The following is a 114,484-nucleotide window of genomic DNA, read 5'->3' as shown; positions in this document are numbered from 1 at the left end:
CCGAGCGCCGCCGCCCGGGCCACGGCCGCCTGGCCGTCGGCCTCCTGCGTCACGTCGCAGTGCACGAAGACGCCGCCGATGTCGCGGGCGACCGCCTCGCCCTTGGCGTCCTGCATGTCGGCCACGACCACCTGCGCGCCGTTCGCCGCCAGCATCCGCGCCGTGCCTTCGCCCAGGCCCGATGCGCCGCCGGTGACGATGAAAACCTTGCCTGCGATGTCCATGTGTCTGACTCCTTTGACGTTGACGTAAACGTCAATTATCGCCAAAGCGAGAAACGCGGCGCCCAAAAGAAAAGGCCCGGCGGGGCCGGGCCTTCTTCGCGCTGTGCGCGGTGGATGGGTGCATTCGCGCAACCTACGCCATTAGAGCAGTAGGTGCACTCACACCTTCTCAGCGCTTGCGGGCGGCAGCCGTGGTGGCGGCCGCGCCGGTTTTGGCGGCGTTCATCGCGGTGCTGGAAACCGCGTTGAAGTTGGCTTCGGCCACGTCCGATGCCTGCTTGACGGCCTTCTGCACCGATTCGTAGGCGTTGTTGGCGGCGGCGACGGCGCTCTTGAGCACCGCAACGGCGGTTTCGGAGCCGGCCGGTGCGTTGCGCGATGCGTTGTCGACCATGCCGGCGAAGGCCTGCTGCGCTTCGCCCGCCTTGCCTTCGATCGCCTTGCCGAACTCGGAGCCGGTGCCCTGGGCGATGTCGTACAGGTGGCGGCTGTAAGCGGCGGTCTTCTCGGCCAGCGGCTGGAGCATGCCGGCGTGCAGCGCGATCAGCTCCTGCGCATCCTTGACGCTCAGGACGGCCTGGGTGTGGTTGGCGGCATCCGACAGGGCGGCGCGCGACGCGGTCACGTTCAGCTCGACCAGCTTCTCCATGCCTTCGAAGGCCTTTGCGGTCAGGGAGAACAGGGCGTCGACGTTGGCTTTATGGGCGGCGATCATTTGGTCGGCGGTCAGGGTCATGGCAAAACTCCTTAGGGTGGAAAGATGTCTGGGCAAACCTTGCCCGCGAGGCGCTGCCGTCGCTATGTTGCGGTGCAGCATTTCCAAAGTATAGACACGCGTGCACCGAAATCAAGCGCTTTTTGTTGCGCTGCAGCAATTCGCCGACGGGCGGTAGGCATTCTGAAGAAGCCCGCCTACGTGCCCCGGCGCGCCGGCCCGCCACATTCTCGGCGTGCGCCACCCTGGGGCATCCGGTATGTCCGGCGCTTGTTGCGACTGTTTCCGGCTGTTTCAGCGTTTCGCGGGAGCGGCACGACCTTTGTAAGCGCCGTAACCCACCAAGGCGATGCCGACCGCGATCGCGAGCCAGCCGACCATCGCGCTTCCCTGCACCGCCGCGCGCAGTTCTTCCGAGCGCATATAGGGCGGCGCCACGAGGATGGCCGCGCCGATGGCCGCGCAGGCGATGCCGCGGAGCAGGAGATGGCGGGCCGGCATGTTCTGGAATTTCATGGGCGCACTGTAGCCGAGCCTTCCCTATCGAAGGATGCCCGTGCAGTTAGTGGCTTGACACTATTTGCCTAGGCATGTATATTCACGGCATGAGCGATGCAGCATCCCTTCACTTCGCGGCGCCGACCGGCGCACCGGCCCTCACCTCGCACAAGCACCTGCACTCCGAGCACAACATCGGCTACCAGATGCGCCGCATCGTCACGCTGGTGGGCACCGAGATCGAGCGCCGGATGGAGCCCCTGGGCCTGACCGACGCGCAGTGGAAGCCGCTGCTGCGGATGTACCTGGACGAGGAAACGACGGTGGCCACGCTGGCCCGCGGCTGCCACCTGGATGCCGGGGCGATGACGCGGCTGCTCGACCGGCTGGAGGCCAAGGGCCTCTGCCGCCGCACCCGCTCGCTGGAAGACCGGCGCGTCGTCAACCTGGAACTCACGCCCGAAGGCCGCACCGCGGCCGAGCAGATCCCCGGCATCGTCGGCCGGGTGCAGGACGTGGCGGCGCAGGGCTTCAGCGAAGAGGAATTCCAGCAACTGCGCAGCTTCCTGGCGCGCCTGCTGGACAACGTGCAGGTGTTCGGTTCGCCGGCCTGCCACAACGACAACGAGGGGTCTTCAACATGAAATACAACAAAAGCCACTCCGCCGACGCACTGCCGACGGTGCACGATCCGGCGTCTCCGCCACGGGGCGGCGCCTGGCTGTACCTGGCAACGCTGGCGATCAGCCTGGGCCTGACGGCCTGCGCCAACATGTCGGGCATCGCCCCGCATGCGCAACTGCGCGAGGGCGCGTCGCTCGGCCTGCCCTCGGCGGCCACCGGCACGCCCGACGTGATGGCCGACTTCGCGGTGCCCACCGAATGGTGGCGCAGCTTCGGCGATGCGCAGCTCGACCGCCTGGTGGGCCAGGCCCTGTCGACCAGCCCCAACCTGCGCCTGGCCGAGGCCCGCATCGCCCGCGCCCAGGCGGTGACCGAGACCGCCCGCGCGGCCGACGGACCTCAGTTGAACGGCAGCCTGGACCTGACCCGCCAGCTCTACAGCGCCAACGGCCCGTATCCACCGCCGCTGGCCGGCGGTACCTACAACAGCGGCGTCGGCCGGCTGTCGGGCAGCTGGGAGATCGACTTCTTCGGCCGCAACCGTGCCGCGCTCGAGGCCGCGCTCGGCACCGCCCAGGCGGCCCAGGCCGATGCCCAGGCCGCGCGCCTGCTGCTGGCCAGCAACGTGACACGCAACTACTTCCAGCTCTCGCGGTTGCAGGCCCAGCTGGCCGTCTCGGAGCGCACCCTGGCGCAGCGCAGCGAAACCCTGACCCTGGTGCGCGACCGGGTCAGCGCCGGCCTGGACACCCGCCTGGAGCAGCGCCAGAGCGAGGGCGGGCTGCCCGACGCGCGGCGCGAGATCGAGTCCCTGCGCGAGCAGATCGAGCTCACCCGCAACGCGATCGGTGCCCTGGTCGGTGCGCCCGGCAGCGCCCAGGCACTGGTGGCCCCGGCGATGGAGACGGTACAGGCAGCGCCGGTGCCCGCCGTGCTGCCGGCCGACCTGCTGGGCCGCCGCCCCGACATCGCCGCCGCCCGCTGGCGGGTCGAGGCCGCGGGCCAGGACATCAAAGTCGCCAAGACGATGTTCTATCCCAACGTGAACCTGGCCGGCTTCGTCGGCCTGTCGTCGATCGGGCTCGACCGCTTCGCCGAATCGGGCAGCAAGGAATGGGGCGTCGGCCCGGCGATCCGGCTGCCGATCTTCGACTCGGGCCGGCTGCGCGCCAACCTGCGCGGCAAGACGGCCGACCTCGATGCGGCGGTCGAGAGCTACAACGCCAGTCTGATCGACGCGGTGCACGACGTGGCCGACCAGGTCGCATCTTCGCGCGCGATCGTCCGCCAGCAGGACGAGCAGCGCCAGGCGCAGGAAGCGGCCGAAGGCGCCTACGCCATCGCGGTGCAGCGCTACAAGGCAGGCCTGGGCAACTACCTCAACGTGCTGACGGCCGAGAGCACGGTGCTGCTGCAGCGCCGCCAGGCGGTGGAGCTGTCGGCCCGCCGGCTGGACACGCAGGTCTCGTTGATCCGCGCCCTGGGCGGCGGCTACAGCGCGCCGGACATCGGTGCGTCCGCATCGCCGGTCGCGGCCGGCCACACCGATGCCGCGGCGGCCCACCTGGCCGCCGCGCAGATCGACGCGCCGCCGGTCCGCTGACCGCCCGGCCCGCTGCTGTCCGCGCGCTTCGCCGAACCAACCCCTCCCATTCCCGAATTTCTGGATCTGCTGCCATGAACGCACCGCAAGACCGCTCGCCCGCCGCCACGCCAGTGGTCGAACCCGTTTCCGCCGCGCCTGCCGCCCCTGCCGCGGCGCCGGCGTCCACCGCCAATCCCAAGCGCCGCCGCGCGCTCACCGGCATCGCCGCGGTGGTGCTCGTCGCCGGCGCGGGCTGGGGCCTCTACGAATACCTGGTCGCGAGCCACTACGAATCGACCGACAACGCCTACGTCCAGGGCAACGTGATCCAGATCACCCCGCAGATCGGCGGCACCGTGATGGCGATCCTGGCCGACGACACCGATTTCGTGAAGGCCGGCCAGCCGCTGGTGAAGCTCGACCCGGCCGACGCCAGCGTCGCGCTGGAGCAGGCCGAGGCCGCCCTGGCCCAGGCGGTGCGCCAGGCCCGCACGCTCTACACCAACAACGGATCGCTGGCCGCCCAGGTCACCCTGCGCCAGGCCGACGTGACCAAGGCGCAGACCGAGGTGGCGCGCGCCAACGACGACCTGAACCGCCGGCAGGCCCTGACCGGCAACGGCGCGGTGTCGAAGGAAGAACTCAACCACGCCCGCACCCAGCTGGATGCGGCCCGCAGCGCGGTGGCCGCCGCCCAGGCCGGCGTGACCGCGGCACGCGAGCAGCTCGCCAGCAACCAGGCGATGACCGAAGGCACCCGGGTCGAGGAGCACCCCAGCGTGCTGGTCGCCGCCGCCAAGGTGCGCGAGGCCTACCTCGCCACCCAGCGCGCCGCGCTGCCGGCCCCGGTCGACGGCTACGTCGCCAAGCGCACGGTGCAGCTCGGCCAGCGGGTGAACGCCGGCACGCCGATGATGTCGGTGGTGCCGCTCGACCAGCTGTGGGTCGATGCCAACTTCAAGGAAGTGCAGCTGCGCAACATCCGCCTGGGCCAGCCGGTCACCCTGACCGCCGACGTCTACGGCAAGAAGATCGAGTACCGCGGCACCGTGGCCGGCCTGGGCGTCGGCACCGGCGCGGCCTTCGCGCTGCTGCCGGCGCAGAACGCCACCGGCAACTGGATCAAGGTGGTGCAGCGGGTGCCGGTGCGCATCGCGCTCGACCGCCAGCAGCTGGTCGACAACCCGCTGCGGGTGGGCCTGTCGATGGACGTCGAGGTGGACGTGGCCGACAAGGGCGGCAAGACCCTGGCCGACGCGCCGCGCGCCGCGGTCTTCGCGCAGACCCAGGTCTACCATGCGCTGGACGTCGGTGCCGATGCCGAGGTGCAGCGCGTCATCGCCGCCAACATGGGCAGGACCGGCGCCAAGGCGGTGGCCGCGGCGCGTGCCGAGGCGAGCCGGGTGCTGGCCGCGTCGGCCCCGGCCGCGGTGCATTGAGCGGTCGGCACGAAACGTCGTCGAGCGAATCCGCCATGTCGTCCGCCACCGCTGCACCGGCCTACCGGCCGCCATCTCCGCTGGAGGGCTCCGCCCGCATGTGGGGCACGGTGGCCCTGTCGGCCGCCACCTTCATGAACGTGCTGGACACGTCGATCGCCAACGTGTCGCTGCCGGCGATCGCGGGCGACCTGGGCGTCAGCTCCAACCAGGGCACCTGGGTCATCACCAGCTTCGCGGTCGCCAACGCCATCGCGGTGCCGCTGACCGGCTGGCTGTCGCAGCGCTTCGGGCAGGTGCGGCTGTTCTGCACCAGCGTCGTGCTGTTCGTGATCGCCTCCTGGCTCTGCGGCCTGGCGCCCAACATGGCGACGCTGATCGCCTTCCGCGCGCTGCAGGGCTTCGTCGCCGGCCCGATGATCCCGCTGTCGCAGACGCTGCTGCTCAGCAGCTATCCGAAAGCCGCGGCCGGCACCGCGATGGCGATGTGGTCGATGACGACGCTGATCGCGCCGGTCATGGGCCCGCTGCTGGGCGGCTGGATCACCGACAACATGACCTGGCCGTGGATCTTCTACATCAATATCCCGGTGGGCCTGATCGCGGCGACCGGTGCCTGGTCGCTCTACCGCAAACGCGAGAGCCAGGTGCGCAAGCTTCCGATCGACTCGATCGGGCTGGCGCTGCTGGTGCTCTGGGTCGGTTCGATGCAGGTGATGCTCGACCTGGGCAAGGAGAACGACTGGTTCCACTCGCCGCTGGTGGTGACGCTGGGCGTGGTCGCCGCGGTGGGGGTGGCCTTCTTCCTCGCCTGGGAGTTCACCGAGAAGCATCCGGTGGTCGATCTGTCGCTGTTCGCGCGCCGCAACTTCTGGGCGGGCACGCTCGCGACCGGCGTGGGCTACGGGCTCTTCTTCGGCAACGTGGTGCTGCTGCCGCTCTGGCTGCAGCAGTTCATGGGCTACACCGCCACCCAGGCCGGCATGGTCACCGCGCCGGTGGGGCTGATGGCGCTGATCCTGTCGCCGATCGTGGGCAAGAACCTGCACCGGGTCGACCCGCGGCGTTTCGCGACCGGCGCGTTCCTGGTGTTCGCGGTGGTGCTGTACCTGCGCTCGCGCTTCAACACCCAGGCCGACATCTTCACCATCCTGGTCCCGACGCTGATCCAGGGCGTCGCGATGGCGCTGTTCTTCATTCCGCTGGTGACGATCACGCTGTCGGGCCTGCCGCCCGAGCGTATTCCGGCGGCATCGGGCCTGTCGAACTTCGTGCGGATCACCGCGGGCGCCATCGGCACCTCGGTCGTCACCACGATCTGGGAGAACCGGGCCGCGCTGCACCATGCGCAGCTGAGCGAATCGGTCACCCGCGGCAGTCCGGCGGGCGACGCGATCGCCGCGCTGGGCGCCGCCGGCCTGTCGCCCGAGCAGGCGCTGGCGCAGGTCAACCGGCTGGTGGACCAGCAAGCCTTCATGCTGGCGGCCAACGACGTGTTCTACGCGTCGGCCATCATCTTCCTGCTGTTGATTCCGCTGGTGTGGCTCTCGCACCCGACGGTCGCCAGCAAGGGCAGCGCCGATGCGGCGGCGGGTGCCCACTGACGAGTATTTCGATGGAAAAAGGGCTGCAGCCGGCGTCCACTGCCGGCCACCAGCTATGAAAAACGTAGCATGCACGAAAAAGGCCCGGGGCGCATGCCCCGGGCCTTTCGCATGTCGGGAGCGTCAGAGCGCCGGCGCTGCCAGCCAGTGCACGCTGAAGAGATGGTCCGGATCGGTCCACACCGGGCCGGGCTTGAAGCCCGCCCGCACCGCCATCGCCCGCAGCCCGTCGATGGTGAACTTGTGCGAGTTCTCGGTGTGCAGCGTTTCGCCTTCCTCGAGGGTGAAGCTGCTGCCGCAGACGTTCACCTCCTGTCGGCACCGGCTCAAGAGGTGCATCTCGATGCGCTGCAGCGGCGCGTTGTAGAACGCCGCATGGCCGAAGGCATCGGTGTCGAAGTCGGCGCCCAGTTCGCGGTTGGCGCGCTCCAGGATGTTGAGGTTGAACGCGGCGGTCACGCCCTGCGCATCGTTGTAGGCGGCATGCAGCAGGGCAGGGTCCTTCACCAGATCGGCCCCCAGCAGCAGCGCGCCGCCCTGCAGCACCTGCGCCGCCACCTGCAGAAAGCGCGCCGCCTCTTCGGGTGCGAAGTTGCCGATGGTGGACCCGGGGAAGAAACCGACGCGCTGGCCTGCACCCTGGGCGGGGGCGGGCAGCAGCAGCCGCTGGGTGTAGTCGGCCACCACCGGCCGCACTTCGAGCGTCGGATAGTCGCGCCGCAACGCGGCGGCGGCGGCGGTCATGTGGTCGCCCGAGATGTCGATCGGCAGGTAGCCGGCGGGCGCCTCCATCGCGTCCAGCAGGATGCGCACCTTGCGCAGCGAACCGGCGCCGAACTCGACGATCTCGGCACGCGGCCCGGCCAGGCGTGCGATCTCGCTGGCGTTCTGCTGCAGTACCGCGCACTCGGTGCGGGTGGGGTAGTACTCGGGCAGCTCGCAGATCCGGTCGAAGAGCGCCGATCCGGCCGCGTCGTAGAAATATTTGGGCGAGATGCTGCGGGGGCGGCGCAGCAGGCCGGCCTGCAGGTCGCGCGCGAATTCCGCCGCGGCCGGCGGCAGCGACGCCACGGCGACGGCCGCAGGGGAATGGGCCGGACGGTCGGCGGTGAACGGCTGGGAGGCGGGGTGGTGGGGCGTCATGCGATGTCCTTGGCCAGTCGGAGACCGGAGAACTGCCAGCGCGCGGCCGGCGGAAAGAAGTTGCGGTAGGTCGGACGGGCATGGCCCGGCGGCGTGGCCAGGCTGCTGCCGCGCAGCACCACCTGGCCCACCATGAACTTGCCGTTGTATTCGGCGGCGATGCCGGGCGTCGGCCGGAAGCCGGGGTACGGGTCGTAGGAGGAGCGGGTCCACTGCCATACCTGGCCGGTCATGTCCTGCAGGCGGGGATCGGCGGAGGCGGCTTCCCATTCCATCTCGGTCGGCAGCCGGGCCCCCGCCCATTCCGCATAGGCGGCGGCCTCGTAGAAGCTCAGTTGCGCGACGGGCGCGGCATCGTCCATCGGCCGCACGCCCTGCAAGCCGAACACATGCCAGGCAGAAGCCGCGATCTGCTGCGGCGACTGGCCCGAAAGCGCCAGCCGGGGGTCGTCGGACGCCAGCCAATAGGCCGGTGCCTGCCAGCCCTGTGCACGGACGCAGGCCCAGCCGTCCGAGAGCCACAGCTCGGGCCGGCGGTAGCCGCCGTCTTCGATGAAGCGTGCATAGTCGCCACAGGTCACCAGCCGGTCGGCCAGCGCGTGCGGATGCAGCAGCACCTGGTGGCGGGGGCTTTCGTTGTCGAAAGCGAAGGCCGTGTCGTCGCCCGTGGCGGCATGGCCGATGTCGAGCAGGCCTGCCGCACCCTCTATCCACCGGGCCGGCGCCGGCGGCGTCGCCAGGCGCAGCGCAGGAACGGCGGCTCGTTCGTAGGCCGGCAGCAGGGGGTTGCACGACAGCAGGTGCAGCACGTCGGTCAGGATCAACTCCTGGTGCTGCTGCTCGTGGTGCAGGCCCAGTTCCAGCGCCGGCAGCATGCGCGCCCAGGCGGCGCCGTCGCATTCCTGCAGCATCCGGTCGATGGCGGCGTCGACATGGGCGCGGTAGGCCCGCACCTCGTCGGTGGACGGACGGGTGATCAGCCCGCGCTGCGGTCGCGGATGCCGCGGGCCGAGCGCTTCGTAATAGGAATTGAAGAGGTAGGAAAAGGCCGGGTCGAACGGTGCATGGTCGGGCACCGCCGCCGGCAGCACCACCGTCTCGAAGAACCAGGTGGTATGGGCCAGGTGCCACTTGACCGGGCTGGCGTCGGGCATCGACTGCACGCACTGGTCTTCGGGCGAGAGCCTGCTCGCAAGGCGCATCGTCTGGGCCCGCACTTCGGCGAACCGCCGTTGCCACACGGCGCGCGCGGCGGCCGAAGAACCGTCGGCCCGCTTCGGGCTCGACAGGTGGTGTTCTCTGTTCACAAACGGACTCCTCGGTCGCGGCACGCTGCAGCTTCCTGCCGACGGCGGACGAAAAAACGGGCGAAGGGGAAGGTGATTCCCGATCGCCCGAACTGGGGGAGATTGTCGTCTGACCTGTTCAGGCCGGGTGACGGTCAGCCAGTGTGCTTACTTGCCGAACTTGGCCTTGACGTCGGCCTGGCATGCGTCCTTGGCATTGCCGGACATGGAATCGCAACGCTCCTTGGCTGCGGCGTAGTTGGCGTCGGTCTTGTCTTCGGCAGCGTCCTTGCGGGCTTCTGCGACCTTGGCTGGCGATGCGTCGCCAGTGCGGGCTTCGCTGGCGGCCTTGCTGACCTTGGCGTCTGCCTTGGCGGCGGTGCGGGCTGCCTTGGCATCCTTCACGCAGACGTCCTTGGCATTGCCGGTCTGGTCGTCGCACTTTTCCTTGGCGACGTCGTATGCTGCTTCTGCCTTGGCATCGCGGATCTTCTTGTCGTGGCTGGCGCTCGGCTTGTACTGGGCTTCCAGCTCGGCCTTGGCGACCTTGTCCTTGCCCTTGGCTTCTGCCATGCAGATGTCCTTGGCGTTCTTCTGCATCGCGTCGCAGGCGGCCTTGTCGGACTTGTAGGTGGCATCGATCTGCGACTTGGCAGCGCTGTGCTCTTCCTTGGTCATGGCGCTGGCGCTGAAGCTGAAGGCGCACAGGGATGCGGCGGCGATGGCGATAAGTGCTTTTTTCATGGTTCTACCCTCGGAAAGTTATGTTTGATTGGTTGTTGTAGAGAAAGTCTCGGGAGGCTCAGACGGACTTCTCGAAGAAGAAGTCTGGATTCCTGCCGTGCCATTCGGTGACCTGGCGCTCGGCTTCGTCCTTGTTCAAACCGTGGCGCTCTTGCAGCCGGCCGAGCAGCTGGTCGCGCTTGCCTTCGATGACGTCGAGGTCGTCGTCGGTCAGCTTGCCCCACTGCTCCTTTACCTTGCCCTTGAACTGTTTCCAGTTGCCTTCGATGCGGTCGTTGTTCATGCGAACCTCCTTTGGATGTTGGGCCAGATCCCTTGGGCCTCCCACCTTTTCCTGCGAGCCGGTGAGGGTCCTCGTCGAGCCGTGAAAGAAATGTAATGTCGATATTTGGGAACCGCATAGGAGCCGCGCTTCGGAGATCGTAGGCGTCGGCCTACCGCCTGTGTGGGTATGCAGGACGTTCCGGACGCCCGGTCTTGCACGGCGCTGCGGCCATGCTGCGGTGCACGCATAGGCACTTGTCCCAATACCGGAGCGCCCATGCGCTTCGTACGATGGCCGCACGAATCGCCGCACCGGTTCCGCTGCGTTGCAGCGCACTGCTGCGGCGCAAAAAACAGGGAGACACCGGGCGCATGAACGACGACGACTTGATCCTGCAGACGCGGCAGCTCAACAAGCAATTCCGCGGCTTCACCGCGGTGAACGACGTCGATCTGTCGGTGCGGCGCGGCACGATCCACGCGCTGATCGGCCCCAACGGCGCGGGCAAGACGACCTGCTTCAACCTGCTCACCAAGTTCCTGGAGCCGACCTCCGGCACCATCGTCTACAACGGCGTCGACATCACCCGCGAGCGGCCGGCGCAGATCGCGCGGCGCGGCATCATCCGCTCGTTCCAGATCTCGGCGGTGTTTCCGCACCTGACCCTGCTGGAGAACGTGCGGCTCGGCCTGCAGCGGCGCCTCGGCACCTCGTTCCATTTCTGGCGCAGCGAGAAATCCCTGCGGCAGCTCGATGCCCGCGCGCTGGAACTGCTCGACGAGGTCGGCCTGCGCGACATGGCGTACGAGGAGACGGTCAACCTGGCCTACGGCCGCAAGCGCGCGCTGGAGATCGCCACCACCCTGGCGATGGAGCCCGAGCTGATGCTGCTCGACGAGCCCACCCAGGGCATGGGCCACGAGGACGTCGACCGCGTCACCCGGCTGATAAAGCAGGTGGCGGTGGGCCGCACCGTATTGATGGTGGAGCACAACATGAACGTCGTCTCGACCATCGCCGACACGATCACCGTGCTGCAGCGCGGCGCGGTGCTGGCGGAGGGGCCGTATGCCGAGGTGTCGCGCAACCCGCAGGTGATGGAGGCCTACATGGGCACCACTGATGGCCAACTGCAGGGGGCGCACGCATGATGGTCGCATCGCACGATCCGCACGATCCGGTGCCGGCGCTGGAGATCAACAACCTCGAGGCCTGGTACGGCGAATCCCATGTGCTGCACGGCGTCGACATGCTGGTGCGCCCGGGCGAGGTGGTCACGCTGCTCGGCCGCAACGGCGCGGGCCGCACCACCACGCTGCGCGCCATCCTGGGCCTGACCGGCCGGCGCACCGGCTCGGTGAAGGTGCACGGCGTCGAAACGCTGGAGATGCCGACCCACCGCATCGCCCACTGCGGCATCGGCTACTGCCCCGAGGAGCGCGGCATCTTCGCGAGCCTGACCTGCGAAGAGAACCTGCTGCTCCCGCCGGTGCTGAAGGGCGCGGGCGAGGGCATGTCGGTCGAAGAGATCTACGCGATGTTCCCCAACCTGGCCGAGCGGCGCCACAGCCCCGGCACCCGGCTCTCGGGCGGCGAGCAGCAGATGCTGGCCGTCGCCCGCATCCTGCGCACCGGCGCGCGGCTGCTGCTGCTCGACGAGATCTCGGAAGGCCTGGCGCCGGTCATCGTGCAGGCCCTGGCCCGGATGATCGTCACGCTGCGCGGCAAGGGCTACACCATCGTGATGGTGGAGCAGAACTTCCGCTTCGCAGCGCCGCTGGCCGACCGCTTCTACGTGATGGAGCACGGCCGCATCGCGCTGCAGTTCGTGGCCGACCAGCTGGAAGAGCGGATGCCCGCGCTGCACGAGCTGCTGAACGTCTAGCCCGCGCCGGCAGCCTCCGCCCCGACCTCCGATTTCGCTGCCTTGCGCATTTCCCCTTACGACGACCGACCCGATACCAACAGGAGACACACCATGCCATTCCGTCTGACCGCACTCACCCTCACCCTGGCCGCCGCGGGCCTCGCATCGCAGGCCGCGCATGCGCAGGAGAAGGTGAAGATCGGCTTCATCACCGACATGTCGAGCCTCTACGCCGACGTCGAGGGCAAGAACGGCGCGGTCGCCATCCAGATGGCGATCGACGACTTCGGCGGCAAGGCACTCGGCCAGCCGATCGAGCTGATGAGCGCCGACCACCAGAACAAGGCCGACATCGCCGCCTCCAAGGCGCGCGAATGGATCGACACCGCGGGCGCCACGATGATCTTCGGCGGCACCAACTCGGGCACCGCGCTGGCCACGGCCAAGGTGGCGTCGGAGAAGAAGCGGGTCTACTTCAACAATGGCGCCGGCACCTCGGCACTGACCAACGAGCAGTGCAGCCCCTACACCGTCCACTACGCCTACGACACGGTGGCGCTCGCCAAGGGCACCGGCGCCGCGGTGGTCGCCAAGGGCGGCAAGAGCTGGTTCTTCCTGACGGCCGACTACGCCTTCGGCCAGGCGCTGGAGACCGATACCACCAAGGTGGTGAAGGAGAAGGGCGGCTCGGTGGTGGGCGCGGTGCGCCATCCGCTCAACGCGTCGGATTTCTCGTCCTTCCTGTTGCAGGCGCAGAACTCCAAGGCCCAGATCCTGGGCCTGGCCAACGCCGGCGGCGACACGATCAACTCGATCAAGGCGGCGCGCGAGTTCGGCATCAACAAGACGATGAAGACCGCCGGCCTGCTGGTGTTCCTGTCGGACATCCACAGCCTGGGCCTGAAGAACACCGAAGGCCTGCTGCACACCACCAGCTGGTACTGGGACCTGAACGACGACACCCGCAAGTTCGCCAACCGCTTCTTCGAGAAGACCAAGCGCATGCCGACCGACGTGCAGGCCGCCGACTACTCGGCCACGATGAACTACCTGAAGGCGGTCGAGGCGGCCAAGACCACCGATTCCGACAAGGTCATGGCGCAGCTGAAGAGCATGAAGATCGACGACTTCTACGGCAAGGGCCAGATCCGCGCCGACGGCAGCTTCATCCACGACATGTACCTGGTCGAGGCCAAGGCACCGGCCGAATCCAAGAAGCCCTGGGACTACCTGAAGGTGGTGGCCACGCTGAAGGGCGAGGACGTCTTCACCACCAAGGAAGAGTCCAAGTGCGCCCTGTGGAAGTAATGCGGATCCGCCGCGGCCCTGCCCGCGGCCTCGCCACCTGACAACCCGCCGACCGTCGCCCCATGCAAATATCGCTCCCCGCGCTGCTGAGCCAGTTGCTGCTCGGCCTGGTCAACGGATCGTTCTACGCGATCCTCAGCCTGGGCCTGGCCGTGATCTTCGGCCTGCTCAACGTGATCAACTTCGCGCACGGCGCGCTCTTCATGATGGGCGCGATCCTGTCGTGGATGGCGATGAACTACTTCGGCATCAGCTACTGGGTGATGCTGGTGGCGGCGCCGCTCATCGTCGGCGTCTTCGGGGTGCTGATCGAGCGGCTGCTGCTGCGCTGGATCTACAAGCTCGACCACCTCTACGGCCTGCTGCTGACGCTGGGCCTGACGCTGCTGATCGAAGGCGCTTTCCGCTCGGTCTACGGCGTCTCGGGCCTGGGCTACGACACGCCCGAGCTGCTGGAAGGCGCGACCGACGTCGGCTTCATGATGCTGCCCAACTACCGTGCCTGGGTGGTGGTGGCGTCGCTGGTGGTGTGCTTTGCCACCTGGTACCTGATCGAGAAGACGCGCCTCGGCGCCTACCTGCGGGCCGGCACCGAGAACCCGCGGCTGGTCGAGGCCTTCGGCATCAACGTGCCGCTGATGGTGACGCTCACCTACGGCTTCGGCGTGGCGCTGGCCGCGTTCGCGGGCGTGCTGGCGGCGCCGGTGATCCAGGTCACCCCGCTCATGGGGCAGAACCTGATCATCGTAGTGTTCGCGGTGGTGGTGATCGGCGGCATGGGCTCGATCATGGGCTCGATCCTCACCGGGCTCGGCCTGGGCATCGTCGAGGGGCTGACCAAGGTGTTCTACCCCGAGGCCTCGTCCACCGTGGTCTTCCTCATCATGGTGGTGGTGCTGCTGGTCCGGCCGGCGGGGCTGTTCGGCAAGGAGACCTGACGATGACGCCCCCGCGCCTGTCCCGCCGCTTCGCCGCCGGCCGCCTGCCCGCCCTTTCCCCTCGCCCGTGGCACCCATGAAAAAACTGACTGTCGTCGTCTACGCGCTGCTGCTGGTCGCCCTGATCGTGGCGCCGTTCGTGGGGGCCTATCCGGTGTTCGTGATGAAGCTGATGTGCTTCGCGCTGTTCGCCTCCGCGTTCAACCTGCTGCTGGGCTTCACCGGCCTGCTGTCCTTCGGCCATGCCGCCTTCCTCGGCGGCTCGGCCTACGTGGCAGGCTACACCATGAAGGCCTGGGGCTTCACGCCCGAGGTGGGCCTGCTGCTCGGCACCCTGACCGGCGCGGCGCTAGGCTGGATCGTCGGCGTGCTGGCGATCCGCCGGCAGGGCATCTACTTCGCGATGATCACCCTGGCGCTGGCGCAGATGCTGTACTTCGTCGCGCTGCAGGCCAAGTTCACCGGCGGCGAGGACGGGCTGCAGGGCGTACCGCGCGGCAAGCTCTTCGGCCTGCTCGACCTCTCCGACGACCGGGTGATGTACTACGTGACCCTGGTGGTGGTGGTGGGCGCCTTCGCCCTCATCGTCCGCACCATCCATTCGCCCTTCGGCCAGGTCCTGAAGGGCATCAAGGAGAACGAGCCGCGCGCCACCTCGCTCGGCTACGACACCCACCGCTTCAAGCTGCTGGCCTTCGTGCTGTCGGCCGCGCTGACCGGCCTGGCAGGCTCGCTGAAGACGCTGGTGCTGGGCTTCGCCACGCTGTCGGACGTGCACTGGACGGCCTCGGGCCAGGTGATCCTGATGACGCTGGTGGGGGGCCTCGGCACGCTGTCGGGGCCGATGGTGGGCGCCTCGATCGTCGTGCTGCTGGAAAACAAGATCGGCGAACTGGGCCATGCGCTGGCCCAGCTCACCAGCATCGAGTGGTTCAACACGCTGGGCGAATCGGTGACGATGGTGACCGGCCTGATCTTCGTGGTCTGCGTGCTGGCCTTCCGGCGCGGGGTGATGGGCGAGATCATCGCGCTGCTGGGCCGGCGCAAGCGGCCACGGCCTGCAGCGTAGCGTCGGCGGGCGGCCCGCGTGGCCGCCGCGCGCCATCGGCTAGAGCCGCAGCGGCGCCACGTACCCGGTCATCTCCAGGTAGCCGCGGCCGCGCGGGGTGCCGGCGGCATCGCGCAGTTCCGACAGCCCTTCCCAGTACACCGCGCCGGTCGATCCGCGGCTGTCGAGTTCCTGCTCGTCCATCAGCGTGTGCAGGGTGAAGGCGCCGGCCGGCGTCGCGATGTCCCAGACCATCGGGTAGCGCGCGCCGGTCTGCGGGCTGCGCCAGGTGCGGCCGGCGACGAAGCGCACCGCGTCGTTCGCGAAGCGCTGCACCGTGCCGCCCGCCACCCGGAACGATCCGCCTGCCCAGAGCGCGCTGCCGTCGGCGCGGCGCAACCGGAACGCGGTCAGGGCGCTGCCGTCGAAGAGGTTGATGCCCAGCCAGTCCCAGCCGACCACGTCGGGGTGCATCGGCGACTCGCTCCACTCGTGGTCGAGCCAGGCCGCACCGCTGCGGGCGGTGGGCGCCTCCAGCGCGAAGCGCTCCCGCCCCAGCTGCACGCTGCCGGTGACGGCCAGCTGCGGCACGGTGTAGTAGTAGCTCACCTGCGCCACCTCGGGTCCCTTGCGCGAGACGGCCGAATCGCCCTGCAGGACCGAATCGCCCTGCAGCAGCAGCGGCTGCGTCTCGCGCAGGTCCAGGTCCAGCGCGAAATCGGCGTTACGGACCCGGGCCAGGTAGCGGGCCCCGCCGGCGGCGCCGGGCTCCCGCACCAGGGACCAGTCGCCGATCCGCACCGCGGTGTCGGCGGCGCTCGCGTCGGCGGTGTCGGCGCTGCCGGGCGCGTCCATCGGCCGGCCCGACCAGCGGGCGATGCGCTGGTCGTGCCAGAGCCGGCGGCCCTGCAGGTCGCTCAGCGCACCGTGGGCGAAGAGCAGCTGCCGCGCCGCGAAGCGCGAGCCCAGGCCCGCGGTCTCGGCCAGCCGGCGGCGGAAGAAGGTGACCTGGAAGCCGAAATCGCGACCCGCGCTGCGGGCATGGCCGGTGACGTACCACCACTCGGTCTGGAAGTCGTCGTGGCTGCCCAGGTCGCGCGGCAGGGCCAGGCCGCCGGGCGCCTGGGCCCGCGCCGGTCCGGGCAGGGTGGCCGCGCCGGCCAGCGCCAGCCAGGCGCGGCGCGACAGGCCCGCGCCGCTCCAGCGGTCGAATGCATCGTCCATCACCAGTCCTCCTTCACCGCCATCACCGCGTCCCGGCCCGCCGCGGCCGCGCCCGCCAGCCGCGCGGTGACGGTGCCCGCCGCCAGTACCGCGCCGGCCAGCGCCAGCAGGCGCAGCCAGGGCACCTGCAGGTCCATTGTCCAGTGGAAGCTCTGCGGGTTGACCACGTGCACCAGCACCACCGACACCGCCAGCCCCAGCGCGGTGCCGGCCACCGCGCCCACCGCCGTCCAGGCCGCACCCTCGCCGGCCACCACCGCCAGCACCTGCCGCCGGGTCAGGCCCAGGTGGGCGAGCAGCCCGAACTCCTTGCGCCGGGCGAACACCTGGGCGCCGAAGCTGGCCGCCACGCCGAACAGGCCGATGCCGATCGCCACCGCCTGCAGCCAGTAGGTGACCGCGAAGCTGCGGTCGAAGATGCGCAGCGAGGCGGCCCGGATCGTGCCGGCCGCGTTGAACTCCAGCGCCGTGCCCTCGCCGCCGCCTGCGGGTGCCTGCAGCCCCCCGTCGCCGGCCAGGGTGCGGATGCGCGCCTGCAGCGCCGCCTCGTCGGTGCCGGGCGCCAGCCACAGCGCCAGGTCGTTGGCCCGACGGTCGCCGGTCAGGCGCTCGTAGTCGGCGGTGTCGATCGCGACCGCACCGAACTGCCGCACATAGTCGCGCCAGACGCCTGCTATGAAAAACATAGCTGGAGGCCGGCTTTCCGCGCCGGCTGCAGCATCGTTCGGTTGTGAAAACGCCTTTTCCAGCGGCGCGAAGCCGCCGCCGGGCCGCGCGCCGTACAGGTCGACCATCGCCTCGCTCACATAGATGCCGATGCGGCCGGCCGGCACCGGCAGCGCCGCGTCGCGCAGCGGCAGGGAGCCGGTGACCCCGCCATCGGCCGCGCGCAACGGCCGGGCGATCAGCGCGACCGGCGGCCGGGCCGGCTCCAGCAGCAGCCGGCGGATGCGCTGCGGCTCCAGCCGGGCCACGCCGGGCAATGCGGCCACCGCCTGCACGAACTCCGGCGGCAGGGTGGCGGCGTCGGCCGAGCCGCCGTTGCCGGGGCTGCGCAGGTACAGGTCGGCCGGCAGCACCGCATCGAGCCACTGGGTGACCGATCCGCGGAAGCTGGCGACCATCACCGTGAGCGCCACCGCCAGCGCCAGCGAGGCGACCACGCCGCTGACGGCCACCGCCGCGCCGCCGCGCATCCGCCGGGCGCGCTCCAGCGCCAGCAGCGGCAGCAAGCGGCGCGCGGCCAGCGGCTGCAGCCGGTCGAGCAGCAGCCCGATCAGCCAGGGCAGGGCGGTGATGCCGCCCACCAGCAGCAGCCCGACCGAAACGTACGCCGCCAGCGGAATCCCCGCGACCGGCGGCGCGAAGGCCAGCGCCACGCCCAGGCCCGCGATCGCCAGCGGCACCACGGCGGGCGGGCCGCCGGAAGCCTGCAGGCCCAGGCCCTTGAGCGTCTGCGCCGGCGGCAGCCGCTCGGCCGCCCGCGCCGGCCACCAGCCGCCGGCCAGCGCCGCCGCCACGCCCAGGCCGCCGTAGGCCGCGGCGGCCCAGCCGCTGAAATGCAGCTGCGGCGCCACGCCCGCGAAGTAGCCGCCGCCCAGGTCGCCGCCCAGCAGCCGCAGGGCCGCCGTCGCCAGGCCAGTGCCCAGTGCCAGGCCCGCCACGCTGCCGGCCAGGCCCAGTGCCAGCGATTCGGCCAGCACCAGCCCGCGCCGGCCGCGCGGCGTCATGCCCAGCACGCCCAGCAGCGCAAACTGCGGCGCCCGCTTGGCCACGCCCAGCGCCAGCACCGAGAAGACCAGGAATGCGCCGGTGAACAGGGCGATCAGCGCCAGCACCGTCAGGTTGACCCGGTAGGCGCGCGACAGGTTGCCGATGCGCGCCTCGGCGTCGCCGGGCGCTTCGGCCTGCAGGCCGGCGGGCCAGCCGGGTGTCGCGGCCAGCGCGGCGGCGAAGGCATCGCGCTGCGTGCCGGGCGCCAGCCGCAGTTCGATTCGCGAGATGCGCCCAGGCTGCGCGAACAGCGCCTGCGCCGCGGCGATGTCCATCACCGCCACCGGGCCGCCCTGTGCCGCCACCGTGCCGGCCAGGCGCACCGGCCGCATCTGCAGGCCGCTTTGCAGCATCACCACGGTGCCGGCCGGTGCGGCGGCGAGCCCCAGCGCCTGCAGTGCGGCGGGGTTGAGAAACACCGTGTCGGGCAGGAAGAGCGCCAGCCGGTCGGCCCCGGCCATCGGCGACGGGGCCAGCGCCGGCGCCGTCCGCAGAGCGGCCAGCGCATCCACCCCCAGCACCCGGATAGCGACCCGGGGCGACGCGCCGTGCTGGCCGAAGGTGCCCGTCTCCAGCACCGGGTTGGCGACCGTCACCTCCGGCCGGCGCGCCACGGTGCCGAAGACGCGGTCGTCGAACGTCTCCTGCGCCGCGCGCAGTTCCAGGTCGGGCCGGCCGTCGACCGCGCGCACCGCCTGCGAGAACTCGTCGAGGGCCGAGGCATTGATCAGGTGCACCGCGAAGGCGAGGGCCACGCCCAGCATCACCGCGGCCAGCGCCGCCAGGTGGCGCAGCGGCTGGTGGCGCAGTTCCTGCCACGAAAAGCTGGTGAGAAGGGCGAGCATGGGAGAGGGCGTACCTGGGAAGCGCGGCGGGGATCGGTATTGTGGAGGGCGGTGGCGGAAGGCCCCGGCGCAGGTCCGGTCCGGTGCCCCGTGCATCAGGGTTAATCTAGGGAAAGGCCGGCACCGGCCGTCTCTAGAATGGGCTGCACGCAAGGGAGGACCGAGCGTGGAACCCGGGCCCGAGCCCCAGCAGGAGTCACGCAGTGCAGAGCAAGAAAATCGCAGGACCGAAGCCCGAAGGCGGTGCGGCGCGGGTGATCAAGAAGTACCCGAACCGCCGGCTGTACGACACCGAGACCTCCAGCTACATCACGCTGACCGAGGTGCGGCGGCTGGTGCTGGAGAGCGCGGCGTTCTCGGTGCGCGACGCCAAGACCGGCGAGGACCTGACCCGCAGCATCCTGCTGCAGATCATCCTGGAGGAGGAGGCCGGCGGCGCGCCGATGTTCAGCGAGGCGGTGCTCTCCAACATCATCCGCTTCTACGGCCACGCGATGCAGGGCTTCATGGGCGTCTACCTCGAGAAGAACGTGCAGGCATTCACCGACATCCAGGCCAAGCTGGCCGAGCAGTCGAAGGGCCTGACGCCCGCGATGTGGACCCAGTTCCTCAACACCCAGTCGCCGCTGACCCAGGGCATGATGAGCAACTACGCCGAGCAGTCGAAGAACACCTTCCTGCAGATGCAGGAACAGATGCAGAAGCAGACGGAGCAGATGTTCGACGCGCTGGGCCTCAAGCGTTGAATTTGCCCCGCCGCAGGGGCCGCCGGCCCGGAACGCCGACAATACGGGGATGAGCGAAGTCCTCTCCCCACCCCCCCCGATCCATACCGGCGCGCCCCGCGTCGGCTTCGTCAGCCTGGGTTGCCCCAAGGCATTGACCGATTCCGAGCTGATCCTCACCCAGCTGAGTGCCGAGGGTTACCAGACCTCCAAGACCTTCGAGGGCGCCGACCTGGTGATCGTCAACACCTGCGGCTTCATCGACGATGCGGTGCGCGAAAGCCTCGACACCATCGGCGAGGCATTGGCGGCCAACGGCAAGGTGATCGTCACCGGCTGCCTGGGTGCCCGCGCCGGCGACGGCGGCGGCAACATGGTGCGCGAGATGCACCCGAGCGTGCTGGCCGTCACCGGCCCGCATGCCACGCAGGAGGTGATGGACGCGGTGCACCTGAACCTGCCGAAGCCGCACGACCCGTTCATCGACCTGGTGCCCGACAGCTTCGGCGTGGCGGGCATCAAGCTCACCCCCAAGCACTACGCCTACCTGAAGATCAGCGAGGGCTGCAACCACCGCTGCACCTTCTGCATCATTCCTTCGATGCGCGGCGACCTGGTGTCGCGGCCGATCGGCGACGTGCTGAAGGAGGCCCGCGCGCTGTTCGAGGGCGGGGTGAAGGAACTGCTGGTGATCAGCCAGGACACCTCGGCCTACGGCGTCGACGTGAAGTACCGCACCGGCTTCTTCGACGGCCGCCCGGTCAAGACCCGGATGCTGGAACTGGTGCAGGCCCTGGGCGAGATGGCCGAGCCCTACGGCGCCTGGGTCCGCCTGCACTACGTGTACCCGTACCCGAGCGTCGACGAGGTGGTGCCGCTGATGGCCCAGGGCCTGGCCTTGCCCTATCTCGACGTGCCGTTCCAGCACAGCCACCCCGCCGTGCTGCGCCGCATGAAGCGGCCCGCCAGCGGCGAGCGCAACCTGGAGCGGATCGAGCGCTGGCGCGCCGCCTGCCCCGAGATCGTGGTGCGCAGCACCTTCATCGCCGGCTTCCCCGGCGAGACCGAGGCCGAGTTCCAGCACCTGCTCGATTTTGTGCGCGAGGCGCAGATCGACCGTGCCGGCTGCTTCGCCTACAGCGCGGTGACCGGCGCCACGGCCAACGACATCCCCGGCATGCTGCCGATCGAAGAGCGCGAAGAGCGCCGCGCCCGCTTCATGGCGGTGGCCGAGGAGGTGTCGGCCGCCAAGCTGCAGAAGCGGGTCGGCGCCACGATGCAGGTGCTGGTCGATTCGGCACCCGCGCTGGGTCGCAAGGGCGGGGTGGGCCGCAGCTACGCGGACGCGCCGGAGATCGACGGCACCGTGCGGCTCCTGCCGCCGGAGAAGATCAGCAAGACGCTGAAGGTGGGCGAGTTCACCCGGGCCCGCATCGTCGGCACCGACGGGCACGACCTGGTGGCCCAGCCCCTATGACGGGACCCACCCGGCGCATGGCGATTCCGCACCCCGCGGCGTGCCATGCGCCGGTGCCCGCCGCGGCGGGCACCGGCGGCGATCTGCTAGGCAGCACGAAGCTTTCGGGCAAGAAAAAAGCCGCTGAAGAAACTTCAGCGGCTTTTCAAAAACTGCAGCCGTTTGGCTACTATCAAACTTGGTGCCCAGGAGAGGACTCGAACCTCCACGATGTTACTCGCTAGTACCTGAAACTAGTGCGTCTACCAATTCCGCCACCTGGGCATTTCAGGAAAAACACGATTATACACAGAAAAAATGAGCGAACAAAAAAACTTGTTGGAAGAATTTATCGCGACCGTCCAGGGACACCGTGACGGCCATGGTTTCCTGCTGCGGGACGACGGCCAATCGGACGTGTTCCTGCCCTCGAACGAGATGCGGGCGGTGCTGCACAAGGACCGGGTCAAGGCCCGCATCGTGCGGCACGACCGCAAGGGCCGCCCCGAGGGCCGGGTGCTGGAGATCGTCGAGCGGCCGCCGCAGCCGCTGATCGGCCGGCTGCTGCAGGAGAGCGGCGTCTGGCTGGTGGCGCCAGAGGACAAGCGCTACGGACAGGACATCCTGATCCCCAAGGGCGCGACCGGCGTCGCCAAGCCGGGCCAGGTGGTGGTGGTGGAGCTGACCGAGCTGCCGGCGCTGTACGGCCAGCCGGTCGGCCGCGTGGTCGAGGTGCTGGGCGAGGTGGACGATCCGGGCATGGAGATCGAGATCGCGGTGCGCAAGTACGGCGTGCCGCACGAGTTCTCGGACGAATGCCTGGCGCTGGCCAAGGGCCTGCCCGACAAGGTGCGTCCGCAGGACCACCGCAACCGGGTCGACCTGCGCGACGTGCCCCTGGTCACCATCGACGGCGAGGACGCGCGCGACTTCGACGACGCTGTGTACTGCGAGCCGGCCAAGATCGGCCGTGCCAACGGCTGGCGCCTGCTGGTGGCGATCGCCGACGTGAGCCACTACGTGCACACCGGCAACGCCATCGACATCGACGCCTACGACCGCGCCACCAGCGTCTACTTCCCGCGCCGGGTGATCCCGATGCTGCCGGAGAAGCTGTCGAACGGCCTGTGTTCGCTCAACCCCGAGGTCGAGCGGCTCTGCATGGTCTGCGACATGCTGGTGACAGCCAAGGGCGAAGTGCACGCCTACCAGTTCTATCCGGCGGTGATGTTCAGCCATGCGCGCTTCACCTATGCCGAGGTGGCGGCGATCCTCTCGAACACCCGCGGTCCCGAGGCGGCCAAGCGCAAGGACCGGGTGACCGACCTGCTCAACCTGTCGGACGTCTACCGGGCCTTGCTGGGCGCCCGCGGCGTGCGCGGCGCGGTCGATTTCGAGACCACCGAGACGCAGATCGTCTGCGACGAGAACGGCCGCATCGAGAAGATCGTGCCGCGTACCCGCAACGAGGCCCACCGCCTGATCGAGGAGGCGATGCTCGCCGCCAACGTCTGCAGCGCCGACTTCATCCTGCAGGGCAACCAGCCCGGCCTCTACCGGGTGCACGAAGGCCCGACGCCCGAGAAGAAGGAGATCCTGCGCAACTACCTGAAGGCGATGGGCGTCGGCATCACCATCGGCGACGATCCGGTGCCGGGCGAATTCCAGGCGGTGGCCCAGGCCACGAAGGACCGTCCCGACGCGCAGCAGATCCACACGATGCTGCTGCGCTCGATGCAGCAGGCGATCTACACCCCGTTCAACAGCGGCCACTTCGGCCTGGCGTACGAGGCCTACACCCACTTCACCAGCCCGATCCGCCGCTACCCCGACCTGCTGGTGCACCGGGTGATCAAGGCGATCCTGGGCAAGACCACCTACCAGCTGCCCGGCCTGCCGACGCCCGGCGAGGCGCATGCCAAGCTGGCCAAGCGCCTGGCGCAGCGGGTGAAGGCGCCCGAGCAGAAGCCGATGAAGGTAGTCGCCAGTCCCGAGGCGATGCAGGCCTGGCAGGCCGCAGGCCTGCACTGCAGCGCCAACGAGCGCCGCGCCGACGAGGCCAGCCGCGACGTCGAGGCCTGGCTCAAGTGCAAGTACATGCGCGAGCACCTCGGTGAGGAGTACGGCGGCGTCGTCACCGCCTGCACCAGCTTCGGCATCTTTGTCACGCTCGATGCGATGTACGTCGAGGGCCTGGTCCACATCACCGAACTGGGCGGCGAGTACTTCCGCTTCGACGAGGCGCGCCAGGAACTGCGCGGCGAGCGCACCGGCATCCGCTACGCCGTCGGCTCCCGCCTGCGGGTGCAGGTGAGCCGGGTCGACCTCGACGGCCGCAAGATCGATTTCCGCCTGGTGCGGGAAGGCGAAGACCTGGTGTCCCGCGCGATGCGCGACAAGGGCGGCCGCGACACGGATGCCGCGGCCGGTGGCGCATCCGACAGCCGTGCCTCCCGTCCGCGCAAGAACCGCGGCGCGCGGGCCGAGGAGTCGACCCCATCGGCGCAGCCAGCGCGCTCGCCGATCCAGGCGCTGAAGGCCTCTGTCAAGGGCGCGCTGGGCAAGAACAAGGCGCGCAAGCCGCGTCGCTGAGCGCGTCGCGGCCGTGCGGAGCCGGGGTCCGGCCGGGTCCGGCCGAGGCCGGGCCACGTTCCTCGCCGCACCGTGCCCGGAGCCTGCCAGGCCGCCGGCGTGCGTGCGGCAGGCGATTCCATCCCACAGAAGATGTCGCCGCACGCCCTGCAGCCTGCGGCGCCGCCCATTCGATCCACGAAACCTACCAGGAGACACACCATGACAGCTTCCGCCACCCACCGTACCGAACGCGGTGTCGCCATCGTCACCGGCGCGGGCACCGGCATCGGCCGGGCCGCGGCGCTCGCCCTGCTGGACGACGGCTGGCGCGTCGTGCTGGCCAGCCGCCGGCCTGAGCCGCTGGCCGAGGTGGCGGCGCTGGCGCCCGACGCCGCACGGGTGCTGGCGGTGCCGACCGACGTGAGCGACGAGGCGGCGGTCGCCGCGCTGTTCCGGGCGGCGGTGCAGCGCTTCGGCCGGGTCGACCTGCTGTTCAACAACGCCGGCATCAGCGCGACCAGCCCGATCGAGGACCTGAGCCTGGCGCGCTGGCAGGAGGTGGTCGACGTCAACCTGACCGGCATGTTCCTGTGCCTGCGCGAAGCCTTCCGCACGATGAAGGACCAGAGCCCGCGCGGCGGCCGCATCATCAACAACGGATCGATCTCGGCCACCACGCCGCGGCCCCATTCCGTCGCCTACACCGCGACCAAGCACGGCGTGTCGGGCCTGACCAAGACGGCCGCGCTCGATGGCCGGGTGCACGACATCGCGGTGGGCCAGATCGATGTCGGCAACGCGCTCACCGGCCTGGCCGAGCGCATGGCCCGCGGCGTGCTGCAGGCCAACGGCACCACCGCCGCCGAACCGCTGATCGACGTGGCGATCGTCGGCGAATCGGTGCGCTACATGGCCAACCTGCCGCTGGAGGCGAACGTGATGTTCCACACGGTGATGGCGACCAAGATGCCTTTCGCGGGACGCGGCTGATCCTCCGGGGGGCGACGGGCGGGCGGGCTGCGGAAGGTCTCCAGGCGCCGGGAGCGTCGCGCGCTCGAGTCGGTCCGCAGCAAACCGGTCTTGCCGGCGTCGCGATGGCCTCTGGTGCCGGTCAGCGATCGACGGCCTTTCTTCCGTCGGGCAGCCTGCTAGCCGTGCCGGCGGGCCAGTGCTCCGGCCGTCAGCGGCAAGTCCATCGGCCAGCCATCGGCCAGCGCGCCGTGGGTGTATGCCGCGTCGGCCGCCGCGTCGAACGCCTCCAGCCCGGCGGCCAGGCGGGCGCCCACCATGCCGGCCAGCACATCGCCGGTGCCGGCGGTGGCCAGGCGGCCGTTGCCGGTCGGGTTGATCCGTGGCAGCCGCCCCGGCGCCGCGACGATGCTGCCCGAGCCCTTGACCACGACAGCGCAGCCGAAGCGCTCCGCCAAGCGGCGCGCCGCGGCCAGCCGATCGCCCTGCACCGCCTGCGTGTCGGTGCCCAGCAGGCGCGCGGCCTCCAGCGGATGCGGCGTCAGCACGGTCGCGTGGCCGGCCGCCGCGCGCCGTGCCAGGCGCTGCTGCAGGCCGGCGTCGGCGGCGACCAGGTTCAGGGCGTCGGCATCCAGCACGAGCCGCGCGGCTCGGTCCAGCACCCGGGGCAGGTGGCTGCGCAGCGCCTCGCCACCGCCGCAGCCGCAGACGAGGGCGCCGTCGTCCAGGTCCAGCGCGTCGGGCGTGCGCAGCATGAGTTCGGGCTGCGACACGTCGAGGCCGAAGCCGGCATTGCCGTCGAGCAGCGCCAGCAGCACCCGGCCCGCGCCGGCATGCAGCGCCGCGGTGGCCGCCAGCACCGCCGCGCCCGCCATGCCCCGGCCCCGGTGGCCGATGCCTTCGCCGCCCAGCACCGCCACGTCGCCGAAGCTGCCCTTGTGCGACGCGTGGCTGCGGCGCGGTGCGGCGGCCGGGCCGGAGAGCCAGGCGGTGGCCGGCGCGGCCGCATCGTCGGTCACGCCCAGGGTGTCGAGCCACACGCTGCCGGCGCGGTCGCGGCCTTCGGCGGTGAAGAGTCCGGGCTTGAGGGTCAGCAGGCTCAGGGTGGAATCTGCATGAAACAGGGCTGCAGCCGGCGATCCGCGCCGGCTGTCAGCTATTGTTTTAGTAGCATAGGCGCCGGTGTCGGCCCCCAGGCCCGAAGGCAGGTCGATGGCCAGCACCGGTGCGCCGGCCTGCGCCATGGCGTCCAGGGCCGCGTCGAGCCAGTCGGGGGGCAGGGCATCGCCACGGCCGGGGGTGCCGGGGTCTGTCTGCGGGGCCGGCCGCGGCGCGCCGCCGATGCCCAGCAGCGCATCGATGCAGAGGTCCTGCTGCGACAGCGTGCCGGGCGCAGGCGGCGCAACGAAGTCGACGCTCGCGGCCCGGGCGCGCTCCAGCGCCGCACGGGCGTCGGCCGGCAGCCGTGCCGGATCGGCCCAGTGCGTCACGCACACCGGCCGCCCGGCGCGGCGCAGTTGCACCGCCGCCTCCAGCCCGTCGCCGCCGTTGTTGCCCGGGCCGCAGGCGATCCAGATGCGGCGCGCATGCGGCGCTAGGGCCTGGGCCAGCCGCGCCACCGCGGCGCCGGCCCGCTGCATCAGCGCATCCGGCGGCGCACCGGCCAGCGCCGCCGCCTCGATGCGCCGCGTGGCCGCCGTGTCGTGGAGCGGATGGGCCCGGTCGGCGAGGATGCGCTGGAGCATGGTGGTTCTCGGCGTCCTGGTCGATCTCAGTCGAACCGGGCGATGGAGTAGGGCGCGAGCGGCAGGGCGGTGGGCTGTCCGCCGATCGCGTCGGCCAGCAGCCGGGCCGATCCGCTGGCGAAGGTCCAGCCGTGTCCGCCGCTGGCCAGGTGCAGCCAGACGCCCGGCGAGCCCGAGGGGCCGAGCAGCGGCCGCTCGTCCGGCAGTACCAGCCGCTCGCCGTGCCACTCCTGCACGCCGGTCGAGAGGCGGGCGGCGCCCGGGAACCAGCGGTGCAGCATCTGGTAGAGCGACTGCATCGCGGTCTGGCGGCGGGATTCGTTCATCGTGCCGATGTGGGTGGCGCCGGCCACCCGGATCCGGTCGCCCAGGCGCACGATGCTGGCGCCGGTGGCGGCATCGACCACCGCGCTGTAGGGCGCGTGCAGCGGCTCGCGGATCGCGGCGCTGAGCGAATAGCCGTGCAGCGTGTCGAAGGGCAGCCGGCGCGGGCCCAGGCCCTGCAGCAGCGCCGGGGCACCCATGCCGGCGCAGAGCACGACGGCGTCGAAGGCGCGGGGCCGGGCCTCGCCCTCGAGCACCACCGTGGCCGGCGTGCCGCCCGCCACCCGGGCCACCGGCGTGTTGAAGGCGAAGACGACGCCGTGGCGCTCCGCCTCGGCCCGCAGCAGCAACGCGAACTGGCGGCAGTTGCCCACCTCGTCGCCGGGCAGGTGGATGGCGGCGCTGAGCGCGGTGTCGGCGTTCAGGCCGGGCTCCAGGGTGCGGAAGGCCTCGGGCGGTGCTTCGTTGGCGGTGCGGCCGGCTTCGCGCAGCCGGTCCCAGGCGGGGGCCAGGCGGCGGCGGTCTTTTTCGGTGCGCACCAGCACCAGTACCCCGTCGGCCTTCTGGTAGTGCAGTTCCAGGGCGGCGGCCACGATGCGCAGGCGTTCCTGGCTGAAGGCGGCCAGCGCCAGGCGCTCGGCGTCGCCTTCGCCGTCGGCGCGGGCCGCGCGCTGCTGGCGGTGCCAGGCCCAGCCCGAGGGGACCAGGCCGCTCTCGCGCAGGGGAATCGCCTCGCTGCCCAGGCGGGCCCAGGCGCAGCCGGGTGCCACCATGCCGGCATGGCCGAAACTCGCTTCCTCGGCGGCGGCGGCGCGGCGCTCGAAGACGGTCACCGCATGGCCGTCCGAGGCCAGCTCGCAGGCGGTGGCGATGCCGGAAAAGCCGGCGCCGACGATCGCGATGTTCATGGAATCGGGCCCGGTCCGGTGAACGGGAAGGGCTTGCGGTGTCTCGGCATCGTGCTATGGAATTCGGAGTGGCCCGGGCAGCCGGGCGCGCGGGCGATGTGGCGATCGGGGATAACCCGGCATGCTATACTCTTTGGGTTTCGCCGGACGGGCCCGCAGGGCTTTTTCTGGCGAGGCAAATCGCAAACCAGTCCACCTCAAGGTGTCGCGGCGCCCCGCCGCGAATGAGGACTGGATTTCAGACCCAACCTTCGGAGTTATCACTATGTCCGCAACCATGCGCGAAATGCTGGAAGCCGGTGTCCATTTCGGCCACCAGACCCGCTTCTGGAACCCCAAGATGGCACCGTACATCTTCGGCCATCGCAACAAGATCCACATCATCAACCTGGAAAAGTCGCTCCCGCTTTTCCAGGACGCCGCAAAGTTCGCCAAGCAGCTGGCCGCCAACCGCGGCACCATCCTGTTCGTCGGCACCAAGCGCCAGGCCCGTGAGATCGTCTCGTCGGAAGCCCAGCGCGCAGGCGTGCCTTTCGTCGACCAGCGCTGGCTCGGCGGCATGCTGACCAACTTCAAGACGGTCAAGACCTCGATCAAGCGCCTGAAGGACCTGAAGGCCCAGCAGGAAACCGGCCTGGAAGGCCTGTCCAAGAAGGAGCAGCTGACGTTCTCCCGCGAGATCGCCAAGCTCGAGAAGGACATCGGCGGCATCCAGGACATGGCGGCCCTGCCGGACGCGATCTTCGTGATCGACGTCGGCTACCACAAGATCGCCATCGCCGAAGCCAAGAAGCTGGGCATTCCGCTGATCGGCGTGGTCGACACCAACCACTCGCCTGAAGGCATCGACTACGTCATTCCCGGCAACGACGACTCGGCCAAGGCCGTCGAGCTCTACGCCCGCGGCATGGCCGACGCCATCCTCGAAGGCCGCGCCAGCGCCGGCAACGAAGTCGTCAAGGCCGCGACCGGCGAAGCCGCCAGCAGCGACGAATTCGTCGAAGTGCAGGAAGCAGGCGCTGCCGCCTGAGGCAGCCCGTCTGCGCTGCCAGGCAAGGGGCTTCTGGCCCCTTTTTTGCAGCCGGCTTTCCTGAGATGAACTGAACGAACCGAACGATACGGAGAAATAAGATGGCTGCTATCACTGCAAGCATGGTGGGCGAACTGCGCGCCAAGACCGACGCCCCGATGATGGAGTGCAAGAAGGCCCTGACCGAGGCCGACGGCAACATGGAAAAGGCCGAAGAGCTGCTGCGCATCAAGCTCGGCAACAAGGCCGGCAAGGCATCGGGCCGCATCACCGCCGAAGGCGTCGTGACCGCGTTCGTCGACGGCGCCAACGGCGGCATGATCGAGATCAACTGCGAAACCGACTTCGTCACCAAGAACGACAGCTTCCTAGCGCTGGCCAACGCGGCCGCGATGCTGGTCGCCAAGCACAACCCTGCCGACATCGCCGCCCTGGGCGCGCTGCCGTACGAGCAGGACGGTTTCGGCCCGACGCTCGAAGACGTGCGCAAGGGCCTGATCGGCAAGATCGGCGAGAACATGAGCTTCCGCCGCTTCAAGCACTTCACCGGCAACGGCCAGATCGCCTCCTACCTGCACGGCACCCGCATCGGCGTGATCGTCGAGTTCGAAGGCGACGACACCGCCGCCAAGGACGTGGCGATGCACATCGCCGCGATGAAGCCCGTCTCGATCTCCTCGGCCGACGTGCCTGCGGACCTGATCGAGAAAGAGCGCGCAGTCGCCGCCGGCAAGGCCGAGGAAGACCGCAAGACCGCCGAAGCCGAAGGCAAGAAGCCGCAGCCGGCCGACATCGTCGCCAAGCGCATCGAAGGCGGCGTGCAGAAGTACCTGAAGGAAGTGTCGCTGCACAACCAGGTCTTCGTGAAGGCGTCCGACGGCAAGCAGACGGTCGAGCAGATGCTCAAGGCCTCCAACACCGGCATCAAGGGCTTCACCCTGTACGTGGTCGGCGAAGGCATCGAGAAGAAGGTCGACGACTTCGCAGCCGAAGTGGCCGCCCAGGTCGCGGCCGCCAAGAGCGCCGCCTGATCCTGCGAAGGGCCGGTGCGCGCCACCGGCCCCCGCGCTTCCAGGGCGCTCCATTCCATAACAACACCGCAGCCCATCATCCCAAGGAGTTCCCCATGTCCAACCCCCAGCCAGCCCACAAGCGCATCCTGCTGAAGCTGTCCGGTGAGGCGCTGATGGGGGACGACGCCTTCGGCATCAACCGCGCCACCATCGTCCGCATGGTCGGCGAGATCGCCGAGGTGACCCGCCTCGGGGTGCAGGTGGCTGTGGTCATCGGCGGCGGCAACATCTTCCGCGGCGTCGCGGGCGGCTCGGTCGGCATGGACCGCGCCACCGCCGACTACATGGGCATGCTGGCGACCGTGATGAACGCGCTGGCCCTGGCCGACGCGATGGACAAGCAGGGCCTGGTCGCCCGCGTCATGTCGGCCATCGCCATCGAGCAGGTGGTAGAGCCCTACGTGCGGCCCAAGGCGTTGCAGTACCTCGAAGAAGGCAAGGTGGTGGTCTTCGCGGCCGGCACCGGCAACCCCTTCTTCACCACCGACACCGCCGCCGCGCTGCGTGGCGCCGAGATCGGAGCCGAACTGGTCCTCAAGGCCACCAAGGTCGACGGCGTCTACAGCGCCGACCCGAAGAAGGACCCGACGGCCACCCGCTACGCTCGCATCAGTTTCGACGATGCGATGGCGCAGAACCTGGGCATCATGGACGCCACCGCCTTCGCGCTGTGCCGCGACCAGAAGCTGCCGCTGAAGGTCTTCTCCATCTTCAAGCACGGCGCGTTGAAGCGCGTGGTGATGGGCGAGGACGAAGGCACGCTAGTGCATGTCTGAGCGCGCGCCGCGCCCATCCCGACCGAGCATCCCTGGAGGACCCCTATGAGCATCGCAGACATCAAGACGAACACCGACGCCAAGATGGACCAGTCCATCGGCGCGTTCAAGAACAACCTCACCAAGATCCGCACCGGCCGTGCCAACCCGGCCATCCTCGACTCGGTGCAGGTCGACTACTACGGCTCGCCGGTGCCGATCAGCCAGGTGGCCAACGTGTCGCTGATCGACTCGCGCACCATCAGCGTCCAGCCCTGGGAAAAGGGCATGGGCGCCAAGATCGAGAAGGCCATCCGCGAAAGCGACCTGGGCCTGAACCCCGCGTCGATGGGCGACCTGATCCGGGTGCCGATGCCGCCGATGAGCGAAGAGCGCCGCAAGGAAATGACCAAGCTGGTCCGCAACGAGGGCGAGAGCGCCAAGATCGCGGTGCGCAACCTGCGCCGCGATGCGAACGAAGCCGTCAAGAAGCTGGTCAAGGACAAGCTGGCCTCCGAGGACGACCAGAAGCGTGCCGAAGCCGACGTGCAGAAGGTCACCGACCGCCACATCGTCGAGATCGACAAGCTGGTCGCGGCCAAGGAACAGGAAATCATGGCCGTCTGACGGCCCCACCCGTGCGCCTTCTTCTCGCTGGTACCTCCCCGTCAGGATCGGTGTGGCCGTAAAGCCCGCTCCGCCCGTGGTGCCGCACCACATCGCCATCGTGATGGACGGCAACGGCCGCTGGGCGTCGCGCCGCTTCCTGCCCCGCATCGCGGGCCATCGCCAGGGCGTCGAGTCGCTGCGCCGCTGCGTGCGGCTGTGCGCCGAACGCGGCGTCGGCGTGCTGACCGTTTTCGCGTTCTCGTCCGAGAACTGGAACCGGCCGGCCGACGAGGTGTCGGGCCTGATGGAGCTGCTGGCCAAGGCGCTGGGCCGCGAGGTGCCGCAGCTGCATGCCGACGGCGTGCGCCTGTACTTCGTCGGCGAGCGCGCCGGCCTCTCTGACAAGGTGCGCGACGGCCTGGTGGCGGCCGAACTGGCGACCGCCGGCAACCAGAGGCTGGTGCTCAACGTCTGCTTCAACTACGGCGGCCGCTGGGACATCGCCCAGGCCGCGCAGGCGCTCGCGGCCCGGGGCGAGCCCGCCACCGAACTCAACCTGCACCGTGCGATGGCGCTGTCGCACGTCCCCGATCCCGACCTGGTGATCCGCACCGGCGGCGAGCAGCGAATCAGCAATTTCCTGCTCTGGCAGGCCGCATACTCCGAGTTGTATTTCAGCGACCGCCTGTGGCCCGATTTCGACGCGGGCGCGCTCGACGCGGCGATTGGGGCCTTCGCCTGCCGCGAGCGCCGCTTCGGGCAGACCTCGGCCCAGGTCGCCGCGCAATCCGCGCCCGCCGCTGCCCAGCAGCAGGCGGCCGTGTCCGCTTCGCCATCCGGCAACGCCAACGCCGCCTAGCGCCTCCACCGGCGCTGCGCAGGCTCTCAGGGGACTTTCCATGCTGAAGCAACGCATCATCACCGCGGTCGTCCTGCTGGCCATCCTGCTGCCGGCGCTGTTCTATCCGTCTCCCTTGCCGTTCTGCGCGGTCGCGCTGGTGGCCATGACGGCGGCGGCGTGGGAATGGGGCCGGCTCAACGGCTACTCCGGCAAGGGCGCGCTGTTCATCGCCTTCGACTGCCTGGCGCTGTGCCTGCTGAGCTGGCGCCTGGGCTGGCTCGAGCGGCCGATGCCGCTCGCCTGGCTGGCTGCCGGTGCTTTCTGGGTGCTGGCCAGCGCCGCGTTGCTGCGCAGCGGCGTGGCCGGCTGGCCGCGGGTGCCGCGCACCGTGCGGGTGGTCGGCGGCGTGCTGGCGCTGTGGCTCGCCTGGCTGGCGGTGGGGCAGGCGCGGGTGATCGGCATCAACTTCCTGCTGTCGATCCTGGTGCTTGTCTGGGTGGCCGATATCGGCGCCTACTTCGCCGGCCGTGCGTTCGGCCTGCGCTTCACCCGCTCCAAGCTGGCCCCGTCGATCAGCCCGGGCAAGAGCTGGGAGGGCGTCTGGGGCGGCATGCTGGGGGTGCTGGTGCTGGCGGTCGTGTGGGTCATGGCCGACCGGGCCTGGCAGCCGCAGGTATTGAGCTTCTACAGCCGGCTGGCGATGCAGGGCTGGTGGCTACTGGTGGTGGGCGCGGTGTTCATGGCCACGATGAGCGTGGTGGGCGACCTCGTCGAATCGCTGGTCAAGCGCAGCGCCGGCGCCAAGGACAGCAGCCACCTGCTGCCCGGCCACGGCGGCGTGCTCGACCGGGTCGATGCGCTGCTGCCCACGCTGCCGCTGGCGATGATGCTCTCGACCGTGGGCGCGATGTGAGCGACCGGATGCATACGATCACCGTCCTGGGCTCCACAGGTTCCATCGGCCTCAGCACGCTGGACGTGCTGGCGCGGCACCCCGGGCGGTTCCAGGTCTTCGCGCTCGCCGCGGCGACGCAGGTCGATGCGATGCTGCAGCAGTGCCTGCGCCTGCGGCCCCGCTACGCCGTCATGGCCCAGCCGGAGGCCGCCGCCCGCCTGCGTCAGGAATGCAAGGCGAATGGGCTCGCAGTCGAGGTGCTGCAAGGACATGATGCTATGGAAATGGTAGCATCCCACCCCGATGTAGACATGGTGATGGCCGCCATCGTCGGCGCCGCGGGGCTGGCGCCGTGCCTGGCCGCCGCGCGGGCCGGCAAGCGGCTGCTGCTGGCGAACAAGGAGGCCCTGGTCGTCGGCGGCGACTGGTTCATGGACGCGGTGCGCGAGGGCGGCGCCCAGCTGCTGCCGATCGACAGCGAGCATTCCGCCATCTTCCAGTCCTTGCCCGACGACCCGACCACCTGGGAGCGCCGGGTCGACCGGCTGGTGCTGACCGCTTCGGGCGGGCCGTTCCGCACCCGCGATCCGGCCACGCTCGCAGCGGTCACGCCGGACGAGGCCTGCGCCCATCCCAACTGGTCGATGGGCCGCAAGATCTCGGTCGACTCGGCCACGATGATGAACAAGGGCCTGGAGGTGATCGAGGCCCGCTACCTCTTCGGCCTGCCGCCCGACCGGATCGAGGTGGTGATCCATCCGCAGAGCATCGTCCATTCCCTGGTGCAGTACCACGACGGCTCCCTGGTGGCGCAGCTGGGCGTGCCCGACATGCGGGTGCCGATCGCCTACGGCCTCTCCTGGCCCGAACGGATGGAGAGCGGCGCACCCCGGCTCGACTTCTCTTCGCTGGCGGCGATGACCTTCGAGCGGCCCGATCCCCAGCGTTTCCCCGGCCTGCAGCTCGCCTGGGACGCGCTGCGCGCCCCGCCCGGCACCACCGCCGTGCTGAACGCGGCCAACGAAGTGGCGGTGCAGGCGTTCCTCGACGGGCGCATCCGCTTCGACCAGATCCACGCGGTCAACCTCGCCACCCTGGAGCGCTGCGTGCCGCAGGCGCCCACCTGCCTCGACGACCTGATGGCGATCGACGCGCAGGCGCGCTCCAGTGCGTCGGCCGCCGTCGCCGGCCTGATGCACTGATTTTTCGGAGATTCGGACATGCTGACCGTCGTCGCTTTCATCGTGGCCCTGGCGCTGCTCATCGCCGTGCACGAGTACGGCCACTACCGGGTGGCGGTAGCCTGCGGGGTGAAGGTGCTGCGCTTCTCGGTCGGCTTCGGCAAACCGATCCTGCGCTGGCAACGTCCCGGTTCGCCCACCGAATTCGTGGTCGGCATGCTGCCGCTGGGCGGCTACGTGAAGATGCTCGACGAGCGCGAGGCGCCGGTCGCACCCGAGGAGCGTCACCTGGCCTTCAACAACCGCCCGCTGGCCCAGCGCGCCGCGGTGGTAGCCGCCGGCCCCGCGGCCAACCTGCTCCTGGCGATCCTGCTGTATGCGGGCGTCAACTGGATGGGCGTGCAGGAGCCGCAGCCGGTGCTGGCCGCGCCGGTGGCCGGATCCACCGCCCAGGCCGCCGGCCTGGAGGGCGGCGAGCGGGTGACCGAGGCGGCCTTCGAAGGCGAAGCGCTGCAGCCCGTGCAGTCGTTCGAGGACCTGCGGTGGCTGCTGACCCGCGGCGCGCTCGACGGCCAGAACGTGCGCATCGCCTACCAGCCTGCCGGCGCCGGAACCGGCCCGACGCGCCAGGCCACGCTGCAGCTCGACCGCATCGGCGCCCGCGAGGCCGACATGCAGCTGTTCCGCAAGATCGGCATCGTCGGTCCGTGGACGCCGCCGGTGCTGGGCGAGGTCCAGGCCGACGGCGCGGCCGCCAAAGCCGGACTGCGCCAGGGCGACACGGTGCTGCGCATCGGCGATACCGCGATCGGCGACGGCCCGCAGCTGCGCGAGGCGATCCGCGCGTCGGTGCAGGGCAGCGAGGCGCGCACCCAGGTCTGGCAGGTCGAGCGCGGCAGCGAGCAGCTGTCGCTGCCGGTGACGCCCGTCGTCGTGACCGAGCAGGACACGAGCTTCGGCCGGGTGAACGCCTACGTGGGCGGCCCGCCCGAGATGATGACGGTGCGCTACGGCCCGATCGAAGGCCTGCGCAACGGCGCGGTCAAGACCTGGGAAGTCTCGGTGCTGACCCTGCGCATGATGGGGCGCATGCTGATCGGCCAGGCGTCGATCAAGAACCTGAGCGGCCCGCTGACCATCGCCGACTACGCCGGCAAGTCGGCGAGCCTGGGCCTCACGCAGTACCTGACCTTCCTGGCGCTGATCAGCGTGAGCCTGGGCATCCTCAACCTGCTGCCGCTGCCGGTACTCGACGGCGGCCACCTGATGTACTTCCTGTGGGAAGCCGTCACCGGCCGCACCGTGTCCGAGGTGTGGCTCGATCGCCTGCAGCGTGGCGGCGTCGCCGCGCTCCTTCTCATGACGTCGATTGCCCTGTTCAACGACGTCTCCCGCATTTTCGGCTGACGCCGTCCGTCATAATGCGGCGGTCCCCGGGCCTGGCGCCGGGCCGGTGTTCGCCAGAGACCTGATACATGAAGCAATCTTTCACCCGTTTTCGCATGCGCTCCGTCTCGGCGGTCGCGGCCATGCTTTTCGCTGCCAACGCGGCCTGGGCGGTCGAACCGTTCACCCTGCGCGACATCCGTGTCGAGGGTCTGCAGCGCGTGGAGCCGGGCACCGTGTTCGCTTCGCTGCCGTTCCGCGTGGGCGACGGCTACAACGACGACAAGGGCGCCGGCGCGATCCGCCAACTGTTCGGCCTGGGCCTGTTCAAGGACGTGCGCCTGGAAGTCAACGGCAACGTGCTGACGGTGGTGGTCGAGGAGCGGCCCACGGTCGCCGACGTCGATTTCGCCGGCACCAAGGAATTCGACAAGGAAACGCTCAAGAAGGCGATGCGCGACGTGGGCCTGACCGAAGGCCGCCCGTTCGACAAGGCCCTGGCCGACCGGGCCGAGCAGGAACTGAAGCGCCAGTACATCAACCGCAGCTTGTATGGCGCGGAAGTGGTGACCACGGTGACGCCGATCGAGCGCAACCGGGTCAACCTGACCTTCACCGTCTCCGAAGGCGAGCCGGCCAAGATCAAGAACATCCGCATCGTCGGCAACCAGGCCTTCAGCGAATCCACCCTCGAGGACCTGTTCGACCTCGACACCGGCGGCTGGCTCAGCTGGTACACCAAGTCCGACCGCTACGCGCGCGCCAAGCTCAACGCCGACCTGGAGACGCTGCGCTCCTACTACCTGTCGCGCGGCTACCTCGAGTTCCGGGTCGATTCGACCCAGGTCGCGATCTCGCCCAACAAGGAAGACATCAGCATCACCGTCAACGTGACCGAGGGCGAGCGCTACGTCGTCTCGGGCGTGAAGATCGAGGGCAACTACCTCGGCCGCGACGACGAGTTCAAGTCGCTGATCAAGATCAAGCCGGGCGAAGCCTACAACGCCGACGAAGTGGCGCAGACGACCAAGGCCTTCACCGACTATTTCAGCAACTTCGGCTTCGCCTTCGCCCGCGTCGAGGCGGTGCCGGAAGTCGACCGCGCCAACAACCGCGTGGCCCTGGTGCTGCAGGCCGAGCCGTCGCGCCGGGCCTACGTGCGCCGCATCGCGCTCAGCGGCAACAACCGCACGCGCGACGAAGTCATCCGCCGCGAGTTCCGCCAGTTCGAATCGTCCTGGTACGACGGCGACCGGATCAAGCTCTCGCGCGACCGGGTCGACCGGCTGGGCTACTTCAGCCAGGTCGATGTCGAGACGCAGGACGTGCCCGGCTCGCCCGACCAGGTTGACCTGGTGGTCAACGTGACCGAGAAGCCCACCGGCAGCCTGCAGGTCGGTGCCGGCTTCTCCAGCGCGGAAAAGGTGGCGCTGTCGTTCGGCATCAAGCAGGAGAACGTCTTCGGCTCCGGCAACTACCTGGGCGTGGACGTCAACACCAGCAAGTACAACCGCGCGATCGTGCTCAGCACGACCAACCCGTACTTCACCGCCGACGGCATCTCGCGCACCATCGACATCTACCACCGGTCGTCGCGCCCCTACCAGGACCAGGGCGGCAACTACCGCCTGCTGACTTCGGGTGCGAGCATGCGCTTCGGCGTGCCGTTCAGCGAAACCGACACCGTGTTCTTCGGTGCCGGCGCCGAGCGGACCGAGATCAAGCCGGGCACCAACATCCCGGCCGCCTACCTGAAGTACGCCGAGGAAGTTGGCTACACCAGCTACTCTGTGCCGCTGACCATCGGCTGGTCGCGCGACAGCCGCGACAGCGCCCTGGTGCCCAACGCCGGCCGCTACCAGCGCTTCAACTCCGAGATCGGGGTGGCGGGCGATGCGCGCTACGTCCGCGGCAACTACCAGTTCCAGCAGTACGTTCCGCTCAACAAGAAGTTCACCCTGGCCTTCAACTCGGAGCTGGGTGCCGGCAAGGGCCTCAACGGCCGTCCGTTCCCGATCTTCAAGAACTTCTACTCCGGCGGCCTGGGCTCGGTGCGCGGTTTCGACCAGGGCACCCTGGGTCCGCGCGACGTGACCGGCTCGTCCATCGGCGGCGCCAAGAAAGCCACCTTCAACCTGGAGGCGGTGGCGCCGTTCCCCGGCGCCGGCAACGACCGTACGCTGCGGGTCTTCGGCTTCGTCGACGTGGGCAACGTGTTCGGCGAGGACGACCCGATCCGCTTCAGCGAGATGCGGGCATCGGTCGGCGTGGGCCTGAGCTGGATATCCCCGGTCGGCCCCCTGCGGCTTGCATTTGCAAACCCTGTCCGCAAGCGCCCCGGCGATAGAATCCAGAAATTGCAATTCCAGATCGGAACGTCCTTTTGATGAACACTTTTTTTCGCCATTGCTCCGTCGGCATTTTGCTGGGCACGCTGGCTCTTTCGGCGTCTGCCCAGACCGAGCAGTTTCGCGCCGGCTTCGTGAACACCGACCGGATCTTCCGGGAGGCCAACACGGCCAAGGCAGCCCAGGTGAAGCTCGAGCAGGAATTCGCAAAGCGCGAGAAGGAACTGCTCGACCAAGGCAACGCACTCAAATCCGCCTCCGACAAGTTCGAGCGCGAGGCGCCGACGCTGGCCGAGAGCCAGCGCACGACGCGCCAGCGCCAGCTGGTCGAGCAGGACCGCGATTTCCAGCGCAAGCGCCGCGAATTCCAGGAAGACCTGAATTCCCGCAAGAACGAGGAGCTGCAGCAGGTGCTGGAGCGTGCCAACCGCGTGGTCAAGACCGTGGCCGAGCAGGAAAAGTACGACGTGATCCTGCAGGAAGCCGTCTACATCAACCCGGCCTACGACATCACGGACAAGGTGATCAAGGCGCTCAACGCGCCCGGCGCCAAGTAATTCGCGCGGCAGCCGGTCGGCCGTGGCGCTGTCCCTGCACGCGATCGTGTCCGAGCTGGGCGGCGTGCTGCACGGCGACGGCAATCGGATGGTGGAAGGCCTGGCCCCTCTCGAGGGCGCCGGGCCTTCGCATTTGGCTTTCCTGAGCCATCCGCGCTATGTGCAGCAGCTGGCATCGTCCCGGGCCGGCTGCGTGATCGTAGCGCCGGCGATGCAGGCCGCGGCCGAGCAGCGCGGCGACTGCATCGTCGCCGATTCGCCCTACCACTACTTCGCCCGTGTCACCCAGCTCTGGAAGCGCCATCTGGGGCGGGGTGCGGTGCCCGGAATCCATCCGTCCGCGGTGGTCGATCCCGAGGCGGCCGTCGATCCTTCTGCCACCGTCGGCCCGCTGTGCGTGGTGGAGCGGGGCGCATACATCGGCGCGGGCACGGTTCTGCGCTCGCGCGTCACGGTCGGCGAGGACTGCCGGATCGGCGCGCGCTGCCTCCTGCACCCGGGCGTGGTGATCGGCGCCGACGGCTTCGGCTTCGCACCGCACCAGGGCGCCTGGGAAAAGATCGAGCAGCTCGGCGCGGTGCGCATCGGCGACGATGTGGAGATCGGCGCCAACACCTGCATCGACCGTGGCGCGTTGGGCGACACGGTGATCGAGGACGGGGTCAAGCTCGACAACCTGGTCCAGATCGGCCACAACGTGCGGGTCGGCCGCCACACCGCGATGGCCGGCTGCGCCGGCGTGGCGGGCAGCGCCACCATCGGTGCGCACTGCACCGTGGGCGGTGGCGCGGTCGTGCTGGGCCACCTGACGCTGGCCGACGGCGTCCACGTGTCGGCCGCCTCGGTCGTCACCCGGTCGATCCACCGGCCGGGGCACTACACCGGCATGTTTCCCATAGACGACAATGCCAAGTGGGAAAAGAACGCCGCCACGCTGAAGCAACTGCACGGCCTGCGCGAGCGGATCAAGACACTCGAACACGACCTGGCCGCCCGCAGCCGCTGATGCGGCAGGCGCCCGCGGCGCGCACTGCGCGTCCGATACCGAACATCACAGACCTCACCAGACCATGTTGGACATTCACCAGATCCTCAAGCAATTGCCGCACCGCTACCCCTTCCTGCTGGTGGACCGGGTGCTGGAAGTGGAGAAGGGCAAGCGGATCCGCGCGTTGAAGAACGTCACGATCAACGAGCCGTTCTTCACCGGCCACTTTCCGCACCGCCCGGTGATGCCGGGGGTGCTGATCCTGGAGGCGATGGCCCAGGCCGCCGCGCTGCTGGCCTTCGACACGCTTGGTGTCACGCCCGACGACAAGACGGTGTACTACTTCGCCGGCATCGACGGCGCGCGCTTCAAGCGGCCGGTGGAGCCGGGCGACCAGCTGGTGATGGACGTGACGCTCGACCGGATGAAGTCGGGCATCTTCAAGTTCAAGGGCACCACCCGCGTGGGCGAGGACATCGCCTGCGAGGCCGAGTTGATGTGCACTATGCGCACCATCGCCTGATGGGGATCCACCCCACAGCCGTGGTGGCCGAGGGTGCGCGGATCGACCCGTCGGTCGCGGTCGGCCCGTACACCGTGATCGGCCCGCACGTGACGATCGGCGCCGGCACGACGGTCGGTGCACACTGCGTGATCGAGGGCCACACCACCATCGGCCGCGACAACCGCATCTTCCAGTTCAACTCGCTGGGCGCGGTGCCGCAGGACAAGAAGTACGCCGGCGAGCCCTGCGAACTGGTGATCGGCGACCGCAACACGGTGCGCGAGTTCTGCACCTTCAACATCGGATCGCCCGGCGGCGGCGGCGTGACCCGGGTCGGCGACGACAACTGGATCATGGCCTACGTGCACCTGGCGCACGACGTGCGCGTCGGCAACCACACCATCTTCGCCAACAACTCGCAGCTGGCGGGCCATGTCGAGGTGGACGACTGGGTGATCCTGGGCGGCTTCACGGTCGTGCACCAGTTCGTGCGGATCGGCGCACACGGCATGACCGCGATGTGCGCCCTGCTGTTCGCCGACCAGCCGCCCTTCGTGATGAGCCAGGGCCAGCCGGCGGCGGCCCGGTCGATGAACTTCGAAGGCCTGCGCCGGCGCGGCTTCTCGGCCGAGCGGATCTCGGCGGTCAAGGCGATGCACAAGGCGCTCTACCGCGACGACCTGACGCTGGAGCAGTCGCGCGCCCGGATCGCAGATCTGAAGGAAAAGATGCCGGAGTCGGCGCCGGACGTCGACATGATGCTCTCATTTTTAGAGCAAGTGTCGCCTCAGCGCGGCATCGTGCGGTAAGGCGGCGCATTCCGATGGCCCCGCCTTCCGCCTCGCCCGACCGCGTCGCGGCGGGTGCCGCATTTCCGGCCGACATGCCGCCCGCGGGCGATGCGCCCCGCGTCGCGATGGTGGCCGGCGAAACCTCCGGCGACCTGCTGGCCGGCCTGTTGCTCGACGGCCTGCAGGTGCGCTGGCCCGCGCTGCGAGGACAGGGCATCGGCGGGCCGCAGATGCAGCGCCGCGGCTTCGAGGCCTGGTGGCCCAGCGAGAAGCTGGCGGTGCACGGCTACAGCATCGAGGTGCTGCGCCGCTACCGCGAGATCGTCGGCATCCGCCGCCAGTTGCGCGACCGGCTGCTGGCCGACCAACCCGGCATCTTCATCGGCGTGGATGCACCCGACTTCAACCTCGACCTGGAGGCCGACCTGCGCGCCGCCGGCATCAAGACGGTGCACTTCGTCTGCCCGTCGATCTGGGCCTGGCGGGCCGAGCGGGTCGAGAAGATCCGCCGCAGCGCCGACCATGTGCTGTGCATCTTTCCGTTCGAGCCGGCGCTGCTGGCCTCGCACGGCATCGACGCGACCTACGTCGGCCATCCGCTGGCCAGCGTCGTCCCGATGGAGCCCGACCGCGCCGCCGCCCGCCGCGCGCTGGGCCTGGACGATGCCGACGACGTGGTGGCCCTGCTGCCCGGCAGCCGCCGCTCCGAGATCGAATACCTGGCCGCGACCTTCTTCGCCGCCGCGGCGCTGATGCTGCGCGCGCGGCCGCGCCTGCGCTTCGTCGTGCCGGCGATCCCGTCGCTGCGCCCGCGGATCGAGCAACTGGCCGCGGCCAGCGGCATCGCGCCGCACCTGCAACTGCTGGCCGGCCAGTCGCACGCCGCGCTGGCCGCCTGCGACGCCACGCTGATCGCCAGCGGCACCGCCACGCTGGAGGCCGCGCTCTTCAAGCGGCCGATGGTGATCGCCTACCGGATGCAGGCCATCTCCTGGCTGTTGATGCGCCGCAAGCGGCTGCAGCCCTGGGTGGGCCTGCCCAACATCCTGTGCCAGGATTTCGTGGTGCCCGAACTGCTGCAGGACGCTGCCACGCCCGCCGCGCTGGCCCGCGAAACGCTGCGCTGGATCGACGCCAAGCACGAGGCGCCTGCGACAATCGCGACCGTCCACACCCGTTTCTCCGCGCTGCACCAGAGCCTGCAGCGCGACACCTCCCGACTTGCTGCCGATGCCATCGAAAAAGTCGTTGCCCGTTGAAGCCACCGCGCCGGTGCGCGCCCGCGCCAAGCGCTCCGTACTGCTCCGCACGCCCGAACAGGTCCGCCTGGCCTGGGACATTCCCGGTCTGGTCGCCGGCGTCGACGAGGCGGGCCGCGGCCCGCTGGCCGGGCCGGTGGTCGCCGCGGCCGTCATCCTCGACGACCTGAACCCGATCGACGGCCTGGCCGATTCCAAGGTGCTGACCGCGGCGCGCCGCGAGAAGCTCTACGACGAGATCCGCGCCAAGGCGCTGTGCTGCTCGGTCGCGTCCGCCAGCGTCGAAGAGATCGACCAGCTCAACATCCTGCAGGCGACGATGCTGGCCATGCGCCGCGCGGTCGAGGGCCTGCGCTTGAAGCCGGTGAAGGTGCTGGTGGACGGCAACCGGCTGCCGCCGCTGGACGTGCTGGCCGAGGCGATCGTCAAGGGCGACGCGCTGGTCAAGGCCATCTCCGCCGCGTCGATCCTGGCCAAGGTGCACCGCGACCGGCTGTGCCACGGCCTGCACCTGGAGTACCCGCACTACGGCTTCGCCCAGCACAAGGGCTACGGCACCGCCGAACACCTGGCGGCGCTGCAGGCGCACGGTGCCTGCGCCCACCACCGCCGGTCATTCGCGCCGGTGGCCCAGGCCTTCGCGATCCGGCCGATGGCCACCCCGATGGCGGCGCTCTCCGACCTGCCGCTGCGCGTGCCGGACGAGCCGGAACCGGTGCTGCAGGTCCAGGTGCTGCAGGTGCAGACGCCCGCGCGCCGCGTGCGCCGTCCGGCGGTTCGCGCGTGAGCGAGCAGGGCCCCCTCCACATCACCTCGCGCGACAACGCCTGGGTGAAGGATCTGCGCCGGCTGGCGCAGGACAACGGCGCCTACCGCAGGCAGGGCCGCGTCTGGCTGGAGGGCGACCACCTGTGCCGCGCCGCGCTCGACCGCGGCCTGCAGCCGGTCGCCGCCGTGTTTTCGGAGTCGTATGGGCCTCTGGCCGGTGCTACGTACCGACTTCATGCTACGAAAATCATAGTGTTGGCCGATGCGCTCATGGAAGAGATCAGCGGCCTGGAATCCCCGGCGCCGATGGGCTTCGTCATGGCGCTGCCCGATACGGCGGCGCCGCTGCCGGGCGCCGCCGCGGTGGTGCTCGACCGGGTGCAGGACGCCGGCAACGTCGGCTCCATCCTGCGCAGCGCCTCGGCCTTCGGCTTCTCGCAGGTGCTGGCGCTCAAGGGCACGGCGGCGCTGTGGGGTCCGAAGGTGCTGCGCGCCGGCATGGGCGCGCATTTCGGGCTGCGGCTGGTCGAGGGGCTGGCGCTGGAGGACCTGTCGGCGCTGGGCCTTCCGCTGCTCGCCACCAGTTCGCACGGGGGCGACCTGCTGCACCGCGCCGCGTTGCCGTGGCCGTGCGCCTGGCTGATGGGGCACGAAGGGCAGGGCGTCTCGCCGGCCCTGGAGGCCCGGGCCACCCACCGCATCCGCATCGCCCAGCCCGGCGGGGAGGAGTCGCTCAACGTGGGCGCTGCGGCCGCGATCTGCCTGCACGCCAGCGCCGCGGCCCGCGCCCAATAGGCGTCGGCCCGGGCGACGAAGAAGGCCGAACCCGGGTGTTTCACCGCATGTACGGCAAAAGGGGCGTCTCCTCCACGCTACAATCGAGGGCTTTCCCGTAACAGCGTCGCCCGGCCGCGTCCCAAGCAACTCCTCCATCCAAGCAGCCTCCCGGCTTATGGCCGATGGGCTCCGGGCGACCGTAACCATCCGGAGAACCCAGTGCTCTTGTCTCTACAGGGAAAATTCCCGCCCGCCATCCTGGCGCTTGCAGACGGCACGGTCTTTCTCGGCCATTCGATCGGAGCCGCCGGCTCCACCGTCGGCGAGGTGGTGTTCAACACCGCCATGACCGGCTACCAGGAAATCCTCACCGACCCGAGCTATGCCCAGCAGATCGTGACGCTCACGTATCCGCACATCGGCAACTACGGCGTCAACGAGGAAGACGTCGAAGCCGACAAGGTCCATGCCGCAGGCCTGATCATCAAGGACCTGCCCCTCGCCGCCTCCAACTTCCGCTCGACGCTGACGCTCGACGCGTACCTGGCCCGCGAAGGCACCGTCGCCATCGCCGGCATCGACACCCGCAAGCTCACCCGCCACCTGCGCAGCCACGGCGCGCAGAACGGCTGCATCGTCGGCCTGGCCGCCGGCCAGGCACCGACGCAGGACGCCATCGACGCGGCCGTCGCCCAGGCCAAGGCCGCGCCCAGCATGGCCGGGCTCGACCTGGCCAAGGTGGTGTCGGTCAAGGCGCCCTACGAGTGGACCCAGACCGAGTGGAAGCTGGGCGAAGGCTACGGCATGCAGATCGCGCCGAAGTTCCACGTCGTCGCGTTCGACTACGGCGTCAAGAAGAACATCCTGCGCATGATCGCCGAGCGCGGCGCGCAGATCACCGTGGTGCCGGCCCAGACCTCGGCGGCCGAGGTGATGAAGCTCGCACCCGACGGCGTCTTCCTGGCCAACGGCCCCGGCGACCCGGGCCCCTGCGACTACGCGATCGCCGCCGCGCGCGGACTGATCGAGGCGGGCATCCCCACCTTCGGCATCTGCCTGGGCCACCAGATCATGGCGCTGGCCATGGGGGCCAAGACCTACAAGATGAAGTTCGGCCACCACGGCGCGAACCATCCGGTCAAGGACCTCGACAACGGCCGGGTCAGCATCACCAGCCAGAACCACGGCTTCGCGGTGGACGAGAAGTCGCTGCCCGCCACGCTGCGCGCAACCCACGTCAGCCTGTTCGACAACACGCTGCAGGGCCTGGCCCACACCAGCCAGCCGGCCTTCTGCTTCCAGGGCCACCCGGAAGCCTCGCCCGGCCCGCACGACATCGCCTATCTGTTCGACCGTTTCACCGCGCTGATGCAGAACCACAAGGAAGGACGGCAGCATGCCTAAGCGCACCGATCTCAAGAGCATCCTCATCATCGGCGCCGGCCCGATCATCATCGGCCAGGCCTGCGAGTTCGACTACTCCGGCGTGCAGGCCTGCAAGGCGCTGCGGGAGGAGGGCTACAAGGTCATCCTGATCAACAGCAACCCCGCGACGATCATGACCGACCCGGCCACGGCCGACGTGACCTACATCGAGCCGATCACCTGGCAGACGGTCGAGAAGATCATCGCCAAGGAGCGCCCGGATGCGATCCTGCCGACGATGGGCGGCCAGACCGCGCTGAACTGCGCGCTCGACCTGTGGCACCACGGCGTGCTCGACAAGTACAAGGTAGAACTGATCGGTGCCAAGCCCGAGGCGATCGACAAGGCCGAGGACCGGCTCAAGTTCAAGGACGCGATGACCAAGATCGGGCTGGGCTCGGCCCGCTCCGGCATCGCGCATTCGATGGACGAGGCCTGGGGCGTGCAGAAGACGCTCGGCTTCCCGACCGTGATCCGCCCCAGCTTCACCCTGGGCGGCACCGGCGGCGGCATCGCCTACAACGCCGAAGAGTTCGAGACCATCTGCAAGCGCGGCCTGGAAGCCTCGCCGACCAACGAACTGCTGATCGAAGAGTCGCTGCTCGGCTGGAAAGAGTACGAGATGGAAGTGGTGCGCGACACCGCCGACAACTGCATCATCGTCTGCTCGATCGAGAACCTGGACCCGATGGGCGTGCACACCGGCGACTCGATCACCGTGGCCCCGGCCCAGACCCTGACCGACAAGGAATACCAGATCCTGCGCAATGCATCGCTGGCGGTGCTGCGCGAGATCGGCGTCGACACCGGCGGCTCCAACGTGCAGTTCTCGATCAACCCGAAGGACGGCCGCATGGTCGTCATCGAGATGAACCCGCGGGTCTCGCGCTCATCCGCTTTGGCGTCGAAAGCCACCGGTTTCCCGATCGCCAAGGTCGCCGCCAAGCTGGCGGTGGGCTACACGCTCGACGAACTGCGCAACGAGATCACCGGCGGCGCCACGCCGGCCTCGTTCGAGCCGTCGATCGACTACGTGGTCACCAAGATCCCGCGCTTCGCCTTCGAGAAGTTCCCGACCGCCGACAGCCGCCTGACGACGCAGATGAAGTCCGTCGGCGAGGTGATGGCGATGGGCCGCACCTTCCAGGAATCGTTCCAGAAAGCCCTGCGCGGCCTGGAAGTGGGCGTGGACGGCCTGAACGAGAAGACCCAGGACCGCGAAGTGCTCGAGAAGGAACTGGGCGAGCCCGGCCCCGAGCGCATCTGGTACGTGGGCGACGCCTTCGCCCAGGGCATGAGCGTGGACGAGGTCTTCGCGCTGACCAAGATCGACCCGTGGTTCCTGGTGCAGATCGAGGAGATCGTGAAGATCGAGCTCGAACTCGAAACCAAGACGCTCGACGAGATCGACAAGGACACGCTGCTCGCGCTCAAGAAGAAGGGCTTCTCCGACCGCCGCCTGGCGCGCCAGTTGAAGACCACCGACACGGCCGTGCGCGAGAAGCGCCGCGCCCTCGGCGTGCGCCCGGTCTACAAGCGGGTGGATACCTGCGCCGCCGAGTTCGCGACCGATACCGCGTATCTCTACTCGACCTACGAGGACGAGTGCGAGGCCGAGCCGACGAATAACAAGAAGATCATGGTGCTGGGCGGTGGCCCCAACCGCATCGGCCAGGGCATCGAGTTCGACTATTGCTGCGTGCACGCCGCGCTCGCGATGCGCGAGGACGGCTACGAGACCATCATGGTCAACTGCAATCCCGAGACCGTCTCGACCGACTACGACACCTCCGACCGCCTGTACTTCGAGCCGCTGACGCTCGAGGACGTGCTGGAGATCGTCGACAAGGAAAAGCCGTTCGGCGTGATCGTGCAGTACGGCGGCCAGACGCCCTTGAAGCTGGCGCTGGACCTGGAGGCCAACGGCGTGCCGATCATCGGCACATCGCCCGACATGATCGACGCGGCCGAAGACCGCGAGCGCTTCCAGAAGCTGCTGCACGAACTGGGCCTGCGCCAGCCGCCGAACGCCACCGCCCGCACCGAAGCCGAAGCGCTGGAAAAAGCCACGGCGCTCGGCTACCCGCTGGTGGTGCGCCCGAGCTATGTGCTGGGCGGCCGCGCGATGGAGATCGTGCACGAGCAGCGAGACCTGGAGCGCTACATGCGCGAAGCGGTCAAGGTGAGCCACGACTCGCCGGTGCTGCTCGACCGCTTCCTGAACGACGCGATCGAATGCGACGTGGACTGCCTGCGCGACCCCGAGGGCAAGACCTTCATCGGCGGCGTGATGGAGCACATCGAGCAGGCGGGTGTGCATTCGGGCGACTCGGCCTGTTCGCTGCCGCCGTACTACCTGAAGAAGGAAACGGTCGACGAGTTGAAGCGCCAGTCGGCCGCGATGGCCGAAGGCCTGAACGTCATCGGCCTGATGAACGTGCAGTTCGCGATCCAGGAAGTCGACGGCCAGGACGTGATCTACGTGCTGGAAGTCAATCCGCGTGCCTCGCGCACCGTGCCTTTCGTGAGCAAGGCGACCGGCATCCAGCTGGCCAAGGTGGCCGCGCGCTGCATGGCCGGCCAGACGCTGGCGTCGCAGGGCATCACCGAAGAGGTGACGCCGCCGTACTTCAGCGTGAAGGAAGCGGTGTTCCCGTTCGTCAAGTTCCCGGGCGTGGACACGATCCTCGGCCCCGAGATGAAGTCGACCGGCGAAGTGATGGGCGTGGGCAAGACCTTCGGCGAAGCCTTCGTCAAGTCGCAGCTGGGCGCCGGCACCAAGCTGCCGAAATCGGGCAAGGTGTTCCTGACCGTCAAGAACAGCGACAAGCCCCGCACGGTGGAGGTGGCGCGCCAGCTTGTCGCGCAGGGTTTCACCCTGGCGGCGACCAAGGGCACCGCCAACGCGATCGCCGCGGCGGGCATCCCGGTCGAGGTGGTTAACAAGGTCACCGAAGGCCGGCCGCATGTGGTCGACATGATCAAGAACAACGAGATCGTGATGGTGGTGAACACGGTGGAGGAGCGCCGCAACGCGATCGCCGATTCGCGTGCGATCCGCACCTCGTCGCTGCAGGCCCGGGTGACCACGTTCACCACCATCTTCGGCGCCGAGGCGGCCGTCGAAGGCATGCGCTACGTGGACGACCTCGACGTCTACTCGCTGCAGGAACTCCACGCGCAGCTGACCGCCGCCTGATGCGGTAGGCCCGTCGCAGTGCGGCCCCGGCCGCACCGGAAGGTTCGAGGCCCGCCCGCACTGCGGGCCTCGCCGTTTGCGAGAAAGCACAATAGCCCCATGCAAGACACGCAGATTCAAGAGCAGGTCCTGACGCTCGGCCTGGACGACTGGCGCGCGGGCCGTCACGACGCCCAGTGGGTGGCGGCCCTGGAAGCGGGCAAGGTGCTGTACTTTCCGCAGCTGCCGTTCGTGCTGGCGCCGCAGGAGCAGGCGCTGCTGCGGCCCGACCTGCTGATGCCCGAGGTGCGCAACATCAGCCTCGATGCCGAAGGCCGGCTCAAGGGCGCCGCCGGCGACGCGCAGGTGCAGGCGGCCCTGGCCGGCATGGTCGGGCGGTTCCGCCACCAGGCCGAGTCGCTGGTGCATGCGCTGCTGCCGCACTACGTACCGTCGCTGCGGATGGCGCCGACCAGCTACCGCCCGGCCCAGGTCGAGACGCGCCAGCAGTCCTGGCGCGCCGACGACCGGCGGCTGCACATCGACGCGTTTCCTTCGCGCCCCAACTACGGCGAGCGGATCCTGCGGGTGTTCGCCAACGTCAACCCGGCCGGCGTGCCGCGCACCTGGCGCGTGGGCGAGCCGTTCGAGGACGTGGCCCGGCGCTTCCTGCCGCGGGCCAAGCGCTATTCGCCCCTGCAGGCGCGGCTGCTGCGGATGCTGCGGGTGACGAAGTCGCTGCGCAGCGAGTACGACCACCTGATGCTGCAATTGCACGACGGCATGAAATCCGACATGCGTTACCAGGAAACCGCGCCGCAGATGACGATGCCCTTCGCCGCCGGATCGGCCTGGATCTGCTTTTCCGACCAGACGCCGCATTCGGTGATGGCCGGGCAGTTCATGCTGGAGCAGACGCTGCACCTGCCCGCGGACAGACAATACAATCCTGCATCGAGCCCGCTGGCGATTCTGGGCCGGCTCGCAGGACACCCGCTCGTCTGAGCCACCGTCCCCTCCCTGTATTACCGCCGGACGGTTCCGTCCGGCTTTTTCTTTTTGGAGCTACAAGAACATGACCACCATTCCGATCACCAAGCGCGGCTCCGAAAAGCTCAAGGAAGAGCTGCACCGCCTGAAGACGGTGGATCGCCCGTGGGTCATCACCGCGATCGCCGATGCGCGTGCCCAGGGTGATCTGAGCGAGAACGCCGAGTACGAATCGGCCAAGGACCGCCAGGGCTTCATCGAAGGCCGCATCCAGGAAGTGGAAGGCAAGCTGTCGGCCGCCCAGGTCATCGATCCGCTGTCGCTGGATGCGGGCGGCAAGGTGGTCTTCGGCGCCACCGTCGAGCTGGAAGACGAAGAGTCGGGCGACGCGGTGACCTACCAGATCGTGGGCGAGGACGAGGCCGACCTCAAGCAGGGCCTGATCAACGTGTCGAGCCCGATCGCCCGCGCGCTGATCGGCAAGGAGGAGGGCGACACCGCCGAGGTGCAGGCGCCCGGCGGCGTGCGCCGCTACGAGATCGTGGCGGTCAAGTACATCTGACCGTCGCCCGGCCGTCGAGCAGACTCCCCGTGTCCTTCAAGCACCGGCTGCCCTCCATCGCCGCAGCCCTGTGGTGGGGCAGCATGTCGACGATCGGTTTCCTGGTCGTGCCGCTGCTGTTCAAGCACCTTCCGACGCCGGCCATGGCCGGCCAGATGGCGGCGCATCTCTTCACCGCCCAGACCTGGCTGTCGGTGGCCTGCGGCATGCTGCTCTTGCTCGCCTCCCGCGACCGGGGCGAGTCGGTGCTGCTGCCGTGGGCGCGCAGTGCATTGGGGTTCGTGCTGGCCGGCGTGCTGCTGGCACTGCTGGCCGAGTTCGGCGTGTCGCCGCGGATCGTCGCGCGCGAGAACCTGAAGCTGTGGCACGCGGTCGGCAGCGCGATGTACCTGGCGCAGTGGGCGTGCGCCGGTGTCGTACTCTGGAAGTGCCTGGGTTCTTCGTCGGAAGCCGCACCGGCGAGCAACTCGCCCGGCGGCACCGGCCGCTGAACCCCCCGACCGCGCCGCGTCCGGGCGCGGCGGTGGCGGCAAAGGATCACTCCCGCCAGTGCGTCGCGACCCAGCGCGCAGGCCGGATATAGCGGAATCGGCGATTGCGTTTTCCCAGGAGCGCATCCGGCGGATTGCATTCGCCGTGGAAGATGACCACCCGGGCGTCGTGCGGCACCTGCGGCTCCTGCCAGTAGTTCAGCGGCCAGGTCGGGATGCTGTGGTACTTGAAGCTCGGGCACCAGGCGGCAGGCCAGTAGGCCAGCTTGCCCTGGCGGTGCAGGTAGTCGGACAGGTAGGCCTGCTCGTTGCGGAACCGGTGTCGTATGTCGGCCTCATGGCGCTGGAAGTTGGCCAGCACGTCGGCATGCGCACCCAGGGTGAAGCGGTAGACCGACGAGTTGCCGGTCACCCGCCACGCGCGCTTGTAGTCCTTGATGATCAGGAACTCGCCGGGCAGCTCGAAGAACGGGTCCAGGCTGCCGACCACCACCACGTCCACGTCCAGGTACAGCGCGGTACCGTGCAGGCCGTGCAGGTCGCCGACGAAGGTCGTCAGCTTGCGCCAGGCGCGGTCGGGCACGCCCGGCTGCTCGGGCCGGATGTCCAGCGTCGGGATCGGAAGGCACTCCACCTCGGGGCGGATGCCGGCGGCGTCGTCGGTCAGGCACACGAAGCGGAAATCGCCGGTCAGGTGCCGGCGTACCATCGCGAAGAGCGCGTTGACGTATTCGGGGCCGTACTTGGTGCCCCACTTCATGCACAGGACGTTGCGCTGTGCGGCTGGCTCGGACATCGGCGTATCAGTCGGCTTGGCGTTTCTTGATCGACTTCTTCTTCGGCTTGGCACGCTTGATCTGGCCACCGGAGGTCAGCCGCTGGTTGCCCAGCACCCGCAACACCCGCACCTCGGGGCGCTGGCCGCCGCGGGTGCTGTGCTTGAGGATCTTCACGTCGCGCGGGCCGGGCAGCCGGTCGTCGTCGACGCTCTTTTCCTTCTCGACCGGCGGGCGCCACAGCACCACCAGCTTGCCGATGTGCTGCACCGGCGCGGCACCGAGCGCTTCCACCAGGGTGTGGTAGATCAGTTCGCGGCCGTTGCGGTCGTCCGACACGATGCGGACCTTGATGAGGCCGTGCGCATTGAGTGCGGCATCGACTTCCTTCTGCACGGCGGGTGTCAGGCCGTCGTTGCCGACGATGACCACCGGGCTCAGGTGGTGCGCATCGGCGCGCTTTTCGCGCCGTTGGGCGGGCGTAAGTTGAATTTTGGGCATACCCGTATTATCGAGGCAGCATGAAAGTAAAAACCAAAAGCAAGAAAGTGAACAAGGCGTGGTTGAACGACCACGTCAACGATCCCTATGTGAAGATGGCCGCGAAGGACGGCTACCGCGCACGTGCGGCCTACAAACTGAAGGAAATCGACGAGGCCTTGGGCCTGGTCAGGCCGGGGCAGGTGGTCGTCGATCTGGGATCCACGCCCGGCGCCTGGAGCCAGTACCTGCGCCGGCGGCTGTCGCCGCAGGGGGCCGCGGTCGGCCAGCTGGACGGTGTCATCGTCGCGCTGGACCTGCTGCCGATGCTGCCGATCGAAGGCGTCACCTTCCTCCAGGGCGATTTCCGCGAGCAGGAGATGCTGGAGAAGCTCGAGGCCGAACTCAAAGGCGCGCGGGTCGACCTGGTGGTGTCCGACATGGCGCCCAACCTGTCGGGCATCGAGTCGGCGGATGCGGCCCGGGTCGCCCACCTGATCGAACTGGCCATCGAATTCGCCCAGCGCCACCTGAAGCCCGACGGTGCCCTGGTCGTCAAGGCGTTCCACGGCAGCGGCTACACCGACCTGGTGAAGCTGTTCAAGCAGAATTTCCGCACCGTCAAGCCGATGAAGCCGAAATCCTCGCGAGACAAATCATCTGAAACATTCATCGTCGGGATGGGGCTTACCCTTGCTGCCACCGCCGGTTGACTGCCGCCACGGGCGAATGCCCGCTTCGCGCAAGTGGCCGGGAGCCGGCTTTTAGAGGGGCCCGCGGGTTGAAACACCTAAAATGCTGCTCATATAGGTCCTCGATGACCCTCCACGACAAACGCTATCGGAGCCTTGCTTGAACAATCAGTGGTTTTCCAAAGTCGCCGTATGGCTCGTGATCGCCATGGTGCTGTTCACGGTGTTCAAACAGTTCGACTCGCGCGGCGCTTCCGGCAACGGATACGTGGCGTACTCCGACTTCCTGGAGGAAGTGCGCGGTAATCGCATCAAGGCGGCCACGATCCAGGAGGGACAGGGCGGCACCGAGATCCTCGCCACCACCACCGACGACCGCAAGGTGCGCACCACCGCCACCTACCTCGACCGTGGGTTGGTGGGCGACCTGATCGCCAACAACGTCAAGTTCGACGTCAAGCCGCGCGAAGAAGGCTCCCTGCTCATGACCCTGCTGGTCAGCTGGGGCCCGATGCTGCTGCTGATCGGCGTGTGGGTGTACTTCATGCGCCAGATGCAGGGCGGCGGCAAGGGCGGGGCCTTCAGCTTCGGCAAGAGCAAGGCGCGCATGCTCGACGAGAACAACAACACCGTCACCTTCGCGGACGTGGCGGGTTGTGACGAGGCCAAGGAAGAAGTCAAGGAAGTCGTAGACTTCCTGAAGGACCCGCAGAAATTCCAGAAGCTGGGGGGGCGCATTCCCCGCGGCCTGTTGCTGGTCGGCCCGCCCGGTACCGGCAAGACCCTGCTGGCCAAGTCCATCGCGGGTGAAGCCAAGGTGCCGTTTTTCAGCATCTCCGGTTCCGATTTCGTGGAAATGTTCGTCGGCGTGGGTGCGGCCCGTGTCCGCGACATGTTCGAGAACGCCAAGAAGAACGCGCCCTGCATCATCTTTATCGACGAAATCGACGCGGTGGGCCGCCAGCGCGGCGCCGGTGTCGGCGGCGGCAACGACGAGCGCGAGCAGACGCTCAACCAGATGCTCGTCGAGATGGACGGCTTCGAGACCAACCTCGGCGTGATCGTGGTGGCTGCCACCAACCGTCCGGACATCCTGGACGCGGCTCTGCTGCGCCCTGGCCGTTTCGACCGCCAGGTGTATGTCACGCTGCCGGACATCCGGGGCCGGGAGCAGATCCTCAACGTCCATATGCGCAAGATCCCGATCTCGCAGGATGTGAACCCGTCGATCATCGCCCGGGGCACGCCCGGCATGAGCGGCGCCGACCTGGCCAACCTGTGCAACGAAGCCGCGCTAATGGCCGCGCGCCGCAATGCGCGCACCGTCGAGATGCAGGATTTCGAGAAGGCCAAGGACAAGATCTTCATGGGCCCCGAGCGCAAGAGCATGGTGATGCCCGAGGAAGAGCGCCGCAACACCGCCTACCACGAGTCGGGGCATGCCCTGATCGGCAAGATGCTGCCCAAGTGCGATCCGGTGCACAAGGTCACCATCATTCCTCGGGGCCGTGCCCTCGGCGTAACGATGAGCCTGCCGGCGCAGGACCGCTACAGCTACGACCGCGAGTACATGCTCAACCAGATCAGCATGCTGTTCGGTGGCCGCATCGCCGAAGAAGTGTTCATGAACCAGATGACCACCGGCGCCAGCAACGACTTCGAACGTGCCACCTCGCTGGCCCGCGACATGGTGATGCGCTACGGCATGAGCGAGGCGCTCGGCCCGATGGTGTATGCCGAGAATGAAGGCGAAGTGTTCCTGGGCCGCTCGGTCACCAAGACCACCAACATGAGCGAATCGACGATGCAGATGGTCGACGGCGAAGTGCGACGCATCATCGACGAGCAGTACAACCTGGCGCGCAAGCTCATCGAAGAGAACAGCGACAAGATGCACGTCATGGCCAAGGCCCTGCTCGACTGGGAAACCATCGACGCCGAGCAGATCGACGACATCATGGCCGGCCGCGAGCCGCGTCCGCCGAAGGACTGGGTGCCACGCGTGCCGCCCGCATCGGGTGGGGGCGACAAGCCGGGGGGCGGCAGTGCGCCGGTGGTCGATCCGGCGCCGACGGCAGCCTGATCGGCTGGGCGCAGGCAGCACGCAAGCTGTCCGACAATACGAAACGGGGCCTGGTGCCCCGTTTTTGCGTTCGCACGACAGCGGGATTTCTCACCACATGCATTGGCACACCACACGGTTCCGGATCGACCTGCAGCGCCCCCGGATCATGGGCATCGTCAACGTCACGCCCGACTCCTTTTCCGACGGCGGTCAGCACGGCCAGACCCGGTCGGCGCTGGCGCACTGCGAGCGGCTGATCGGGGAGGGCGCCGACATCCTCGACATCGGCGGCGAATCGACCCGCCCGGGCAGCCTGCCGGTACCGCTGGAAGAAGAGCTGGCCCGGGTACTGCCGGTGGTGCGGGCGGCGGTCGCGCTGGGCGTGCCGGTCTCGGTCGACACGTTCAAGCCGCAGGTGATGCAGGCGGTACTCGACCTGGGCGCCGACATCGTCAACGATATCTGGGCCCTGCGGCTCGACGGTGCGAAGGACGTGGTCGCGGAACACGGCAGTTGCGGCGTGTGCCTGATGCACATGCACCGCGAGCCGCTCAGCATGCAGGCCTCGCCGATGGAAGGCGGCGTGGTGACGCCGGTGCGCGCGTTCCTGGCCGCGCAGGTGGAGGCGCTCCAGGCGCGGGGCGTGGCTCCGCGGCGGATCGCGCTGGACCCGGGCATCGGTTTCGGCAAGACGGTCGCGCAAAATTTCAGCCTGCTCGGCCGCCAGGCCGCCGCGGTGCCGCCCGGGTATCCGATACTCGCAGGCTGGTCGCGCAAGTCGTCGCTCGGCGCGGTCACCGGCCGGGCGGTGGAGGACCGGAGGGTGCCGAGCGTGGTCGCCGCGGTGCTGGCGGTGGACCGCGGCGCGCGCATCGTGCGGGTGCACGACGTGGCCGACACGGTGGCCGCGCTGGCGGTCTGGCAGGCGATGCAGGACGCATCGACAGAACAACGAGGAGATTTCGCATGACGCTCGCCTATTTCGGCACCGATGGCATCCGCGGGACGGTGGGCGTCGCGCCGATCACCCCTGATTTCGTGCTGCGCCTGGGGCATGCGGTCGGCCGGGTATTGCGCCGCACGGAGAAGCGGCCCAGCGTGCTGATCGGCAAGGACACCCGCATTTCCGGCTACATGCTCGAGAGCGCGCTGGAGTCGGGCTTCAACTCGGCCGGTGTCGACGTGGTGCTGCTCGGCCCGCTGCCGACGCCGGGCGTGGCCTACCTGACCCGGACGCTGCGGGCCAGCCTGGGCGTGGTGATCAGCGCCAGCCACAACCCGTTCGCCGACAACGGCATCAAGTTCTTCAGCGCGCACGGCACCAAGCTGCCCGACGCGTGGCAGGCCGACGTGGAAGCCTGCCTGCAGGAGGCACCCGTCTGGGCCGATTCGGCCTCGCTCGGCCGGGCCCGCCGGCTCGACGACGCCACCGGCCGCTATATCGAATTCTGCAAGAGCACCTTCGGCAACGACCTGACCCTGAAGGGGCTGAAGATCGTGGTCGACGGTGCGCACGGCGCGGCCTACCAGGTCGCGCCCAAGGTGTTCCACGAGCTGGGCGCCGAGGTCGTCGCCATCGGCTGCCAGCCCGACGGGCTCAACATCAACCGCGACGTCGGTGCCACCCATCCGGCCGCCCTGATCGCCGCGGTGGCGGAGCACGGTGCCGACTACGGCATCGCGCTGGACGGCGACGCCGACCGGCTGCAGCTGGTCGATGCATCCGGCCGCCTCTACAACGGCGACGAGCTGCTGTACCTGCTGGTGCAGGACCGCCTGGCACGCGGCGACAAGGTCGACGGCGCCGTCGGCACGCTGATGACCAACATGGCGGTGGAAGAGGCGCTGCGGCTGCGCGGCGTGCGTTTCGAGCGGGCCAAGGTCGGCGACCGCTACGTGCTGGAACTGCTGGAGCGCCAGGGCTGGCTGCTGGGCGGCGAGGGATCGGGCCATCTGCTGGCGCTCGACAAGCACACCACCGGCGACGGCATCGTGAGTGCGCTGCAGGTGCTGCAGGCCTGCGTCCGCAGCGGCCGGTCGATCGCGGAGCTGCTGTCGCGCCTGACCCTGTTCCCGCAGACGCTGATCAACGTGCGCCTGCAGCCCGGCCAGGACTGGCGCACCCATGCGCGGCTGGACGAGGAAACCCGGGCGGTCGAGAACGAGCTGGGCGCGGACGGCCGCGTCCTGATCCGCGCCAGCGGCACCGAGCCGCTGCTGCGGGTGATGGTGGAGGCACGCGATGCGCAGCAGGCGCAACGCGCGGCGGAGCGGATCGCGGCGACCCTGGGGTAGGGGCGGGTGCGGCGGGGGCGGGTGTCGGACGGCGACAGAACGGCGGCACGCCTGCGACACCGCAGCCATGCAACGGCTCGGTTGCTATAGAAGTAATAGCTGGAGGTCGGCGCACTGCAACGGCCTCGGCCATTCCTTTCAAGAATTCTTCACGTTTCTGCCACGGCGCCGTCACGGCCGCTGGCCACACTCCGCTGCATCCGCCTGACTGAAAGGATGCGTGCAATGAGTGAACTGCCGGTTCCGACCCTGCCCCTGTCGCCCCTGCGGGGTTTTCGCACCATGCGCAAGCCTGCCGCCCTGCTGGTGCCACCGGTCGCGCTGCCGACGCCGGCCGCGCCGGTCAAGCAGGGGCCGCTGCACGTGACCTGGGCCTGCCACCAGGACGAAGTGCGCGAAGCGCAACGCCTGCGCCACCACGTGTTCGCCGACGAGATGGGCGCCCGGCTGCCGGTGCCTGCCGACCCGAAGCTGGCGGGCCACGACATCGACCTGTTCGACGCCTACTGCGAGCACCTGCTGGTCCGCGAGTTCGCAGGCGGTCCGGTGGTCGGCACCTACCGGGTGCTGACGCCCGCCCAGGCCCGCCGCGTCGGCGGCACCTACAGCGACACCGAGTTCGACCTGGTCCGGCTGCGCGGCCTGCGCGACCGGATGGTGGAGCTGGGCCGCAGCTGCGTGCACCCCGAGCACCGCCAGGGCGGCGTCATCCTGGCGCTGTGGGGCGCGCTGGCGCAGTTCATGGCACGCAACCGGCTGGACATCATGCTCGGCTGCGCCAGCATCCCGATGCTGCACCACGGCGCGCCCAGCGCCCGCACCGCAGCGGGCATCTGGCACCGGCTGCGCGAGACGCACCTCGCCCCGGTCGAACTGCAGGTCTGGCCCCGGCTGCCGTTGCCGGTGGATGCGCTGCATGCCGGCGAGCCGGCCGATCCGCTGCCGGAGCCGCCGCCGCTGATACAGGGCTACCTGCGCCTGGGCGCCAAGATTCTCGGCGCGCCCGCCTGGGACCCGGATTTCAATACCGCCGACCTCCCGATGCTGATGCGCCTGGAAGACATGCCGGCCCGGTACCGCCGCCACCTGCTGCCCGGCAGCTGACCGCAGGGCCGACGGCGTTCGGCGTGACACGCGGCCGACATATGACTGCCATCCGGGCCGTCTTGTGCGACGCAGGCGCCGGTACCTATCATTCGGCAGACCTGCCGGTGCCGTCACATGACTGTCATGCGCAGGGGCCACACTCGGCCCGATGCCGCTGGCCGGCGATACCGGATTCCGTACGTCTGTGAAACCCCATTTCGACCATCCTCCTTCCGCCACGCCGCTCCCGAAAGAGGGCGAGGCCGTCGCACGGAGCGGCTCCCTGCAGGATGGGGGCGTTGCGCAGGAGGCCGTGCAACCCCGCCTTCCGGTTCCCGTGGTGGCCGCCGTCACCCTGTCGACCGCGCCTCTGGCCGACGTGGCCGACGACGCCGCAGCGCAACCGCTCGCCTCCGGTGCCGGCATGCCGCCGCTGCTCGACCGCGACCACAGCATCCTGGCCTTCAACGAACGCGTCTTCGACTGGGCCTGCCGCGAGGACGCGCCGCTGCTGGAGCGGCTGCGTTACCTCTGCATCGTGTCGTCGAATCTCGACGAATTCTTCGAGGTGCGGGTCGCGCCCCACCTGGCCGCGGCACAGGCCGGCGACATGCAGGGCACCTACACCGTGGCGTCGTTCGAGACGCTGTCGGCTTCGGCGCACAAGCTGGTCGCGCGCCAGTACAAGCTCTACAACGACGCGCTGATGCCGGCGTTCGCCGAGCGGGGTATCCGGCTGCTCTCGCACGGCGAGCGCAACCACCCGCAGCGCCGCTGGGTCCGCGAGTATTTCCGGCGCGAGGTATCGCCCCTGCTGGTGCCGGTGGGGCTCGACCCGTCGCATCCGTTTCCGCAGGTCGCCAACAAGTCGCTCAACTTCATCGTGCGGCTGAAAGGGCTCGACGCGTTCGGCCGCGACAACGAGATCGCGATCGTCAAGGTGCCGCGGGTGCTGCCGCGGCTGATCAAGCTGCCCGCGTCGGTGGCGCCCGAAGGCGTATCGGTCGTGGCGCTGTCGAGCGTGGTGCGGGCGCACCTGTCGGAGCTGTTCCCGGGCCGCGAAGTCACCGAGTTCTCGCAGTTCCGTGTCACCCGGCATTCCGACCTGGCGGTGGACGAGGAAGAGGTGAGCAACCTGCGCACCGCGCTGCGCCAGGGGCTGCAGATGCGCCACTACGGCAAGGCGGTGCGGCTCGAAGTCTCGTCCGGCTGCTCGCAGCATTTGCTCGATTTCCTGCAGCGGCAGTTCGACCTGCCGACCAATGCGCTCTACCGGGTACACGGGCCGGTCAACCTGGTGCGGCTGGTGCAGCTGCTCGACCTGGTCGACGATCCGTCCCTGCTGTTCCCGCCCTGGAAGCCGGCGCGGCCGGTGGGCCTGCGCGGCAGCCTGCCGATCTTCCAGCAGCTGCGCCGGCGCGACGTGGTGATCCACCAGCCGTTCGAAAGCTTCGACGGCGTGCTGGCCTTCCTGCGCGAGGCGGTGCAGGACCCGCAGGTGCTGGCGATCAAGCAGACGATCTACCGCACCGGAGCCGATTCCGAACTGATGGACCTGCTGCGCGAGGCGGTGCGCCGCGGCAAGGAAGTCACCGCGGTGGTGGAGCTGAAGGCGCGTTTCGACGAAGAGGCCAACATCAACTGGGCCGAGGCGCTGGAATCGATCGGTGCCCAGGTGGTCTACGGCGTGGTGGGCCTGAAGACCCACGCCAAGATGCTGCTGGTCACCCGGCGCGAAGGCGCCCGGCTGCGCCGCTACGGGCACCTCTCGACCGGCAACTACAACCCGCGCACCGCCCGGCTCTACACCGACATCAGCTACCTCACCTCCGACCCGGCGCTGACCGCCGACATGGACGCGCTCTTCGCGCACCTGGCCAGCCAGAGCCAGCTGCCGCGCCTGAAGCGGCTGTGGGTCGCGCCGTTCCACCTGCAGGACCGGCTGGCCGAGCGGATCGCCGCCACCGCCGCCGCGGCGCGCGAAGGGCAGAGCACCCGCATCGTCGCCAAGATGAACGCGCTGACCGACGAGCGCCTGATCCACGCGCTGATCGACGCGGGCCGCGCCGGCGTGCAGATCGACCTGATCGTGCGGGGCGCCTGCATGCTGCCCGCCGGTCTGCCGGGCGTGACCGACAACATCCGGGTGCGCTCGATCATCGGCCGCTTCCTGGAGCATTCGCGCGTTTTCTACTTCCGCACCGGCGACGACGACGAGCTGTACCTGTCGAGCGCCGACTGGATGAGCCGCAACATGCTGCGCCGGGTGGAACTGGCCTGGCCGGTGACCGACCCGCAGCTGCGCCAGCACCTGATCGACGAATGCCTGGTCGCCTACCTGCACGACGACTGCGACGCCTGGACGCTCGGCGCCGATGGCCGCTACCGCCGCGCACCGGTCCAGGCCGACTGCCGCGGTGCGCAGGCCGCCCTGATGCAGCGCTACCCGGCGCCGCCCGCTTCCCGAAGGGGTATTGCGTGATGGACCTGATTCTCTGGCGCCATGCGGAAGCCGAAGAGGCCCGCGAAGACCAGGCCGACGTGGACCGCCGGCTCACGCCCCGCGGCGAAAAGCAGGCGGCCCGCATGGCCGGCTGGCTCGACCGGCAGTTGCCCGACGGCCTGCGCGTCATCGCCAGCCCCGCCCGCCGCACCGAGCAGACGGTGATCGCGCTGGGCCGGCGCTACAAGCTGCGGGCCGAGCTGCTGCCCGAGGGTTCGCCCGCCGACCTGCTGGATCTGGTGCAGTGGCCGCGGGCCAAGGGGGCGGTGCTGGTGGTCGGCCACCAGCCGATGCTGGGCCAGACGATCGCGCAGCTGATCGGGCTGTCGGCCGGCGACTGCGCGATCCGCAAGGGCGCGGTGTGGTGGCTGCGCCAGCGCCAGCGGGGCGAGGACGCGCAGACGGTGATCGTCACCGTCCAGTCGCCCGAGGTGCTGTAGCCGGCCCTGCGACGGCCGCGGCGCCGTCGCAGGCTGAATGCTATTGAAATGATAGCTGGTGGCCGGCGTATGGCGCCGGCTACAGCCCTTATTCACCCGAAATTTCAGCCCAGGACGACGTTGACGTCCCAGGGCGTCTTCTTCCATGCTTCGGCCTCGCCGCGCAGCAGGTGGGCCGACTGCGGAAAGCCGGCGGCCCACGCCGCGCCGACGCGCAGGCTGAAGCTGCCGCCTACCAGCGCCAGCTGCGGCAGCGGCGGCACCGGGTCGCGCCGCGCGTGGCACAGCAGGATCGCCAGCCGCAGGCACAGCAGCTGCACCACGAAGCGGGCATCCTCCAGGTCGAGCGAGAGCTTGCGCAGCTTGCCGCGCTGGCCCAGCAGCAGTTCGGCCAGGCGGCGCAGCTCCTGCAGGCTGAAGCCCGGCGCGTCGGTGTGGTGGAGGATGTAGGCGCCGTGGCGCGGATGGTCGGCGTGGGCGATGCTGGTGCCGATCTCGTGCAGCTGCGCCGCGCGGTCGAGCAGGCGGGCCGCCTCGGGCTCGGCCTGCAGCATCACCTGGTCGAAGAGGGTGCGGGCGGTGCGGCGGACGCGTGCGGCCTGCGCCGCATCGGTGCCGAACCGTGTCGCAAGCGCCTGGACGGTTGCGGTGCGGATGTCGGTGGACGGGGCCTCGCGCTGTACCAGGTCGTACAGCACGCCCTGGCGCAGGGCGCCCTGCGCCACCTGCATCTGCTCGATCCCCAGCAGGTCGAACACCGCCCCCAGCACCGCCACCCCGCCGCCGATCACCGGCCGGCGGTCTTCCTTCAGACCGTCGAGCTTCAGCTTGTCGGCGCTCTGGGCCTGCAGCAGGCGGGCGCGCAGGTCGACCAGGGATTTGCGGGTGATCAGCCCCTTCGGCTCGCCCAGGCCCGCCAGCAGGTCGCCGATGGCGCCGACCGTGCCGGAGGATCCGTAGGCCACGTCCCAGCTTTCGCGCGGGTAGCGGCCCGGCGTGTCGGCCAGCAGGTCCTCGGTGGCGGCATGGGCCGCGTCGAAGGCCTGTACCGTGAAGCGGCCTTCGGGGAAATAGGCCATCGACCAGGCGACGCTGCCGAGCGGATAGGAGCCGACCACCTGGGAACGCAGGCCGCGGCCCAGGATCAGCTCGGTCGAGCGGCCGCCGATGTCGACCACCAGGCGGCGCTCGTCCGACGGCGGCAGCATGCGCGCGACGCCGGCGTAGATCAGCCGGGCCTCCTCGGGGCCCGACACCACGTCGATCGGGAAGCCGAGCACCTCCAGGCCCTTGGCGAGGAACAGCTCCCGGTTGCGGGCGACCCGCAGCGTCTGGGTGGCCACCGCCCGCACCTGGTGCGGCGCGAAGCCGCGCAGCCGCTCGCCGAAGCGGGCCAGGCAGTCCCAGCCGCGCTGCATCGCCGCGGGCGACAGCATGCCGTTCTCGTCCAGCCCGCTGCCCTGGCGCACCGTCTCCTTCAGGTATTCGATGCGCTGGATCTGCCCGTGGTGGAGGCGGCCGATCTCCAGGCGAAAGCTGTTGGAGCCCAGGTCGAGGGCGGCGAGGAGGGTTCCGTCGTGCATGGGAAATGAGGGGGGAGGGGTGGCGGCCGCGGGGGAAAGTGTGCGGCGCAGCATAGCAGCGCACCTGGGCCAGGGGGACAGGCTATGCAGGCCGTGTGACAGCACCGTGACAGGCCGGAACCGCGCTCTCCAGAGGAGGAATCGTCGATTTGCCCGGGTTTTGTCATGTGCATGTCACATGCGCTTTCTAAAGTCCGCCTCAGTCAGTGCTCTGTCAATGTTCGTTCCAACGAGGAAATCCATGAAGAATTCGATGATCCGCATGCTCGCCGTCACCGTAGCCGCCACCGGTTTCTCCGCTGCCTGGGCCCAGTCCGAAGCCACCGGTGCCGGTGCCAGCTTCCCCGCCCCGCTCTACGCCAAGTGGGCCGCCGACTACAACAAGGCGACCGGCGTCAAGATCAACTACCAATCGGTCGGCTCCGGCGCCGGCATCAAGCAGATCGACGCCAAGACGGTCGATTTCGGCGCGTCCGACGCCCCGCTGAAGGACGAGGAACTGCAGGCCAAGGGCCTGGTGCAGTTCCCCACGGTCATCGGCGGCGTGGTGCCGGTCGTGAACATCGCCGGCATCAAGCCGGGCGAGATCAAGCTCAACGGCCAGATCCTGGGCGACATCTACCTCGGCAAGATCACCAACTGGACCGATGCCGCCATCAAGGCGCTCAACCCCGGCGTGAACCTGCCCGACGCGGCCATCGCACCGGTGCGCCGTGCCGACGGCTCGGGCACCAGCTTCATCTTCACCAACTACCTGAGCAAGGTGAACGCCGAGTGGAAGAGCAAGGTCGGCGAAGGCACGGCGGTCAACTGGCCCACGGGCGCCGGCGGCAAGGGCAACGAAGGCGTTGCCGCCTTCGTAGGCCGCCTGCCCAACTCGATCGGCTACGTCGAGTACGCCTACGTCAAGCAGAACAAGATGAACTACGTCCAGCTGCAGAACGCCGACGGCGGCACCGTGTCGCCCGACGACAGCGCTTTCAAGGCCGCTGCCGCCGGCGCCGACTGGAACAAGAGCTTCTACCAGATCCTCACCAACCAGCCCGGCAAGGACGCATGGCCGATCACCGGCGCCACCTTCATCCTGATGCACAAGAGCCAGGACAAGCCGGCCCAGGCCGCCACCGCCCTGAAGTTCTTCGACTGGGCCTACAAGGGCGGCGACAAGACCGCGTCCGACCTGGACTACGTGCCGATGCCCGACGCGGTCAAGGCCACGATCCTGAAGTCGTGGGATGCGATCAAGGACACGTCGGGCAAGACCGTCGCCGTCCGCTGATAGGCACCTAGCCACCGCGCCGAGAGCCCACCACCGTGTCCTCTACACTGCCGGTCACCCATGCGTCGCCACATGCCGGCGCGCGTGGTGCCACCATGACACCACCCCCTGTCCACCGGCCCTTGCTGTCCGGTACCCTGGCCGACCGGCTGTTCGGCTGGCTCGCCAAGGGCGCAGCGCTGCTGACCCTGGCCCTGCTGGTCGGCATCCTCGGCTCGCTGTTTGTGGGGGCCTGGCCCTCCATCGAGAAGTACGGCCTGACCTTCCTGACCCGCAGCGTGTGGGACCCGGTCAAGAACGACTACGGCGGCCTGGTGATGATCTACGGCACGCTGGCCACCTCGATCATCGCCCTGGCGATCGCGGTGCCGGTGAGCTTCGGCATCGCGTTGTTCCTGACCGAGCTGTCGCCCGCCTGGCTCAAGCGCCCCCTGGGCACCGCCATCGAACTGCTGGCGGCGGTGCCCTCCATCGTCTACGGCATGTGGGGCCTGATGGTCTTCGGCCCGATCCTGGCGACCTACGTGCAGCAACCGTTGCAGAAACTGCTGACCGGCGTGCCGTTCCTGGGCGCCTTCGTCTCCGGCCCGCCGGTGGGCATCGGCATCCTGTCGGCCGGCATCATCCTCGCGATCATGATCATCCCGTTCATCGCTTCGGTGATGCGCGACGTGTTCGAGGTGACGCCGCCGCTGCTCAAGGAATCGGCCTACGGCCTGGGCGCCACCACCTGGGAGGTCGTGTCCACCGTCGTGCTGCCCTACACCAAGACCGGTGTGCTCGGCGGCATCATGCTCGGCCTGGGCCGTGCGCTGGGCGAGACGATGGCCGTCACCTTCGTGATCGGCAACATGAACCAGCTCAACTCGCTCTCGATCTTCGAGGCGGCCAACAGCATCACCTCGGCGCTCGCCAACGAATTCGCCGAAGCCGGCGAAGGCCTGCACCAGGCATCGCTGATCTACCTGGGCCTGGTGCTGTTCTTCATCACCTTCGTCGTGCTCACCATGTCCAAGCTGTTGCTGCTGCGCCTGCAGAAGAACGAAGGAGCCAAGTCGTGAACACGACCGCATCCGTCTCCACCAGCCAGCGCCTGATCGACGCGGCCACCCTCGCCGAGACGCGCCGGGTGCGCTACGCCGCACGCAAGCGTGTCAACGGCATCGCGCTGGCCCTTTCGCTGGCGGCCATGGCCTTCGGCGTGTTCTGGCTGGTCTGGATCCTGTGGGAAACCGTGCGCCTCGGCGTCGGTGGCCTGAGCATCGCGCTGTTCACAGAGTCCACCCCGGCGCCCAACGAGATCGGCGGCCTGGCCAACGCGATCTTCGGCTCGTTCACCATGGTGTTCCTGGCGACCTTCGTCGGTACGCCGATCGGCATCATGGCCGGCGTGTACCTGGCCGAGTACGACACCCGCGGCTGGCTGGCGTCGCTCACCCGCTTCGTCAACGACATCCTGCTGTCGGCACCGTCGATCGTGATCGGCCTCTTCGTCTACGCGGTGGTCGTGGCACGGTTTCGCAGCTACTCGGCCTACGCCGGCATCGTGGCCCTGGCGCTGATCGTGATCCCGGTGGTGATCCGCACCACCGAGAACATGCTGCTGCTGGTCCCTTCGGGCCTGCGGGAAGCGGCCTATGCCCTGGGCACGCCCAAGTGGAAGGTGATCACGATGGTCACGCTGCGGGCGGCCCGGGCCGGCGTCATCACCGGCGTGCTGCTGGCGGTGGCACGGATCGCCGGCGAGACGGCGCCGCTGCTGTTCACCGCGCTCTCCAACCAGTTCTGGAACGCCGACCTCTCGAAGCCGATGGCCAGCCTGCCGGTCACGATCTTCAAGTTCGCGATGAGCCCGTACGAGAACTGGCAGCAGCTGGCATGGGCCGGCGTGTTCCTGATCACCGCTGCCGTGCTCGGCCTCAACATCCTGGCGCGGGTCCTGACCCGCCAGAAATGAATTCGGAAAGAACCGTTTCCATGACGACGATCGCATCTCCCGCCACCGGCCGCTCCAAGCTGGCCGTGCACGACCTGAACTTCTACTACGGCAAGTTCCACGCGCTGAAGAACATCAACCTGGAAATCCCGGCGAACAAGGTCACCGCCTTCATCGGGCCTTCCGGTTGCGGAAAGTCGACGCTGCTGCGCACCTTCAACCGCATGTTCGAGCTCTATCCCGAGCAGCGCGCCGAAGGCCGCATCATGCTCGACGACGAGGACCTGCTGGCCTCCAAGCAGGACGTGGCGCTGATCCGCGCCAAGATCGGCATGGTCTTCCAGAAGCCCACGCCGTTCCCGATGTCGATCTACGACAACATCGCCTTCGGCGTGAAGCTGTTCGAGCGGCTCAACGCCACCGACATGGACGAGCGGGTCGAGTGGGCGCTGCGCAAGGCCGCACTCTGGACCGAGGTGAAGGACAAGCTGCAGCAGAGCGGCTCGGGCCTCTCGGGCGGACAGCAGCAGCGGCTGTGCATCGCACGCGGCATCGCGATCAAGCCCGAGGTGCTGCTGCTCGACGAGCCGTGCTCGGCGCTCGACCCGATCTCGACCGCCAAGGTCGAGGAGCTGATCGCCGAACTCAAGAGCGACTACACCGTGGTCATCGTGACCCACAACATGCAGCAGGCCGCCCGCTGCAGCGACTACACCGCCTACATGTACCTGGGCGACCTGATGGAGTTCGGCGAGACGGAGCAGATGTTCTTCAAGCCCCAGCGCAAAGAGACCGAAGACTACATCACCGGCCGGTTCGGCTGATCCAGGAGCCGACATGCCCGACAAGCACCTTTCTTCCCAGTTCGACAGCGAGCTCAACGCCGTCTCCACCCGCGTGATGGAGCTCGGCGGCCTGGTCGAGTCGCAGATCCGCCAGGCGGTCTATGCCCTGTCGCAGTTCAGCGCCGAGGTGGCCGACGAGGTCATCGAGACCGAGCCGCGCGTCAATGCGATGGAGATCGAGATCGACCGCGACCTGTCGTCGATCATCGCCCGCCGCCAGCCGACCGCGCGCGACCTGCGCCTCCTGATCGCCATCTCGAAGACCACCGCCAACCTGGAGCGGGTGGGCGACGAGGCCAACAAGATCGCCCGCATGGTCAAGTCGATCGTCGAGAGCGGATCGGCCCGTGCGCTGCCCTCGTCCGACCTGCGCGTGGCGGCGGAGCTGGCGTCGGCCCTGATGCGCCGCGCACTGGATGCGTTCGCGCGCCTCGACACCGCCGCGGCGCTGGCGATCCTGAAGGAAGACGACCTGATCGACCGCGAGTTCGACGGCTTCGTGCGCAAGTTGATCACCTACATGATGGAAGACCCGCGCACCATCTCCGCCAGCCTCGACCTGCTGTTCCTGGCGAAGGCGATCGAGCGGATCGGCGACCACGCGAAGAACATCGCCGAGTTCATCATCTACATCGTCAAGGGCACCGACGTGCGCCATACCTCGATGGAGCAGATCGAGTCGGCCCTGCGCTGAGGACGTTGCCCGGCGTCTCACCCCTGCCGGGCAGGAAACAGGTTCCATGAAAAAACTGCCACAGGTCCTGATCGTCGAAGACGAGGCCTCGATCGCCGAGCTGATCGCCGTCAATCTTCGGCACAACGGTTTCCAGCCCATCTGGGCGGAAGACGGCATCACCGCGCAGCGCGAGCTCGATGCGGTGCTGCCCGACGTGATCCTGCTCGACTGGATGCTGCCCGGCCAGAGCGGCCTGACGCTGGCGCGCAAATGGCGTGCCGATGCGCGGACCAAGGCGGTGCCGATCCTGATGCTGACCGCCCGCGGCGACGAGCCCGACAAGGTCGCGGGCCTCGATGCCGGCGCCGACGACTACATCACCAAGCCCTTCTCCACCCAGGAGCTGCTGGCCCGCATCCGCGCCGTGCTGCGCCGCCGAGCACCCGAGCAGGCGGGCGAGGCGGTCGAGCTGGGCCTTCTGCGGCTCGATGCGGCCACGCACCGTGTCAGCCTGCAGGGCCAGATGCTCAAGGTCGGCCCGACCGAGTTCAAGCTGCTGCACTACCTGATGCGCCATGCCGAGCGGGTCCACAGCCGCGCGCAGCTGCTCGACAAGGTCTGGGGCGACCATGTCTTCATCGAGGAACGCACCGTGGACGTTCACGTGAAGCGGCTGCGCGAATCGCTCGGGGCCGCTGGCGTGATGATCGAGACGGTGCGTGGTGCGGGTTACCGTGCCACCGCCCAGGTCACCGTCGCGTTGCCCGAGGCCGCGGGCGCGCCTGCCAACTCGCTCTGATCCGCAGGACCGCAGCAGGTGGCGTTTCTGGTGAGGCGGTTGCTGGCCCTGCTCGCGTGGCAGGGCGCCGGCGCGACCCTGGGCGGCTGGCTGGCGATGGGCCTGCATGTCGGCCTGTCGCAGGCGTTCGGTCTGGGCACGCACGAGGGCTGGGTGCTGGCCGGCGTGCTCCTGGGCTTCGCGATCGCGACCTGGAGCGCGGTGGCGATCGATACGTACCGTGCCCGCCGGGTACTGGTCTGGCTGCGCAACGAAGAGGCGACCGCCGCCGCGGCACCGTCCCTGAACGGCCTGTGGGGCGAAGCCGCCGACCGGATGCGGCGCCGCACCCGGGAGTCGGAGCGGCGCCTGGCGGAGAGCCGCGACCGGCTCGAGGAAATCCTGGCCGCGCTCCAGGCATCGCCCAACGGCGTGATCCTGCTCGACGAAGCGATGCACATCGAATGGTGCAACCAGACCGCCGCCGATCACTTCGGCATCGACGTCAAGCGCGACATGCTGCAGTCGATCGGCAACCTGGTGCGCGACCCGGCATTCGCCGCCTACATGGCCGCGGGCAACTACGCCACCGAGGTCGTGATGCATGCGCGTCTGGGCGGCAGCGGCCGGGCAGCCAGGCTGTCGGTGCAACTGCATCTCTACGGCAAGGGGCGCTCCTTGCTGCTGTCGCGCGACATCACCGCGGTCGAGCAGGCCGATGCGATGCGCCGCGATTTCGTGGCCAACGTCTCGCACGAGGTGCGCACGCCGCTCACCGTATTGATCGGCTTCGTCGAAACCCTGCAGACCCTGCAGCTCGACGAGCAGGAGCGTACCCACTACCTCGGCTTGATGGCGCAGCAGGCGGCCCGGATGCAGTCGGTGGTGAGCGACCTGCTGACGCTGTCGCGGCTGGAAGGCAGCCCGCCACCCGGGCGGGGCGGGCAGGTGCCGGTGCAGGCCCTGCTGGCGCATTGCCAGCAGGAGGCCACCGCGCTCAGCAGCGTGCTGGGCCGCAACCACACCATAGTGTTCCCCACGGCGCAGGAAATGGCCGCCACCGGCAGCATCCTGGGCGCGCAGACCGAGTTGCAGAGCGCGATGTCGAACCTGCTGGGCAACGCGGTGCGCTACACCCCGGCCGGCGGCACGATCACCGTGAGCTGGACGGTGCTGCAGGAGGCGGATTCGGCCCGCGGCCCGGTGGGCGATGCGGAGTTCGCGGTACGCGACAGCGGACCGGGCATCGCGTCGGAACACATTCCGCGGCTGACCGAGCGCTTCTACCGGGTCGACCGAAGCCGCTCGCGCGAGACCGGCGGCACCGGGCTGGGCCTGGCGATCGTCAAGCACGTGATGCAGCGCCACGGCGGCAAGCTGCGGATCGACAGCCAGCCGGGGCAGGGCTCCACCTTCGCGCTGGTGTTGCCCGGCGACCGGCTGCGCACGGCGACTACTCCGCCGGAAGCGTGATGGCGGTGCGTACCGCGCGGCGCACGATCAACAGGAACAGGACCGCCGTGACCGCCAGGGCCGCCGCGCTGGTGATCCAGAAGGTCTCGGGCGAGGGCCAGGGTCCCAGGCCGTGCCAGCCGCCATAGGCCAGGACGTAGCCGCCGCCGGTGCCCACGCCCCACAGCAGCACGCAGTACACCAGTAGCGGCTTCACCGTGACCCGGTAGCAGCGCAGCACGAACACGCTGACGCTTTGCAGCGCATCGGCGCAGTGGTACAGCGCCACCCAGCCGAGCAACATCGCCGCCGTCTGCGCGACGGCCGGAACGCTGGTGTAGAGGCCCGCGACGACGTTGCGGGCGCTCCACAGCATGCTGGCCAGCAGCACCGCGGTGACACCCGCCGTGCCCAGTCCGGCGGTGACGGCCGCGCTGGCCCGCTGCGCCTGCCCGGCGCCCAGCCAATACCCGACCCGGGCACTGGTGGCGATCGCGATCGACAGCGGCACCATGTAGAGCACCGCCGCCAGGTTGCTCGCCACCTGGTGCGAGGCCGCGGCCACCGTGCCCTGGCGGGCGATCAGCAGCGCCATCAGGGTGAACGAGGTGATCTCCACCAGGATCGCCAGCCCGGCCGGAACGCCCAGGCGCGCGAAAGCCTTCAACTGCACCGCATCGGGTGCCTCCATGCGCTTCCAGAAGGCATAGGGCCTGTAGAGCGGCTGGGTGCGCAGCAGCCACAGCCCGATCGCCAGCAGCAGGAAGTGCACGACGATCGTCGCCCAGGCGCAGCCGGTGACGCCCAGCGCCGGCATGCCACCGCCGCCCAACGTCAGCCATACGGTGAGCGGCACCTTGAGCGCCAGCGACCCCACCTGCAACCAGGTGATCAGCAACGGCCGCCCCAGGCTCTGGTTGAGGGTGCTGTAGACGCGGAAAAGCAGTGCCGCCGGCAGGCCGAGCGCCAGTACGCCCAGGTAGCGGACCACGTCGCTGCGCAGCGCTACCGGCACGTCGGCCCACTGCAGCAGCGGGGCCGGGGACAGCAACAGCGCCATGCCCGCGACGCTGGTGGCGCCGCAGATGTAGAGCGACTGGCGCACCGAGCGGCCGATCGCGGGATAGCGATGCGCCCCGTGCAACTCGGCCCACACCGGCAGCAGGGCCTGCACCACGCCCATCAAGGCGACATAGACGCTGACGAAGATCGCGCTGCCGACCGCCAGGGCCGCCAGCGCGGCATCCGAATGGCGGCCCGCCACCACGGTGTCCGTCACGCCGAAAGCCATGACCGCCCACTGGCCGGCCAGCACGGTGCCGGCATGCCGTGCGATGGCGGGCAGCTCCCCCCAGACCGACGCGGCGCGAGACCGCCAATGCAGAACTGTCGCCACCTTGCTCAGCTTCCCAGGTAGCGGTAGATCTGGATCGTGTCCTTGCGGTCCGCCGGCCGGGCGACCGTGGCCACCAGGCTCCACCGTGCGGTATCGGTCACCGTGGACAGCGTCGACACGGAATCGGTATCCACCGCCAGCCATCCGCAGTGCCCGTCACCGGTCGCAGGCTCCAGGCGCAGGTCGCCGTGGTACTGGAAGGCCGCCACCTGGGCGCGGCTGAAGCCGTGGAAGCTCAGGCAGGTCGGCCGTCCCATGACGGCGATCGACTGGTCGACCTGCGGCGCATAGCTGCGGGCGTAGTCGAGCAGCGGCAGCCACAGCGTCATCAGCAGCAGCCAGCACAGCGCAGCGCCGCCGGCCGGCAGCACTACGCTCTTCCACAGCGCCGCCTGGTGCCGGCCGATGCGCCAGCGCACCAGCCAGGCCCAGGCCAGGGTCGCCGCCAGCGCCAGGACGAGTGCGCCGATCGAGAAGCTCGCGGTGAAGCCGGGTGCGAGCTTCGCCACGTTGGCCGCCGGCTGGCGCGGAAAGCCGGTCTGCATCGCCAGCCAGATGATCCAGATGACGATGGCCGAGCCGGAAAAGAAAAGCAGGGTGAACCAGTCCACCAACGCCGAGAGGCTGCGGCTGAGCGTCGGCAATGCGAACGCCGCCAGCGCGGCCAGTGCCGGCAGGCCCAGCAACAGCGCCCGGTCGGAGGGCAGGGTGGTGAGGGTCGCGCTGATCGCCACCAGGGCGAACCAGGCCGGGACGGCCAGGTGCCGGTGCACCTCGGGCGAAGCCAGCTGCCGCCGCCAGCGCCAGAGCGTCCACAGCGCCAGCGGCCACGTCGGCCAGGTGAACCACAGCAGCAGGCGGCCGAGGCTCTGCCAGCTGCGGTCGGCCGCCGAGGGCGCCACCATCCGCCATTCCCACACATCCAGCATCCAGCCGACCAGGGCCGCGAGACCGGTGATGCCCAGCGCGATGCCGGCCCAGGCGCGCAGGGCCGGTGCATCGGATTCGGCCTGGCGCATTTCCAGCATGGCGAGCAGTGCCGCACCCAGCCCGAAGAACACGGCCAGCGCGGGCGCGCCCGAGAGCACCAAGCCGGCCAGGCCGACCGCCAGGCTGCCGGCCGCCCAGCGCACCCGGTAGGGCGAGGCGGCGATCGCGAAGAAGGCGAGAGAGCCGAACGCCAGCTGGGTGAGGTGTGCCGTCGCCTCGTGCGAGAGCTGCGCCAGGCCCAGGCAGGCGATCAGCGCCAGCAGGCCGCCGTCTGCGACCGCCCGTGCATAGTCCTTCGGCTGTGCCTCGCCGCCGAAGGCGAAGGCCACCGGCTGCGCCCGGCGATCGAGCGCCAGGTAGTACACGCCGTACCAGGTGGCCGTCAGCGTCAGTGCCAGCAGCAGGCCGAACGGAACTCGTGCGGCCAGGTCAGGGGAAAAACCCGCGGGCGCGAGGTGGATCGCCCAGGCGCCCAGCCAGTAGGGCAACAGGCCGTCGGATTCCGGCGCCATGCCGCCCAGCACCGGATGCAGCCAGCCGGTATGGCCCTGCGCCAGCTCCTGCATGTAGCCGAAGGCCGCGATATCGGCGTTCTTCCAGGGGCCGCGCCCCACGAAACCCGGCAGCACGTAGGCGATGCAGAACAGCAACAGCGCCCACCGCGGCAATCGACGCACGGCGCGCTGGGCAACGATGGCGGGAGTGGGCTGGGTCACGGGTGAGGAGAGAGGGCCAGGTTGCTGCAGCGCGCATCGAACGCCGTATCGATAAAAAAAGGCAGCGCGGGAAACCCGGGCTGCCTTTCTAGCGGAATCGCACCTGCCAGACAGCAGCTACGTCGCGGTCTGGGTCGCTTACTTGGCAGCCCCTGGCTTGCCGAAGCGATTGCGGAACTTCTCGACGCGGCCGCCCATGTTGTCGACCGACTTCTGCGTGCCGGTGTAGAACGGGTGCGATTCGCTCGACGTGTCCAGCTTGTACAGGGGCAGCTCGCGGCCGTCGTCGGCCTTGGCGGTTTCCTTCGTGCTGGCGCACGAGCGCGTCACGAACTTGAAGCCGTTGGAGAGGTCCACGAAGAGCACTTCGCGGTAATTTGGGTGAATGCCTTCTTTCATGGCCTGGTTTCCTTGAGGTTCTGCTGCGAGAGCCACTGCGCACCCATTGCCCAGCACTTTCCGCGGAAAAGTCTGCGATTATCGCACAGACCCTCTCAGCCGCTCCTTACATTTTCTCCTGGCGAACCTCCATCTTGCGCATCCTGCACACCTCCGACTGGCACCTCGGCCAGCATTTCATGGGCAAGACCCGCCAGGCCGAGCACCAGGGCTTCGTCGACTGGCTGGCGCGCCAGGTGCAGGCGCACGCGGTGGATGCGGTGGTGGTCGCCGGCGACATCTTCGATACCGGCTCGCCGCCGAGCTATGCCCGCGAGCTGTACCACCGCTGCGCCCTGGCCCTGCGCGCCGCCGGTGCCGAGCTGGTGGTGCTGGGCGGCAACCACGACTCTGTCGCGGTGCTGGGCGAAAGCCGCAGCCTGCTGGCGCAACTGGGCACCCGTGTCCTGCCGAGCCTGGCGGCCGATCCCGACGACCAGATTCTGGTGCTGCACCGCCGCGACGCGACGCCCGGCGCGGTGCTGTGCGCCGTGCCCTTCCTGCGCGCGCGCGACCTGCTGACGAGCCAGGCCGGCGACAGCGCGGCCGACAAGCAGCTGGCGCTGCAGGAGGCGATCCGTGTGCATTACCAGGGCCTGCACGCCCGCGCCGTCGAGCGCAGCGCAGCGCTCGGCGGGCTGCCGATCGTCGCCACCGGCCACCTCACCACCGTCGGCGCCAGCGCCAGCGAGGCGGTGCGCGAGATCTACGTGGGCGCGCTCGAGGCCTTCCCGACCAACGCGTTCCCCCCGGCCGACTACATCGCGCTGGGCCATATCCACCAGCCGCAGAAAGTCGGCGGGCTGGAACACATCCGCTACAGCGGATCGCCGGTGCCGCTGGGCTTCGACGAAGCGCGGCAGGACAAGCAGGTGCTGCTGGTCGATTTCGACCTGGCGGGCCTGAAGTGCGTCACGCCGCTGCCGGTGCCGTGCTTCCAGCCGCTGGCCACGGTGCGGGGGCGCCTGGCCGACCTGCCGGCGGCGCTCGCCGAGGCGGCGCTGGCCGCCCGGCCCGAGCTGCCGGTGTGGCTCGATGTCGAAGTGACGACCGACGACTACCTGTCCGACCTGCAACTGCGGGTGGCCCAACTGGTCGAGGGCCTGCCGGTCGAGGTGCTGCGGGTGCGCCGGGCGCGCGGCAACGCCGCGGCCGTCCTGGCGGCATCCGCCGGCGAGACGCTGGACGAGCTGGGACCGGCCGAGGTCTTCGACCGGAGGCTCGCCGCCGAGTCGCTGGAGCCCGCGCTGCAGGAGCGGCTGCGCGACCGCTACCGCGCCGTGGTGGCCGAGTTGGCCGAGGGTGGCGCGGCATGAGGATCCTGAGCCTGCGGCTGAAAAACCTCAACTCGCTCAAGGGCGAGTGGCGCATCGACTTCACCGCCGCGCCTTTCGCCGGCAACGGCCTGTTCGCGATCACCGGTCCGACCGGCGCGGGCAAGACCACGCTGCTCGACGCGATCTGCCTGGCGCTCTACCACCAGACGCCGCGCATCGGCAGCGTCTCGCAGGGCGGCAACGACCTGATGACCCGGCACACCGCCGAATGCCTGGCCGAGGTCGAGTTCGAGGTGAAGGGTGCCCGCTACCGTGCCTTCTGGAGCCAGCGCCGGGCCCGCGACAAGGCCGAAGGCGCACTGCAGCAGGTGCAGGTGGAACTGGCCGAGATCGTCGACGGCGAAGGCCGCATCCTCACCACCCGGGTGCAGGACAAGCTGCGCCAGACCGAGCTGCTGACCGGCCTCAACTTCGAACGTTTCACCAAGTCGATGCTGCTGGCGCAAGGCGGTTTCGCGGCCTTCCTGGAAGCGAGTGCGGGCAAGCGCGCCGAGCTGCTGGAGGAGCTCACCGGCACCGACATCTACGGCCAGATTTCCCAGCGGGTCTACGAGCGGGCACGCGACGCGCGCACCGCGCTCGACCAGCTGCGGGCCCGTGCCGATGGCGTCGAACTGCTGGACGATGCCGCGCGCGCGTCGTTGACCGAAGAAGCCGCGCGACTGGCCGCACGTGCACAGGAACTGCATCTGCAGCGCCAGTCGCTGGCGCGCGATCGGCAGTGGCTGGTCGATACCGAACGCGCGAACGCACGCCACGGCGACGCGGTGCTGCAGCTGCAGGCAGCGCAGCGCCGGCTCGACGACGCCGCTCCCCAGCGCGCGCGGCTGGAGCAGAGCGAACCCGCGTTGCGGCTGCGGCCGGCGCACGATGCCTGGCACGCCGCGTCGCTGGCCGAAGCGGCGCTGGCGCAGCGGCTGCAGCAGGCCGATGCGCGCCATGGCGAAGCCCAGGAACGCGCCGTGCGCGCGCTGCACCAGGCCCACGGCTACAGCCTTCGGGTGGCCGAGCAGCACCATGCGGCCTGGCAGGACGGGCTGAAAGCGAAGGACACGCTGCAGCAGCAGTTGACCGCCACGTCGCACCATGCCCTGCTGGGCGAGCGATTGAGCGGATGGCGCGCACAGTTCGACGCCCGGGGTCGGCAGGCCGCACAGGTGGCGGACATTCGGTCCCACCAGGAGGCCCATGCGCTGCGACTGCCATCGCTGCAGCAGGTCGTGCTGGCCGCAGACCAGGTGCGGCTCCGCGCCGCCGGTGCGGCGACCCAGGCGCGCGAGGCGGAAGCTGCGGCCCGCCAGACCCATTCCGATACGCTCGCAGGACAGGACGAGGCGCACTGGCGCGATGCGCCGCTGCGCCTGCTGGAGCAAGGCCACGCCTGGGCCCGGCTGCGGCAAACACTGCAGGCGTGGCAGCAAGCGCGGGCGCGGCAGTCGCGGTGGCAGGAAGAGCAGGCAGACCGCGCACGGCGGCAGGACGGTCTCGCCCAGTCAATGCAGGCGCTGCGGACCCGCTACACCGATCTGCAGCGGCAGGTCCAGGACCAGAAACGGCTTTTGCTACAGGAGCAGCGCATCAAGGACCTGGACGCCTACCGCCACGCCCTGCAGCCCGACGAGGCATGCCCGCTCTGCGGCTCTACCGCCCACCCGGCGGTCGCACACTACGAAGCCCTCGACGTGTCGGCGACCGAGGCGCGGCTGGGTGGCCTGGAAGCGCAGTGCCAGGCTGTGACCGAGGAGGGGCAGGAGCAGCGCTCGGCACTCGCCGCGCTGCAGGCGCAGAGCGCGCAGGCCGCGCAGCAGATGGGCGAGGGCGCCGCGGACGCCGCGCGGTGCGCCGACGATTGGCAACGCAGCTGCGAAACGATCCGGTGGCCGGTCGATCGCCAGGATGCCGAAGCGATAGCGTCCGCCCAGGCCGGCAACGCCGCGCAGCTGGAGGCAGCACAAAAACAGTGGTCCGCGATCGGCGCCGCGCAGAGCCGCTGGGAGATCGCCCGCACCGCCGTGCAACAGGCCGAGCAGGCGGAGCGTGCCGCGGCCCAGGAGCATTCCCAGGCCATCCAGGCCGTGGAGACGGCCCGGCAACAGGCAGAAGACCTCGCCCGGCAGAACGATGTGCAGACCGCACGGCACCGCGAGATGGACGAAGCGCTGGCGCAGGAACTGCAGGCGTCGGGTTACGCCATGCCGGCCGACGGAAACGCCTGGCTGGCCGCGCGCGCGCAGGAGTACTGCGAATTCCAGGACGCGCAGAGCCGGCTGGCGGCACTGCAGCGGGAAGAGGAGGACCTCCGCCGACAGGCGCATTTCGCGGCCGAATCGGCGCAGCGCTGGTCGGACCGCGTGGCCGCAGCGCCGGCTCCTGCCGCCGTTCGGGCCGCGCCCGATGCGGTCGATGCGGGCGGTGCGCTGGCCGAGGCAGAAGCCGCCCTGCGGGCTGCCGAGCAGGATGCGGCTGTGCTGCAGGGGGCACGGACATCGCTGCAACAGCAGCATGCCGCAGCCGATGCCCAGTGCGCGCAGGCCCTCGCCCGCTGGACCGCGGCGCTGGCGGACAGCCCCTTCGGGCAGGCCGCCGACTTTCACGCCGCATGGCTGGAAGAGGCGGAGCGCGACCGCCTGCGCGCCGCGTTGTCCGCATTGCAGCAGTCGATGGCCGAAGCCCGCGCGCTGCATGCGGCAGCGCTGTCTGCGCTGGAAGACCTTCGCGCCGGGCGCGCGGCCTCGCGCACGGCGGTCGAGCTCGACGAACTGCTGCAGGCATCCGCCGCCGAACAGACCGCTGTCGCCCAGCGCCAGGGGGGCATCGCCAGCCGGCTGCAAGAGGATGCGGCGCGGCGCGAGAGCCTGCAGGCGTTGTGGGCGCAGATCGGCGCGCAGGAGGCGGATGCCGACGTGTGGCAGCACCTCAACGGCCTGATCGGATCGGCCGACGGGGCCAAGTATCGCAAGTTCGCCCAGGGCCTCACGCTCGACCACCTGGTGCACTTGGCCAACCGCCAGCTCGGCCGGCTGCAGGCCCGCTATCGCCTGGCCCGGCGTGCCGCGGGCGACCTGGAGCTGGAAGTGGTCGATACCTGGCAGGCCGACGTGACACGCGACACCCGCACGCTGTCGGGCGGCGAGAGCTTCCTGGTGAGCTTGGCGCTGGCGCTGGCGCTGTCCGACCTGGTGAGCCACAAGACCAGCATCGACTCGCTGTTCCTGGACGAGGGATTCGGCACGCTCGATGCCGAGACGCTGGAGATCGCGCTCGACGCGCTCGACAGCCTCAACGCAGGTGGCAAGACGATCGGCATCATCAGCCACGTCGAAGCGCTCAAGGAACGCATCCCGGTGCAGATCCGGGTCCGCAAGGGCATCGGCTTCGGCTACAGCGGGCTGGATGCGCAGTTCGCGGTGCCATAAACACCCCGCCCGCAAGCGACTGAATTTTTCCGGGGATACCGCGGAACCGGCTTTGCCGGGCCGCCGGTGTCGCCCCCTGCAAGGGGGTAGGCGAAGACGCGAAGCGCGCAGCCTGGGGGTGTGCTTAAGCTCTAGCCGCCCCGGCGCATCATGTCGAAGAAGTCGACGTTGGTCTTCGTCGCCTTCATGTTCTTGATCATCAGTTCCATGGATTCGATCTCGTCCATGTTGTAGAGGAACTGGCGCAGGATGCGAGTCTTCTGCAGGATTTCCGGGGCCAGCAGCAGTTCCTCGCGGCGGGTGCCGCTCTTGTTGAGCTCGATGGCCGGGAACACGCGCTTCTCGTAGAGGCGGCGGTTCAGGTGGATTTCGCAGTTGCCGGTGCCCTTGAACTCTTCGAAGATGACTTCGTCCATGCGGCTGCCAGTATCGACCAGCGCGGTGGCGATGATGGTGAGCGAGCCACCTTCCTCGACCTTGCGCGCCGCGCCGAAGAAGCGCTTGGGCCGCTGCAGCGCCGCGGCGTCCACGCCGCCCGACAGCACCTTGCCGGAAGACGGCACGACGTTGTTGTACGCACGGGCCAGGCGGGTGATCGAGTCGAGCAGGATCACCACGTCCTTCTTCAACTCGACCAGGCGCTTGGCGCGCTCGATCACCATCTCGGCCACGTGCACGTGGCGGGCGGCGGGCTCGTCGAAGGTCGAGGCGATGATCTCGCCCTTGACAGTGCGCTGCATCTCGGTCACTTCCTCGGGCCGCTCGTCCACCAGCAGCACCATCAGGTGCACGTCGGGGTTGTTGGCGGTGATCGCGTGGGCGATGTGCTGCATCATCACCGTCTTGCCGCTCTTGGGCGGAGCGACGATCAGCGCGCGCTGGCCGCGGCCGATGGGCGCGATGATGTCGACGATGCGGCCGGTGATGTTCTCTTCGGTCTTGAGTTCGCGCTCGAGCTTCATCTGTTCCTTGGGGAACAGCGGCGTCAGGTTCTCGAACATCACCTTGTGCTTGTTCTGCTCGGGCGGTCCGCCGTTGACCGCGTCGAGCTTGGTCAGGGCGAAATAGCGCTCGCCGTCTTTCGGCGTGCGCACTTCGCCTTCGACCATGTCGCCGGTGTGCAGGTTGAAGCGGCGCACCTGGCTCGGCGAGATGTAGATGTCGTCGGTGCTGGCGGTGAAGCTGGTGTCGGGGCTGCGCAGGAAACCGAAGCCGTCGGGCAGGATTTCCAGCACGCCGTCGGCGAAGACCTGTTCGCCGGCGCGCGCACGCTTCTTGATGATCGCGAACATCAGCTCCTGCTTGCGCATGCGGCCGGTGTTCTCGATCTCGAGTTCTTCCGCCTGCTTGAGGACTTCGGACACGTGCAGTGCCTTGAGTTCGTTTAGGTGCATGGAGCTACTCCTTGGCGGAGTTCAGGAAAATTCAGGGGGAGGGTGGCGGGGCGAGGAGACCTCGCGAGCCGGGGGGACTCGAACCGGTGACGCACGCGGATGGCGCGGGCCGGTGAATGCGCGAATTATGACAGGAAACGATAGCAGCCTTTGCAGGCGGCCCGTGCGTTGCGCACTGCGCACGGGGCCTGCGGCGACCGGGGCGGTGGGCGCCCCGGCACCGATCGATCAGGCCAGCTGCTGGTCGATGAACTCGGTCAGCTGCGCCTTGCTCAGGGCGCCGACCTTGGTGGCGGCCAGCTGGCCGCCCTTGAACAGCATCAGCGTCGGGATGCCGCGGATGCCGAACTTGGCGGGAATGGTGCGGTTCTCGTCGACGTTCATCTTGGCGATCTGCAGCTTGTCCTTGTAGCTGGCCGAGACTTCGTCGAGGATCGGTGCAATCATCTTGCAGGGGCCGCACCATTCGGCCCAGTAATCCACCAGCACCGGCTTGTCGGCCTGCAGCACGTCGGCGTCGAAGGACGCATCCGAAATATGTTTGATGAGATCGCTGGCCATGGAGTCTTCCTTGTGTGGGATATGGAGCCGCTAAAGTGGCGGCCATTGTGACAGAACCCAAGTGTAGGGAAGGGGCTCCCTCTGCTATCGACGCCATAGCGAAAGCCCCTTGCGGCGATGCTGGGACGGCCGCTTTCGCGCACCCGGTCGATGCCCTCTGGCGGGACCCGGCGAGCGGCGTGATCGCGCGCCTGGCCGAGGCTTTCGACACCCACGGCGTGCACCCGGCCCAGGCGGTGGTGGTGCTGCCCTACGCCCAGCTGCTGCCGGTCGCGCGCCGCTACTGGGCAGCCGTGCGGCCGCAGGGCTTCGCGCCGCGCTTCGAGACCTTCTCCAGTTGGGCCCGCAGCCTGGGCGCACCCGAGGCGGCCGATGCCGGCGGCGTGACCGGCGACACCGCCCGCGACCTGCTGCGCGCCCTGGCCCTGCTGGAGCAGGTGCCGACCCTGAAGCGCTATGCCGACACCCTGGCCGAGCCTCTGGTCGAGTCGGCCTGCCAACTGCACCGCGCACTCGCCGCGGTGGTGCCCGAAGACCGCCCCGCCTGGGGCGAGGCCGCCGCCGAGGCTATGGGGCAGGGGACCGAGGCCGCGGTGCTGCAGCTCGAGGCCGCCACCGCGCGGGTGGCGCTGGTCTGGGCCCTGACCTCGGCCTGCGCCACCGACGTGCTGCTCGGACCCGGCGCGGCGGCCGGCGGCATCCGCTGCCTGGTGGTGCTCGACGGCCTGCAGCCCGAGCCCGTTGCCGACACCATCTGCCGCCGGTGGGAGTCGAACGGCCTGACCGCCCTGCGCCTCGGCCTGCGCCGGCCGGCCGACCGCTGCACCGGCGTGCGCCTGCATGCCGCGCCCGACGCCGAGGACGAGGCCGAGCGTGCCGCCGCCTGCGTGCTGGCGCGGGTGCGCGAAGGCGCCACGCCGGTCGCCCTGGTCGCGAACGACCGGGCACTGACCCGTCGCATCGGCGCGATGCTGCATGCCCAGGGCCTCGCATTGCGCGACGAAAGCGGCTGGAAGCTCTCGACCACCCGCGCCGCCGCCCAGGTCATGGCCGCGCTGCGCGCCTGCGCCCGCCAGGCCGCGGCCGACGACGTGCTCGACTGGCTCAAGCAATCCCCCACCTTCGAAACCGCCCGGCTGCGCCCGCTGGAGGCCGCGCTGCGGCGCGAAGGCGTGCGCGACTGGAGCGGCTGGCAGCCGCCGCCGGGCGACAAGGCGCCGGCCCCGCTGCTGCGCGACCTGTCGGCCGACATCGACGCGCTGCGCGAGGCGATGCAGCGCCCCCGCCCGCTGCCGCAGTGGCTGGCCGCGTTGCGCGGATTGCTGCAGGCCAGCGGCCTGTGGGACGGCCTGCGCGCCGATGCCGCCGGCGAGAAGGTGGTGGCGGTACTGCGGCTCGACGCCGTCGCGCAGGCCCATTTCGCGCAGCAGCTCGAGGACTCTCCCTGGGCCACCCGTCGCATGGGCCTGTCGGCCTTCGGCACCTGGGCGCGACAGGCCCTGGAAGCCGCCAACTTCCAGCCCGAAGCCGATGGGCAGACGGCCGAGGCCGAGGTCGTCGTGCTGCCGATGCAGCAGCTGCTGGCCCGCCCGTTCGGCGCGGTGGTGATGCCCGGCTGCGACGAGATCCGGCTGCCCGCGGCGCCCGAGCCTGCCGGCGCCTGGTCGGCTGCGGAACGCATCGCGCTCGGCCTGACGACCCGCGAGGCGCTGCAGGCCGAGACCGCCGCCGCGTGGGAGATCGCGCTGTGCGCACCGCAGGTCGACATCCTCTGGCGCCGCGGCGACGAAGGCGGCGAGCCGCTGCTGCCCAGCCCGCTGGTGCAGGCCCTGCAGTCGGTGCCCGGCGCGGCGGCGGAGGTTGCCGATCCACGGCCCGCGCGCAGCATCGCGGCGCAGCCCACGCCGCGGCCGCAGCCGACGGGCGATGCGCTGCCGGTCGAGCGCCTGTCCGCCAGTGCCTACGAAGACCTGCGCAAGTGCCCGTACCGCTTCTTCGCGCTGCGCCAGCTCGGCCTGCAGGAGGCCGACGAGCTGGATGCCGAGGTGGACAAGCGCGACTTCGGCCTCTGGCTGCACGACACGCTGCGCGGCTTTCACGAAGCGCTGGTCCAGGCGCCGACCGACGATCCCGCTGCGCGCCTGGCGCTGCTCGACGCGGCCGCCGAGCAGGCCACCCGCGCCCGCCGGCTGCCGGCCGAAGACTTCCTGCCCTTCGCCGCGACCTGGCCGCAGGCGCGCGACGGCTACCTGGCCTGGCTGGCCGGGCACGACGCCGCCGGCGCCCGGTTCGGATGGGCCGAGGGCTGGCGCGAGCAGCCGCTGGGCGACGTGCTGCTGGTCGGCCAGATCGACCGGATGGACCGGTTGCCGGGCGGACCCGACGGCGCGCTGCTGCCTTTGGTGATCGACTACAAGACCGAGGGTCTGCAGACCACCCGCGAGCGCCTGCGCCGCCAGGGCGAGGACACGCAGCTCGCCTTCTACGCCGCCCTGCTGGAAGACGACGCACTGCATGCGGCCTACCTCAACATCGGCGAGAAGGGGTCGACCACCTTCGTCGAGCAGGAGGACGTGGTGCAGGCGCGCGACATGCTGGTCGAGGGAATCCTGGACGACCTGTCGCGCATCGCCGAGGGGGTGGCGCTGCCGGCGCTGGGGGAGGGGGCGGTGTGCGACTACTGTGCAGCGCGGGGGCTGTGCCGGAAGGATTTCTGGGTATGAGGGTGGATGTTGCTTCGGGTGGTGATGTGGGGCTGGTGTGTGTGCGGTTCGGCGCGAGTGGTGGGGTGGTGCAGTTCTGGCAGGTCGGGCAGGGGCAGGGGCAGGTGGGGGGGCCGGGATCGCCGGGTGCCCCCCTCCGCGAATGTCCCCCGGCCTGCGGCCTCCTCCTTTATTTCGCTGCGGGGGGCACCCGACGCTCCCGGCCCAGGGCGCGTCGTGTCGTGCGGGGCGGATCGGCCGTCGCGGGTCGTATGGCGGGGCGCCGTGTTTCGCTGTCGAGAGGCACGTGGGCTCGCTTTGGCGAAACCGGGCCGCTGTTTTCTCCAATCGCCGATCAGGCGCTGCCGCAGGGATCGCGTCGATGGCGTGCTCCGCGCAGCGAAATAAAGGAGGAGGCCGCAGGCCGGGGGACATTCGCGGAGCGGAGTACGCCGTCGGCGCGGTCCCGGACCACGCCCCACCGCCTTCGAAACCGCGTCTGCTATCGATTAAATAGCTACAGGCCGGCATCCGACGACGGCTACAGCCCTTTTCCATTCAAATCCGGGTGTCGACCTTCGCGGTCGCGCCAAGGCAAGGCCCGCCCCGCATGACAGACCAGGACCTGGCCTACGAACACAACGGCCGGCGGGTGTCGCGCGAGCGCTTCTATGCGATCGCCTGCGACACGCGGCGCAGCGTGGCGGTGGAGGCGTGCGCGGGCGCCGGCAAGACGTGGATGCTGGTGTCGCGCATCGTCCGGGCCCTGCTGGAGGGCTGCCCGCCGCACGAGATCCTGGCGATCACCTTCACCAAGAAGGCGGCCGGGGAGATGCGGGAGCGACTGCAGGAATGGCTGGCCGACTTCGCCGCGATGCCGTACGACGAGCGGGTGGCCGAACTGCGCGCCCGTGGCGTGCCCGAAGCACAGGTCGTGGATCCGAAAGGCCTGCAGCCGGTGGTGGACCTCGGCATGCTGCTATCGAAACTGCAGCAAGACGTGTTCGCAGCCGGCCGGCCGGTGCAGGTGCGCACCTTCCACAGCTGGTTCGCCGCGCTGCTGCGCACCGCGCCGCTGGCGGTGCTGGAGCAGCTGGGCCTGCCCACCAGCTACGACCTGCTGCAGGACGATGCCGAGGCCGTCGCTCGCGTCTGGCGCCGCTTCTACTCGGTGGTGCTGGAGGATCCGGCGCTGCATGCCGACTTCGACGCCCTGGTCGCGGTGCACGGCCGCTCGCAGACCCACAAGGCGCTGGCCGCGGCGCTGCAGCGGCGGATCGAGTTCACCCTGGCCGACGGCGCCGGCGTGGTGGACGGGGCCATCGCGCGGTGGGAGACGCTGTGGCCCGACATGGTGGCCGGGTCGCCGGCGTCAGGCGATGGCGATCCCGGAGCTTCGTCGGCCCGGCCGGTCGACTGGCTGCTGTCGCAGCGCGACGCGCTCTATGCGGCCTCGCGCGCGCTCGGCCGTGCCAGCGCCAAGACCTTTTCCGCCGCCGGCGCCGCGCTGGAGCAGGCCGTCACCGCCGGCGACGCCGCCGGCATCCGCGCCGCGCTGCTCACCCAGGCCGGCGAGCCGCGCAAGTTCAACGACAAGCTGGAAGGGATCGAGTCGGTCCGCGCCGCGCAGGAGCTGGTGCAGCGCTGCGCCGAGGCCGAATCGCAGCACGCCGCCTGGCTGCACCACCACCGCATGGCGCGGCTGGTGCGGGTGCTGGTGGCCGAATACGCCGCCTTGAAGCGCGAGCGCGGCTGGGTCGACATGAACGATGTCGAGCGGGCCGCGCAGGCGATGCTCTCCGACCCGGTGCTGGCCGGCTGGGTGCAGCAGCGGCTCGATGCGCGGGTGCGGCACCTGCTGGTCGACGAGTTCCAGGACACCAACCCGCTGCAATGGCAGGCGCTGCAGGCGTGGCTGTCGGGTTATGTCGGCGCCGGTGCCGGCGATGCGCCCAGCGTGTTCCTGGTGGGCGACCCGAAGCAGAGCATCTACCGGTTCCGCCGCGCCGAGCCGCAGGTGTTCCGCGCGGCGCAGCGCTTCGTGGTCGAAGGCCTGGGCGGCGACCGGCTCGCCTGCGACCACACCCGGCGCAACGCCCCGGCGGTGATCGACGCGGTCAATGCCGCGATGGGCGCCGCGCAGGACGCGGGCGAGTACGACGGCTTCCGGCCGCACACCACCGAGTCGCACGCCCCCGGCGCGGTGCTGCGCCTGCCGGTCGTGCCGCGCGACGACAAGGCCGAGGCGGACGACGATGCGCCCGCCTGGCGCGACAGTCTCACCACCCCGCGGGTGCTGCCCGAGGACACGCTGCGCCACCGCGAATGCCGCCAGGCCGCCGACTGGCTGGTGGCCCAGATGCAGGCGCGCGGCCTGCATCCGCGCGACGTGATGGTGCTGGCGCGGCGCCGCGTCGCGCTCTCCGCGATGGACGAGGCGCTGCGGGCCCTGCACGTCCCCGCCCAGCAGCCCGAGAAGACCGACCTGCGCGATGCACCCGAGGTGCAGGACGTCGTCGCGCTGCTGGACGCCTTGCTCTCCGACGGCCACGACCTGTCGCTGGCCCGCGCGCTCAAGTCGCCGATCTTCGGTTTCTCCGACGACGACCTGGTGCAGCTCGCGCTGGCCCGCCGGTCCGACGCCACCGGAAGTACCTGGTGGTCGCTGCTGCAGCAGCCCGACGCGCAGGTGCCGGCCGATCTGCTGCCCCGTCTGCAGGCCGCCGGCGCCACGCTGCTGCGCTGGCGCGGCTGGGTCGACCGGCTGCCGCCGCACGATGCGATCGATGCGATCTACCACGACGGCGACCTGCTGGCCCGCTTCGCCGCGGCCGCCCCGGCCGCCTTGCGCAGCACCGTCGTCGCGCGGCTGCGCGCCGTTCCGGGCGCGGCCCTGCAGATCGACGCGGGCCGCTTCTCCACCCCCTACGGCTTCGTGCGCAAGCTGCGTGCCGGCGGCGTCAAGGCGCCGGTGCGGGCCGATGCCGACGCGGTGCGGCTTCTGACGGTGCACGGTGCCAAGGGCCTGGAGGCCGAGCTGGTGCTGCTGCTCGATACCGACGCCGCCCCCGCGCGCGGCGAGACGATGGGCGTGCTGGTCGACTGGCCGGGCGAGGCGCCGGTCCCGCAGTCGCTGCTCTTCTTCGCCAGCGAAAGCAAGCCGCCGCCGGGCGCCGCCGCCGCCATCGCCGCCGAGCAGGTGGAGCGCCGCCGGGAGGAGCTCAATGGCCTCTATGTCGCCACCACCCGCGCGCGCGGCCGGCTGGTGCTGTCCTGCGTCGAGCCGCACCGCGCGCCGGTGGGCAGCTGGTGGCGCCGGATGGAAGCGCTGGCCGAGCCGGTAGAGGCGGCGCCCGTGCCCGCGCCCGCCGCCGCCGCGCCGACATCCGCATCTGCCGACATCGACTTCGACGATGTCCTCGCTTTCCAGGATGCCGCAGCCGCTCGCGTTTCTGCGGCCGATGCCGATGCCGATGCCGATGCCGATGCCGATGCTGGTCTTGGTCTTGGTCTTGGTCTTGGTGTTGGTGTTGGTGTTGGTGTTGGTGCTGTGACTGCTGGCCCGGGCCCGGGCTCGGGCTCGGGTGGAGGCGGAGGTGACGTCGGCATCCATGACACGGCGCCCGATTCCGCCCAATTCCTTGCGCACCCGCCGGACCGGCTCCCTCTCCCTCTGGGAGAGGGCGGGGGTGAGGGCCGCGCCCGGCCAGCACCGGCCCCGCCGCCGGCGGTGGAAACTTTCTACATGCCCTATCTGCCGCTGGCCGTCGAAGGCTACCGGCTTCCTGCTATGGATTCGGTAGCAATCGCCGCGCCGGAGAGAAAGATCGAGGCCGCCATCGGCCAGGCGATGCACCGCATGCTCGAATGGGCGCAGGCCGGGGACACCTCGATTTCCGATGCGCAGCGCGACGCCGCCGCCCGCGAATGGGGCCTGGACGACGCCGAGGCCGCCCGCGCCGCCGCCCTGGCCCGGGCGGTGCGCCACGGCGACGGCCGTTGGGTGTGGGACGACGCGTTGCTCGACTGGCAGGGCAACGAGGTGCCGATCAGCCACGCCGGCGAGCCGCTGCGGATCGACCGCCTGGTGCGCCGCAGGGACAGCGGCGAATGGTGGGTGATCGACTACAAATCCGCCGGCATGCCCGAACGGCAGCCCGAACTGGTCGCCCAACTGCGGACCTACCGGGCGGCGGTGCAGGCCGCGTTTCCGGGCGAGCCGGTGCTGGCCGCGTTCCTGACCGGGCGGGGCACGGTGGCGGTCGTGGAGGCGAGCGTGGTGCCCGATACGCCGCCGCCCGGGGGTGCGCAGCCGGCTGCCGAGCCGTTCCTTTCCGACCGGGCCGCCGCCGCGACAATGCAGGACACGGCGCCCGACCCGGTGCCCCCGGCGGTGGCGCGACCCGATGCGGTGCCGCCCCTGCCCCCGACGCCCCGGCGCAAGCCGACGCCACCCCCGCCAGCGCCGCCTTCGGCGCAGGGCGACCTCTTTTCCTGAATGCTCCGATGTCCGACGCTGAAGCCCTCGCCCCCGTTTCCCTCGCACCCCACGCACCGGTCGTCGTCGTCGGGGCCGGCCCGGCCGGCCTGATGGCGGCGGAGCGGCTGTCGGCGGCGGGACTGCAGGTCCATGTGTACGACGCGATGGCGTCGGTGGGCCGCAAGTTCCTGCTGGCCGGCAAGGGCGGCCTCAACCTGACCCATGCCGAGCCGGCCGAGCGCTTCGCCACCCGCTACGGCGCGCGCCAGGCCGAGGTGGCGCCGTGGCTGGAGGGCTTCGGCGCCGATGCGGTGCGCGCCTGGTCCGAGGGCCTGGGCATCGGCACCTTCGTCGGCAGTTCCGACCGGGTGTTCCCGACCGACATGAAGGCCGCGCCGCTGCTGCGCGCCTGGCTGCACCGGCTGCGGCATCCCGCCATCGGCGAGCCGGTGCAGTTCCACATGCGCCACCGCTGGTCGGGGTGGGCGGAAGACGGCGCGCTGCGCTTCTCCTCGCCCGCCGGCGAGACCGCGGTGCAGGCCGGCGCGGTGGTGCTGGCGCTCGGCGGCGGCAGCTGGAAGCGGCTCGGCTCCGACGGCGCCTGGGTGCCGCTGCTGGAGGCACGCGGCGTGCCGGTGGTGCCGCTGGCGCCGGCCAACTGCGGCTTCGACGTGGCGGGCCGGCCCGCGGGCGGCGACGACGAGGTCGAGAGCCGGCGGGGCTTCCTGAAGGCGCTGGTCGGCCGGGGCGACGCGCCCACCACCGGATGGACGCCGGTCTTCGCGGAGCGCTTCGCCGGACAGCCGTTCAAGTCGGTCGCGATCCGCGTCGAGACGCAGGACGGCCGCCGTTTCGCGCGGCGGGGCGAGTTCGTCGCCACCGCCACCGGCGTCGAAGGCAGCCTGGTCTATGCCGCGTCGGCCCTGCTGCGCGACGAAATCGCGGCGCACGGCAGCGCCACCTTCCACCTGGACCTGCTGCCCGACCGCACGCCCGAGCAGGTGCTGGCCGAGGTGCGGCATCCGCGCGGCTCGCGCTCGCTCTCCAGCCACCTGAAGAGCCGCCTGGGCATCGACGGCATCAAGGCCGGCATCCTGTACGAACTGCTCGGCAAGGAGGCCATGGGCCAGCCGGCGGCGCTGGCCGCCGCGATCAAGGCGCTGCCGGTGACCCTGGCCGCGCCCCGTCCGCTCGACGAGGCGATCAGCAGCGCCGGGGGCGTGCCGTTCGAGGCGATGGATGCCCACGGCATGTTCGCCGCGCTGCCCGGCGTCTTCTGCGCGGGCGAGATGGTCGACTGGGAGGCGCCCACCGGCGGCTACCTGATGACGGCCTGCATGGCCAGCGGCGTGGCGGCGGCGGCGGGCGTCTGCGCATTCCTGGGCCGCGCACCGGCAAGCCGCTAGGGACCGCGCGGGCCGGCCGGACTCAGGCCGCGGCCGTCGGTTGCGGCGCCAGCGGCGCCGACGGTTCCGGCAGCGGGCCGGTCGCCGCTTCGGGATCGGCCCGGCAGCAGTTCTTGCCGGCCCGCTTGGCGGCGTACAGCGCTTCGTCGGAACGGCGCAGCAGGTCGCCCGTGCGGTCGCCGGCGCGTCCGCAGGCCAAGCCGATGCTGATGCCCAGCGGTGCCCGGTCGGCGGGAGCGGACTGCAGGGGGTGGCGCGCCAGGCCGCGCGCCGCCGCCAGCAGCCGTTCGGCGAGGGCCGCCGCGTCCTGGCGGCCCGCGGTCTCCATCAGCACGCCGAACTCCTCGCCGCCCAGCCGCGCCGTCGTGTGGGGGACCGCATGGTCGCGCATCGCATTGGCCAGCGCTTTCAGCACCGCGTCGCCGTGGTCGTGGCCGAAGCTGTCGTTGATCTGCTTGAAATCGTCGATGTCGACCATCAGGAAACAGGTCTGCTGCAGGCCGCCGGCATGCTCCAGCGCCCGCAGGCGCTCCATCATGCTGCGCCGGTTGTCCAGGCCGGTCAGGGCGTCCTGGTAGGCCATCGCTTCCAGCGTCAGCCGTTGCCGGTAGCCGGCATGGCGCAGGTTCGAGAACGCGAAGTTCAGGAAGATGCCCATCGCCGCCACCGCGCCCAGCAGCAACACGTTCCAGCCCAGGTCGCGTTCCGGCGCGAGCCGGATCCATTCGCCGCGGCTCAACAGCAGCGCGATCACGACCAGCGCGGTGACGTACTGCGGCACGGTGGCGAAGATCGGCGCCATCACCAGCACGAACACGATGCCGATCACCAGGCACCAGGCATGGCCCGACGGGCTGACCGACGCCACGCGGTAGAACGCCTCGGCCAGCAGGCTCACCGTGAGGGTGGTAAGCAGGAAGATGCGGCCGAGCGTCTTCACGAACAGCATGGCGATCAGTCCCAGGCTCACCAGCGCGCACAGGAGGCCCAGCACCTTCAGGTCGTACTGGTAGGCGGGCTCGGCGATGGCCCACGCACCGATCAGGGCCACCAGGCCCAGCGCCTGCGCCACGATGCCCAGCGACTGCAGTTCCCGCATGCTGCGGATATCGACCGGAACATCGTTCGTGCGCGGCATGCCGATGCCGGCGATGCGCCTGGCCGCCACCGCGGCCGCGTCGGGTTCGTTCTTGCATCCAGGGCCGTCGTCCATCGGTACCTTGATGTGAAAGTCGGGGTATCGGACCCTACTGTGCACCTCAACCCGCGCGTCCGGTGCCTTGGAGCAGGCGAGACCGGCAAATAAAGTTCAAGGCCCGGGGTTTGTCCGCAGCCGGCCCGGTGACGACGCGGCCGGATCGACGCCCGCCCGCCGCAACGCATCCGGCAGCGGCTCGTCCAGCAGCAGCGCGCGCGCGAGCATGGCGACGCCCGCCGCGCTCTGGATGCCGTAGCCGCCCTGGCCGGCCAGCCAGAAGAAGCCTTCGCACCGCGGGTCCCAGCCGACCACCATGTCGCCGTCGGGCACGAAGGAACGCAGGCCGGCCCAGGTACGGTGCGGCCGGCGGATCCGCATCGTGGTGGCCTGCTCGATGTGGTGGATGCCCAGGGCCACGTCCAATTCCTCGGGCACCACGTCGTGCGGCGCCACCGGGTCGGCGTTGGCGGGCGAGCCCAGCAGCAGTCCGGCGTCTGGTTTGAAGTAGTAGGTCTCGTCGATGCCGACCACCGCCGGCCAGGCGTGGATGTCGACGCCTTCCGGCGCGGGGAAGGTGAAGGCGCTGCGGCGGCGCGGCTCCAGGCCGATCGGCGGCGCGCCGGCCATCGCGGCCAGCGCGTCGGCCCAGGCGCCGGCCGCGTCGACGAGGGTGCGGGCCTGCAGGGTGCGGCCGTCGGCCAGGGCGATGGTCCAGAGGCCGTCGCTGCGCTGCAGGGCGGCGACTTCGGCATCGGCCAGCAGCCGGCCGCCGCGGCGGCGGAACCCGCGCAGGTAGCCCTGGTGCAGCGCATGCACGTCGATGTCGGCTGCGCCGTCTTCCGCGATGCCGGCGGCCGCGGCCTCGGGCCGCAGCACCGGCACCAGCGCGGCGATCTCGGCGCGGTCGACACGGCGCACCGTGCCGGAGCGGGCCGAGAGCTCCGTCCAGGCCTCATCCAGCAAGTCCGCCTGGTCGGGTCCCGCCACGTGCAGCACGCCGCGCGGGGTGAGGATCGGGTCGGTGCCGAAGACCTCGGGCGGCGCGTCGTAGAACGCCCGGCTGGCCCGCGTCAGCGCCCGGATCGCGGGCGTGCCGTAGGTCTCCATGTAGAGCGCGGCCGAGCGGCCGGTGGTGTGGTAGCCGGGCTGGCTCTCGCGCTCCAGCAGCACCACCGCGCCGGAGTCCGCGATCTCGTAGCCGACCGATGCGCCCGCGATGCCGGCGCCGACGATGGCGAAGTCGTAGATGTCCATCGTTCGTTTCCTCAGACGACCGATGCGGCGCCGCTGGCGGCACGGGCATCCAGCACCGGCGGCGCGGTGACGATGGAGGTCAGCGCGGGCTGCGCATGTCGGAGCCGCGACACGTCCGGCACCGGCCGGCGCAGGGCCGGGTCGCCGGCGAAGGCCTGTTCCAGCGCATGGCCCACGCCCAGCGTGTGGCGGTCGGCGCGGAACCGGCCGACGACCTGCAGGCCGAAGGGCAGGCCGGCCCGGTCGGTGCCGCACGGCAGGGCGAGCGACGGGTGCGTGGTCAGCGTCGTCACGTAGGTGAGCGAGAGCCAGCGGTAGTAGTTCTCCTGCGCCACCCCGTTGATCGTGGCCACGTGCGGCTCGGTCCAGGGCATCGGCGAGACAGGCGTGGTGGGCGCGAGCACCACGTCGAACTGCTCGAAAGCGGCCTGGAAGCGCTTGAGGATCTTGGTCTGCTCGGCCTGCGCCCAGGCGCTGTCGAGCAGGCGCATCGCGGCGCCCATCTCGTAGTTGGCGCGCGGGTTGGGGCCGAGGGAGGCCGGGTCGCGCTCGTAGGCGTCGCGCATGCCGGCGACGAAGGCTTCTGCGCGCAGCACGTCGAAGCAACGGTGCACCTCGCCCAGGTCGATGTCGAGCGGCTCGCAGCTGCGAAACAGGTGGCGCATCGCGGCGATCTTGTCGCGGAACACCGCGCGGATGCCGTTGTCGACCGCGCAGGCCCCGAAGTCTTCGGTGTAGCAGACGCGAAGATTGCCCAGATCGACCGGCTTCGGCAGCAGGAAGGACAGCGGGTCCAGCTCGTAGGTCAGCGGGTCGCTCACCGATACGCCGGCGGTGGCGGCCAGCTGCAGGCAGGCGTCGGCCACGGATCGGCCCATCGGGCCTACCACCGAGATCGGCGTCCAGCCAAGCGGCTTGCGCGAGCTGGGCACCACCCCGGGCGAGGGCCGGAAGCCCACCACGCCGCACTTGGCGGCCGGGATGCGCAGCGAGCCGCCGGTGTCCGACCCGGTGCACACCGGCAACATGTCGAGCGCCAGCGCGCAGGCCGAGCCGCCCGAGGAGCCTCCCGCGTTCAGGTTGGGATCGAACGGGTTGCCGGTGGCGCCCCAGACCGGGTTGCGCGAATTGGCGCCGGCACCCATCTCGGGGATGTTGGTCTTGCCGGCGACGATGGCGCCGGCGGCGCGCAGCCGCGCGACCAGCACGTTGTCGGCGGCCGGCACGTTGGCACGGTGGATCGGCGAGCCGTAGGTGGTCAGCAGGCCGGCGGTCTCTTCCAGGTCCTTCACGCCCAGCGGCAGTCCGTGCAGCAAACCCAGCGGCGCGCCGGAGGCGACGGCCCGCTCGGCGGCCTTCGCCTCGTCGCGCGCCCGGTCGAAGCAGGTCGCGGCGACCGCGTTCACGTAGGGATTCACCGCCTCGATGCGGGCGATGCAGGCGTCGAGCAGTTCGACCGGCGAGAGCTGGCGCGCGCCGATCAGGCGGCGCATGTCGGTGGCGGGAAGGGCGACGATGTCGGTGGCGTCCATGGTGTGCGTTGTCTCTTCTGGAATTGGGAGGTATCCGGGGCAGGGGCGGTCTTCAGCGGCTCAGGCCGCGCGCCGAGATCGGCCATACCGCCTCGACCGTGTCGCCGCGGAACGCGACGAGCTCGTCGTGCAGGTTGAGCGTCGGGTCGCAGTGGCCGGGCACCAGCTGCAGCACGCTGCCGAGGGCGGGCAGCGGCGCGCCGTCGGTCGCGACGACGATGCCGTGCTCGTCGTTGGCGGCGCGGTAGACCAGCCCGCTGCCGGGCGGCCAGACGGCCGGCAGGCCCGAATCGACCGCCAGCGACTTCAGCCCCGCATCGACCACCACGTGGGCGCCGGCCGCGGTGCTCATCACCGCCGTCGCCAGGAATGCGGCGTGCGAGAAGCGCAGGCCGTGGCCGCCTTCGTTCTCGGCGTAGTCGCGGTCCATGAAGGCGTAGGAGCCCGGCTGCAGCTCGGTGTAGACGCCGGTATGCAGGTCGAACTCGACGCTGCCGCTGCCGCCGCCGGTCACCGTGGCGCAGCGCACGCCGGCCTGGGCCAGGGTTGCCACGACCGCGCCGGTGCGGTCCGCGGCGCGCCGCGCTTCGGCGCGCCGGGCGTCCCAGGCGCGCAGGTGCTGCATGCCACCGTGGTAGGCCTGCAGGCCGCGGAAGTCGAGCTGCGGATGGCGGCCGATCACCTCTACCAGCCGCAGCACCGCGTCGGCATCCGCCACCCCGCAGCGGCCCTGGCCGATGTCGATCTCGACGAAGACGCCGATCCGGCTGCCTGCGGCGGCGGTGGCGTCGGCCAGGGCGATCACCTGCGAGGCATCGTCCACGCAGACGCTGATCCGGGCCGCCAGCGCGGCCTGCGCCAGCAGGCGTGCCTTGCGGGCCGACGAGAGCTGGTTGCTGACGTGGATGTCGGTGATGCCGGCGGCGATGAAGGGCAGCGCCTCGCTCGCCTTCTGGCAGCAGATGCCGACCGCGCCGCGCGCCACCTGGGCCAACGCCACCGCCGGGCATTTGTGGGCCTTGGCATGCGGCCGCAGGTGGATGCCGGCGGCATCGGCGGCGGCCTGCATCCGGTCGAGGTTGGCCTCGAAGACGGCCAGGTCCAGCAGCAGGGCCGGCGTGTCGACCTGCGCCAGCGGCAGGCCAGGCACCGCGGCGGGCTGCAGCAGGGGCGCGCCGGCCGGGGAAGGGAGAGAGGAGGTGGTGGTGTGCGTATTCATTCCGGGAGAATGTTGGCACGCTGCGCGATCGCCCGCATCACCGGCAGCTCCTTCTCGATCAGCGAGCCGAGCGCGGCGCCGTCCATGAAGCGCGGTTCCAGGCCGGCGGCGGAGAGCTTCTCGCGCATCTCCGGGTTGGCGACTGTGTCGGCCAGCGCCTTTTCCAGCTTGGCACGCACCTCGGGCGGCAGGCCGCGCGGGGCCACCACCGCGACCCAGGTGTCGGCGTCGATGTCGTAGCCGCTCTCGGCGAAGGTGGGCACGTTGGGCAGCAGGGCCGAGCGTTTGGCGGTGGTGACCGCGATCGCCTTGATCTTGCCGTTCTTCAGCTGCGGGATCGCGGCGGCGACCGTGTCGACCGAGAACGGCACCTGCCCGCCCATCAGGTCGGTCATGGCCGGGGCGCTGCCCTTGTAGGGCACGTGCAGCAGTTTGGTGTCGGTGGCGCGCAGGATCAGCTCGCCGGTGAACTGTGCGGTGGTGCCGGTGCCGAAGGAGGCGTAGGAATACTTGTCGGGCGAGGCCTTGGCCAGCGCGACGAACTCCTTCGGATTGTTCGCCGGCACGTCCTTGTGCGCCAGCAGGATCAGCCCGGTGCGGGCCACCATGCCGAGCGGCTCGAAGCTCTTGACCGGGTCGTAGGCCAGCTTGGGCTGGATCGCCGGGTTGACGGTGAAGGTGGTGCCCGAGCTGATGAGCAGCGTGTAGCCGTCGGGCGCCGCCTTCGACACGTAGGTGGCGCCGATGGTGGTGCCGGCGCCGGCGCGGTTGTCGGCGACCACCGGCTGGCCCAGCTTGTCGCCGAGCGTCTTGGCGACCAGGCGGCCCACCACGTCGGTCGCGCCGCCAGGCGGGAACGGGATCACCAGGGTGATCGGACGCGACGGGTAGGCGGCCTGCGCCCAGGCGGTGCCCACCGGTGCTGCGAGGGCGACGGCCGCGAGGGCGGCACAGGCGAGGAGGGTTTTGCGGTTCATGCTGCGGTGCTCGGAGTGGGTGGAGGAAGGGCCGATGGCGGGTGGGCTGGGGAGAACGGATTGCGAAAACGGCGAGAGGCGGCTGGCCCTGCAGGCTCAGGCCGCGGCGCCCGCCGGGCGGCCAGGGGCGCCGGCAGCGGCGGCGCCGCGGGCGTGGAGGCGCTCGTACTCCTCGTCGGGCACGAAGAGCCCGCCGGTCGTCCAGGCGATGTGGGTCGACTGCGCCATGCGGTCCGCGAGGCCGCGCCGGGCGAGGTAGGCCTGTCCGGCGGCGCTGGCCCGCAGCATCGCGGGGCCGGCGAGGCCTGCGGCGGCCGAAGGCTCGATGCGGATGGATGCGGTGGCCGCGGCGGTGTGCAGCAGCCGGAACATGTACTCGTCCTCGACGGTGTAGACGCCGCCCAGCAGCGGCCGCACCACGTCGGCGGCCAGCTCGGAGGCGCGGGGCACCGCCAGGCCGTCGGCCTCGGTACGGTTGTCCAGGCCCACGTCGTAGACCGAGGGGTTGGAGCCCAGGTGCGCCAGCACCGGGGTGCCGGCCAGCATCTGCACCAGAAAGCAGGGCGAGCGGGTCGGCTCGGCGAAGAAGCAGTGCACGTGCGGCCCGTAGATCTGCGCCAGCCCGTAGGCGATGCCGCCCGGCGCACCGCCCACCCCGCAGGGCAGGTAGACGAACAGCGGGTGCTGCGCGTCGACCGTGCGGCCCAGCGCCTGCAGCTGCCGTGCCAGGTGCGGTGCCGCGGCGGCGTAGCCGAGCAGGAGGGAGCGCGACTGCTCGTCGTCGACGAAGTGGCAGCGCGGATCGGCGTCGGCCGCGCGCCGGCCCGCGGCCACCGCTTCGGCATAGTCGCCGGCGTGCTCGACCACCTCGACGCCGCGCTTGCGCAGCCGGGCCTTCTTCCATTCCTTGGCGTCGGCCGACATGTGCACCACCGCCTCGAACCCCAGCGCGGAGGCCATCACGCCGATCGCCAGGCCCAGGTTGCCGGTGGAGCCCACCGCCACCTGGTGGGCGGCGAACAGCGCCCGCGCCGCGGGCGACGCCAGCACCCGGTAGTCGCCGCCGGGGGCTAGCAGGCCGTGCGCCAGGGCCAGCGCCTCGGCGTGCTCCAGTACCTCGTGGATGCCGCCGCGTGCCTTGATCGATCCGGCGACCGGCAGCGCATGGTCGGCCTTGACCAGCAGGGTGCCGAAGCCTTCCGGCATGCCGAGCGCCTGCTGCAGCCGCGGTGCCCGCACCAGCTCCGATTCGATGCGCCCGGCGCTCGCGTCCAGTTCGGGGAACAGCAGCGCCAGGAGCGGCGCGAAGCGGGCGAGCCGCTCCACCGTCGCATCGACATCAGCGGGGCTAATGCCGTGCAGCGCACCGCCGGACGCCGGATCGCCCGCTTCGTCCGATGCCCAGAGCACGGGGCGGCCGGCCGCCAGGTCGGCGAGCGAGAAGGCGGGATCGGCATCGGCAGCGAGGGCAGCCGGCGGATTCGGAACGATGGAGAGGTCGGACATCTGCGGCAGCGTTGTGAGTGGTGGGTTCATTGTTGGCTCCGCTGCCGCGGCCCACAATGCATTTATAGTGGTCCCCCGATTAGCCAGACTAATGACCATCATGCAGATCCGCCTCACCCCTTCGCTGCTCGCATGGTTACGGTGCTTCGAGGCGACCGCCCGGTGCCGCAGCTTCACCAAGGCCGCCTCGGAACTGTGCGTGACCCAGGGCGCGGTGAGCCAGCAGGTCAAGCACCTGGAGGGCTGGCTGCAGCGGCCGCTGTTCCTGCGGACCCCACGGGCCCTGGTGCCGACGCCCGAGGGGCAGTGGCTGGCGGTGGTGCTGCGGGAATCGTTCCAGGCCATCGAGGGTTCGCTGGGCCAGCTGAAGGCGGCCCCCGACGACCGGCCCACCGCGCTCAGCTGCGCTCCCTCGTTCGCCATGGGCTGGCTGACGCCGCGGCTCGGCGACTTCTTCCGCGCGCACCCCGAGGTGGGGCTGCGGGTGATCGGCGAGTTCCACGCGCTCGACCGCGAGCGGATGGCGCGCGACGACGTGGCCGCCGCGGTGCGCTTCGACCTGGGCGACTACCGCGACCTGCAGGCGACCGAGTTCCTGGACGAGTGGCTGCTGCCCGTAGCAAGCCCGGGCTTCCTGGCGGCGCATCCGGCGCTGCGGTCGCCGGCCGACCTGCACGGCGCGCTGCTGCTGCACGACACCAGCGCCTGGGCGGGCGCGGGGCCGTACGAGGAATGGGAGCAGTGGCTCCGCCATGCCGGCGCGCCGGTGCCGCCGATGGGGCAGGGCCACCACTTCAACCTGTCGCAACTGGCGGTGGGCGCGGCGCTGGCCGGGCAGGGCATCGCCATCGGCCGGGCGGCCCTGGTGCTGGACGACCTGGCCGCCGGCCGGCTGGTGGCGCCCTTCGGTCGGCCGGTGCGGTCGCGCGCGTCCTACTACTTCGTGTCGGAGATGGACCCGACGGCCCACACCGCACTGGTGCAGGCATGGCTGGCGGCGCAGGCGGCGCGCTTCCGGCTGCAGCGCGATGCGGTATTGGCGCAGTGGATGCCGGCAGCGGGCCGGTAGCGGTGCGGGCCGGCCCCCTCCGCCCGGCCCGCATCGGGGCCTGAAATGTTGCGCCTCCCGCTCTACGCGCCGGGATCCTGCGCCAGCACCACCCGGTTGCGGCCTTGCGCCTTGGCGGCGTAGAGCGCGGTATCGGCGGCCCGCAGCAGGTCTTCCAGGTTGCAGAGCGCGTTGCGCGCGGTGGCGACACCGAAGCTGGCGGTGACGCGCACCTGCTGGCCGTTCTGCAGGTCGATGCAGGCCGCCTCGATGCCGCTGCGCAGCCGCTCGGCCGCGCGCATCGCGCCGGCCGGGTCGGGGTGCACCAGCAGCACGATGAATTCCTCGCCGCCGTAGCGTGCCACCGTCTCGCCGGTGCGCAGCATGTTCTGGGCGACGGCGGCCACCCGCATCAGCACCCGGTCGCCGGCCTCGTGCCCGTGGCGGTCGTTCACCTGCTTGAAATGGTCGATGTCGAACAACATCACCGCGATCGGCAGGTGGCGCGCATCGGCGCGGGTGGCGGAGTTGCGCAGTGCCTCGGTGAAGGCGCGGCGGTTGAGGATGCCGGTCAGCGGATCGGTGAGCGACAGGCGCTCCAGGTCCTCGATCAGGTGGATGTGCTCGCGCTCCAGCCGGCGCTTCTCCACCGCGCCGGTGCGCAGCCGCTGCAGCGCGTCCTGCACCGCGCCGACCTCGTCGGTGCGGTCCGAGCCGGGCACCGGCTTGTCGAGCTGTCCGTCGGCGATGTCGCGCAGCGTCTGGGCGGCCGCTAGCAGCGGGCGTACCACGCGTCGCCGCAGCGCCCAGGCGCTGACCGCGAGCGCCGCCAGGATCAGGGCGCTGAGGCTGCCGGTGATCGCCAGCCGGCGCCGTGCCACGCTGCGCGCTTCCTGGGCCCCGGCGAAGGCGTCCTGTACCAGCACGTCGCGCAGGTCCAGGATCGGCTGCATGTCGGGCACGTAGCGCTGGGCGAAGGCCGCGGCGTCGTAGCCGTAGGGCTCGCCCAGGCGGCTGCGCTCCTGCATCAGGAACACGAAATGCAGGCCCGAGCCGAAGTAGCGCCGGTCCATCGTCTCCAGCGCCACGCGCGCCGGTGCGTCGGGCGGCAGCCGCATCAGTGGTCGCTGCACCAGGGTCTGCAGCTGCACCAGCCGGCCGTGCAGGAAGCCGATGCTCTGGTGGTCGGTGGGCGTCAGCGGCTGGCCGGTGGTGAGCGCCACAGTGAACTGGGATCCGAGCTGCCCGGCATATTCGCGCAACTCCGCGCACATGCGGGCGCCGGCCATGCCCTCGGAGATCGGCCGGTAGGCGTCGGTGGCATTGCGCGACAGGGCGGTGTGCGCGGCCATCAGCGGCGGAACGACCGCGAACATGTCCTGCTGCGCCTGCCGCACCGCGACCGGGTCCCGCCGGGACCGGGGCAGGTCGGCCAGGCGGTCGATCTCGGCGCGGGCACGGGCCACGGCACGCGCCGTTTCCTCCAGCAGCGGCAGCGTGTCGCGGTCCGCGGCGTGGCCTGCGAGCTCGATGTAGTCGACCAGCTTTTCCATCGTCGCATCGCTGCGGGCCCGCGACGCGGCCAGCCGCGCGCGGTGATCGGGCGTCGGGCTGTCCCCGTCGCCCAGGACCGCGTTCATCGGACCGCGCTCGAAGGCGAGCTTTTCCGCCACCACCAGTGCCTGGCGGGCGGCCTGCATCGACACCAGGCCCTCGCCCAGCGACCGGTAGCGCTGCCACTCGTCCAGAAAAATACGGGCGAAAAGCGCGGTGACCAGCGCTGCGATCAGCGAAGTGAGAACGACGGAGAGCCGGGCCAGGGTCATGGGACTGCGCAGGGACGAAGATGGAAAAGGCGGCAGTCTAGGTAGGGCCGGGCACGCGAGCCCGGGCAGACGACGGACGGCAACGACCGAAGGGAAAGCCGGGGGGACGGCCGCAATACGCGCCCGGAGTACGGTTCGGATTCAGTCGAAGGCCATGACGAGCCACGGCGTCCGCATGCGAAGTCCGGAAGGGCGATCCAGAAATGCCGACGGCGCCCGAAGGCGCCGTCGACAAGGTGCGGGGCAGGTCAGTACGTCGTGCCGCGGGCCGGTGCCAAAATCACCGGGTCGGCCGAGCGGGGCTCGATGACCACGTTGGAGGTGTCGCGGGGCAGCTTGATCGTCTCGACCGCCCGGATCATGCCGCCATCGGACACGGTGCCGGCCCATTCGCCTCGACCGGAAACGCGCGCCATGCAGGCGGCGGCGTCTTCGCGGTTCTGGAACACCTCGCAGCGCTTGGCGGCGTTGGCCGCGTAATCGGCGCCACCCTGCTCCAGGCGGCCGCTGCGCTTGTCGGCCGCGGCGTTGCGGGCCTCTTCCAGGCAGGTGGCCCGGCTCTGCGGGGTCATGCCGTTCATGCAGGCGCTGCGCTCCTGCTGGAAGCTCCCGCTGTTGTCGATGCCCGGTGCGGGCAAGGTGGACTGGGCCAGTGCCGCGCCGGAACCGACGACAAGAAGCCCGCCAAGGGCGGCGAAACGGAGGCGGGCGCGGAGGGATTCGATGGAGGCGTTCATGGGTGGTGTCCTTTCGGAAATTCGATGGCTCGACTCTATGGACAGACCGCGACCGGGATGCAGGAGAGGGCAACCACCGCATGCGCTCTCATCCCCGACATCAGGATAGGACAGGTCCGGCGGCCTGTTCGGGATGTCCTACATGCAGGTTCGGGCTCGTTGACCTCGCAGGCGCACTGCCAGCAGGGGTGTGCGAAAGACCCGGCACCCCGCCGTCGTGGTGCAACGGCCGCACAATCGAGGGTATTCCCTAGGGTGGCGCCACGACCACCGACTTCCCCGGACCGCCATGCACATCTCGCCCGCCGAAACCAGCCCCGCCACCATTCCCATTGCACGCGCGGGCTCCGGCAACGGCGCGGCGCTGTTCGCCCTGGCGGTCGGCGGCTTCGGCATCGGCGCCGGCGAGTTCGCGATCATGGGGCTGCTCCCCGAGGTGGCCCGCGACCTGAACGTCTCGATCCCGACGGCTGGCCACGTCATCAGCGCCTATGCCCTCGGCGTGGTGGTCGGCGCGCCGGTGCTGGCCGTGTTGGGCGCGCGCTGGCGGCGGCGCAGCCTGCTGGTGGCGCTGATGCTGGTGTTCGCCCTGGGCAACTTCGCCAGCGCGGCCGCACCGGGGTATCTGTCGCTCAACCTGCTGCGCTTCGTCGCCGGGCTGCCGCACGGCACCTATTTCGGTGTCGCGGCCCTGGTGGCGGCCGGTCTCGCGCCGCCGGGGCGCCGCGCCAGCGCCATCGCCACGGTGATGCTGGGCCTGACCGTCGCCACGGTGGTCGGCGTGCCGCTGTCGGCCTGGCTGGGCGAGGCCCTGGGCTGGCGGACCGCCTTCGTCTTCGTCGGCCTGATCGGCCTGGGCGCGGCCTGGATGGTGCGCCGGCACGTGCCCGATACCCCTGCCGACCTGCAGGCGAGCCCCCTGCGGGAACTGGGCGCCCTGCGACGACTGCAGGTGTGGTTGACGCTCGGGATCGGCGCAGTGGGTTTCGGCGGGCTGTTCGCGGTATTCAGCTACGTGAAGCCGACGTTGATCGAGGTGGCGGGCCTGTCGCCTGCGCGGGTGCCGCTGGTGCTGGCGGTGTTCGGCCTGGGCATGGTGGCGGGCAACGTGGTCGGCGCGCGGCTGGCCGACCGCGACCTGACCCGCACCATCGGCGGCGTGCTGGTCTGGGCGGCGCTGGTCCTCGGCGCGTTCTGCTTCACCGCTTCGGACGCGGTGGCCGCGACGGTCACCATCTTCTTCATCGGCACCACGGTGGCGCTGGCGCCGGCCCTGCAGATCCGCCTGATGGACGTCGCGGGCGATGCGCAGACGCTGGCGGCGGCGCTGAACCACTCGGCTTTCAACATCGCCAACGCGCTGGGCGCCTGGCTGGGCGGCCTGGCGATCGCGGGCGGACTGGGCTGGGTTTCGACCGGGTGGGTCGGAGCGCTGCTGGCGCTGGGCGGGCTGGGCGTGTTCGCGGTATCGGTGGCCGTGGCGCGTTCCCGCGCTGTGCGCTGACCGGCACGCGCCGCATCGGCCGGCGTGCGGTGCGGCACCGGCGGGATCAGGCCCTCAGGCCATCACCCAGACCTTGCGCACCGTCTCGATCGTGCGCCAGGTGCCGACGTAGCCGGGCTTCATGACGAAGCAGTCGCCGGCCCTGAAGGTCTGCGGCGCGGCGCCCTGCTCGGTGATCTCGACCACGCCCGACAGGATCAGGCAGAACTCCCAGGTGTCGCCCTTGATCGAGTGGTTGAGGCCGGGGGTGGCCTCCCACACGCCGGCCCGTACCTTGCCGTCCTTGGCGCTGTCGACGTCCCAGTTGCGGCAGACGATGTCGCCCGCGATCACCCGGTCGGCCGGCGGGCGGTACCGGGGCGCATCGCCCAGGTGGTCGAAGCGGAAGGGGACGAGCAGATCGGGCATGGTCGGGTCTTGCGGGATGGGGATACCGCCAGATGCTAGGGCGATCCTCCGCAGGACGGGTGCCGTATGCCGGCCCGAAACGGCGGCGGATGCGCGATCGGACGCCCGGCGCGGCGCAATCTGCCGCGTGCGCCGCAACCGGCCGCTCAGGCCTGCCGTTCCCGCACCGGTGGCGGCACCCATTCGTAGACCCAGGTCTCGGTGAGGGCCTGCCCGCCGGCGCGCAGGAACAGCCGCAGCGCGACCGGCTCGACCGTGTCGTCGGGCACCACGTCGAACATCGCGCGCCAGCCGGCGACCGAGGCCAGAGGCCGGGCCGAGGTCAGCTCCAGCGTGCCGCGCGACGCGCTCACCACCAGTTCCACCGCGGTGCCCGGCGGCAGCGACGCCAGGTTGCCGCCGGCGAAGTCGACCGCGAAGCGCCAGGAGTAGTACCTGCGCTCCCGCCCCAGGATGCCGCCCAGGCCGGTGCGGCTGGCGACGCAGCGGGCCAGCGGCATCTGCACCGGCGGCTCGTCGCCCCAGAACAGGCGGTAGCCCAGCAGCAGTTCCTGGCCGGGCAGGGGCTTCTGCTGCGGGTTCCAGAAGGCGACGATGTTGTCGAAGGTCTCGTCCACGGTCGGGATCTCGACCAGATCGACCGAGCCCGGGCCCCAGTCGGAGGTGGGCTGCACCCAGACCGAGGGACGCTTCTCGTAGAAGACGCCGTCGTCCTGGTAGTTCTCGAAGTTGCGGTCGCGCTGCATCAGGCCGAAGCCGCGCGGGTTGTTGTCAGAGAAGGCGTTGAAGCGCAGCGCCGTCGGGTTGCGCAGCGGCCGCCAAATCCATTCGCCGGCGCCGGTGTGCATCCACAGGCCGTCGGAATCGTGGATCTCGGGGCGCCAGTCGTTGGCCATGCGGCGGTCGTTCTCGCCGGTCTGGTACATGCTGGTGAGCGGCGCCAGGCCCAGCCGCTCGATCGGCTTGCGCGGGTAGAGGGCGGCCTGCACCTCCATCGCCGTCGGCTCGCCCGGCGTGAGCGCGAAACGGTAGGCGCCGGCGATGCTGGGCGAATCGAGCAGCGCATGCACCACCACCGTGGCGGCGCCGGCCGCGGGCCGCTCGATGTAGAAGTCGGTGAAGTCGGGGAACTCCTCGTCGCGGGCCAGCGCGGTATCGACCGCCAGGCCGCGCGCCGACAGTCCGTACTGCAGCGTGCCGCCCACCGCCCGGAAGTAGCTCGCCCCCAGGAAGGCGACCACGTCCTGCCGCGGCGCGGCCTGGGTCGCCAGGCGGAAGCCGGCGAAGCCCAGGTCGGGCGGCAGCGCGTCGCCGTCGAGCGCGCTCCGGCCGTAGTCGAACATCGCCGGGTCGTAGGCCAGCTCCTGCGCCCGGCCGTCGACCACCTCGTGGATGTGCACCCGGCGCTTGAAGAACATGCCCAGGTGGAACAGCTTGATCTGGAACGGCAGGCCCAGGTCGGCCCACAGGGCGTGGTCGTCCTTGAAGCGGATCGCCTGGTAGGCGTCGTAGCCCAGGCCGGCGATGGCCGGCGGCACTTCGCCCACCGGGGCTTTCCAGGGCCGGGCGGCGAGGGCGCGGGCCCGCTGCTGCAGCCAGGCGGCATCGAAGGGCTGTGCCGTGCCGAGCGGCTTGAGGCCGGCGGCCCAGGCGGCGGGGGCGGGCAGGCCGGTGCCCAGGGCGGTGCCGGCGCAGGCGGCGCCGAGAAAGCGTCGTCGTTTCATGCGGTGTGCACCACGGGGTGCGAGAGAAGACAGATGCGCCCGAGGATAAGGGCCGCTCTGCCGCCGGTCAGCGCGCGGCCGCCGGCCTTGCAGGGTCTTTTCCGCGGGCGGCGCATCGGCGCCTGGCGCGCGCACGGTGCGGGAGAACCGCCTGCTGCAGGTCCTGGTGTGCCGCTCAGTAACCGACGGTGAACCGGCGGCCGGTGTGGCGCGGCTGCTCGACCTCGTCTGCGAGGGCGATCGCGTAGTCCTCCATCGAGATGCGGCTGTCGCCCGAAGCGTCCGACAGCAGCGCGTCGCCGCCCAGCCGGAAACGACCGGTGCGCTCGCCCGGCTCGAACACAGCCGAGGGCGACAGGAAGGTCCATCCGATGGCGGTTTCCTGGCGCAGGCGGTTCAGAAAATCGCGGCCGGCCGAGGCCTCGGCCTTGTACGCGGCCGGGAAGCCCTCGGCATCGATCAGCGCCTGGCCCGGGGCCACTTCCAGGCTGCCGGCGCCGCCCACCACCAGCAGGCGCGGCACGCCGGCGCTGCGCACCGCCTGCAGCAGCTGCGCGGCGTCGCTGCCGTCGAAGCGGGTGGCGCTGACGACCGCGTCGTGGCCGCGCAGCAGGGGTGCGAGCGTGTCGGGCTGCGACGCGTCGCCGTCCTGCAGGGTCAGTTGCGGCCGAGCGGCGGCCTTGGCGCTGTCGCGGGCGATGCCGGTGACCTGGTGGCCGCGGGACAGCAGTTCGGTGGCGATGCGGGAACCGGCGCGGCCGGTGATGCCGACGAGGGCGATCTTCATGGTGTGCTCCTGGTGAAAAAAGACGGTGTGGAAGGGAACGCGCGGGTCCGTTGTGGTGCGCTGGGTACGGCGTCGGCTACCGCGCGCAGGCGTCCGGTCCGCAGCGCGCCGCGGCAGCTGCGCCGGCCGGCATGCGTGCATCCGTCTGCAGGACCGCCTCGGCAGCCGACGGCGTGCCCACCCGCTCGGCCAGCAGCGCCTGCCAGGCGGCGGGCTGGCCCAGGTAGCGGCCGGCGTCGACCACCTGCAAGCGGCCGTCGGCCGTCTCCAGCGCCACGCCGGGAAATCCCTGGATGCCGGTCTTGCGCATCAGCGCCCGGGTGTCCTCGATATGCTGCTGCGTGGTGGCGCCCACGGTGCGTGCCAGGGCGGTGGCGAACGCCCCGGCATCGAGCCCCACCTCTTCGGCCATCGTCTGCAGCACCGGCCCGTCGGCGATGCGCAGGCCGTCGACATAGTGCGCCTGCTGCAGCCGGTGCAGCAGCCGGGCGCCGTGGCCGCCGAGCGATTCGGCGGCCAGGATGGCGGCGGTGGGCGGCGCCGAGTCGAAGACGGCGGTGCCGTCGCGCAGCAGCCCGTCGAAATAGGCGATGCCGAAAGGCTGGCCGGTGGTGGCCGCGATGCGCCGGTCGTGCGGCATCACGTAGTCGCGCAGGGCCGGCGTGACCCGCTGGGCATTGGGTCCCGCCATCATCCCGCCGCCGTGCAGGGCGATGCGCAGTCCCGTGACGTCGCGGGCCGCCTTCAGCAGCGGGGCGGCGGCGTAGCACCAGCCGCAGAAGGGATCGAAGAAGTAATGGAGGGTGGTGGTCATGGGAAGCGGCCGGGTTCTGTGCAGGCCGCATGGTAGGTTGCATGGAACAATGCAAAAACCGCCTTACGCGCAAAGGTTTGTTGCGCCTATCGATCAGACAGGATTTCCATGGACCGCATCGTGGCCGCCCAGGTCTTCGTGACCACCGTCGACCGGGGCAGCCTGACCGCTGCCGCCGACCAACTCGACATGTCGCGCGCCATGGCCACGCGCTACCTGGCGCAGATGGAGCGCTGGGCCGGCGTGCGGCTGCTCCACCGCAGCACCCGGCGCCTGGGCCTGACGGCCGCCGGCGAGGCGCTGCTGCCCCGTTGCCGCGAGCTGCTGGCCCTGGCGGGCGACATGCCGCAGCCGGCGGCCGACGAGGCACAGGTGCTGCAGGGCACGCTGCGCATCGCCTGCACTTCGTCGCTGGCGCAGCACTGGCTGGCGCCCGCGGTGGCCGACTACCTGGGGGCGCATCCGCAGGTGGCGATCGACCTGCTGCTCGGCGGCCAGGCGGTCAACCTGGTGGAAGAGCGGGTGGATCTGGCGCTGCGCATCACCAACGCGCTGGATCCGAACCTGATCGCGCGCCGGCTCGCCGATTGCCGTTCGGTCGTCTGCGCATCGCCCGCCTACCTGGCGGCGCGGGGCACGCCGCGGCGGGTGGAGGACCTGGCGCTGCACAACTGCCTGACCTACACCTACTTCGGCCGCAGCCTCTGGCAGTTCACCCGCGACGGCGTGCCGGTGGCGGTGGCTGTCGGCGGCAACCTCAGCGCCAACGATTCCGGCGCGCTGCTGGAGGCCGCGGTGGCCGGCGCCGGCATCGCGCTGCAGCCGGTCTACGAGGCGCGCCGCCGCATCGCCAGCGGCGAGCTGGTGGCGCTCCTGACCGACGCGGTGGCGCCCACGCTCGGGGTGCACGGCATATACGCGTCTCGGCGCCACATGCCGGCCACCCTGCGCAGTCTGCTCGACTTCCTGGCCGCCCGTTTTGCGGCCGATCCCGCGTGGGGCTATGCTGGTCCCCCTGCAGACCCCGTCCCCGGGGCCGTGCCCCAACCCCAAAGGAAGAAGACCGCATGAAAGCCACCTGGAACGGCAAGACCATCGCTGAGAGCGACGACACCGTACTCGTCGAAGGCAACCACTACTTCCCCGCCGATTCGCTCAACCGCGACTTCGTCACCTTCAGCAACCACCACACCAACTGCCACTGGAAGGGCAAGGCCAGCTATTACTCGCTGCTGGTCGACGGCGAGATGAACACCGACGCCGCCTGGTACTACCCCGAGCCGAAGCCGGGCGCCGAAGAGATCCGCGGCCGCGTCGCCTTCTGGAAGGGCGTCAAGGTCGCCGCCTGACCGTCGGCCGGCACCGCCCGGCGCCGGGCCGCACGTGCTACGAAATCGATAGCTGGAGGTCGGCCATGCGCGCCGGCCTCGGCTATTTTTCCTTCGAAAACCGACGCTGAGGCGCTCAGACCTTCCAGGCGCCGACGTGCGAGGCGCTGGCTTCCTCCACCAGGGCAGGCCCGATGCATTCGATCGGGTTGGGCGACGCGGCGAACACGTCGCGGCACGACAGCTCGGCGTCGACCTGGTCGGCACGCTCGCCCCGGAACACCCGCAGTCGCACCGCGTCGATGCCGTACACCACCCGGCCGATGTTCGACCAGAAGATGGCCCCGGCGCACATCACGCAGGGCTCGCCCGACGAGTACAGCGTGGCGCGGGCCAGTTCCTCGCGGGTGAAGCGGGGCGAGAGCTTGCGGATGAGCGAGGTCTCGGCATGGGCGGTGCAGTCGCCGGTCTCGTGGTTGGCGTTCCAGGCTTCGTCTAGCACCGTGCCGTCGGGCAGCGCCGCCAGCGCGCCGAAGGGGCGGTTGCCGCGGGCCCGGGCGATGTCGGCCAGGGCGATGGCCCGGCGCAGGTAGAGGCCGTCGCGCGCGTCGAGCGGCACCGGGGCGGGCAGGGGCGTGGCGGAAAGATCGGTCATGTGGGACTCCGGAAAGGGTGGGTTCGGCACCGGCGCGCTTGCACGCCGCCGGTGCGTCCAGAGCAATTTCCGGGCGCAGGCCCCAGGCCGGGGCATGCTGCTGAACGCTTCTACTCTGCTGCCGACGGCGGGTGCAGCTTCCGTGCCAGTGCGGCCACCCGCGGCCCGGCCGACTCGCGCATGGCGCGCAAGTTGCTTGCCCGGGCGGCGAGAGAGTAGAAGCGTTCATCGTGCCCTGCAACGGGGCGCGCCCGGGAATTGCTCTCCGGCACCGCGTACCGCGGAGGAGCCGGGGCGCCGTGATCCCGCCTCCTCCGTCGGTGCATCCGGCCCGCGCGGCCCCCTCCTTCGAGAAGCACGAACGTATGAGCAGCACCCCCTACGACATGGCCGAACTCCAGAAAGAAACGCGCATGGGCGCGATGGGTTCGGAGACCACCACCCGCGAGATCCGCCGCATCAGCCTGGCCGATTTCCACCGCCGCAAGGCCGAGATCGCCGACCAGCTCTGGGACGCTTCGGTCGACGTCGGCTTCTTCCAGGTGGCCGACCACGGCATCGACCTGGCCGAGATGCGAGCGGCCTTCGCGATGGCCGAGCGCTTCTTCGCGCTGCCCGACAGCGTCAAGGCGCAGTACCCGCTGAAGAAGGCGCTCAACTCGGGTTGGGAAAGCCGCGCCCAGGTGCGGCCCTCCACCGGCACGCCCGACCAGAAGGAGTCCTACCAGATCACCCGCCCGCACATGGACGGGCTGTGGCCGACCGAGGACGAACTGGCCGGCTTCCGCGCGACCATGCTGGCCTTCGAGGAAAAGAGCTGGGCGGTGGGCATGCGCCTGCTGTCGTGCTTCGCGCTGAAGCTGGGCTTCGACGAGGCGTTCTTCACCCGCGCGCACGACCCGGCGCGGCCGAGCTACCAAAGCACGCTGCGGATGCTGCACTACTACGCGATTCCACCGGAAGAGCAGCGCTCGCTGGGTCTCTGGCGGGCCGGTGCGCACACCGATTTCGACTGCCTGACGCTGCTCTACCAGCGCCAGGGGCAGGGCGGCCTGCAGGTCTGCCCGGGCAAGGAGATGGACGCGCAGGAGTGGACCTCGATCGCGCCGCAGGAAGACCTGATCACCTGCAACATCGGCGACATGCTGATGCGCTGGAGCGACGACCGGCTGCCGAGCAACTTCCACCGGGTGCGCAACCCGGTGGCCGGCGAAACCATGGGCCCGCGCTACAGCCTGGCGTTCTTCTGCCAGGCCAACCGCGACGCGGTGATCGAATCGCCCAGCGGCAAGTACCCGCCGATCACCGCCGGCGACTACCTGAACCAGCGGATCGCAGCCAACTTCAAGAAGTAGGGGCGTCGCTCGTCGCTCCGAGGGGCGGCGCCCCTCGCCCCCCAGGGTGGGGTGCGGCGACCGCGCCGCTCGGCAGCGTGTGCGCGCTGATGCGGAACACGTGCTGCTCCGGGTCGGTCAACACCGCCTGCCACTGGCCGTAGTAGGTGGCGTACGGCATCCTGATCACCCGGCCGCCCAGCGCGCCGACGCGGTCGGCCACGTCGTCGACCGCATCGGGCGTGGGCAGCATGAAGGTGGCATAGGCGGTGACCGGCGCGGCGAGCGTGGGCACCGGCGCGCGGTCTTCCAGCGCCAGCAACGCGTAGGCGGGCTGCGCGTTGAAGCCGAACTGCACGCCCTCGGATTCCAGCGCGCGGTAGATCGGCGAACGGCTGGCCTCGGCTTCCTGCCAGCCCAGCAGCGCCTGGTAGAAGCGCATCTGCGCCTCCATGTCGCGGCAGAGCAGGTTGAACCAGAGCTTCATGCGCCGGCGCCCGCCGTCCCGGCCGGGGCCGCCGCCGTGCCCGCCGACTCCTTCAGGCCGTAGGTGCGCAGGTACATCTCGCGCAGATGTTCGCCCACGGTACAGGGCGCGAACCGCGGCGCTTCGCCGGCCGGCACCGTGCCGGGCACCGCCTCGACCCGGGCCAGGTAGTCGGGCTCGTAGAAGAAGGGGATCGAATAGCGCGGCGCACCGCCCGAATGCAGGTTGCGCACCCGGTGCGGATTGGAGTGGTAGCGGCCGTTGGTCCAGCGCGGCACCATGTCGCCCAGGTTCACCACCAGGCAGCCCTCCATCGGCGTGGCGGGCACCCAGCCGCCGTCGGGCATGCAGACCTCCAGCCCGCCGTGGCCGTCCTGCGCCAGCAGGGTCAGGGCGCCCCAGTCGGTGTGGGCGCCGGCCCCGAAGGTGCGGTCGTCGGCATCGGCGGGCTGCGGCGGGTAGCGGACCATGCGCAGCGTCACCATCGGGCTTTCGCTGTCGGCGTCGAAGTAGTCCTCGGGCAGGCCAAGCGACAGGGCCATCAGTTGCATCAGACGGCGCGACAGGCCCAGCATCGCCTGGATGTAGGCCTCGCAGACGGCAGGTGCCTCGGGCAGCTCTGCCGGCCACTGGTTGCCGCCGTAGGTCTGGTAGCCGGCCTGCACGTACGGGTGGTCGGCCGGGTAGGCGATGCCGCAGTAGAAGCTCTCCTTCAGGTCGGCATGGGCACTGGCGTCGAGCGTCTGCGCGCCGATGTTCTCGTAGCCGCGCATGGTGGGCGAGTGGCGCATGTCCAGCGCCGCCCGGGTGGCGGCGGGCAGTTCCAGCAGGTCCTGCGCCAGGTCGAACTGGCGCTGCAGCATGTCCGAGGGTATGCCGTGCCGGCGCACGTAGAAGAAGCCCGACGCCATGGCCGCGGCACGCAATTGCGCCGCCACCTCTGCGCTGCGCGGGCCGCCCGGCGCCAGGGCGCCGTCCAGGTCGATGACGGGAATGGTGTCCATCTGCGCCACCGGCTCAGGCCTTCAGCTGGCGGTCTGCCGGTGCGGGCAGGAAGCGGTCGGTCCAGATGTCGGCGACGGCCGGGCTGGCCTTCAGGCCGAAGGCGGCCACCGTCTCGTCGATGGTGGCCTGCATCCGTGCGGGGGTGGCACCGCCCCAGCCGTGCGTGCGGGTGTCGGGCGTCTTCATGCTGCCGTCGACGACCAGCTGCAGGCGCGCGTACTCGATGGCCTCGTTGGCGAGCGGCTCGCGCGCCTTCACCGCCGCGGCACCGGCCTTCGTGTCGGCGATGGCGTCGATCCAGCCGCGGGTGGTCGCCTTCACGAAAGCGCGCATGGCGTCCTGCTGCTCCATGCTGCGGCCGTTGGCGACCAGGCCGTTGCCGTACGATTTCATGCCGTGGTCGGAAAAGCGGAACACGGTCAGCTGTTCCGGCCCCATGCCGCGTGCCTGCAAATTGAGCAGGCCGGTGAAGTAGAAATAGGCCGACGCGTCGAAGTCGCCCTTCACGAAGCGGGTGTCGCCGATGTCGGGCGCCACGTTCTCCCATTTCACGCCGGAGGGGTCGAAGCCCTGCGCCTTGGCGAAGGCCGGAAACAGCTTCCTCGACGCGTTGAACGGCTGTCCCAGGATGCTCCTGCCCGCCAGGTCGGCGGGCGTCTTGATCGGGCCGTCCTTGCGCACGATGATCGCGTTGGGGTTCAGGTCGTACTGGATCGCCACCGCGGCCAGCCGGGCCGAGGGGTTGTTGACGTTGAACTCGATCATCGTCGCCAGGTCGGCCGAGGCGCAGTCGTACGCGCCGCTGCCCACCAGGCCGATCGCCGCGGCCGATCCGTTGCCGGTGTCGATCGTCACGTCCAGGCCGGCGTCCTTGTAGTAGCCGCGCTGCTGGGCCAGGAGGAAGCCGGCGGCGGTCGCCTCGACCTTCCAGCCCAGGTTGAACTTGAATTTCTGCAGGGAACCCTGGGCGCGGACGAAAGGCGTGGCGGCCAGGAAGGGGGCGGCGCCGACGGCGCGGAGAAGGGAACGGCGTTGCATGGCGGACAGGCTCCGGAGAAGCGGGGGGCACGGGCGCATGCGGCGCGCATTTCGGTGCTGCGGACAGGCCGGGCATGGCCTGCCCCACCGTCGCAGCCGAGCGCTTTCAGCATGCGGACTCCGAGAGCAATTTCCGGCCGACCTTCCCGGCGGCGTGCCGATGGCGGCGCCTGCGGTGCGACGGTGAACGCTTCTACTCTCTCGCGGCCGGTAATGCAGTTTCCATGCCAGACACCGGCGGTCCCCGGGTCTTCCGCGGCCGGCCATGCGGCCGGTCGGGCATCAGACCTCGAACCAGTCGGTGCCGGTCAGCGGGTCGGCGATGTCGATCTGCGCCGCGGTGGCCGCCAGCGCGGCGGAGAGGGTGGCGCGGGCCAGGTCGGGACGGTTGTTGCGCTCGCTCAGATGGGCGGCCACCACCCGCCGCAGCCCGGCGTGCTGCACGGCCGCGGCCACCTCTGCGGCCGCGGCGTTGGCCAGGTGGCCGTAGCGGCCGCCGACCCGGCGCTTGAGGAAGTCCGGATAGCGCGAGAGCGCCAGCAACTCGGGGTCGTGGTTGCTCTCCAGCATCAGCGCGTGGCAGCCCTGCAGTTGCTCCAGCACATGGGCGGTGGCGTGGCCCAGGTCGGTCAGCAGGCCGAGGTGCACAGCGCCGTCGGAGCAGCGCAGCTGCAGCGGCTCGCGGGCGTCGTGCGGCACGGTGAACGGCCGCGCCTCGAAGCCGCCGAAGTCGATCGGCGCCATGTCGTGCGCCACCTGCAGCAGGCCGTCGAAATCGGGCGCGCCCAGCGCCGCGTGGGTGCCGTGGCTCATCCACACCGGGATGCGGTTGCGCACCGCGAAGGCCTGCACGCAGCCGATGTGGTCCGAATGCTCGTGGGTGATGAACACCGCGCCGATGTCGGTCGCCGCCAGGCCCGCCAGCTTCAGCCGCTGCTCGAGCTGGCGGATGCCCAGGCCGCAGTCGACCAGCAGGCGGGTGGTGCGGGTGCCGCTGCGGCCCTCGACCACGGTGGCGTTACCGGTACTGCCGCTGGCCAGGTTGCGAAATCGGAGCATGGGAGGGAAGTGGAGCGCGAAGGCGAAAAAGGAAGGCCGAAATGCACACCGGCCGTCCTGTGGGACGGCCGGCTCGGAGGGCGGAAGCGCTGCGGCCCGGACGGGCCGCCGGATCACTTCAGGTCGTCGGCGATCACCTGGACGATGCGGCCCGCGTCGGCCGAGCGCTCGGGCGCGCCGGCGGTGTTCTGCACCGTTACCGTGCTCTGCTCGCCCTGGCCCTTGACGACGATGCGGTACTTGACCGGCGGCGACGCGTCGGGGTTGCGGTTGAAGATCTTGCCGAGGAAGCCCTGGTCCTTCTTGTCGGCGTTGGGCGCGACGTAGCGGACGAAGTACACGCCCTGGCTGCGGTCGCGGTCCTCGACGGTGAAGCCGGTGCGGTCGAGCGTCAGGCCCACCCGGCGCCAGGCGCGGTCGAAGTTCTCGTCGATCTGCACCGCCGGCAGGCCGTCGACGCTGGCGACGCGCGCGGTGTTGCGCACCGTGGGGCCCGACGCGATCATCTGCTTGGACTGCGCTTCGGAGGCGCCGCCCAGCTTGACCATCAGGCGGCGCAGCAGCTCGGCCTCCAGCTCGGGGTCGGTCGGGCGGGGCTGCCAGACGGTCTGGTCCTTCTGCGCCTTGTCGACATAGACCTCCTGCATGCCGCGGTGGCTGATGTAGATCTCGGTCTTGCCGTCGGCGGTGCGCTCCAGGCGGGTGCGGAACTTGTCGCGCTCACCGGTGGAGTAGGCCGAGTCGATCAGCTTGCCCAGGGTGCTGCGGATGATGTCCTGCGGCAGCTTGGCGCGGTTCTCGGCCCAGTCGGTCTCGAGGATGCCGAGGTTGTTCTGGTCGATGGTCAGCAGGAATCCGTTCTCGAGCCAGAAGTCGCGGACCGGGTCCCACAGCTTGTCGGCCGGGCGGTTGACCACCAGCCAGCGGGTGTTGCCGTCGCGCTCGATGCGCACGTCGCCCAGGCTCGCCGGGGCGGCACCGGCGGTGCCGGGCGCGGCGGCCGATTGCGCCGCCTGGAAGCCGGCGGCCGAGGCGACGCCGCCGGTCACCACGTAGCGGGAGTCGCGCGAGAGCTGGCTCAGGTCGGGCGGCACCTCCAGGGTGGGGGCGCGGCCGGCGCTCTTGTAGTCGATCTTGTCGGTGTCGAACACCGAACACGCCGACAGGGCCAAGGCCAGGCCCAGCAGGCCGAAACGGCGGGCGACAGGTGCGATTCGGGTCACGGAAAATCCCTTGCGTTTGAAATGAGAGAGACGGGCGGCAGGCGGCGGCGTGCGGCTCACAGCAGGCCGGCGGCGCGCAGCGCCTGTTCGACGACCGGGCCGTTGGCGTCGGCCAGGGGCGTCATGGGCAGGCGCATCGTGCCGCCGCAGCGGCCCATGCGCGAGAGGGCCCACTTCACCGGGATCGGGTTGGCCTCGACGAAGAGGTGCTTGTGCACCGGCATCAGCTGCTGCTGGATCTGCATCGCGCGGCGGGCGTCGCCGGCGATGGCGGCGACGCACAGCTCGTGCATCAGGCGCGGCGCGACGTTGGCCGTCACGCTGATGTTGCCCTGGCCGCCGCAGAGCATCAGGGCCACCGCGGTCGGGTCGTCGCCGGAGTACACCGCGAAGCCCTTGGGCACGTCGCGGATCAGCCACTGCGCGCGCTCGATGTTGCCGGTGGCTTCCTTGATGCCGACGATGCCCGGCACCTGCGCCAGGCGCAGCACCGTGTCGTGCAGCATATCGGCAACGGTGCGGCCGGGCACGTTGTAGAGGACGGTGGGCAGGTCGCCGACGGCTTCGGCGATGGCCTTGAAATGCTGGTACTGGCCTTCTTGCGTCGGCTTGTTGTAGTACGGCACCACCTGCAGCTGCGAATCGGCGCCCACGCCCTTGGCGAAGCGGGCCAGCTCGATCGCCTCCTTGGTGGAGTTGGCGCCGCATCCGGCCATGATCGGCACCCGGCCCGCCGCCTGCTCGACCGACACGCGGATGATCTCGCAGTGCTCCTCGACGTCGACGGTGGGCGATTCGCCGGTGGTTCCCACGACGCCGATGCAGTCGGTGCCCTCGGCGATGTGCCAGTCGATGAGCTTGCGCAGGGTGGGATAGTCCACGCTGGCATCGTCGTGCATCGGAGTGACGAGGGCCACGATGCTGCCTGTGAGGGAACCGTTGTGCAAGGTCATGTCGGTGGAGGGTGCCGGTCGGTCAAAGCGTCGAATTTTAGCCAGTCGGGGGTGGGCGATCGCAAACGGCCTGCAAAGCCGGTCGCGGGCCGGGCCGCGGAGTCTGAGTCAGCGGGGCGGCCCGGGGTTCCCCGGCTCCAGCGTCGGTGGCTGCGCCGCACCGTCCGTTGATGGGCGGACGGCGGCGATGCGCTGCACGCAGCGCGGCGTGGGCGTCGGCGAGAAGCCTTCCTCGTAGGCGACGACCCGCAGGTCGGCGCAGGCCTGCAGCAGCTCGCCCGGCCGCAGCAGGAAATCGGGCCGCGACGGCCTGCCCCAGGCGGCGTTGCCGTCGGCGAAGGTCTCGTACAGCAGCACGCCGCCCGGCGCCACGCTCGCGACCAGGGTGGGCAGCAGCGGGCGCCACAGGTAGTTGGCGACCACCACGCAGGCGAACTGCCGGCCGGCGAACGGCCAGGACCCGGCCTCGATGTCGGCCTGCACCGCCTCGCCGTAGCGTGCTGCGATTTCGATAGCGTCGGGTCGAATATCCACGCCGGCTACCGCATGGTTTCGCGCATGGAACCACTGCAGGTGCCGGCCGCCGCCGCAGGCCACGTCGAGCACCGTGCCGCCTGCCGGCACCAGATGGCTCCAGCGCCGCACCCAGTCCGACGGCGCGCAGGCGCCGCTCAAAAGCAGGCCCACACCTGGTCGGCCAGCGCGCGCAGGAATTCCGGCTGCAGGTAGAGCATGAACACGCCGGCCAGTACCGCCGTGGCCAGCAGCGCGGCGGCCGCCCGCAGCGCGACACGAACCAGGCGGTGGCCGGTGTGCGGCGCCCCTCCGGGGCGCATGTCCAGTGGAGCGCCGGCGTTCATGCCGCCACCGCGCTGCGCGGCCGCTGGATCGGCGCCTCGCGCACCG

At 70.1% G+C, this 114,484-nt stretch carries 99 protein-coding genes and 1 tRNA gene (2 of these 100 cut by a window edge); 58 read left to right on the top strand and 42 right to left on the bottom strand.

The window, feature by feature from the left end:
- The 3 genes from ASE76_RS18265 to ASE76_RS18255 form a co-directional block, all read right to left on the bottom strand.
- Positions 1-224: the 5' portion of a 3-hydroxyacyl-CoA dehydrogenase gene (locus ASE76_RS18265; RefSeq protein ID WP_055842911.1), read on the bottom strand. Its footprint begins 535 nt before the window's first position; 224 of the gene's 759 nt are visible here — the first part of the coding sequence; the start codon lies at positions 222-224; its stop codon lies off the left edge, out of view.
- A 169-nt stretch (positions 225-393) separates the two neighbouring features.
- Entirely contained in the window at positions 394-960 is a 567-nt protein-coding gene (locus ASE76_RS18260; RefSeq protein WP_055842908.1) for a phasin family protein, read from the bottom strand.
- A gap of 273 nt (positions 961-1,233) precedes the next feature.
- Positions 1,234-1,455 (bottom strand): hypothetical protein, encoded by a 222-nt coding sequence (locus ASE76_RS18255; RefSeq protein WP_055842905.1) that lies wholly within the window; start codon positions 1,453-1,455, stop codon positions 1,234-1,236.
- 89 nt (positions 1,456-1,544) lie between these two features.
- Between ASE76_RS18255 and ASE76_RS18250 the strand changes: the two genes are divergently transcribed.
- From ASE76_RS18250 to ASE76_RS18235, 4 genes are all read left to right on the top strand, one after another.
- The gene (locus ASE76_RS18250) at positions 1,545-2,081 is read left to right on the top strand and encodes a MarR family winged helix-turn-helix transcriptional regulator (RefSeq protein ID WP_082448710.1); all 537 of its coding nucleotides are present in this window, start codon (positions 1,545-1,547) and stop codon (positions 2,079-2,081) included.
- Positions 2,078-3,664: an efflux transporter outer membrane subunit gene (locus tag ASE76_RS18245; protein WP_082448709.1), complete on the top strand. Its 1,587-nt coding sequence runs from the start codon at positions 2,078-2,080 to the stop codon at positions 3,662-3,664. Before ASE76_RS18250 ends, ASE76_RS18245 begins: the two co-directional genes overlap by 4 nt.
- A gap of 74 nt (positions 3,665-3,738) precedes the next feature.
- On the top strand, positions 3,739-5,085 hold the full coding sequence (locus tag ASE76_RS18240; RefSeq protein ID WP_055842902.1) for an efflux RND transporter periplasmic adaptor subunit: 1,347 nt from the start codon (positions 3,739-3,741) through the stop codon (positions 5,083-5,085).
- A gap of 35 nt (positions 5,086-5,120) precedes the next feature.
- Positions 5,121-6,689: a DHA2 family efflux MFS transporter permease subunit gene (locus ASE76_RS18235; protein WP_055842898.1), complete on the top strand. Its 1,569-nt coding sequence runs from the start codon at positions 5,121-5,123 to the stop codon at positions 6,687-6,689.
- A gap of 123 nt (positions 6,690-6,812) precedes the next feature.
- Here the strand turns inward: ASE76_RS18235 and egtD are convergent, their stop codons facing one another.
- The 4 genes from egtD to ASE76_RS18215 form a co-directional block, all read right to left on the bottom strand.
- The gene (egtD, locus tag ASE76_RS18230) at positions 6,813-7,832 is read right to left on the bottom strand and encodes an L-histidine N(alpha)-methyltransferase (protein ID WP_055842895.1); all 1,020 of its coding nucleotides are present in this window, start codon (positions 7,830-7,832) and stop codon (positions 6,813-6,815) included.
- Complete coding sequence (egtB, locus tag ASE76_RS18225; RefSeq protein ID WP_082448730.1) at positions 7,829-9,034, bottom strand: ergothioneine biosynthesis protein EgtB; 1,206 nt, start codon at positions 9,032-9,034, stop codon at positions 7,829-7,831. The genes egtD and egtB overlap by 4 nt, the downstream gene beginning before the upstream one ends.
- A gap of 252 nt (positions 9,035-9,286) precedes the next feature.
- Positions 9,287-9,862: a hypothetical protein gene (locus ASE76_RS18220; RefSeq protein WP_055842893.1), complete on the bottom strand. Its 576-nt coding sequence runs from the start codon at positions 9,860-9,862 to the stop codon at positions 9,287-9,289.
- Positions 9,863-9,920: 58 nt separating this feature from the next.
- The gene (locus tag ASE76_RS18215; RefSeq protein ID WP_055842890.1) at positions 9,921-10,145 is read right to left on the bottom strand and encodes a CsbD family protein; all 225 of its coding nucleotides are present in this window, start codon (positions 10,143-10,145) and stop codon (positions 9,921-9,923) included.
- A gap of 353 nt (positions 10,146-10,498) precedes the next feature.
- On the opposite strand from ASE76_RS18215, the gene ASE76_RS18210 reads away from it, so the two are divergent.
- The 5 genes from ASE76_RS18210 to ASE76_RS18190 all read left to right on the top strand — a co-directional run bounded on the left by ASE76_RS18210 (position 10,499) and on the right by ASE76_RS18190 (position 15,309).
- A complete protein-coding gene (locus ASE76_RS18210; RefSeq protein WP_055843100.1) occupies positions 10,499-11,278 on the top strand; it encodes an ABC transporter ATP-binding protein in 780 nt (259 codons plus the stop codon).
- Positions 11,278-12,012, top strand: coding sequence for an ABC transporter ATP-binding protein (locus tag ASE76_RS18205; protein WP_055843098.1), 735 nt, complete (start codon positions 11,278-11,280; stop codon positions 12,010-12,012). The genes ASE76_RS18210 and ASE76_RS18205 overlap by 1 nt, the downstream gene beginning before the upstream one ends.
- 93 nt (positions 12,013-12,105) lie before the next feature.
- Positions 12,106-13,302: an ABC transporter substrate-binding protein gene (locus ASE76_RS18200; protein WP_055842887.1), complete on the top strand. Its 1,197-nt coding sequence runs from the start codon at positions 12,106-12,108 to the stop codon at positions 13,300-13,302.
- Between the two features lie 62 nt (positions 13,303-13,364).
- Positions 13,365-14,240: a branched-chain amino acid ABC transporter permease gene (locus ASE76_RS18195; RefSeq protein WP_055842885.1), complete on the top strand. Its 876-nt coding sequence runs from the start codon at positions 13,365-13,367 to the stop codon at positions 14,238-14,240.
- A 76-nt stretch (positions 14,241-14,316) separates the two neighbouring features.
- On the top strand, positions 14,317-15,309 hold the full coding sequence (locus tag ASE76_RS18190) for a branched-chain amino acid ABC transporter permease (RefSeq protein WP_055842882.1): 993 nt from the start codon (positions 14,317-14,319) through the stop codon (positions 15,307-15,309).
- 39 nt (positions 15,310-15,348) lie between these two features.
- On the opposite strand, the gene ASE76_RS18185 is transcribed toward ASE76_RS18190, so the two are convergent.
- Entirely contained in the window at positions 15,349-16,512 is a 1,164-nt protein-coding gene (locus ASE76_RS18185; RefSeq protein WP_055842879.1) for a lipocalin-like domain-containing protein, read from the bottom strand.
- Entirely contained in the window at positions 16,512-19,130 is a 2,619-nt protein-coding gene (locus tag ASE76_RS18180; protein ID WP_055842876.1) for an FtsX-like permease family protein, read from the bottom strand. The genes ASE76_RS18185 and ASE76_RS18180 overlap by 1 nt, the downstream gene beginning before the upstream one ends.
- Positions 19,131-19,333: 203 nt before the next feature.
- Between ASE76_RS18180 and phaR the strand changes: the two genes are divergently transcribed.
- Together phaR and rimO are read left to right on the top strand one after the other, a co-directional pair.
- Positions 19,334-19,876: a polyhydroxyalkanoate synthesis repressor PhaR gene (gene phaR / locus ASE76_RS18175; protein ID WP_055842873.1), complete on the top strand. Its 543-nt coding sequence runs from the start codon at positions 19,334-19,336 to the stop codon at positions 19,874-19,876.
- 49 nt (positions 19,877-19,925) lie between these two features.
- Positions 19,926-21,332: a 30S ribosomal protein S12 methylthiotransferase RimO gene (gene rimO, locus ASE76_RS18170; RefSeq protein ID WP_055842870.1), complete on the top strand. Its 1,407-nt coding sequence runs from the start codon at positions 19,926-19,928 to the stop codon at positions 21,330-21,332.
- A 179-nt stretch (positions 21,333-21,511) separates the two neighbouring features.
- On the opposite strand, the gene ASE76_RS18165 is transcribed toward rimO, so the two are convergent.
- Positions 21,512-21,596, bottom strand: a tRNA-Leu gene (locus tag ASE76_RS18165).
- Between the two features lie 33 nt (positions 21,597-21,629).
- Here ASE76_RS18165 and rnr point away from each other — a divergent pair.
- Together rnr and ASE76_RS18155 are read left to right on the top strand one after the other, a co-directional pair.
- The gene (gene rnr / locus ASE76_RS18160; RefSeq protein WP_055842867.1) at positions 21,630-23,903 is read left to right on the top strand and encodes a ribonuclease R; all 2,274 of its coding nucleotides are present in this window, start codon (positions 21,630-21,632) and stop codon (positions 23,901-23,903) included.
- Positions 23,904-24,104: 201 nt separating this feature from the next.
- Positions 24,105-24,875 carry an SDR family oxidoreductase gene (locus ASE76_RS18155; protein ID WP_055842863.1) on the top strand — a complete coding sequence of 257 codons (771 nt, stop codon included), beginning with the start codon at positions 24,105-24,107 and terminating at the stop codon, positions 24,873-24,875.
- Between the two features lie 158 nt (positions 24,876-25,033).
- Here ASE76_RS18155 and ASE76_RS18150 read toward each other — a convergent pair whose 3' ends face one another.
- Entirely contained in the window at positions 25,034-26,599 is a 1,566-nt protein-coding gene (locus ASE76_RS18150; protein WP_055842861.1) for an NAD(P)H-hydrate dehydratase, read from the bottom strand.
- Positions 26,600-26,625: 26 nt separating this feature from the next.
- On the bottom strand, positions 26,626-27,831 hold the full coding sequence (locus ASE76_RS18145) for an FAD-dependent oxidoreductase (protein ID WP_055842859.1): 1,206 nt from the start codon (positions 27,829-27,831) through the stop codon (positions 26,626-26,628).
- A gap of 265 nt (positions 27,832-28,096) precedes the next feature.
- Here ASE76_RS18145 and rpsB point away from each other — a divergent pair, with 265 nt between their 5' ends.
- The 21 genes from rpsB to ASE76_RS18040 all read left to right on the top strand — a co-directional run bounded on the left by rpsB (position 28,097) and on the right by ASE76_RS18040 (position 50,240).
- Positions 28,097-28,861: a 30S ribosomal protein S2 gene (rpsB, locus tag ASE76_RS18140; protein ID WP_055842856.1), complete on the top strand. Its 765-nt coding sequence runs from the start codon at positions 28,097-28,099 to the stop codon at positions 28,859-28,861.
- Between the two features lie 101 nt (positions 28,862-28,962).
- Positions 28,963-29,892, top strand: coding sequence for a translation elongation factor Ts (gene tsf / locus ASE76_RS18135; protein ID WP_055842853.1), 930 nt, complete (start codon positions 28,963-28,965; stop codon positions 29,890-29,892).
- Positions 29,893-29,987: 95 nt separating this feature from the next.
- Entirely contained in the window at positions 29,988-30,710 is a 723-nt protein-coding gene (gene pyrH, locus ASE76_RS18130; protein WP_055842849.1) for a UMP kinase, read from the top strand.
- 45 nt (positions 30,711-30,755) lie between these two features.
- The gene (gene frr, locus ASE76_RS18125; protein ID WP_055842846.1) at positions 30,756-31,316 is read left to right on the top strand and encodes a ribosome recycling factor; all 561 of its coding nucleotides are present in this window, start codon (positions 30,756-30,758) and stop codon (positions 31,314-31,316) included.
- Between the two features lie 52 nt (positions 31,317-31,368).
- Positions 31,369-32,157, top strand: coding sequence for a polyprenyl diphosphate synthase (gene uppS / locus ASE76_RS18120; protein ID WP_255357292.1), 789 nt, complete (start codon positions 31,369-31,371; stop codon positions 32,155-32,157).
- Between the two features lie 40 nt (positions 32,158-32,197).
- Positions 32,198-33,052, top strand: a complete 855-nt coding sequence (locus tag ASE76_RS18115; protein WP_055842843.1) for a phosphatidate cytidylyltransferase — start codon at positions 32,198-32,200, stop codon at positions 33,050-33,052.
- 8 nt (positions 33,053-33,060) lie between these two features.
- On the top strand, positions 33,061-34,236 hold the full coding sequence (gene ispC, locus ASE76_RS18110; RefSeq protein ID WP_055843093.1) for a 1-deoxy-D-xylulose-5-phosphate reductoisomerase: 1,176 nt from the start codon (positions 33,061-33,063) through the stop codon (positions 34,234-34,236).
- A gap of 18 nt (positions 34,237-34,254) precedes the next feature.
- Positions 34,255-35,622 (top strand): RIP metalloprotease RseP, encoded by a 1,368-nt coding sequence (rseP, locus tag ASE76_RS18105; RefSeq protein WP_055842840.1) that lies wholly within the window; start codon positions 34,255-34,257, stop codon positions 35,620-35,622.
- Between the two features lie 68 nt (positions 35,623-35,690).
- Positions 35,691-37,988, top strand: coding sequence for an outer membrane protein assembly factor BamA (gene bamA, locus ASE76_RS18100; RefSeq protein ID WP_055842838.1), 2,298 nt, complete (start codon positions 35,691-35,693; stop codon positions 37,986-37,988).
- A complete protein-coding gene (locus ASE76_RS18095) occupies positions 37,988-38,506 on the top strand; it encodes an OmpH family outer membrane protein (RefSeq protein WP_055842835.1) in 519 nt (172 codons plus the stop codon). The genes bamA and ASE76_RS18095 overlap by 1 nt, the downstream gene beginning before the upstream one ends.
- Before the next feature lie 22 nt (positions 38,507-38,528).
- Positions 38,529-39,512: a UDP-3-O-(3-hydroxymyristoyl)glucosamine N-acyltransferase gene (lpxD, locus tag ASE76_RS18090; protein ID WP_055842833.1), complete on the top strand. Its 984-nt coding sequence runs from the start codon at positions 38,529-38,531 to the stop codon at positions 39,510-39,512.
- Positions 39,513-39,576: 64 nt separating this feature from the next.
- Entirely contained in the window at positions 39,577-40,017 is a 441-nt protein-coding gene (gene fabZ, locus ASE76_RS18085) for a 3-hydroxyacyl-ACP dehydratase FabZ (protein WP_055842830.1), read from the top strand.
- The gene (gene lpxA / locus ASE76_RS18080) at positions 40,017-40,808 is read left to right on the top strand and encodes an acyl-ACP--UDP-N-acetylglucosamine O-acyltransferase (protein WP_055842827.1); all 792 of its coding nucleotides are present in this window, start codon (positions 40,017-40,019) and stop codon (positions 40,806-40,808) included. Before fabZ ends, lpxA begins: the two co-directional genes overlap by 1 nt.
- Positions 40,809-40,915: 107 nt before the next feature.
- Positions 40,916-42,049, top strand: a complete 1,134-nt coding sequence (gene lpxB / locus ASE76_RS18075) for a lipid-A-disaccharide synthase (protein WP_055843091.1) — start codon at positions 40,916-40,918, stop codon at positions 42,047-42,049.
- A 40-nt stretch (positions 42,050-42,089) separates the two neighbouring features.
- Complete coding sequence (rnhB, locus tag ASE76_RS18070) at positions 42,090-42,836, top strand: ribonuclease HII (RefSeq protein WP_055843090.1); 747 nt, start codon at positions 42,090-42,092, stop codon at positions 42,834-42,836.
- A complete protein-coding gene (locus ASE76_RS18065; RefSeq protein WP_055842825.1) occupies positions 42,833-43,612 on the top strand; it encodes an RNA methyltransferase in 780 nt (259 codons plus the stop codon). The genes rnhB and ASE76_RS18065 overlap by 4 nt, the downstream gene beginning before the upstream one ends.
- Before the next feature lie 201 nt (positions 43,613-43,813).
- A complete protein-coding gene (gene carA / locus ASE76_RS18060; protein ID WP_055842822.1) occupies positions 43,814-44,998 on the top strand; it encodes a glutamine-hydrolyzing carbamoyl-phosphate synthase small subunit in 1,185 nt (394 codons plus the stop codon).
- Positions 44,991-48,218 (top strand): carbamoyl-phosphate synthase large subunit, encoded by a 3,228-nt coding sequence (carB, locus tag ASE76_RS18055; RefSeq protein WP_055842819.1) that lies wholly within the window; start codon positions 44,991-44,993, stop codon positions 48,216-48,218. Before carA ends, carB begins: the two co-directional genes overlap by 8 nt.
- Before the next feature lie 99 nt (positions 48,219-48,317).
- Positions 48,318-49,202: a Kdo hydroxylase family protein gene (locus tag ASE76_RS18050; protein WP_369793419.1), complete on the top strand. Its 885-nt coding sequence runs from the start codon at positions 48,318-48,320 to the stop codon at positions 49,200-49,202.
- Between the two features lie 70 nt (positions 49,203-49,272).
- Entirely contained in the window at positions 49,273-49,749 is a 477-nt protein-coding gene (gene greA / locus ASE76_RS18045; RefSeq protein WP_055842816.1) for a transcription elongation factor GreA, read from the top strand.
- A gap of 29 nt (positions 49,750-49,778) precedes the next feature.
- A complete protein-coding gene (locus tag ASE76_RS18040) occupies positions 49,779-50,240 on the top strand; it encodes a DUF4149 domain-containing protein (RefSeq protein WP_082448706.1) in 462 nt (153 codons plus the stop codon).
- A gap of 46 nt (positions 50,241-50,286) precedes the next feature.
- Here ASE76_RS18040 and ASE76_RS18035 read toward each other — a convergent pair whose 3' ends face one another.
- Positions 50,287-51,036 carry a hypothetical protein gene (locus tag ASE76_RS18035; RefSeq protein WP_055842815.1) on the bottom strand — a complete coding sequence of 250 codons (750 nt, stop codon included), beginning with the start codon at positions 51,034-51,036 and terminating at the stop codon, positions 50,287-50,289.
- A gap of 7 nt (positions 51,037-51,043) precedes the next feature.
- The gene (locus tag ASE76_RS18030) at positions 51,044-51,517 is read right to left on the bottom strand and encodes a YhbY family RNA-binding protein (protein WP_055842812.1); all 474 of its coding nucleotides are present in this window, start codon (positions 51,515-51,517) and stop codon (positions 51,044-51,046) included.
- A gap of 20 nt (positions 51,518-51,537) precedes the next feature.
- Between ASE76_RS18030 and ASE76_RS18025 the strand changes: the two genes are divergently transcribed.
- The 7 genes from ASE76_RS18025 (at position 51,538) to ASE76_RS17995 (ending at position 60,577) form a co-directional block, all read left to right on the top strand.
- Positions 51,538-52,209: an RlmE family RNA methyltransferase gene (locus ASE76_RS18025; protein WP_055842808.1), complete on the top strand. Its 672-nt coding sequence runs from the start codon at positions 51,538-51,540 to the stop codon at positions 52,207-52,209.
- A 139-nt stretch (positions 52,210-52,348) separates the two neighbouring features.
- Positions 52,349-54,271: an ATP-dependent zinc metalloprotease FtsH gene (ftsH, locus tag ASE76_RS18020; protein WP_055842805.1), complete on the top strand. Its 1,923-nt coding sequence runs from the start codon at positions 52,349-52,351 to the stop codon at positions 54,269-54,271.
- A 97-nt stretch (positions 54,272-54,368) separates the two neighbouring features.
- Positions 54,369-55,223, top strand: coding sequence for a dihydropteroate synthase (gene folP / locus ASE76_RS18015; protein WP_055842803.1), 855 nt, complete (start codon positions 54,369-54,371; stop codon positions 55,221-55,223).
- Positions 55,220-56,548, top strand: coding sequence for a phosphoglucosamine mutase (glmM, locus tag ASE76_RS18010; protein ID WP_055842801.1), 1,329 nt, complete (start codon positions 55,220-55,222; stop codon positions 56,546-56,548). Before folP ends, glmM begins: the two co-directional genes overlap by 4 nt.
- 225 nt (positions 56,549-56,773) lie before the next feature.
- A complete protein-coding gene (locus ASE76_RS18005) occupies positions 56,774-57,652 on the top strand; it encodes a GNAT family N-acetyltransferase (RefSeq protein ID WP_055842798.1) in 879 nt (292 codons plus the stop codon).
- Between the two features lie 406 nt (positions 57,653-58,058).
- Positions 58,059-60,116 carry a polyphosphate kinase 1 gene (ppk1, locus tag ASE76_RS18000; protein ID WP_236698526.1) on the top strand — a complete coding sequence of 686 codons (2,058 nt, stop codon included), beginning with the start codon at positions 58,059-58,061 and terminating at the stop codon, positions 60,114-60,116.
- Positions 60,116-60,577, top strand: coding sequence for a histidine phosphatase family protein (locus tag ASE76_RS17995; protein WP_055842795.1), 462 nt, complete (start codon positions 60,116-60,118; stop codon positions 60,575-60,577). Before ppk1 ends, ASE76_RS17995 begins: the two co-directional genes overlap by 1 nt.
- A gap of 104 nt (positions 60,578-60,681) precedes the next feature.
- On the opposite strand, the gene ASE76_RS17990 is transcribed toward ASE76_RS17995, so the two are convergent.
- Positions 60,682-62,160, bottom strand: a complete 1,479-nt coding sequence (locus ASE76_RS17990) for a Ppx/GppA phosphatase family protein (RefSeq protein ID WP_055842792.1) — start codon at positions 62,158-62,160, stop codon at positions 60,682-60,684.
- Positions 62,161-62,401: 241 nt separating this feature from the next.
- Between ASE76_RS17990 and pstS the strand changes: the two genes are divergently transcribed.
- From pstS to phoR, 7 genes are all read left to right on the top strand, one after another.
- The gene (gene pstS, locus ASE76_RS17985) at positions 62,402-63,439 is read left to right on the top strand and encodes a phosphate ABC transporter substrate-binding protein PstS (RefSeq protein WP_055842789.1); all 1,038 of its coding nucleotides are present in this window, start codon (positions 62,402-62,404) and stop codon (positions 63,437-63,439) included.
- Between the two features lie 95 nt (positions 63,440-63,534).
- Positions 63,535-64,500 (top strand): phosphate ABC transporter permease subunit PstC, encoded by a 966-nt coding sequence (pstC, locus tag ASE76_RS17980; protein WP_055842786.1) that lies wholly within the window; start codon positions 63,535-63,537, stop codon positions 64,498-64,500.
- Positions 64,497-65,396 (top strand): phosphate ABC transporter permease PstA, encoded by a 900-nt coding sequence (pstA, locus tag ASE76_RS17975; RefSeq protein ID WP_082448704.1) that lies wholly within the window; start codon positions 64,497-64,499, stop codon positions 65,394-65,396. The genes pstC and pstA overlap by 4 nt, the downstream gene beginning before the upstream one ends.
- A 20-nt stretch (positions 65,397-65,416) precedes the next feature.
- Entirely contained in the window at positions 65,417-66,199 is a 783-nt protein-coding gene (pstB, locus tag ASE76_RS17970; RefSeq protein WP_055842784.1) for a phosphate ABC transporter ATP-binding protein PstB, read from the top strand.
- 13 nt (positions 66,200-66,212) lie between these two features.
- Positions 66,213-66,914, top strand: coding sequence for a phosphate signaling complex protein PhoU (gene phoU, locus ASE76_RS17965; protein ID WP_055842782.1), 702 nt, complete (start codon positions 66,213-66,215; stop codon positions 66,912-66,914).
- 46 nt (positions 66,915-66,960) lie between these two features.
- Complete coding sequence (phoB, locus tag ASE76_RS17960) at positions 66,961-67,695, top strand: phosphate regulon transcriptional regulator PhoB (RefSeq protein WP_055842779.1); 735 nt, start codon at positions 66,961-66,963, stop codon at positions 67,693-67,695.
- Positions 67,696-67,722: 27 nt separating this feature from the next.
- Positions 67,723-69,147 (top strand): phosphate regulon sensor histidine kinase PhoR, encoded by a 1,425-nt coding sequence (gene phoR, locus ASE76_RS17955; protein ID WP_055843080.1) that lies wholly within the window; start codon positions 67,723-67,725, stop codon positions 69,145-69,147.
- Here phoR and ASE76_RS17950 read toward each other — a convergent pair.
- From ASE76_RS17950 to ASE76_RS17940, 3 genes are all read right to left on the bottom strand, one after another.
- Entirely contained in the window at positions 69,128-70,522 is a 1,395-nt protein-coding gene (locus ASE76_RS17950; RefSeq protein WP_236698520.1) for an MATE family efflux transporter, read from the bottom strand. The two genes, phoR and ASE76_RS17950, sit on opposite strands and share 20 nt — an antisense overlap.
- Positions 70,523-70,527: 5 nt before the next feature.
- Positions 70,528-72,228 (bottom strand): hypothetical protein, encoded by a 1,701-nt coding sequence (locus ASE76_RS17945; RefSeq protein ID WP_055842776.1) that lies wholly within the window; start codon positions 72,226-72,228, stop codon positions 70,528-70,530.
- A 138-nt stretch (positions 72,229-72,366) separates the two neighbouring features.
- Positions 72,367-72,627, bottom strand: a complete 261-nt coding sequence (locus tag ASE76_RS17940; RefSeq protein ID WP_055842774.1) for a type B 50S ribosomal protein L31 — start codon at positions 72,625-72,627, stop codon at positions 72,367-72,369.
- Positions 72,628-72,761: 134 nt separating this feature from the next.
- Between ASE76_RS17940 and sbcD the strand changes: the two genes are divergently transcribed.
- Together sbcD and ASE76_RS17930 are read left to right on the top strand one after the other, a co-directional pair.
- The gene (sbcD, locus tag ASE76_RS17935; RefSeq protein WP_055842771.1) at positions 72,762-73,982 is read left to right on the top strand and encodes an exonuclease subunit SbcD; all 1,221 of its coding nucleotides are present in this window, start codon (positions 72,762-72,764) and stop codon (positions 73,980-73,982) included.
- Entirely contained in the window at positions 73,979-77,419 is a 3,441-nt protein-coding gene (locus ASE76_RS17930) for an AAA family ATPase (protein WP_055842768.1), read from the top strand. The genes sbcD and ASE76_RS17930 overlap by 4 nt, the downstream gene beginning before the upstream one ends.
- Positions 77,420-77,550: 131 nt before the next feature.
- Here the strand turns inward: ASE76_RS17930 and rho are convergent, their stop codons facing one another.
- Entirely contained in the window at positions 77,551-78,813 is a 1,263-nt protein-coding gene (gene rho, locus ASE76_RS17925) for a transcription termination factor Rho (RefSeq protein ID WP_055842764.1), read from the bottom strand.
- Between the two features lie 228 nt (positions 78,814-79,041).
- Positions 79,042-79,374 carry a thioredoxin TrxA gene (gene trxA / locus ASE76_RS17920; RefSeq protein ID WP_055842761.1) on the bottom strand — a complete coding sequence of 111 codons (333 nt, stop codon included), beginning with the start codon at positions 79,372-79,374 and terminating at the stop codon, positions 79,042-79,044.
- Between the two features lie 179 nt (positions 79,375-79,553).
- Here trxA and ASE76_RS17915 point away from each other — a divergent pair, with 179 nt between their 5' ends.
- The 3 genes from ASE76_RS17915 (at position 79,554) to ASE76_RS17905 (ending at position 87,962) form a co-directional block, all read left to right on the top strand.
- The gene (locus tag ASE76_RS17915) at positions 79,554-82,097 is read left to right on the top strand and encodes a PD-(D/E)XK nuclease family protein (protein WP_236698519.1); all 2,544 of its coding nucleotides are present in this window, start codon (positions 79,554-79,556) and stop codon (positions 82,095-82,097) included.
- A gap of 589 nt (positions 82,098-82,686) precedes the next feature.
- A complete protein-coding gene (locus ASE76_RS17910) occupies positions 82,687-86,574 on the top strand; it encodes a UvrD-helicase domain-containing protein (protein ID WP_156362871.1) in 3,888 nt (1,295 codons plus the stop codon).
- Positions 86,575-86,582: 8 nt separating this feature from the next.
- Positions 86,583-87,962 carry a TIGR03862 family flavoprotein gene (locus ASE76_RS17905; protein WP_055842758.1) on the top strand — a complete coding sequence of 460 codons (1,380 nt, stop codon included), beginning with the start codon at positions 86,583-86,585 and terminating at the stop codon, positions 87,960-87,962.
- A 22-nt stretch (positions 87,963-87,984) separates the two neighbouring features.
- Here ASE76_RS17905 and ASE76_RS17900 read toward each other — a convergent pair whose 3' ends face one another.
- The 6 genes from ASE76_RS17900 to ASE76_RS17875 all read right to left on the bottom strand — a co-directional run bounded on the left by ASE76_RS17900 (position 87,985) and on the right by ASE76_RS17875 (position 95,648).
- The gene (locus ASE76_RS17900) at positions 87,985-89,175 is read right to left on the bottom strand and encodes a GGDEF domain-containing protein (RefSeq protein WP_055842756.1); all 1,191 of its coding nucleotides are present in this window, start codon (positions 89,173-89,175) and stop codon (positions 87,985-87,987) included.
- 96 nt (positions 89,176-89,271) lie between these two features.
- Entirely contained in the window at positions 89,272-90,414 is a 1,143-nt protein-coding gene (locus tag ASE76_RS17895) for an FAD-binding oxidoreductase (protein ID WP_055842752.1), read from the bottom strand.
- Between the two features lie 11 nt (positions 90,415-90,425).
- Entirely contained in the window at positions 90,426-91,946 is a 1,521-nt protein-coding gene (locus tag ASE76_RS17890) for an amidase (protein ID WP_055842749.1), read from the bottom strand.
- Positions 91,947-91,998: 52 nt separating this feature from the next.
- Positions 91,999-93,165 (bottom strand): DSD1 family PLP-dependent enzyme, encoded by a 1,167-nt coding sequence (locus ASE76_RS17885; RefSeq protein WP_055842746.1) that lies wholly within the window; start codon positions 93,163-93,165, stop codon positions 91,999-92,001.
- Positions 93,162-94,142, bottom strand: a complete 981-nt coding sequence (locus ASE76_RS17880; RefSeq protein ID WP_055842743.1) for a tripartite tricarboxylate transporter substrate binding protein — start codon at positions 94,140-94,142, stop codon at positions 93,162-93,164. The genes ASE76_RS17885 and ASE76_RS17880 overlap by 4 nt, the downstream gene beginning before the upstream one ends.
- 96 nt (positions 94,143-94,238) lie before the next feature.
- Positions 94,239-95,648, bottom strand: coding sequence for a D-serine ammonia-lyase (locus tag ASE76_RS17875; RefSeq protein WP_055842739.1), 1,410 nt, complete (start codon positions 95,646-95,648; stop codon positions 94,239-94,241).
- 100 nt (positions 95,649-95,748) lie between these two features.
- On the opposite strand from ASE76_RS17875, the gene ASE76_RS17870 reads away from it, so the two are divergent.
- Entirely contained in the window at positions 95,749-96,717 is a 969-nt protein-coding gene (locus tag ASE76_RS17870; protein WP_055843074.1) for a LysR substrate-binding domain-containing protein, read from the top strand.
- Between the two features lie 62 nt (positions 96,718-96,779).
- Here the strand turns inward: ASE76_RS17870 and ASE76_RS17865 are convergent, their stop codons facing one another.
- Both ASE76_RS17865 and ASE76_RS17860 read right to left on the bottom strand, forming a co-directional pair.
- A complete protein-coding gene (locus ASE76_RS17865; RefSeq protein ID WP_055842736.1) occupies positions 96,780-98,522 on the bottom strand; it encodes a diguanylate cyclase in 1,743 nt (580 codons plus the stop codon).
- A 248-nt stretch (positions 98,523-98,770) separates the two neighbouring features.
- Entirely contained in the window at positions 98,771-99,259 is a 489-nt protein-coding gene (locus ASE76_RS17860) for a hypothetical protein (RefSeq protein ID WP_055842734.1), read from the bottom strand.
- 289 nt (positions 99,260-99,548) lie between these two features.
- On the opposite strand from ASE76_RS17860, the gene ASE76_RS17855 reads away from it, so the two are divergent.
- Positions 99,549-100,763 (top strand): MFS transporter, encoded by a 1,215-nt coding sequence (locus tag ASE76_RS17855; RefSeq protein WP_055842731.1) that lies wholly within the window; start codon positions 99,549-99,551, stop codon positions 100,761-100,763.
- Positions 100,764-100,817: 54 nt separating this feature from the next.
- Here ASE76_RS17855 and ASE76_RS17850 read toward each other — a convergent pair whose 3' ends face one another.
- The 4 genes from ASE76_RS17850 to ASE76_RS17835 form a co-directional block, all read right to left on the bottom strand.
- Entirely contained in the window at positions 100,818-101,171 is a 354-nt protein-coding gene (locus ASE76_RS17850) for a cupin domain-containing protein (RefSeq protein ID WP_055842729.1), read from the bottom strand.
- Positions 101,172-101,317: 146 nt separating this feature from the next.
- Positions 101,318-102,895: a glucan biosynthesis protein gene (locus tag ASE76_RS17845; protein WP_055842726.1), complete on the bottom strand. Its 1,578-nt coding sequence runs from the start codon at positions 102,893-102,895 to the stop codon at positions 101,318-101,320.
- 175 nt (positions 102,896-103,070) lie between these two features.
- Entirely contained in the window at positions 103,071-103,682 is a 612-nt protein-coding gene (locus tag ASE76_RS17840) for an NAD(P)-dependent oxidoreductase (RefSeq protein ID WP_055842723.1), read from the bottom strand.
- Positions 103,683-103,758: 76 nt separating this feature from the next.
- A complete protein-coding gene (locus ASE76_RS17835; RefSeq protein WP_055842720.1) occupies positions 103,759-104,496 on the bottom strand; it encodes a DsbA family protein in 738 nt (245 codons plus the stop codon).
- A 108-nt stretch (positions 104,497-104,604) separates the two neighbouring features.
- On the opposite strand from ASE76_RS17835, the gene ASE76_RS17830 reads away from it, so the two are divergent.
- Positions 104,605-105,567, top strand: a complete 963-nt coding sequence (locus tag ASE76_RS17830; protein ID WP_055842717.1) for a LysR family transcriptional regulator — start codon at positions 104,605-104,607, stop codon at positions 105,565-105,567.
- Positions 105,564-105,845 (top strand): DUF427 domain-containing protein, encoded by a 282-nt coding sequence (locus ASE76_RS17825; protein ID WP_055842714.1) that lies wholly within the window; start codon positions 105,564-105,566, stop codon positions 105,843-105,845. The genes ASE76_RS17830 and ASE76_RS17825 overlap by 4 nt, the downstream gene beginning before the upstream one ends.
- Before the next feature lie 115 nt (positions 105,846-105,960).
- Here the strand turns inward: ASE76_RS17825 and ASE76_RS17820 are convergent, their stop codons facing one another.
- Positions 105,961-106,479 carry a nucleoside deaminase gene (locus tag ASE76_RS17820; protein ID WP_055842711.1) on the bottom strand — a complete coding sequence of 173 codons (519 nt, stop codon included), beginning with the start codon at positions 106,477-106,479 and terminating at the stop codon, positions 105,961-105,963.
- A gap of 365 nt (positions 106,480-106,844) precedes the next feature.
- Between ASE76_RS17820 and ASE76_RS17815 the strand changes: the two genes are divergently transcribed.
- Entirely contained in the window at positions 106,845-107,834 is a 990-nt protein-coding gene (locus ASE76_RS17815) for an isopenicillin N synthase family oxygenase (RefSeq protein WP_055842708.1), read from the top strand.
- On the opposite strand, the gene ASE76_RS17810 is transcribed toward ASE76_RS17815, so the two are convergent.
- The 9 genes from ASE76_RS17810 to ASE76_RS17770 form a co-directional block, all read right to left on the bottom strand.
- Entirely contained in the window at positions 107,824-108,300 is a 477-nt protein-coding gene (locus ASE76_RS17810) for a VOC family protein (RefSeq protein WP_156362869.1), read from the bottom strand. The two genes, ASE76_RS17815 and ASE76_RS17810, sit on opposite strands and share 11 nt — an antisense overlap.
- Positions 108,297-109,304 (bottom strand): isopenicillin N synthase family oxygenase, encoded by a 1,008-nt coding sequence (locus ASE76_RS17805; protein ID WP_055842705.1) that lies wholly within the window; start codon positions 109,302-109,304, stop codon positions 108,297-108,299. The genes ASE76_RS17810 and ASE76_RS17805 overlap by 4 nt, the downstream gene beginning before the upstream one ends.
- Before the next feature lie 13 nt (positions 109,305-109,317).
- The gene (locus ASE76_RS17800; protein ID WP_055842704.1) at positions 109,318-110,343 is read right to left on the bottom strand and encodes an ABC transporter substrate-binding protein; all 1,026 of its coding nucleotides are present in this window, start codon (positions 110,341-110,343) and stop codon (positions 109,318-109,320) included.
- A 282-nt stretch (positions 110,344-110,625) separates the two neighbouring features.
- Complete coding sequence (locus ASE76_RS17795; protein ID WP_055842701.1) at positions 110,626-111,402, bottom strand: MBL fold metallo-hydrolase; 777 nt, start codon at positions 111,400-111,402, stop codon at positions 110,626-110,628.
- A 113-nt stretch (positions 111,403-111,515) separates the two neighbouring features.
- Complete coding sequence (gene bamC, locus ASE76_RS17790) at positions 111,516-112,616, bottom strand: outer membrane protein assembly factor BamC (RefSeq protein ID WP_055843071.1); 1,101 nt, start codon at positions 112,614-112,616, stop codon at positions 111,516-111,518.
- 65 nt (positions 112,617-112,681) lie between these two features.
- Positions 112,682-113,578: a 4-hydroxy-tetrahydrodipicolinate synthase gene (dapA, locus tag ASE76_RS17785; protein WP_055842698.1), complete on the bottom strand. Its 897-nt coding sequence runs from the start codon at positions 113,576-113,578 to the stop codon at positions 112,682-112,684.
- A gap of 108 nt (positions 113,579-113,686) precedes the next feature.
- Positions 113,687-114,265 (bottom strand): bifunctional 2-polyprenyl-6-hydroxyphenol methylase/3-demethylubiquinol 3-O-methyltransferase UbiG, encoded by a 579-nt coding sequence (locus ASE76_RS17780; protein WP_236698516.1) that lies wholly within the window; start codon positions 114,263-114,265, stop codon positions 113,687-113,689.
- Positions 114,250-114,438 carry a hypothetical protein gene (locus ASE76_RS17775; protein WP_055842694.1) on the bottom strand — a complete coding sequence of 63 codons (189 nt, stop codon included), beginning with the start codon at positions 114,436-114,438 and terminating at the stop codon, positions 114,250-114,252. Before ASE76_RS17775 ends, ASE76_RS17780 begins: the two co-directional genes overlap by 16 nt.
- Positions 114,435-114,484 carry the final stretch of an MFS transporter gene (locus ASE76_RS17770; RefSeq protein ID WP_055842691.1) on the bottom strand. Its footprint extends 1,177 nt past the window's final position, so the window shows 50 of its 1,227 coding nt (coding positions 1,178-1,227); its start codon lies off the right edge, out of view; its stop codon occupies positions 114,435-114,437. The genes ASE76_RS17775 and ASE76_RS17770 overlap by 4 nt, the downstream gene beginning before the upstream one ends.

The organism is Xylophilus sp. Leaf220, assembly GCF_001421705.1.
Taxonomy (GTDB): Bacteria; Pseudomonadota; Gammaproteobacteria; order Burkholderiales; family Burkholderiaceae_C; genus Xylophilus.
The sequence above is the reverse complement of the archived record's forward strand: the minus strand, read 5'-3'. Positions and strand labels throughout refer to the sequence as shown.

Coding starts and splice junctions, on each gene's coding strand:
- ASE76_RS18260 (WP_055842908.1), bottom strand. CDS start 960: ATGACCCTGACCGCCGACCAAATGATCGCCGCCCATAAAGCCAACGTC.
- ASE76_RS18255 (WP_055842905.1), bottom strand. CDS start 1,455: ATGAAATTCCAGAACATGCCGGCCCGCCATCTCCTGCTCCGCGGCATC.
- ASE76_RS18250 (WP_082448710.1), top strand. CDS start 1,545: ATGAGCGATGCAGCATCCCTTCACTTCGCGGCGCCGACCGGCGCACCG.
- ASE76_RS18245 (WP_082448709.1), top strand. CDS start 2,078: ATGAAATACAACAAAAGCCACTCCGCCGACGCACTGCCGACGGTGCAC.
- ASE76_RS18240 (WP_055842902.1), top strand. CDS start 3,739: ATGAACGCACCGCAAGACCGCTCGCCCGCCGCCACGCCAGTGGTCGAA.
- ASE76_RS18235 (WP_055842898.1), top strand. CDS start 5,121: ATGTCGTCCGCCACCGCTGCACCGGCCTACCGGCCGCCATCTCCGCTG.
- egtD (WP_055842895.1), bottom strand. CDS start 7,832: ATGACGCCCCACCACCCCGCCTCCCAGCCGTTCACCGCCGACCGTCCG.
- egtB (WP_082448730.1), bottom strand. CDS start 9,034: ATGCGCCTTGCGAGCAGGCTCTCGCCCGAAGACCAGTGCGTGCAGTCG.
- ASE76_RS18220 (WP_055842893.1), bottom strand. CDS start 9,862: ATGAAAAAAGCACTTATCGCCATCGCCGCCGCATCCCTGTGCGCCTTC.
- ASE76_RS18215 (WP_055842890.1), bottom strand. CDS start 10,145: ATGAACAACGACCGCATCGAAGGCAACTGGAAACAGTTCAAGGGCAAG.
- ASE76_RS18210 (WP_055843100.1), top strand. CDS start 10,499: ATGAACGACGACGACTTGATCCTGCAGACGCGGCAGCTCAACAAGCAA.
- ASE76_RS18205 (WP_055843098.1), top strand. CDS start 11,278: ATGGTCGCATCGCACGATCCGCACGATCCGGTGCCGGCGCTGGAGATC.
- ASE76_RS18200 (WP_055842887.1), top strand. CDS start 12,106: ATGCCATTCCGTCTGACCGCACTCACCCTCACCCTGGCCGCCGCGGGC.
- ASE76_RS18195 (WP_055842885.1), top strand. CDS start 13,365: ATGCAAATATCGCTCCCCGCGCTGCTGAGCCAGTTGCTGCTCGGCCTG.
- ASE76_RS18190 (WP_055842882.1), top strand. CDS start 14,317: ATGAAAAAACTGACTGTCGTCGTCTACGCGCTGCTGCTGGTCGCCCTG.
- ASE76_RS18185 (WP_055842879.1), bottom strand. CDS start 16,512: ATGGACGATGCATTCGACCGCTGGAGCGGCGCGGGCCTGTCGCGCCGC.
- ASE76_RS18180 (WP_055842876.1), bottom strand. CDS start 19,130: ATGCTCGCCCTTCTCACCAGCTTTTCGTGGCAGGAACTGCGCCACCAG.
- rimO (WP_055842870.1), top strand. CDS start 19,926: ATGAGCGAAGTCCTCTCCCCACCCCCCCCGATCCATACCGGCGCGCCC.
- rnr (WP_055842867.1), top strand. CDS start 21,630: ATGAGCGAACAAAAAAACTTGTTGGAAGAATTTATCGCGACCGTCCAG.
- ASE76_RS18155 (WP_055842863.1), top strand. CDS start 24,105: ATGACAGCTTCCGCCACCCACCGTACCGAACGCGGTGTCGCCATCGTC.
- ASE76_RS18150 (WP_055842861.1), bottom strand. CDS start 26,599: ATGCTCCAGCGCATCCTCGCCGACCGGGCCCATCCGCTCCACGACACG.
- ASE76_RS18145 (WP_055842859.1), bottom strand. CDS start 27,831: ATGAACATCGCGATCGTCGGCGCCGGCTTTTCCGGCATCGCCACCGCC.
- rpsB (WP_055842856.1), top strand. CDS start 28,097: ATGTCCGCAACCATGCGCGAAATGCTGGAAGCCGGTGTCCATTTCGGC.
- tsf (WP_055842853.1), top strand. CDS start 28,963: ATGGCTGCTATCACTGCAAGCATGGTGGGCGAACTGCGCGCCAAGACC.
- pyrH (WP_055842849.1), top strand. CDS start 29,988: ATGTCCAACCCCCAGCCAGCCCACAAGCGCATCCTGCTGAAGCTGTCC.
- frr (WP_055842846.1), top strand. CDS start 30,756: ATGAGCATCGCAGACATCAAGACGAACACCGACGCCAAGATGGACCAG.
- ASE76_RS18115 (WP_055842843.1), top strand. CDS start 32,198: ATGCTGAAGCAACGCATCATCACCGCGGTCGTCCTGCTGGCCATCCTG.
- ispC (WP_055843093.1), top strand. CDS start 33,061: ATGCATACGATCACCGTCCTGGGCTCCACAGGTTCCATCGGCCTCAGC.
- rseP (WP_055842840.1), top strand. CDS start 34,255: ATGCTGACCGTCGTCGCTTTCATCGTGGCCCTGGCGCTGCTCATCGCC.
- bamA (WP_055842838.1), top strand. CDS start 35,691: ATGAAGCAATCTTTCACCCGTTTTCGCATGCGCTCCGTCTCGGCGGTC.
- ASE76_RS18095 (WP_055842835.1), top strand. CDS start 37,988: ATGAACACTTTTTTTCGCCATTGCTCCGTCGGCATTTTGCTGGGCACG.
- fabZ (WP_055842830.1), top strand. CDS start 39,577: ATGTTGGACATTCACCAGATCCTCAAGCAATTGCCGCACCGCTACCCC.
- lpxA (WP_055842827.1), top strand. CDS start 40,017: ATGGGGATCCACCCCACAGCCGTGGTGGCCGAGGGTGCGCGGATCGAC.
- lpxB (WP_055843091.1), top strand. CDS start 40,916: ATGGTGGCCGGCGAAACCTCCGGCGACCTGCTGGCCGGCCTGTTGCTC.
- carB (WP_055842819.1), top strand. CDS start 44,991: ATGCCTAAGCGCACCGATCTCAAGAGCATCCTCATCATCGGCGCCGGC.
- ASE76_RS18050 (WP_369793419.1), top strand. CDS start 48,318: ATGCAAGACACGCAGATTCAAGAGCAGGTCCTGACGCTCGGCCTGGAC.
- greA (WP_055842816.1), top strand. CDS start 49,273: ATGACCACCATTCCGATCACCAAGCGCGGCTCCGAAAAGCTCAAGGAA.
- ASE76_RS18035 (WP_055842815.1), bottom strand. CDS start 51,036: ATGTCCGAGCCAGCCGCACAGCGCAACGTCCTGTGCATGAAGTGGGGC.
- ASE76_RS18030 (WP_055842812.1), bottom strand. CDS start 51,517: ATGCCCAAAATTCAACTTACGCCCGCCCAACGGCGCGAAAAGCGCGCC.
- ASE76_RS18025 (WP_055842808.1), top strand. CDS start 51,538: ATGAAAGTAAAAACCAAAAGCAAGAAAGTGAACAAGGCGTGGTTGAAC.
- folP (WP_055842803.1), top strand. CDS start 54,369: ATGCATTGGCACACCACACGGTTCCGGATCGACCTGCAGCGCCCCCGG.
- glmM (WP_055842801.1), top strand. CDS start 55,220: ATGACGCTCGCCTATTTCGGCACCGATGGCATCCGCGGGACGGTGGGC.
- ASE76_RS18005 (WP_055842798.1), top strand. CDS start 56,774: ATGAGTGAACTGCCGGTTCCGACCCTGCCCCTGTCGCCCCTGCGGGGT.
- ppk1 (WP_236698526.1), top strand. CDS start 58,059: ATGCCGCCGCTGCTCGACCGCGACCACAGCATCCTGGCCTTCAACGAA.
- ASE76_RS17995 (WP_055842795.1), top strand. CDS start 60,116: ATGGACCTGATTCTCTGGCGCCATGCGGAAGCCGAAGAGGCCCGCGAA.
- ASE76_RS17990 (WP_055842792.1), bottom strand. CDS start 62,160: ATGCACGACGGAACCCTCCTCGCCGCCCTCGACCTGGGCTCCAACAGC.
- pstS (WP_055842789.1), top strand. CDS start 62,402: ATGAAGAATTCGATGATCCGCATGCTCGCCGTCACCGTAGCCGCCACC.
- pstC (WP_055842786.1), top strand. CDS start 63,535: ATGACACCACCCCCTGTCCACCGGCCCTTGCTGTCCGGTACCCTGGCC.
- pstB (WP_055842784.1), top strand. CDS start 65,417: ATGACGACGATCGCATCTCCCGCCACCGGCCGCTCCAAGCTGGCCGTG.
- phoU (WP_055842782.1), top strand. CDS start 66,213: ATGCCCGACAAGCACCTTTCTTCCCAGTTCGACAGCGAGCTCAACGCC.
- phoB (WP_055842779.1), top strand. CDS start 66,961: ATGAAAAAACTGCCACAGGTCCTGATCGTCGAAGACGAGGCCTCGATC.
- ASE76_RS17940 (WP_055842774.1), bottom strand. CDS start 72,627: ATGAAAGAAGGCATTCACCCAAATTACCGCGAAGTGCTCTTCGTGGAC.
- ASE76_RS17930 (WP_055842768.1), top strand. CDS start 73,979: ATGAGGATCCTGAGCCTGCGGCTGAAAAACCTCAACTCGCTCAAGGGC.
- rho (WP_055842764.1), bottom strand. CDS start 78,813: ATGCACCTAAACGAACTCAAGGCACTGCACGTGTCCGAAGTCCTCAAG.
- trxA (WP_055842761.1), bottom strand. CDS start 79,374: ATGGCCAGCGATCTCATCAAACATATTTCGGATGCGTCCTTCGACGCC.
- ASE76_RS17910 (WP_156362871.1), top strand. CDS start 82,687: ATGACAGACCAGGACCTGGCCTACGAACACAACGGCCGGCGGGTGTCG.
- ASE76_RS17905 (WP_055842758.1), top strand. CDS start 86,583: ATGTCCGACGCTGAAGCCCTCGCCCCCGTTTCCCTCGCACCCCACGCA.
- ASE76_RS17900 (WP_055842756.1), bottom strand. CDS start 89,175: ATGGACGACGGCCCTGGATGCAAGAACGAACCCGACGCGGCCGCGGTG.
- ASE76_RS17895 (WP_055842752.1), bottom strand. CDS start 90,414: ATGGACATCTACGACTTCGCCATCGTCGGCGCCGGCATCGCGGGCGCA.
- ASE76_RS17890 (WP_055842749.1), bottom strand. CDS start 91,946: ATGGACGCCACCGACATCGTCGCCCTTCCCGCCACCGACATGCGCCGC.
- ASE76_RS17885 (WP_055842746.1), bottom strand. CDS start 93,165: ATGAATACGCACACCACCACCTCCTCTCTCCCTTCCCCGGCCGGCGCG.
- ASE76_RS17880 (WP_055842743.1), bottom strand. CDS start 94,142: ATGAACCGCAAAACCCTCCTCGCCTGTGCCGCCCTCGCGGCCGTCGCC.
- ASE76_RS17875 (WP_055842739.1), bottom strand. CDS start 95,648: ATGTCCGACCTCTCCATCGTTCCGAATCCGCCGGCTGCCCTCGCTGCC.
- ASE76_RS17870 (WP_055843074.1), top strand. CDS start 95,749: ATGCAGATCCGCCTCACCCCTTCGCTGCTCGCATGGTTACGGTGCTTC.
- ASE76_RS17865 (WP_055842736.1), bottom strand. CDS start 98,522: ATGACCCTGGCCCGGCTCTCCGTCGTTCTCACTTCGCTGATCGCAGCG.
- ASE76_RS17860 (WP_055842734.1), bottom strand. CDS start 99,259: ATGAACGCCTCCATCGAATCCCTCCGCGCCCGCCTCCGTTTCGCCGCC.
- ASE76_RS17855 (WP_055842731.1), top strand. CDS start 99,549: ATGCACATCTCGCCCGCCGAAACCAGCCCCGCCACCATTCCCATTGCA.
- ASE76_RS17850 (WP_055842729.1), bottom strand. CDS start 101,171: ATGCCCGATCTGCTCGTCCCCTTCCGCTTCGACCACCTGGGCGATGCG.
- ASE76_RS17845 (WP_055842726.1), bottom strand. CDS start 102,895: ATGAAACGACGACGCTTTCTCGGCGCCGCCTGCGCCGGCACCGCCCTG.
- ASE76_RS17840 (WP_055842723.1), bottom strand. CDS start 103,682: ATGAAGATCGCCCTCGTCGGCATCACCGGCCGCGCCGGTTCCCGCATC.
- ASE76_RS17835 (WP_055842720.1), bottom strand. CDS start 104,496: ATGACCACCACCCTCCATTACTTCTTCGATCCCTTCTGCGGCTGGTGC.
- ASE76_RS17830 (WP_055842717.1), top strand. CDS start 104,605: ATGGACCGCATCGTGGCCGCCCAGGTCTTCGTGACCACCGTCGACCGG.
- ASE76_RS17825 (WP_055842714.1), top strand. CDS start 105,564: ATGAAAGCCACCTGGAACGGCAAGACCATCGCTGAGAGCGACGACACC.
- ASE76_RS17820 (WP_055842711.1), bottom strand. CDS start 106,479: ATGACCGATCTTTCCGCCACGCCCCTGCCCGCCCCGGTGCCGCTCGAC.
- ASE76_RS17815 (WP_055842708.1), top strand. CDS start 106,845: ATGAGCAGCACCCCCTACGACATGGCCGAACTCCAGAAAGAAACGCGC.
- ASE76_RS17810 (WP_156362869.1), bottom strand. CDS start 108,300: ATGAAGCTCTGGTTCAACCTGCTCTGCCGCGACATGGAGGCGCAGATG.
- ASE76_RS17805 (WP_055842705.1), bottom strand. CDS start 109,304: ATGGACACCATTCCCGTCATCGACCTGGACGGCGCCCTGGCGCCGGGC.
- ASE76_RS17800 (WP_055842704.1), bottom strand. CDS start 110,343: ATGCAACGCCGTTCCCTTCTCCGCGCCGTCGGCGCCGCCCCCTTCCTG.
- ASE76_RS17795 (WP_055842701.1), bottom strand. CDS start 111,402: ATGCTCCGATTTCGCAACCTGGCCAGCGGCAGTACCGGTAACGCCACC.
- dapA (WP_055842698.1), bottom strand. CDS start 113,578: ATGACCTTGCACAACGGTTCCCTCACAGGCAGCATCGTGGCCCTCGTC.
- ASE76_RS17775 (WP_055842694.1), bottom strand. CDS start 114,438: ATGAACGCCGGCGCTCCACTGGACATGCGCCCCGGAGGGGCGCCGCAC.